The 110,945-nt window shown below is 59.1% G+C and carries 113 protein-coding genes and 1 pseudogene (2 of these 114 only partly in view); 66 read left to right on the top strand and 48 right to left on the bottom strand.

Annotated features, from left to right (window positions below):
* The 11 genes from ACZZ0G_RS24000 to ACZZ0G_RS23950 form a co-directional block, all read left to right on the top strand.
* On the top strand, positions 1-418 hold the 3' end of the coding sequence (locus tag ACZZ0G_RS24000) for a PLP-dependent cysteine synthase family protein (RefSeq protein WP_463557783.1). 626 nt of this gene lie to the left of the window's left edge; only the last 418 of its 1,044 coding nucleotides appear in the window; its start codon lies off the left edge, out of view; it ends in the stop codon at positions 416-418.
* A gap of 28 nt (positions 419-446) precedes the next feature.
* Positions 447-1,607 (top strand): NAD/NADP octopine/nopaline dehydrogenase family protein, encoded by a 1,161-nt coding sequence (locus tag ACZZ0G_RS23995; protein WP_463557782.1) that lies wholly within the window; start codon positions 447-449, stop codon positions 1,605-1,607.
* A gap of 36 nt (positions 1,608-1,643) precedes the next feature.
* Complete coding sequence (locus ACZZ0G_RS23990) at positions 1,644-3,494, top strand: IucA/IucC family protein (protein WP_463557781.1); 1,851 nt, start codon at positions 1,644-1,646, stop codon at positions 3,492-3,494.
* A 13-nt stretch (positions 3,495-3,507) separates the two neighbouring features.
* Positions 3,508-4,749 carry an MFS transporter gene (locus tag ACZZ0G_RS23985; RefSeq protein ID WP_463557780.1) on the top strand — a complete coding sequence of 414 codons (1,242 nt, stop codon included), beginning with the start codon at positions 3,508-3,510 and terminating at the stop codon, positions 4,747-4,749.
* Positions 4,750-4,764: 15 nt separating this feature from the next.
* Positions 4,765-5,949: an aminotransferase class V-fold PLP-dependent enzyme gene (locus tag ACZZ0G_RS23980; RefSeq protein ID WP_463557779.1), complete on the top strand. Its 1,185-nt coding sequence runs from the start codon at positions 4,765-4,767 to the stop codon at positions 5,947-5,949.
* Positions 5,950-6,034: 85 nt separating this feature from the next.
* A complete protein-coding gene (locus ACZZ0G_RS23975) occupies positions 6,035-6,550 on the top strand; it encodes a sigma-70 family RNA polymerase sigma factor (protein ID WP_127926867.1) in 516 nt (171 codons plus the stop codon).
* Entirely contained in the window at positions 6,551-7,528 is a 978-nt protein-coding gene (locus tag ACZZ0G_RS23970; protein ID WP_463557778.1) for a FecR domain-containing protein, read from the top strand.
* A 97-nt stretch (positions 7,529-7,625) separates the two neighbouring features.
* A complete protein-coding gene (locus ACZZ0G_RS23965; RefSeq protein ID WP_463557777.1) occupies positions 7,626-10,040 on the top strand; it encodes a TonB-dependent siderophore receptor in 2,415 nt (804 codons plus the stop codon).
* Between the two features lie 62 nt (positions 10,041-10,102).
* Positions 10,103-11,284, top strand: a complete 1,182-nt coding sequence (locus tag ACZZ0G_RS23960; protein ID WP_463557776.1) for an ABC transporter substrate-binding protein — start codon at positions 10,103-10,105, stop codon at positions 11,282-11,284.
* Positions 11,281-12,342, top strand: coding sequence for a FecCD family ABC transporter permease (locus ACZZ0G_RS23955; RefSeq protein WP_463557775.1), 1,062 nt, complete (start codon positions 11,281-11,283; stop codon positions 12,340-12,342). Before ACZZ0G_RS23960 ends, ACZZ0G_RS23955 begins: the two co-directional genes overlap by 4 nt.
* Entirely contained in the window at positions 12,336-13,091 is a 756-nt protein-coding gene (locus tag ACZZ0G_RS23950; RefSeq protein ID WP_463557774.1) for an ABC transporter ATP-binding protein, read from the top strand. Before ACZZ0G_RS23955 ends, ACZZ0G_RS23950 begins: the two co-directional genes overlap by 7 nt.
* A 10-nt stretch (positions 13,092-13,101) precedes the next feature.
* Here ACZZ0G_RS23950 and ACZZ0G_RS23945 read toward each other — a convergent pair whose 3' ends face one another.
* Positions 13,102-14,100, bottom strand: a complete 999-nt coding sequence (locus ACZZ0G_RS23945) for a bile acid:sodium symporter family protein (protein WP_463557773.1) — start codon at positions 14,098-14,100, stop codon at positions 13,102-13,104.
* A gap of 84 nt (positions 14,101-14,184) precedes the next feature.
* Between ACZZ0G_RS23945 and ACZZ0G_RS23940 the strand changes: the two genes are divergently transcribed.
* Positions 14,185-14,973: an AraC family transcriptional regulator gene (locus ACZZ0G_RS23940; RefSeq protein ID WP_463557772.1), complete on the top strand. Its 789-nt coding sequence runs from the start codon at positions 14,185-14,187 to the stop codon at positions 14,971-14,973.
* Here ACZZ0G_RS23940 and ACZZ0G_RS23935 read toward each other — a convergent pair whose 3' ends face one another.
* Entirely contained in the window at positions 14,974-15,918 is a 945-nt protein-coding gene (locus tag ACZZ0G_RS23935; RefSeq protein WP_463557771.1) for a Dyp-type peroxidase, read from the bottom strand.
* A gap of 164 nt (positions 15,919-16,082) precedes the next feature.
* Here ACZZ0G_RS23935 and ACZZ0G_RS23930 point away from each other — a divergent pair, with 164 nt between their 5' ends.
* The gene (locus ACZZ0G_RS23930; RefSeq protein ID WP_463557770.1) at positions 16,083-17,057 is read left to right on the top strand and encodes a TerC family protein; all 975 of its coding nucleotides are present in this window, start codon (positions 16,083-16,085) and stop codon (positions 17,055-17,057) included.
* A 126-nt stretch (positions 17,058-17,183) separates the two neighbouring features.
* Here ACZZ0G_RS23930 and ACZZ0G_RS23925 read toward each other — a convergent pair whose 3' ends face one another.
* Both ACZZ0G_RS23925 and ACZZ0G_RS23920 read right to left on the bottom strand, forming a co-directional pair.
* On the bottom strand, positions 17,184-18,284 hold the full coding sequence (locus ACZZ0G_RS23925; protein WP_463557769.1) for a polyamine ABC transporter substrate-binding protein: 1,101 nt from the start codon (positions 18,282-18,284) through the stop codon (positions 17,184-17,186).
* 249 nt (positions 18,285-18,533) lie between these two features.
* Positions 18,534-19,940 carry a purine-cytosine permease family protein gene (locus ACZZ0G_RS23920; protein WP_463557768.1) on the bottom strand — a complete coding sequence of 469 codons (1,407 nt, stop codon included), beginning with the start codon at positions 19,938-19,940 and terminating at the stop codon, positions 18,534-18,536.
* A gap of 324 nt (positions 19,941-20,264) precedes the next feature.
* Between ACZZ0G_RS23920 and ACZZ0G_RS23915 the strand changes: the two genes are divergently transcribed.
* Together ACZZ0G_RS23915 and ACZZ0G_RS23910 are read left to right on the top strand one after the other, a co-directional pair.
* Positions 20,265-20,750, top strand: coding sequence for a flavin reductase family protein (locus tag ACZZ0G_RS23915; protein WP_016987069.1), 486 nt, complete (start codon positions 20,265-20,267; stop codon positions 20,748-20,750).
* 147 nt (positions 20,751-20,897) lie between these two features.
* On the top strand, positions 20,898-21,941 hold the full coding sequence (locus ACZZ0G_RS23910) for an LLM class flavin-dependent oxidoreductase (RefSeq protein WP_137218147.1): 1,044 nt from the start codon (positions 20,898-20,900) through the stop codon (positions 21,939-21,941).
* A gap of 71 nt (positions 21,942-22,012) precedes the next feature.
* Here ACZZ0G_RS23910 and ACZZ0G_RS23905 read toward each other — a convergent pair whose 3' ends face one another.
* On the bottom strand, positions 22,013-22,462 hold the full coding sequence (locus ACZZ0G_RS23905; protein ID WP_463557767.1) for a winged helix-turn-helix transcriptional regulator: 450 nt from the start codon (positions 22,460-22,462) through the stop codon (positions 22,013-22,015).
* Positions 22,463-22,641: 179 nt separating this feature from the next.
* On the opposite strand from ACZZ0G_RS23905, the gene ACZZ0G_RS23900 reads away from it, so the two are divergent.
* From ACZZ0G_RS23900 to argE, 5 genes are all read left to right on the top strand, one after another.
* Positions 22,642-23,460 carry an alpha/beta fold hydrolase gene (locus tag ACZZ0G_RS23900; RefSeq protein ID WP_463557766.1) on the top strand — a complete coding sequence of 273 codons (819 nt, stop codon included), beginning with the start codon at positions 22,642-22,644 and terminating at the stop codon, positions 23,458-23,460.
* Positions 23,461-23,718: 258 nt separating this feature from the next.
* Positions 23,719-25,038 (top strand): flavin-containing monooxygenase, encoded by a 1,320-nt coding sequence (locus ACZZ0G_RS23895; RefSeq protein ID WP_463557765.1) that lies wholly within the window; start codon positions 23,719-23,721, stop codon positions 25,036-25,038.
* A gap of 57 nt (positions 25,039-25,095) precedes the next feature.
* Complete coding sequence (locus ACZZ0G_RS23890; RefSeq protein WP_007910844.1) at positions 25,096-25,512, top strand: RidA family protein; 417 nt, start codon at positions 25,096-25,098, stop codon at positions 25,510-25,512.
* 120 nt (positions 25,513-25,632) lie between these two features.
* Entirely contained in the window at positions 25,633-26,310 is a 678-nt protein-coding gene (locus ACZZ0G_RS23885) for a DUF1028 domain-containing protein (RefSeq protein ID WP_095120361.1), read from the top strand.
* Complete coding sequence (gene argE / locus ACZZ0G_RS23880; RefSeq protein ID WP_463557764.1) at positions 26,307-27,455, top strand: acetylornithine deacetylase; 1,149 nt, start codon at positions 26,307-26,309, stop codon at positions 27,453-27,455. The genes ACZZ0G_RS23885 and argE overlap by 4 nt, the downstream gene beginning before the upstream one ends.
* An 18-nt stretch (positions 27,456-27,473) precedes the next feature.
* Here the strand turns inward: argE and ACZZ0G_RS23875 are convergent, their stop codons facing one another.
* Positions 27,474-28,385, bottom strand: coding sequence for a LysR family transcriptional regulator (locus ACZZ0G_RS23875; protein ID WP_463557763.1), 912 nt, complete (start codon positions 28,383-28,385; stop codon positions 27,474-27,476).
* Between the two features lie 235 nt (positions 28,386-28,620).
* On the opposite strand from ACZZ0G_RS23875, the gene ACZZ0G_RS23870 reads away from it, so the two are divergent.
* Both ACZZ0G_RS23870 and ACZZ0G_RS23865 read left to right on the top strand, forming a co-directional pair.
* Positions 28,621-30,036, top strand: coding sequence for a purine-cytosine permease family protein (locus ACZZ0G_RS23870; protein ID WP_463557762.1), 1,416 nt, complete (start codon positions 28,621-28,623; stop codon positions 30,034-30,036).
* A 100-nt stretch (positions 30,037-30,136) separates the two neighbouring features.
* Positions 30,137-30,760 carry a glutathione S-transferase family protein gene (locus ACZZ0G_RS23865; RefSeq protein WP_463557761.1) on the top strand — a complete coding sequence of 208 codons (624 nt, stop codon included), beginning with the start codon at positions 30,137-30,139 and terminating at the stop codon, positions 30,758-30,760.
* A gap of 6 nt (positions 30,761-30,766) precedes the next feature.
* On the opposite strand, the gene ACZZ0G_RS23860 is transcribed toward ACZZ0G_RS23865, so the two are convergent.
* The gene (locus ACZZ0G_RS23860; RefSeq protein ID WP_463557760.1) at positions 30,767-31,264 is read right to left on the bottom strand and encodes a winged helix-turn-helix transcriptional regulator; all 498 of its coding nucleotides are present in this window, start codon (positions 31,262-31,264) and stop codon (positions 30,767-30,769) included.
* A gap of 98 nt (positions 31,265-31,362) precedes the next feature.
* Here ACZZ0G_RS23860 and ACZZ0G_RS23855 point away from each other — a divergent pair, with 98 nt between their 5' ends.
* Both ACZZ0G_RS23855 and ACZZ0G_RS23850 read left to right on the top strand, forming a co-directional pair.
* Positions 31,363-32,001 carry a cysteine hydrolase family protein gene (locus tag ACZZ0G_RS23855; RefSeq protein WP_463557759.1) on the top strand — a complete coding sequence of 213 codons (639 nt, stop codon included), beginning with the start codon at positions 31,363-31,365 and terminating at the stop codon, positions 31,999-32,001.
* The gene (locus ACZZ0G_RS23850) at positions 31,998-33,563 is read left to right on the top strand and encodes an aldehyde dehydrogenase (NADP(+)) (RefSeq protein WP_463557758.1); all 1,566 of its coding nucleotides are present in this window, start codon (positions 31,998-32,000) and stop codon (positions 33,561-33,563) included. The genes ACZZ0G_RS23855 and ACZZ0G_RS23850 overlap by 4 nt, the downstream gene beginning before the upstream one ends.
* A 27-nt stretch (positions 33,564-33,590) precedes the next feature.
* Here ACZZ0G_RS23850 and ptrR read toward each other — a convergent pair whose 3' ends face one another.
* Positions 33,591-34,469: a putrescine utilization regulator PtrR gene (gene ptrR / locus ACZZ0G_RS23845; RefSeq protein ID WP_463558884.1), complete on the bottom strand. Its 879-nt coding sequence runs from the start codon at positions 34,467-34,469 to the stop codon at positions 33,591-33,593.
* 103 nt (positions 34,470-34,572) lie between these two features.
* Here ptrR and ACZZ0G_RS23840 point away from each other — a divergent pair, with 103 nt between their 5' ends.
* On the top strand, positions 34,573-35,964 hold the full coding sequence (locus ACZZ0G_RS23840) for an aldehyde dehydrogenase family protein (RefSeq protein WP_463557757.1): 1,392 nt from the start codon (positions 34,573-34,575) through the stop codon (positions 35,962-35,964).
* A 250-nt stretch (positions 35,965-36,214) separates the two neighbouring features.
* On the opposite strand, the gene ACZZ0G_RS23835 is transcribed toward ACZZ0G_RS23840, so the two are convergent.
* Positions 36,215-37,384 (bottom strand): DUF1624 domain-containing protein, encoded by a 1,170-nt coding sequence (locus tag ACZZ0G_RS23835; RefSeq protein ID WP_463557756.1) that lies wholly within the window; start codon positions 37,382-37,384, stop codon positions 36,215-36,217.
* Between the two features lie 216 nt (positions 37,385-37,600).
* On the opposite strand from ACZZ0G_RS23835, the gene ACZZ0G_RS23830 reads away from it, so the two are divergent.
* Positions 37,601-38,197, top strand: coding sequence for a paraquat-inducible protein A (locus ACZZ0G_RS23830; RefSeq protein WP_463557755.1), 597 nt, complete (start codon positions 37,601-37,603; stop codon positions 38,195-38,197).
* Positions 38,194-38,880, top strand: a complete 687-nt coding sequence (locus ACZZ0G_RS23825) for a paraquat-inducible protein A (RefSeq protein ID WP_463557754.1) — start codon at positions 38,194-38,196, stop codon at positions 38,878-38,880. The genes ACZZ0G_RS23830 and ACZZ0G_RS23825 overlap by 4 nt, the downstream gene beginning before the upstream one ends.
* On the opposite strand, the gene ydiJ is transcribed toward ACZZ0G_RS23825, so the two are convergent.
* The gene (gene ydiJ / locus ACZZ0G_RS23820) at positions 38,813-41,839 is read right to left on the bottom strand and encodes a D-2-hydroxyglutarate dehydrogenase YdiJ (protein WP_463557753.1); all 3,027 of its coding nucleotides are present in this window, start codon (positions 41,837-41,839) and stop codon (positions 38,813-38,815) included. The two genes, ACZZ0G_RS23825 and ydiJ, sit on opposite strands and share 68 nt — an antisense overlap.
* A gap of 157 nt (positions 41,840-41,996) precedes the next feature.
* On the opposite strand from ydiJ, the gene ACZZ0G_RS23815 reads away from it, so the two are divergent.
* On the top strand, positions 41,997-42,881 hold the full coding sequence (locus ACZZ0G_RS23815; protein WP_463557752.1) for a LysR substrate-binding domain-containing protein: 885 nt from the start codon (positions 41,997-41,999) through the stop codon (positions 42,879-42,881).
* A gap of 104 nt (positions 42,882-42,985) precedes the next feature.
* Here ACZZ0G_RS23815 and ACZZ0G_RS23810 read toward each other — a convergent pair whose 3' ends face one another.
* Both ACZZ0G_RS23810 and ACZZ0G_RS23805 read right to left on the bottom strand, forming a co-directional pair.
* Complete coding sequence (locus ACZZ0G_RS23810; RefSeq protein ID WP_150795497.1) at positions 42,986-44,260, bottom strand: glucarate dehydratase family protein; 1,275 nt, start codon at positions 44,258-44,260, stop codon at positions 42,986-42,988.
* A gap of 30 nt (positions 44,261-44,290) precedes the next feature.
* Complete coding sequence (locus ACZZ0G_RS23805; protein WP_463557751.1) at positions 44,291-45,658, bottom strand: MFS transporter; 1,368 nt, start codon at positions 45,656-45,658, stop codon at positions 44,291-44,293.
* 119 nt (positions 45,659-45,777) lie between these two features.
* Between ACZZ0G_RS23805 and ACZZ0G_RS23800 the strand changes: the two genes are divergently transcribed.
* Positions 45,778-46,677, top strand: coding sequence for a LysR family transcriptional regulator (locus ACZZ0G_RS23800; protein WP_150652518.1), 900 nt, complete (start codon positions 45,778-45,780; stop codon positions 46,675-46,677).
* A gap of 127 nt (positions 46,678-46,804) precedes the next feature.
* Here the strand turns inward: ACZZ0G_RS23800 and ACZZ0G_RS23795 are convergent, their stop codons facing one another.
* Positions 46,805-47,410: a DUF6338 family protein gene (locus tag ACZZ0G_RS23795; protein ID WP_463557750.1), complete on the bottom strand. Its 606-nt coding sequence runs from the start codon at positions 47,408-47,410 to the stop codon at positions 46,805-46,807.
* Between the two features lie 176 nt (positions 47,411-47,586).
* Positions 47,587-48,792: an NAD(P)/FAD-dependent oxidoreductase gene (locus ACZZ0G_RS23790; protein WP_463557749.1), complete on the bottom strand. Its 1,206-nt coding sequence runs from the start codon at positions 48,790-48,792 to the stop codon at positions 47,587-47,589.
* 293 nt (positions 48,793-49,085) lie between these two features.
* On the opposite strand from ACZZ0G_RS23790, the gene ACZZ0G_RS23785 reads away from it, so the two are divergent.
* Positions 49,086-49,634, top strand: a complete 549-nt coding sequence (locus ACZZ0G_RS23785; RefSeq protein WP_463557748.1) for an RrF2 family transcriptional regulator — start codon at positions 49,086-49,088, stop codon at positions 49,632-49,634.
* Between the two features lie 78 nt (positions 49,635-49,712).
* Here the strand turns inward: ACZZ0G_RS23785 and ACZZ0G_RS23780 are convergent, their stop codons facing one another.
* The gene (locus tag ACZZ0G_RS23780; protein ID WP_463557747.1) at positions 49,713-50,048 is read right to left on the bottom strand and encodes a hypothetical protein; all 336 of its coding nucleotides are present in this window, start codon (positions 50,046-50,048) and stop codon (positions 49,713-49,715) included.
* Between the two features lie 184 nt (positions 50,049-50,232).
* On the opposite strand from ACZZ0G_RS23780, the gene ACZZ0G_RS23775 reads away from it, so the two are divergent.
* On the top strand, positions 50,233-50,472 hold the full coding sequence (locus tag ACZZ0G_RS23775; protein ID WP_008085812.1) for a hypothetical protein: 240 nt from the start codon (positions 50,233-50,235) through the stop codon (positions 50,470-50,472).
* Positions 50,473-50,537: 65 nt separating this feature from the next.
* Here the strand turns inward: ACZZ0G_RS23775 and ACZZ0G_RS23770 are convergent, their stop codons facing one another.
* Positions 50,538-50,735, bottom strand: a complete 198-nt coding sequence (locus ACZZ0G_RS23770; RefSeq protein WP_463396718.1) for a DUF2188 domain-containing protein — start codon at positions 50,733-50,735, stop codon at positions 50,538-50,540.
* Positions 50,736-50,960: 225 nt separating this feature from the next.
* On the opposite strand from ACZZ0G_RS23770, the gene ACZZ0G_RS23765 reads away from it, so the two are divergent.
* Positions 50,961-51,323: an NUDIX hydrolase gene (locus ACZZ0G_RS23765; RefSeq protein ID WP_463396719.1), complete on the top strand. Its 363-nt coding sequence runs from the start codon at positions 50,961-50,963 to the stop codon at positions 51,321-51,323.
* A 4-nt stretch (positions 51,324-51,327) separates the two neighbouring features.
* On the opposite strand, the gene ACZZ0G_RS23760 is transcribed toward ACZZ0G_RS23765, so the two are convergent.
* From ACZZ0G_RS23760 to ACZZ0G_RS23750, 3 genes are all read right to left on the bottom strand, one after another.
* Positions 51,328-51,570, bottom strand: coding sequence for a DUF1652 domain-containing protein (locus tag ACZZ0G_RS23760; RefSeq protein WP_463396720.1), 243 nt, complete (start codon positions 51,568-51,570; stop codon positions 51,328-51,330).
* A gap of 111 nt (positions 51,571-51,681) precedes the next feature.
* Positions 51,682-52,581: a polysaccharide deacetylase family protein gene (locus ACZZ0G_RS23755; RefSeq protein ID WP_463557746.1), complete on the bottom strand. Its 900-nt coding sequence runs from the start codon at positions 52,579-52,581 to the stop codon at positions 51,682-51,684.
* A 131-nt stretch (positions 52,582-52,712) separates the two neighbouring features.
* Positions 52,713-53,660 carry an ABC transporter substrate-binding protein gene (locus tag ACZZ0G_RS23750; protein WP_463396722.1) on the bottom strand — a complete coding sequence of 316 codons (948 nt, stop codon included), beginning with the start codon at positions 53,658-53,660 and terminating at the stop codon, positions 52,713-52,715.
* A 293-nt stretch (positions 53,661-53,953) separates the two neighbouring features.
* Between ACZZ0G_RS23750 and ACZZ0G_RS23745 the strand changes: the two genes are divergently transcribed.
* The 4 genes from ACZZ0G_RS23745 (at position 53,954) to ACZZ0G_RS23730 (ending at position 57,077) form a co-directional block, all read left to right on the top strand.
* Positions 53,954-54,934, top strand: a complete 981-nt coding sequence (locus ACZZ0G_RS23745) for an aliphatic sulfonate ABC transporter substrate-binding protein (protein WP_463557745.1) — start codon at positions 53,954-53,956, stop codon at positions 54,932-54,934.
* A gap of 60 nt (positions 54,935-54,994) precedes the next feature.
* Positions 54,995-55,837 carry an ABC transporter permease gene (locus ACZZ0G_RS23740; protein WP_463557744.1) on the top strand — a complete coding sequence of 281 codons (843 nt, stop codon included), beginning with the start codon at positions 54,995-54,997 and terminating at the stop codon, positions 55,835-55,837.
* A 28-nt stretch (positions 55,838-55,865) separates the two neighbouring features.
* Positions 55,866-56,546 carry an SOS response-associated peptidase gene (locus ACZZ0G_RS23735; RefSeq protein ID WP_463557743.1) on the top strand — a complete coding sequence of 227 codons (681 nt, stop codon included), beginning with the start codon at positions 55,866-55,868 and terminating at the stop codon, positions 56,544-56,546.
* Positions 56,547-56,804: 258 nt separating this feature from the next.
* Positions 56,805-57,077: a hypothetical protein gene (locus ACZZ0G_RS23730; RefSeq protein ID WP_463557742.1), complete on the top strand. Its 273-nt coding sequence runs from the start codon at positions 56,805-56,807 to the stop codon at positions 57,075-57,077.
* Positions 57,078-57,125: 48 nt separating this feature from the next.
* Here ACZZ0G_RS23730 and ACZZ0G_RS23725 read toward each other — a convergent pair whose 3' ends face one another.
* The 3 genes from ACZZ0G_RS23725 to ACZZ0G_RS23715 are packed head-to-tail and all read right to left on the bottom strand — an operon-like array spanning position 57,126 to position 58,335.
* The gene (locus ACZZ0G_RS23725) at positions 57,126-57,272 is read right to left on the bottom strand and encodes a hypothetical protein (RefSeq protein WP_463557741.1); all 147 of its coding nucleotides are present in this window, start codon (positions 57,270-57,272) and stop codon (positions 57,126-57,128) included.
* A gap of 53 nt (positions 57,273-57,325) precedes the next feature.
* Positions 57,326-57,637 carry an AzlD domain-containing protein gene (locus ACZZ0G_RS23720; RefSeq protein WP_463558883.1) on the bottom strand — a complete coding sequence of 104 codons (312 nt, stop codon included), beginning with the start codon at positions 57,635-57,637 and terminating at the stop codon, positions 57,326-57,328.
* The gene (locus ACZZ0G_RS23715) at positions 57,637-58,335 is read right to left on the bottom strand and encodes an AzlC family ABC transporter permease (RefSeq protein ID WP_016983007.1); all 699 of its coding nucleotides are present in this window, start codon (positions 58,333-58,335) and stop codon (positions 57,637-57,639) included. Before ACZZ0G_RS23715 ends, ACZZ0G_RS23720 begins: the two co-directional genes overlap by 1 nt.
* 185 nt (positions 58,336-58,520) lie before the next feature.
* Here ACZZ0G_RS23715 and ACZZ0G_RS23710 point away from each other — a divergent pair, with 185 nt between their 5' ends.
* Entirely contained in the window at positions 58,521-58,904 is a 384-nt protein-coding gene (locus ACZZ0G_RS23710; RefSeq protein WP_463557740.1) for a DUF2784 domain-containing protein, read from the top strand.
* Here the strand turns inward: ACZZ0G_RS23710 and ACZZ0G_RS23705 are convergent.
* Positions 58,901-59,341, bottom strand: a complete 441-nt coding sequence (locus ACZZ0G_RS23705) for an Rrf2 family transcriptional regulator (RefSeq protein WP_463396728.1) — start codon at positions 59,339-59,341, stop codon at positions 58,901-58,903. The two genes, ACZZ0G_RS23710 and ACZZ0G_RS23705, sit on opposite strands and share 4 nt — an antisense overlap.
* Positions 59,342-59,474: 133 nt before the next feature.
* Between ACZZ0G_RS23705 and ACZZ0G_RS23700 the strand changes: the two genes are divergently transcribed.
* The gene (locus ACZZ0G_RS23700; protein WP_463557739.1) at positions 59,475-60,362 is read left to right on the top strand and encodes an NAD(P)/FAD-dependent oxidoreductase; all 888 of its coding nucleotides are present in this window, start codon (positions 59,475-59,477) and stop codon (positions 60,360-60,362) included.
* A gap of 19 nt (positions 60,363-60,381) precedes the next feature.
* Here the strand turns inward: ACZZ0G_RS23700 and ACZZ0G_RS23695 are convergent, their stop codons facing one another.
* Positions 60,382-60,909 (bottom strand): DUF3087 domain-containing protein, encoded by a 528-nt coding sequence (locus tag ACZZ0G_RS23695; RefSeq protein ID WP_463557738.1) that lies wholly within the window; start codon positions 60,907-60,909, stop codon positions 60,382-60,384.
* Between the two features lie 224 nt (positions 60,910-61,133).
* Here ACZZ0G_RS23695 and ppnN point away from each other — a divergent pair, with 224 nt between their 5' ends.
* Entirely contained in the window at positions 61,134-62,507 is a 1,374-nt protein-coding gene (ppnN, locus tag ACZZ0G_RS23690) for a nucleotide 5'-monophosphate nucleosidase PpnN (protein WP_034152412.1), read from the top strand.
* 153 nt (positions 62,508-62,660) lie between these two features.
* Here ppnN and ACZZ0G_RS23685 read toward each other — a convergent pair whose 3' ends face one another.
* Together ACZZ0G_RS23685 and ACZZ0G_RS23680 are read right to left on the bottom strand one after the other, a co-directional pair.
* Positions 62,661-64,103 carry an FAD/NAD(P)-binding protein gene (locus ACZZ0G_RS23685; protein ID WP_463557737.1) on the bottom strand — a complete coding sequence of 481 codons (1,443 nt, stop codon included), beginning with the start codon at positions 64,101-64,103 and terminating at the stop codon, positions 62,661-62,663.
* On the bottom strand, positions 64,104-64,667 hold the full coding sequence (locus ACZZ0G_RS23680) for a helix-turn-helix domain-containing protein (RefSeq protein ID WP_463557736.1): 564 nt from the start codon (positions 64,665-64,667) through the stop codon (positions 64,104-64,106).
* Positions 64,668-64,752: 85 nt separating this feature from the next.
* Here ACZZ0G_RS23680 and ACZZ0G_RS23675 point away from each other — a divergent pair, with 85 nt between their 5' ends.
* From ACZZ0G_RS23675 to ACZZ0G_RS23645, 7 genes are all read left to right on the top strand, one after another.
* A complete protein-coding gene (locus ACZZ0G_RS23675) occupies positions 64,753-65,688 on the top strand; it encodes a DMT family transporter (protein ID WP_463557735.1) in 936 nt (311 codons plus the stop codon).
* A 247-nt stretch (positions 65,689-65,935) separates the two neighbouring features.
* Positions 65,936-68,854, top strand: a complete 2,919-nt coding sequence (locus ACZZ0G_RS23670) for a monovalent cation/H+ antiporter subunit A (protein WP_463557734.1) — start codon at positions 65,936-65,938, stop codon at positions 68,852-68,854.
* Entirely contained in the window at positions 68,854-69,198 is a 345-nt protein-coding gene (locus ACZZ0G_RS23665) for a Na+/H+ antiporter subunit C (RefSeq protein WP_007910763.1), read from the top strand. The genes ACZZ0G_RS23670 and ACZZ0G_RS23665 overlap by 1 nt, the downstream gene beginning before the upstream one ends.
* On the top strand, positions 69,195-70,874 hold the full coding sequence (locus ACZZ0G_RS23660; RefSeq protein ID WP_463557733.1) for a monovalent cation/H+ antiporter subunit D: 1,680 nt from the start codon (positions 69,195-69,197) through the stop codon (positions 70,872-70,874). Before ACZZ0G_RS23665 ends, ACZZ0G_RS23660 begins: the two co-directional genes overlap by 4 nt.
* Complete coding sequence (locus tag ACZZ0G_RS23655) at positions 70,871-71,359, top strand: Na+/H+ antiporter subunit E (RefSeq protein WP_463557732.1); 489 nt, start codon at positions 70,871-70,873, stop codon at positions 71,357-71,359. Before ACZZ0G_RS23660 ends, ACZZ0G_RS23655 begins: the two co-directional genes overlap by 4 nt.
* Positions 71,356-71,634 (top strand): K+/H+ antiporter subunit F, encoded by a 279-nt coding sequence (locus ACZZ0G_RS23650; RefSeq protein WP_007910754.1) that lies wholly within the window; start codon positions 71,356-71,358, stop codon positions 71,632-71,634. Before ACZZ0G_RS23655 ends, ACZZ0G_RS23650 begins: the two co-directional genes overlap by 4 nt.
* On the top strand, positions 71,631-71,993 hold the full coding sequence (locus ACZZ0G_RS23645) for a Na+/H+ antiporter subunit G (RefSeq protein WP_127926814.1): 363 nt from the start codon (positions 71,631-71,633) through the stop codon (positions 71,991-71,993). Before ACZZ0G_RS23650 ends, ACZZ0G_RS23645 begins: the two co-directional genes overlap by 4 nt.
* Before the next feature lie 89 nt (positions 71,994-72,082).
* On the opposite strand, the gene ACZZ0G_RS23640 is transcribed toward ACZZ0G_RS23645, so the two are convergent.
* Positions 72,083-72,523 carry a DUF3995 domain-containing protein gene (locus ACZZ0G_RS23640; protein WP_463557731.1) on the bottom strand — a complete coding sequence of 147 codons (441 nt, stop codon included), beginning with the start codon at positions 72,521-72,523 and terminating at the stop codon, positions 72,083-72,085.
* Positions 72,524-72,617: 94 nt separating this feature from the next.
* On the opposite strand from ACZZ0G_RS23640, the gene ACZZ0G_RS23635 reads away from it, so the two are divergent.
* Both ACZZ0G_RS23635 and ACZZ0G_RS23630 read left to right on the top strand, forming a co-directional pair.
* A complete protein-coding gene (locus ACZZ0G_RS23635; protein ID WP_397481705.1) occupies positions 72,618-73,007 on the top strand; it encodes a DUF2946 domain-containing protein in 390 nt (129 codons plus the stop codon).
* Between the two features lie 92 nt (positions 73,008-73,099).
* Positions 73,100-75,232 (top strand): TonB-dependent receptor, encoded by a 2,133-nt coding sequence (locus ACZZ0G_RS23630; protein WP_463557730.1) that lies wholly within the window; start codon positions 73,100-73,102, stop codon positions 75,230-75,232.
* A 96-nt stretch (positions 75,233-75,328) separates the two neighbouring features.
* Here ACZZ0G_RS23630 and ACZZ0G_RS23625 read toward each other — a convergent pair whose 3' ends face one another.
* The 3 genes from ACZZ0G_RS23625 to ACZZ0G_RS23615 form a co-directional block, all read right to left on the bottom strand.
* Positions 75,329-76,345 carry an ABC transporter substrate-binding protein gene (locus ACZZ0G_RS23625; RefSeq protein WP_463557729.1) on the bottom strand — a complete coding sequence of 339 codons (1,017 nt, stop codon included), beginning with the start codon at positions 76,343-76,345 and terminating at the stop codon, positions 75,329-75,331.
* A 127-nt stretch (positions 76,346-76,472) separates the two neighbouring features.
* Positions 76,473-76,670, bottom strand: a complete 198-nt coding sequence (locus ACZZ0G_RS23620; protein ID WP_463557728.1) for a hypothetical protein — start codon at positions 76,668-76,670, stop codon at positions 76,473-76,475.
* On the bottom strand, positions 76,667-77,116 hold the full coding sequence (locus ACZZ0G_RS23615) for a hypothetical protein (RefSeq protein WP_175554633.1): 450 nt from the start codon (positions 77,114-77,116) through the stop codon (positions 76,667-76,669). Before ACZZ0G_RS23615 ends, ACZZ0G_RS23620 begins: the two co-directional genes overlap by 4 nt.
* A 477-nt stretch (positions 77,117-77,593) precedes the next feature.
* Here ACZZ0G_RS23615 and ACZZ0G_RS23610 point away from each other — a divergent pair, with 477 nt between their 5' ends.
* Both ACZZ0G_RS23610 and ACZZ0G_RS23605 read left to right on the top strand, forming a co-directional pair.
* Positions 77,594-77,788, top strand: a complete 195-nt coding sequence (locus ACZZ0G_RS23610) for a hypothetical protein (protein ID WP_463558882.1) — start codon at positions 77,594-77,596, stop codon at positions 77,786-77,788.
* A 48-nt stretch (positions 77,789-77,836) separates the two neighbouring features.
* Positions 77,837-78,073, top strand: a complete 237-nt coding sequence (locus ACZZ0G_RS23605; RefSeq protein WP_463557727.1) for a DUF2789 family protein — start codon at positions 77,837-77,839, stop codon at positions 78,071-78,073.
* Positions 78,074-78,080: 7 nt separating this feature from the next.
* On the opposite strand, the gene ACZZ0G_RS23600 is transcribed toward ACZZ0G_RS23605, so the two are convergent.
* The 3 genes from ACZZ0G_RS23600 to ACZZ0G_RS23590 all read right to left on the bottom strand — a co-directional run bounded on the left by ACZZ0G_RS23600 (position 78,081) and on the right by ACZZ0G_RS23590 (position 80,624).
* Positions 78,081-78,284, bottom strand: a complete 204-nt coding sequence (locus tag ACZZ0G_RS23600; RefSeq protein ID WP_122600076.1) for a hypothetical protein — start codon at positions 78,282-78,284, stop codon at positions 78,081-78,083.
* A 113-nt stretch (positions 78,285-78,397) separates the two neighbouring features.
* Positions 78,398-79,522, bottom strand: a complete 1,125-nt coding sequence (locus ACZZ0G_RS23595) for a methyl-accepting chemotaxis protein (protein ID WP_463558881.1) — start codon at positions 79,520-79,522, stop codon at positions 78,398-78,400.
* Between the two features lie 697 nt (positions 79,523-80,219).
* On the bottom strand, positions 80,220-80,624 hold the full coding sequence (locus ACZZ0G_RS23590; RefSeq protein ID WP_003225981.1) for a TraR/DksA family transcriptional regulator: 405 nt from the start codon (positions 80,622-80,624) through the stop codon (positions 80,220-80,222).
* Positions 80,625-81,025: 401 nt separating this feature from the next.
* Here ACZZ0G_RS23590 and ACZZ0G_RS23585 point away from each other — a divergent pair, with 401 nt between their 5' ends.
* The 4 genes from ACZZ0G_RS23585 (at position 81,026) to ACZZ0G_RS23570 (ending at position 85,206) form a co-directional block, all read left to right on the top strand.
* Positions 81,026-81,934 carry a MurR/RpiR family transcriptional regulator gene (locus ACZZ0G_RS23585; RefSeq protein WP_463557726.1) on the top strand — a complete coding sequence of 303 codons (909 nt, stop codon included), beginning with the start codon at positions 81,026-81,028 and terminating at the stop codon, positions 81,932-81,934.
* A gap of 61 nt (positions 81,935-81,995) precedes the next feature.
* Positions 81,996-82,601 (top strand): glutathione S-transferase, encoded by a 606-nt coding sequence (locus ACZZ0G_RS23580; protein ID WP_463557725.1) that lies wholly within the window; start codon positions 81,996-81,998, stop codon positions 82,599-82,601.
* Positions 82,602-82,603: 2 nt separating this feature from the next.
* Positions 82,604-83,710 carry a DNA alkylation repair protein gene (locus ACZZ0G_RS23575; protein WP_463557724.1) on the top strand — a complete coding sequence of 369 codons (1,107 nt, stop codon included), beginning with the start codon at positions 82,604-82,606 and terminating at the stop codon, positions 83,708-83,710.
* 347 nt (positions 83,711-84,057) lie between these two features.
* Entirely contained in the window at positions 84,058-85,206 is a 1,149-nt protein-coding gene (locus ACZZ0G_RS23570; protein WP_463557723.1) for an SH3 domain-containing protein, read from the top strand.
* A 177-nt stretch (positions 85,207-85,383) separates the two neighbouring features.
* Here the strand turns inward: ACZZ0G_RS23570 and ACZZ0G_RS23565 are convergent, their stop codons facing one another.
* The 9 genes and pseudogenes from ACZZ0G_RS23565 to ACZZ0G_RS23525 form a co-directional block, all read right to left on the bottom strand.
* Positions 85,384-86,040, bottom strand: a complete 657-nt coding sequence (locus ACZZ0G_RS23565; protein WP_463557722.1) for a DUF2931 family protein — start codon at positions 86,038-86,040, stop codon at positions 85,384-85,386.
* A gap of 11 nt (positions 86,041-86,051) precedes the next feature.
* The gene (locus tag ACZZ0G_RS23560; protein ID WP_463557721.1) at positions 86,052-86,705 is read right to left on the bottom strand and encodes a DUF2931 family protein; all 654 of its coding nucleotides are present in this window, start codon (positions 86,703-86,705) and stop codon (positions 86,052-86,054) included.
* Positions 86,705-88,246: a T6SS phospholipase effector Tle1-like catalytic domain-containing protein gene (locus tag ACZZ0G_RS23555; RefSeq protein ID WP_463557720.1), complete on the bottom strand. Its 1,542-nt coding sequence runs from the start codon at positions 88,244-88,246 to the stop codon at positions 86,705-86,707. Before ACZZ0G_RS23555 ends, ACZZ0G_RS23560 begins: the two co-directional genes overlap by 1 nt.
* A gap of 136 nt (positions 88,247-88,382) precedes the next feature.
* Positions 88,383-88,745: a DUF6124 family protein gene (locus ACZZ0G_RS23550; protein WP_016982978.1), complete on the bottom strand. Its 363-nt coding sequence runs from the start codon at positions 88,743-88,745 to the stop codon at positions 88,383-88,385.
* A gap of 392 nt (positions 88,746-89,137) precedes the next feature.
* Complete coding sequence (locus ACZZ0G_RS23545) at positions 89,138-89,662, bottom strand: GIY-YIG nuclease family protein (RefSeq protein ID WP_463557719.1); 525 nt, start codon at positions 89,660-89,662, stop codon at positions 89,138-89,140.
* Positions 89,663-89,824: 162 nt separating this feature from the next.
* Positions 89,825-90,176: pseudogene (locus ACZZ0G_RS23540) on the bottom strand (DUF6124 family protein).
* A gap of 609 nt (positions 90,177-90,785) precedes the next feature.
* Positions 90,786-91,307: a GNAT family N-acetyltransferase gene (locus ACZZ0G_RS23535; protein ID WP_463557718.1), complete on the bottom strand. Its 522-nt coding sequence runs from the start codon at positions 91,305-91,307 to the stop codon at positions 90,786-90,788.
* Between the two features lie 125 nt (positions 91,308-91,432).
* Complete coding sequence (locus tag ACZZ0G_RS23530; RefSeq protein WP_463557717.1) at positions 91,433-91,912, bottom strand: GNAT family N-acetyltransferase; 480 nt, start codon at positions 91,910-91,912, stop codon at positions 91,433-91,435.
* Between the two features lie 13 nt (positions 91,913-91,925).
* On the bottom strand, positions 91,926-92,138 hold the full coding sequence (locus tag ACZZ0G_RS23525) for a DUF4287 domain-containing protein (protein WP_463557716.1): 213 nt from the start codon (positions 92,136-92,138) through the stop codon (positions 91,926-91,928).
* A gap of 412 nt (positions 92,139-92,550) precedes the next feature.
* On the opposite strand from ACZZ0G_RS23525, the gene ACZZ0G_RS23520 reads away from it, so the two are divergent.
* On the top strand, positions 92,551-93,333 hold the full coding sequence (locus ACZZ0G_RS23520; protein WP_463557715.1) for an HNH endonuclease: 783 nt from the start codon (positions 92,551-92,553) through the stop codon (positions 93,331-93,333).
* A 74-nt stretch (positions 93,334-93,407) separates the two neighbouring features.
* On the opposite strand, the gene ACZZ0G_RS23515 is transcribed toward ACZZ0G_RS23520, so the two are convergent.
* The gene (locus ACZZ0G_RS23515) at positions 93,408-94,295 is read right to left on the bottom strand and encodes a LysR family transcriptional regulator (RefSeq protein ID WP_463557714.1); all 888 of its coding nucleotides are present in this window, start codon (positions 94,293-94,295) and stop codon (positions 93,408-93,410) included.
* 133 nt (positions 94,296-94,428) lie between these two features.
* On the opposite strand from ACZZ0G_RS23515, the gene ACZZ0G_RS23510 reads away from it, so the two are divergent.
* Together ACZZ0G_RS23510 and ACZZ0G_RS23505 are read left to right on the top strand one after the other, a co-directional pair.
* The gene (locus tag ACZZ0G_RS23510; protein WP_463557713.1) at positions 94,429-96,075 is read left to right on the top strand and encodes a GMC family oxidoreductase; all 1,647 of its coding nucleotides are present in this window, start codon (positions 94,429-94,431) and stop codon (positions 96,073-96,075) included.
* Between the two features lie 170 nt (positions 96,076-96,245).
* Positions 96,246-97,868 (top strand): MFS transporter, encoded by a 1,623-nt coding sequence (locus ACZZ0G_RS23505; RefSeq protein WP_095047447.1) that lies wholly within the window; start codon positions 96,246-96,248, stop codon positions 97,866-97,868.
* Positions 97,869-97,921: 53 nt separating this feature from the next.
* Here ACZZ0G_RS23505 and ACZZ0G_RS23500 read toward each other — a convergent pair whose 3' ends face one another.
* Entirely contained in the window at positions 97,922-98,290 is a 369-nt protein-coding gene (locus ACZZ0G_RS23500; protein ID WP_463557712.1) for a DUF427 domain-containing protein, read from the bottom strand.
* A 290-nt stretch (positions 98,291-98,580) separates the two neighbouring features.
* Positions 98,581-99,987, bottom strand: coding sequence for a serralysin family metalloprotease (locus ACZZ0G_RS23495; protein ID WP_463557711.1), 1,407 nt, complete (start codon positions 99,985-99,987; stop codon positions 98,581-98,583).
* 278 nt (positions 99,988-100,265) lie between these two features.
* Between ACZZ0G_RS23495 and ACZZ0G_RS23490 the strand changes: the two genes are divergently transcribed.
* The 4 genes from ACZZ0G_RS23490 (at position 100,266) to ACZZ0G_RS23475 (ending at position 103,604) form a co-directional block, all read left to right on the top strand.
* Entirely contained in the window at positions 100,266-102,212 is a 1,947-nt protein-coding gene (locus tag ACZZ0G_RS23490) for a DNA topoisomerase III (RefSeq protein ID WP_463557710.1), read from the top strand.
* Positions 102,213-102,260: 48 nt separating this feature from the next.
* Positions 102,261-102,764 (top strand): GNAT family N-acetyltransferase, encoded by a 504-nt coding sequence (locus ACZZ0G_RS23485; protein WP_463557709.1) that lies wholly within the window; start codon positions 102,261-102,263, stop codon positions 102,762-102,764.
* Between the two features lie 125 nt (positions 102,765-102,889).
* Positions 102,890-103,099 carry a hypothetical protein gene (locus ACZZ0G_RS23480; protein WP_463396762.1) on the top strand — a complete coding sequence of 70 codons (210 nt, stop codon included), beginning with the start codon at positions 102,890-102,892 and terminating at the stop codon, positions 103,097-103,099.
* A 175-nt stretch (positions 103,100-103,274) separates the two neighbouring features.
* Positions 103,275-103,604, top strand: coding sequence for a hypothetical protein (locus ACZZ0G_RS23475; RefSeq protein ID WP_160057327.1), 330 nt, complete (start codon positions 103,275-103,277; stop codon positions 103,602-103,604).
* A 245-nt stretch (positions 103,605-103,849) separates the two neighbouring features.
* Here ACZZ0G_RS23475 and cynR read toward each other — a convergent pair whose 3' ends face one another.
* Complete coding sequence (gene cynR, locus ACZZ0G_RS23470) at positions 103,850-104,737, bottom strand: transcriptional regulator CynR (protein ID WP_463557708.1); 888 nt, start codon at positions 104,735-104,737, stop codon at positions 103,850-103,852.
* Between the two features lie 121 nt (positions 104,738-104,858).
* Between cynR and cynS the strand changes: the two genes are divergently transcribed.
* From cynS to ACZZ0G_RS23455, 3 genes are all read left to right on the top strand, one after another.
* Complete coding sequence (cynS, locus tag ACZZ0G_RS23465) at positions 104,859-105,326, top strand: cyanase (RefSeq protein WP_016982959.1); 468 nt, start codon at positions 104,859-104,861, stop codon at positions 105,324-105,326.
* An 81-nt stretch (positions 105,327-105,407) separates the two neighbouring features.
* Positions 105,408-105,644 (top strand): DUF2790 domain-containing protein, encoded by a 237-nt coding sequence (locus ACZZ0G_RS23460; RefSeq protein ID WP_463557707.1) that lies wholly within the window; start codon positions 105,408-105,410, stop codon positions 105,642-105,644.
* 12 nt (positions 105,645-105,656) lie between these two features.
* Positions 105,657-106,316: a carbonic anhydrase gene (locus tag ACZZ0G_RS23455; RefSeq protein ID WP_463557706.1), complete on the top strand. Its 660-nt coding sequence runs from the start codon at positions 105,657-105,659 to the stop codon at positions 106,314-106,316.
* A gap of 122 nt (positions 106,317-106,438) precedes the next feature.
* Here the strand turns inward: ACZZ0G_RS23455 and ACZZ0G_RS23450 are convergent, their stop codons facing one another.
* Positions 106,439-107,941 (bottom strand): aldehyde dehydrogenase family protein, encoded by a 1,503-nt coding sequence (locus tag ACZZ0G_RS23450; protein WP_463557705.1) that lies wholly within the window; start codon positions 107,939-107,941, stop codon positions 106,439-106,441.
* 189 nt (positions 107,942-108,130) lie between these two features.
* Positions 108,131-109,039 carry a glutaminase B gene (gene glsB / locus ACZZ0G_RS23445; protein WP_463557704.1) on the bottom strand — a complete coding sequence of 303 codons (909 nt, stop codon included), beginning with the start codon at positions 109,037-109,039 and terminating at the stop codon, positions 108,131-108,133.
* A 137-nt stretch (positions 109,040-109,176) separates the two neighbouring features.
* On the opposite strand from glsB, the gene ACZZ0G_RS23440 reads away from it, so the two are divergent.
* Entirely contained in the window at positions 109,177-109,665 is a 489-nt protein-coding gene (locus ACZZ0G_RS23440; RefSeq protein ID WP_463557703.1) for a GFA family protein, read from the top strand.
* Between the two features lie 218 nt (positions 109,666-109,883).
* Positions 109,884-110,945, top strand: partial view of a TonB-dependent siderophore receptor gene (locus tag ACZZ0G_RS23435; RefSeq protein ID WP_463557702.1) — the beginning only. The gene runs 1,137 nt beyond the window's last position; only the first 1,062 of its 2,199 coding nucleotides appear in the window; its start codon is at positions 109,884-109,886; its stop codon lies off the right edge, out of view.

The raw sequence follows: 110,945 nt of genomic DNA, 5'->3' as shown, positions 1-110,945 counted from the left end.
TGTCTTCGGTCACCCTGGCTATCCGTATTACCAATCCGGCACCGGCACGCCGGCCGGCGACACCGTGGGTCTGGTGCTCGACTACAGCTGCATCGATCTCGGTGTGCAAGTCAGCGACTCGCAGGCGTTCGAAACCGCCCGCTACATCGCGCGCAACTTTGCCTTGCTGGTCGGCGGCTCGACTGGCGGTGCGATTTTCAAGGCGCTGGAGCTGATCCACAAAGGCGTGCTGACCGGCAACGTCGTGGTGCCGATCGCCGACGGCGGCGAGAAATACCTGCACACCGTGTTCGACGACAACTGGCTGCAAGAACGCGACCTGATCGATCCGAGCATCGCCCCGCAGCTGGATGCCTGGCTGGGCAAGACCCACTGGCTGGACTCTGTTTCCGCGCCGCTGCAACTGAGCGTCGCATGACCCACCCTTCACACAGGAACGCCTCTCGATGAATCTGTTGAAAGTCGCCATCTGTGGTGGCGGCAGGACTGGCCATCTCAACGCTATCCTGTTCAAGCAACTGCCCGATGTTCAGGTTTCGCTGCACACCCACAATCAGGAGGTCATCGAACAGCACGCCCGCCAGACGCCGATGCAGGCCTTGTTGCCGGACGGCTCGACGCTGAGCGCCCGACTGGATCGAGTGACCAGCGATGCCAGGGCTGCGGTGGAAGATGCTGACATCGTCATCATCACCGTGCCGGCCCATGCCCGCTCGCAAACCCTGAAGGACATCGCTCCGCATCTGACCACCAGCAAACCGGTATTCATCGGCGCAATTCCCGGCTTCTGCGGTTTCGACTGGCTGGCTGAAGCGACCCTGCCCGACCGGCCGAATGTGGTGATCTGGGGCATGAAGGATGTGCCGCACACGGCGTTTGAATTGACCCCGGGACGGTCGATCAAAATGGGTGGTGGCAAAAGCCAGTTGTATGTCGCGACCCATGCCCGAGAGCCGCAAACCGCGCGCCGCCAGTTGGAGAAAACACTCACCCGGCTGTATGGCCCGTGCGTGACGATGCTCGACCACTTTCTGGAAATCACCCTGACGCCGGGCAACCCGATCATGCACAGCTCGGTGATCTACGGCCTCATCGGCCCTTACGGCCAGTGGCATCGCAAGATTTTCCCGCAGCGCATGTGCTGGTGGACCGAGTGTCCGGAACTCGGCGCGTATTTCCTCGAACGCATGGATCAGGAAAGCCAGGAACTGTGCGCGGTGATCAGCCAGCGTCTGGGCATCGACCTGTCTTCGGTGAAATCCCTGAAACAGGAAATCGTCGAGGCCTACGGCGAGCAGATCCGCGACCAGAGCAGCATGCTCTCGATCCTGCGCACCAATCAGGCCTACAACGACATCCTCGCACCGATGGTGCCGGCTGCCGACAACCGCGCCGGCTATGTGATCGAACGCGAGAGCCGCGCCTTCAACGAAGACGTCGCCTACGGTCTGGTGCTGCTGGTGGAAATGGCCAAACGCTTCGACCTCAAGGTGCCTTACATCGAGGAAGTCCTGCAGTGGAGCGTGGCCTACATGGAGGGCCTGCGCGGCTCGGCACTCGACTACTTCCCGCACCAGTGGCCACACACGACAAGCGCCGCCGCTTGAACTTCTTTCTCAATTTTCGACGAGCAGACCGCTGATATGGATGACTTCAAGACACTGATCGCCTACTCCCGCAAAAACGCCATGCGCCGTCTGGTGCGTTGCCTGTTTGCGGAAAACATCCTCGACCGTTCGGCCCTGAGCTTTTCCGTCGAGGGCCACCAGGCGACTTACCCGCTCAAGGGCGGTCGCGCCCATCTGGCCTTTTCCGACATCGCCAAAGGCCCGGCCGATACCGTGGTCAACGACGGAGACGTGGTGTTGGTGACCGATGAAGGCGTACGCCAGGTCATCACCAGCCATCAGGACATGCTCGATGTGCTGCGCGACAGCTTCGACTTCGCGCCGACCGACGACGGTATCGCCGGGCTCAAATCCGACATGGAAAACAGCCTGACCAACGACGCCCACGCCCGTCAGCATCGCCAGCAATGGAACGCCCGACTGGAGCAAGCGGCCAAGGATCATGGGCTGGACAGCTTCACCGACTATCTGCGCCAGCACGCCAAAACCAAGGATGCCGCCATTCTGCTCGACCAGTGGGGTTCGCTGGAAGGTCATCCTTATTACCCGACGTGGAAGGCGCGCCCGGGCCTCACCGATGAGGAAGTCGAGCAGCTGTCACCGGAGTTCAACGCACAAGTGCCGCTGCGCATCGCCGCGTTGCGTGCCGACAACGCGAAAAGCGAAAGCATGCCGCACGTGATCGATTACCGCGCCTGGTTCGCTGAAAACTTCCCGACGCAATGGACGCAATGGAAAGCCTCGCTCAACAGCAAGGGGCTGGACGAAAACCAGTGGTTGCCCTTGCCGATCCACAGCTGGCATTTACAAGCCTACGTACTGAAAACCTTCGCAGCAGAAATCGCCGACGGCATCCTGATCACCGATGGCCCGGATCTTCCTGCCCTGCCGACCATGTCGTATCGCACGATGATGCCGGTGCTGGATGAAAGCGCGCCGCTGATCAAACTGCCCATCGCCGTGTGGATGACCAGCGAACTGCGCAGCCTGCAAGCCAAGTCGATTCACATGGGCCCGCGCATCAGCACGGTGATCAGCAAGATTCTTGAGACGGAAAACGGCTTTGATCAGCGCCTGGAAATCTTCCCGGAAGAAATCGGTGTGCGCTACAAAAACGCCGTCACTCAGGACGATCATCCGGGCCGGCATTTGTCCGTGGTCTATCGCAGCAGTGCGCCAGCGTTCGAACGCCAGGATAATTGCCTGCCGATTACCGTGGCTTCACTATTCACCCGTTTGCCCGGCAGTGGTCGTCCGTTGTTCACCGATCTGATCGAGCGCGACGGTCTGCGCGCCCATGCTGCGCAGGTCGAGGAATGGTTCCGCGAGTACGCCAAAGTGGTCACCCATCCGGTGGTGGCGATCTACTTGATGTACGGCATCGGCCTCGAAGCCCATCAGCAAAACACCATGGTGCTGTTCTCCCCGGACGGCAAAGCACGTAGTCTGCTGATCCGCGATTTCGGCGATGGCCGCACTTACGCGCCGTTGCTGGAAGGTCGTGGATACAGCCTGCAACCGCACGTACAGCCGGGCATTCTGCCGACGGTGTTCTCCGGTGATATCGAGCCGGTGCGCATGTTTGTGCTGGACGCGGCGTTCCTCACGCACCTGCATGAGATCGCCCTGTGGCTGACCAAAGAGTACGGCTTCAATAACACGCGGCTGTGGCAGATTCTGCGCGAGGAAACCGACCTTGCCTTCGAAGCCGTGCGTGATCGTGTCGCGCCCGATGTCTGGGAAGTCGAACACAAAGCGTTCGTCGAAGACCCATGGCCGACTCGTTCGTTGCTGCGCATGCACATGATGCAGTACAGCAACTATCGTTTGCAGCACACCCTGACCAACCCGCTCGCTAGCGTTTAACCGAGGCTGACTCATGTCCCATGCAGGTGCCATCCAGGGTTCGAGAGTAAGAATCCTGATTTATCTTCTATTCGCGATCCAGTTGGTGTCGATGGGCGCGATGGAAATGAGCGGGCCGTTCTGGCCTGTCCACCTGCGTGGGCTGACCAGCTCCGAGTCGGTTTTCAGCTTCGCCAGCATCGCCGTGTACGTCGGGCCGATGCTGGGCATTATTCTCACCAGTGCCTTCTGGGGCCGCATCGGCGATCGCTACGGCCACAAGTTGATGATGATCCGCGCGCTCGCCGGTTTGTCGTTGACCCAACTGGGGCTGGCCCTCTTCAGTGATATCTGGGTCATTCTGATCCTGCGTTTTCTGCAAGGCGCGTTTGCCGGCTATATCGCGCCGGCACAGGCTTATGGCGTCAGCATTGAGGCACCGTCGCGACGTGCACGGCTGTTCGCCATTCTGCAAATCTCGACCAATGTCGGCTCGCTGCTGGGTGCAGTGGTCGGCGGTCTGATCCTTGATTACGCGACGTTCTTCTGGATCAACATCATCGCCTCGGCGCTGTGTGCGGTGTGTACCGTGATCGCCGCCGTGACCTTGCCGGACGTGCCGCCGGTGAAGAAAGCCGTGGTCGTCGACAAGGCTGTGCCGGTTCGTTCCGGCAGTCTCTGGCAAGGCTCGCCATTGCTGTCGCTGCTCGGTGTGATGGGCATTCTATTGCTGGCGCGAATGCTGCCGCAGACTTCGTTTTCGCTGTATGTCAGCTCGGTGTTCGAGGTCAGCAATTCGGTGGTCGGCCTCTGCTACGGCTTGCTGGCGCTGGGCTTCATTCTGTCGGCCACGGCGTGGTCGCGCTATTTCGAACACCGTGGTCAGCAGGACACCTTGCAGCGCATGACTTACGTGGTCATCGGCTGCATCGTCCTCACTGCGGTGGCAGGCGTCACCCACAACCCGGTGGTGTTTGTCATTGCCTACTTCATCTGGGGCGTGCTGCTGGGTGCAACCACACCGGTGCTGATGGCGCTGATCTCGAAAACCGCTGACAGCTCACAGCAAGGTCATGTACTGGGCATCGCTCAGGGCACTGCGCAATTCGCTTCGATTGCGGGGATTTCGGCCGGCGGCCTGCTCAGTCAGGTCTACGGTTTGCAGTACACCTATCTGTTTGTTTGCCTTGCCTATGTCGTCGCACTGATCCCGATTGTCGCCCTGCGCTACTGGCCGGCGGCGATGCAGCCGAGCCCTGCCCCGGACGGGGAATGATCAAGGAGTCTGCTTTTGAACATTGAACAACTGCGTGCCGACACCCCCGCCGTCGCGCAACTGATCCACTTCAACAATGCCGGGGCGGCGCTGATGCCCGCGCCGGTGATCGAAACGATGACCCGTCATATTCAGCTTGAAGCGAGTCTGGGCGGCTACGAAGCGGCCGGGCAGCAGTCGGCCGAAGTGGAAAACGTTTATTCCGCCATCGGCCGTTTGCTCAACGCTCGACCCGATGAAATCGCGATCATCGAAAATGCGACCCGCGCCTGGGACATGGCGTTTTATTCGTTACCGCTGCAACCCGGCGATGTGCTGCTGACATCGACCACCGAGTACGCCGGCAACTACATTCCTTATCTGCAAATGAAGCAGCGCCGGGGCATCGAGATTCGTGTCATCCCCAACGATGAGCACGGCCAGGTTTCACTGCCGGCCTTAAAGGACATGCTCGACGATGATCGCGTTGCGCTGATTTCCCTGCCGATGATCGCCACCAACGGCGGCCCGGTGCAACCCGTCGAGCAGATCGGCGCCCTCGCCCGTTCGGCTGGCGTGCTGTTTCTGCTCGACGCTTGCCAGGGTGTCGGGCAGATGCCGATCGATGTGCAGAAAATCGGCTGCCACATGCTCGCCGCCACCAGCCGCAAATACCTGCGTGGGCCACGGGGGATGGGTTTCTTGTATGTCGAGAGGTCCCTCTGTCAGAACCTCGAGCCGGCGTTTCTCGACCTGCATGCTGCCGCCTTGCAGAGCGCCGACACGTTTACCATCCGCGCCGATGCCCGACGCTTCGAGAACTGGGAATGCAACGTCGCCGCCAAACTCGGTCTCGGTGCGGCAGTGGAATACGCGCTGGCGCAAGGCATCGAACCGATGTGGTTACGGATTCAACAATTGGCCGATTACCTGCGCCGGCAACTGACAGATATCCCCGGCATCACGCCGCGAGACCTCGGGGTGCAGAAGTCCGGCATCGTCACGTTTACTCATCGCGACAGCAGCGCCGCGCACGTTCAGCAGCGGCTGGCCGGCCAGGAAAAGCGCATCAACGTCAGCACCTCGACGTTCCGCTCGACCCTGCTCGACATGCAACACAGAGACTTGCTGGAGGTCAGCCGTGCCTCGTTGCATGCGTACAACACCGAGGCGGAAATCGACACGATGGTCGCTGCACTGCGCGGTTTGCAGGGCGTCTGAACAGGACACCAATCGGCGCTTGCGTCACACAGGGTTTGTAAACTAGCATTGGGAATACTTCTCAATTGCATGAAAATCTGCAGCCATGAGCGAAACCCTTCCCGCGAATAATGACAATCACCTGCGCGCGATCGAAGCCCTGTACAGCGGCCATCACGGCTGGCTGTACGCGACGCTGAGAAAAAAACTGGGAAACGCCATGGATGCGGCGGATCTGGCGCAGGACACCTTCACGCGCATTCTCGCCTCGCAAGTCACCGTCATTGAGCAGCCGCGCGCCTATCTGAGCTGTGTGGCCAAGGGCATTCTGGTCAACTGGTATCAACGCAAAGCGCTGGAACGTGCCTACCTGGACGCCCTCGCCCATGTGCCGGCGCCGGAAGTGCCTTCGCCGGAATTGCGTTTCATGGTGCTGGAGACCCTGCACGAAATCGACGCGATGCTCGACGCCCTGCCGCCGCTGGTCAAACGCGCGTTCCTGCTGTCGCAGATCAGCGGCCTTAAATACGATGACATTGCCGAGCAACTGGGCGTTTCGCTGATCACCGTCAAACGCTACATGAAGCAAGCCTTCGTGCAGTGCCTGTTGCTGGTGGAGTGAATGCTCGCACGGCGCAATGAACCACACCTCGATCACCAGGCGCTGGAGGAAGCCGCCGACTGGCTGATCCGCATGAGTGATGGCGAACTCACTGACAGCGAGCGCGGCGAGTGGGAATGCTGGAAAGTCAGCACGCCCGAGCGCGGTCGTGCCTGGGCCCGCGCGCAGTTACTAAAGAGCAAACTTGGCGGCCTGCCACCGTCATTGGCAATGTCGGCACTCGACCGCCCAAGCAGCCCGGAGCGCCGCGCGGCGCTGGGCAAACTGGCGATGATTCTGGCCATCCTGCCGGCCGGTTGGGGCAGCTGGAAGCTGGCAGAGTCGCAGCAATGGTCAGCTGACTACCGCACTGCGATTGGCCAGCAACGCGAGCTGACCCTGGCCGACGGCTCGAAAATCACCCTGAACACCGACACCGCCATCGACGTGCTGTTCGACGCTGATCAACGCCTCATTCACCTGCGCGAAGGCGAAATACTGGTGCAGACCGCGCCGGACATTTCACCGTTGGCGCGACCGTTTCTGGTCAGCACCCGTCAAGGTCGCATGCAGGCACTGGGCACGCGTTTCACCGTTCGCGAACTGCAACCGCGCACCCACCTTGCGGTGCTGGAAGGCGCGGTCAAAGTCGAGCTCGCGGACAATCGCCAGACCACGCCGCTGATCGTCAACGCCGGTCAACGCACCGACTTCTCGTCCCACACCTTTGGCCAGCTCAGCGTTGCCGACCGTTATGTCGGTGCCTGGACGCAAGGCATGCTGATGGCCGACAAGATGCGCCTGGCCGATTTCGTCGACGAACTGACGCGCTATCGCCGCGGTTTCGTGCGCCTCGATCCGGCGATCGCCGATCTGCGCGTTTCCGGCGCCTATCCCATCAGCGACAGCCAGCGCACGCTGAACATGCTCGCGCAAACCTACCCGATTCTCGTCAGCGGCCATTTGAATGGCTACTGGGTCATGCTTTCCCCTGCCTGAGTGAAAAAATATTTGCCGTCCCGGTGATACTTTTTCTGATCTCGACTGGCAAATGGGGAGTAGCACCTTTCCGTCCTGTTCATAGGCTCATTCATCCATGCTTGCTGCACGCCTCCTGCGCCCGGATCGTCAGTTCAAACCCGTTGTTCGCAGTGCGTTGCTAAGCCTTGTCCTGATCGGTGCCGTATGCCCGTTTGCCTTGGCCGCCGTGCCGGTGCAACTGGACGCTGTCGCGGTTCGCGCCTACAACATTCCCGCCGGGCCGCTGGGTGCGACCCTGTCGAGTTTTGCCGTGGACGCTGGTATTGCCTTGTCGTTCCAGCCCTCGTTGACCGAAGGTTTGAGCAGTCCTGCGCTGATTGGCAAGTTCTCTACGCAAGAGGCGGTCAATCGCTTGCTGGAGGGCAGTGGTCTGGACATGGTCTTGCGCAGTGACGGCAGCTACACGCTGGTGCCGCGCCGGGTAACGCTGGATGAAACATCGATCATCGGCACCGAAAAGCGCGCCGACTCCCTGCCAGACGTCTATGCCGGTGGTCAGGTGGCCAACGGCGGACGTCTGGGCATTCTTGGCAATACCGATGTGATGGACGCTCCCTTCAGCGTCAGCACTTACACTTCAGCGCTGATCAAGGATCAACAAGCCGTGACCGTCGGCGATGTGCTGGAACGTGATTCTTCGGTGCGCTCCACCGGCCAGACGGGGGGGATCGTCGATTCATTCTTCATTCGTGGCTTTCCCGTCGGCGAAGGCAACCTCGGTGAACTGGCCTTCGACGGTGTGTACGGTGTCGCTCCCAACTATCGGGTATTCACCGAATACGCCGAGCGCATCGAACTGGTCAAAGGCCCCGGCGCCCTGCTCTACGGTATGTCACCCAACAACGCGGTGGGCGGCGTGATCAACGTGGTGCCCAAGCGCTCTCTCGATGAAGACCTGACCCGCTTCACCGCCAGTTACGCCATGGATTCTCAGGCCGGTGGCCATCTCGACGTCAGTCGGCGTTTCGGCGAAGAACGCCGCTTCGGTGTGCGCTTCAACGGCAGCACGCAATTGGGCGACACGGTGATCGACAATCAATCGCGGCATGTCAACATCGGCGCGATCTCCCTCGATTACCAGGGCGACCGCCTGCGCACAACCTTCGACTGGCTCAACCAGAAAGAAAGCTTCGACGCGGCTTCGCGGCCGTTCCTGATTGCCTCGGGCGTGGAGATTCCTTCCGCCGCCAACGGCCGAACCAACGTCAGTCAGGACTGGGGCTGGTCGACCACCCGAGACAAGTCTGCGCTGCTCAGCGGCGAATATGACCTCAGCGATGCATTGACGGTGTTCGCCCATGCCGGCGGCGGCAAATCCGATGTCGCGCGGATGTCCGACCAGACGCCGACCATTATCAATTCGGCCGGCGACACTTCTTCAATTCCCGGCTATTACAAATTTGAAGTCGAGCGTTACACCGTCGACGCCGGTGCGCGGCTGCGCTTCGATACCGGCCCGATCAGTCACCGCACCACCGTGCAAGTCAGTCGCTATCGCGATGTGTTGTCGCGCGGGATCATTTCCGGCGCGCCGATTCTGTCGAACATTTATCACCCGGTGGATCGCCCGCAACCTTACATCCCCAAGCCGGATACGCCGAAGGTCTCGGAGAGCGAACTGACTGGCGTGGCGCTTGCGGACACGCTGTCGATTCTCGATGACCGCGCGCAGGTAACCCTGGGCTTGCGTAAACAGAACATCAAATCCGACAACTACAACGCCGCCGGCGTGGTGACCACGTCCTACGACGACGGCCGAACGACACCGTTGTTCGGCGCTGTGATCAAGCCATGGGATCACGTTTCGTTCTACTACAACTACCTCGAAGGCTTGAGCAAGGGCGACATCGCGCCTTCCACTGCGTCGAACGCCGGCGAGATCTTCGCCCCGTACATTTCCCGCCAACACGAACTCGGGATCAAGGCCGACTACGGCACGTTTACCTCCACCATCAGCCTGTTTCAGATCACCAAACCCAGCGGCGAACTGGCCTCCGGGGTGTTCTCGGTGCGGGGCGAACAACGCAATCGCGGGCTGGAGCTGAACGTGTTCGGCGAAGTCACACCAGGCACTCGCCTGCTTGGAGGCGTGACCTTGCTCAATGCCGAACTGACGAAAACCGGCGTGGCCGCCAACCGAGGCAACAAACCGGTCGGCGTGCCCGAGGTTCAGGCCAACCTCTGGGTCGAATGGGACACCTCGTGGGTCGAGGGCCTGACGCTGACCGGTGGCGCGATCCACACCGGCAGCCAGTACGTGAACCAGGCCAACACACAACAACTCGATGACTGGACGCGCTACGACGTCGGCGCCCGCTACAGCACACGCATCGATGATCGACCGACTACGTTTCGCGCCACCGTGCAGAACGTGTTCGACCACGAGTACTGGTCGGGCGTCGCTTCCTACGGCGCGTTCTCCCAAGGCTCACCGCGCACCTTATTACTGTCGGCGACTGTCGATTTCTGAAACGTTCAGTCGGCCAGCGGTGTGAGCCGTTGGTCGAACTGACCTTTGCAAAGGCTTTGACCATGGTGATTTTCGATCGACGCAGCCTCGCCTTGGCTGCGCTGTTACTGGCAGGACTGCTGAGCCTGTCTGCGCTGGCGCCGCGCAATGCAAACGCCACCGAAGTGGATACCGCGCGCACCGAAGTGACGGATCTGCTCGGGCGCAAGGTCAAGGTGCATCTGCCGGTGAGACGGGTCATTCTCGGTGAAGGCCGGCAGTTGTATCTGGTCGCCGCGCTGGACACTCAAAACCCGATCGAACGCATCGTTGGCTGGCGCAAGGACCTGATCCAGTCCGACCCGGACACCTACAACGCCTACCGGCGCAAATTCCCCGGCATTGCCAAAATCCCCACCTTCGGCGGTTTTGAAGACGGCACCTTCGACATCGAGCAAGCGATCTCGCAGCGCCCGGATGTGATCGTGCTCAACATCGAGGCACAGCATGCCACCGAAGACGCGCGCTATATCGAGAAGCTCGACGCGTTGGGCATCCCCGTGGTGTACGTCGACTTTCGTAACAACCCGATGCAGAACACCGAACCGACCATGCGTCTGTTCGGCAAACTGTTGGGTAAAGAACAACGCGCGGAGGCATTCATTGATTTTCGCAACCAGCAGATTCACCGCGTCACCGACGTCATCGAGAAACAACATCCACAGCGCCCGAGCGTGTTCATCGAGCGCATTGGCGGCTACACCGACGATTGCTGCCTGAGCTTCGGCAATGAAAACTTCGGCCTGTTCGTCGACATGGCCGGCGGCAACAATATTGCCCGGCGGATCATCCCGACCACGTTCGGCCAGTTGAATCCCGAGCAGGTCATCGTCGCCAATCCGGCGCACGTGGTGGTCACGACGGCCAACTGGGAAGCCTTTGCGCCCGGTGGCCATTGGGTCGGTGTCGGTCCCGGTGCGAACATGACCGAGGCGCGAAAAAAACTCGCGTGGTACACCCGGCGTCCGGCCTACGCCGGAATCAAGGCTCAGGAAAACCAAGCCTTCCACGCCATCTGGCACCAGTTCTACAACAGCCCTTACCAGTTCGTGGCCATTCAGCAATTGGCCAAATGGTTCCACCCGGAGCTGTTTGCCGATCTCGATCCCGACGCCTCCTTCCGCGAACTGCACGAGCGATTTCTGCCTGTGCCGTATGAGTCGGGCTACTTTGTCAGCCTGCGCAACCCTGAGGTCAAACCATGAGTTCGTTGACCGACACCGTCGAAGTGCAGCGCGAAACCTATCGGCGGCTGGTGCTGCGTAAACGCCTGATCCTCGCCGGGCTGGTGGTTCTGTTGCTGTGCAGTGTGCTGCTCGATCTGGCACTGGGCCCGGCGAGTTACAGTTTCAGCGAAGTGCTCGGCGCACTGTTCTCGCCGGAGAGTGCTTCGCCACAAGTGCGCGTGGTGATGTGGGATATTCGTTTGCCGGTTGCGCTAATGGCCGTGGCCGTGGGCGCGGCGTTGTCGCTGGCCGGCGCGCAGATGCAGACCATCCTCAACAACCCGTTGGCCAGTCCGTTCACCTTGGGCATTTCCGCTGCCGCCAGTTTCGGCGCGGCGTTGGGCCTGGCGTTCGGTGTTGCGCTGTTCCCGCTGGCCGCGCAATTCATGGTGCCGCTCAACGCCTTTATCATGGCCATGCTCTCGGCGCTGTTGATTCACTTCCTGAGCATGCGCCGTGGCGTCACTGCCGAAACCATTGTGCTGCTCGGCATCGCGCTGGTGTTCACTTTCAATGCGCTGCTGGCGCTGGTGCAGTTCTTCGCCACCGAGCAAGCCGTCGCCGCCGTGGTGTTCTGGACCATGGGCAGCCTGACCAAAGCCACCTGGCCGAAACTCGGGGTGATCTGCCTGGTGATCCTCATCACCCTGCCGATTTTCGCCAGACGTGCCTGGGCCTTGACCGCCCTGCGCCTGGGCGACGACAAGGCTGCCAGTTTCGGCATCAACGTGCGCAGCTTGCGCTTTCAGACGCTGATCATGGTCAGCCTGCTCGCCTCCTTTCCCGTGGCCTTCGTCGGCACCATCGGTTTCATCGGTCTGGTCGGGCCGCACATCGCGCGCATGCTGATCGGTGAAGACCAGCGCTTCTTTTTGCCGGCCTCCTTGCTCACCGGCTCATTGATTCTTTCGGCCAGTTCGGTGGTGAGCAAAACCCTGATCCCCGGCGCCATTTTCCCCATCGGCGTGGTCACCTCGCTGATCGGCGTGCCGTTCTTCATTTCTCTGATTCTCGGCGGGAAGAAAAACTCATGGTGAAGCTGCAACTGGAGAATCTCGGCGCCCGCTACGGTCAGCGCGAAATCATTCGCGGCGTCTCGACGGCGACGTTTTTTGGCGGTCAGGTCGTTGCCGTGGTCGGGCCCAATGCGGCCGGTAAATCGACGTTATTCAAGCGCATGGCCGGGCTGATCGATGGGCCGGGGCAAGTCATTCTGCAGGAGTCGAAAAAAGGCCCGACAGGCATCAGTTACATGCCGCAAGGCCTGAACGCCAGCGCGAGATTGACGGTGTATGAGTCGGTGCTGCTGGCGCGCAAGCAACTGACGCCGGGCTGGGTGGTCCACGATGATGAACTGAAACTGGTCGACGAGATTCTCGCTGCGCTGGGCATCACGGCGTTATCGTTTCGTAACCTCGGCGAACTCAGCGGCGGTCAGCAGCAGTTGGTCTCCATCGCCCAAACGCTGGTGCGCGAGCCGGAAATCCTGCTGATGGACGAACCGACCAGCGCCCTCGATATGCATCGACAAGTGCAAGTGCTGAACTTCATGCGCAGCCTGGCGCGCAAGCGTGAAGTGATTGTGTTCATTGCCATCCATGACCTGAATCAGGCGTTACGTTTCGCCGATCAAGTGCTGGTGATTGCCGATGGCACGGCGCAGGGCAGCGGCCCGAGCAGTGAAGTGATCACCGAACAGATGCTGCGCAACGTCTACAAGGTCGAAGCACGGATCGAGCAGTGCAGCAAGGGGCTGTCGCATATCCTGATCGACGATATCGTCTGATCTGCGGCGATCACGGGTCGACTTGCGCCATCAGCTCCGGCACCGATTCCGGCCGTTTCGCGTAGCGCTGAGCGAGCACCGCACAGACCATCAACTGAATCTGATGGAACAGCATCAACGGCAGAATCAGCACACCAATCGTGCTGCCGGCAAACAACACCTGCGCCATCGGCACACCGGTGGCCAGACTCTTTTTCGAGCCGCAGAACAGAATGGTGATGCGGTCTTCCTGGCTGAAGCCAAAGGCCTTGCCCAACAACGTCGACGCCAACAACACCAGCGCCAGCAGAATGCAGCAGACCACCACCAGCCCCAGCAACTCGATGAGCGGAATCTGGTGCCAGATACCTTCGTTGACCGCCTCGCTGAATGCGCCGTAAACCACCAACAGAATCGAACCTTGATCGACGAACTTCAGCCAGTTCTTGTTACGTCCCACCCACGCACCGATCCAGCGCCGGGCGATCTGCCCGGCAATGAACGGCAGCAACAATTGCACGCTGATTTTCAGGATCGCCTCCAGCGTCGAACCGCCATCACCGTGGACATTGAGCAGCAGCGTCACCAACAACGGCGTGAGGAAAATCCCGAACAGGCTCGACGCCGCCGCGCTGCAAATCGCCGCAGGGATATTGCCCCGCGCCAGCGACGTGAAAGCAATTGCCGACTGCACCGTGGCCGGCAGTGCACACAGGTAAAGCATGCCCATGTACAGCTTGTCGCCGATCAGCGGTGACAGCAGCGGTTTCAACGCCAGACCCAATAACGGGAAAAGCACAAACGTCAAACCGAACACCAGCAAATGCAGGCGCCAGTGACCGGCACCGGCAATGATCGATTCGCGGGAGAGCTTGGCGCCATGCAGGAAAAACAGCAGCGCGATGGCGATGTTGGTCAGCCAGCCGAAGCCAACGGCAACCTGGCCGCTGGCCGGCAGGAAACTGGCCAGCAGCACGACGCCGATCAGCGTCAGGGTGAAGTTATCGGGCAAAAAACGAGGGCGAGTCATGGGCGGATCATCCGGGGGTTGCCAGTGCGTGCCGACGACTCTAACGTGACTGCCAATTACCGACTAACGCCGAAGGGCCACAAGATGCCGCCTAAAGGACATGACAAAAGCGTGCGCCGCAGCATTCCCGGGCTGCCCAGCCTGCCGCGTCCACTCTACGGGCGCACCGAATCGCTGCCCAACCGCGCACTGACCCGGCGCCACAGTCACCCATGGGTGCAGTTGTCCTACGCAATTCAGGGTGTACTTGAAATCCAGACCAGTGCCGGCCGCTTCGTCGCCCCGCCGGAGCGCGCCGTGTGGATCCCGGCGGGCGTGCCGCATCGCGTGTTCAGCTCGCCGCACACGGAAATGCGCAGCCTGTACATCGATTGCAGCGTCGCCGGATGGGCGCTCGAGCGCTGTCATGTGCTCGGCGTCAGCGATCTGCTCAGGGAACTGATCCGCGCATTCAGTCAGCTTCCGGTGGAATACGACCAGAGCGGTCCGCATGGACGTCTCGCCCAAGTGATCCTCGATCAACTGGCCGAGGCGCCGCAGATCGACCTGATGTTGCCGTTACCGCAAGACGCCCGCTTGAAGCAGATCTACCAAAGCCTTGAGCAACACCCGGAGCAGCAGACCACGCTGAGCCACTGGAGCGAGAAATTCGGCGTCACCGAAAAGACCCTCACCCGCCTGTTTCTTCGCGACACCGGCCTGACCTTCCGCGCCTGGCGCCAGCGTTTGCGCTTGCTTGGCGCACTGACGCCACTGGAAAAAGGTGAGCGCGTCACCGATGTTGCGCTGGCCTGTGGTTATGACTCGACGTCGGCGTTTATCGCAGCGTTTCGCCAACAGTTCGGCGAAACACCGGGGGAGTTTTTTCGCTGATCAGCGATCCGCCAGTTCTTCCAGCAAATCCGCTGACGGCACGAAATACAGGCTGCCAGTCACGGCCGTACTGAAGTCCAGCAACTTGTCGTAATTACCCGGTGGCTTGCCGACGAACATGTTTTCCAGCATCTGCTCCATCGGCTCGGGCGAGCGTGCGTAACCGATAAAGAACGTGCCGAACTCCCCGGCTCCCGGCCGGCCGAACGGCATGTTGTCCCGCAGGATCTTCACTTCCTCGCCGGCTGCATTGGTGATAGTGGTCAGCGCACTGTGCGAGTTGCTCGGTTTGGCCGCGTCATCCAGTTCGATGTCTGAGAGTTTCGTGCGCCCGATAACGCGCTCCTGCGCCTCGACGCTCAGGCCGTTCCAGGCAGTCATGTTGTGCAGGTATTTCTGCACCAGCACGTAACTGCCACCGCTGAACTCGGGGTCTTCGTCACCGACGATGGTGAAGTTGACGGCTTTTCGCCCGACCGGGTTTTCCGTGCCGTCGACAAAACCGATGATGCTGCGCATATCGAAATAGCGGAAACCCTGCACTTCATCGACCACGGTCACCGCATCGCCGAGAGCCGCCATGATTTGTGTGGCCAGTTCAAAACACAGATCCATTTGATCGGCGCGAATGTGCAGCAGGAGATCGCCCGGCGTTGCCGGAGCGTGCCGCCCTTCCCCGCCAAACTCGCGAAAACCGTGCAGCGACGCCGGGCGCGGATTGCCAAACAAGCGATCCCAGGCATTCGAGGAAAAACCGCAGATGCACGTCAGATTGCCGGTCGGTACACGCTTGCCAACGGAACGCACCAGCCCGGCGACGTCACCGCACCAGTCTTTGACGGTTTGCGCGGCATCGGCCCCGGCATTCAGCGTCGCGACAATGAAAATCGCGCTGCTGGTGATCGGACTGCACACCGCTTGAGGTTCGAGAATGTCGGTATTCATCGCTGGAAATGTTGCTCCGTAAAAAGTGCCCGAGCCGTCAACGAGGGCGGATAGTTCGTTTTTAACGAACTGTTGCGCAGAAATAAACGATTTTTCTTTGCCGCAAACCCGTCGTTAGCATGGCCTCGTCTGACCCCAATCCAAGAATAGACAGGGAGCGTGACATGCCAGCCACCAACATCAATATCGGCGAACCGTGGATGTGGGCCGCCTTCATCGTCTTCGTGCTTGCCATGCTGGCATTGGACCTGTTTGTCTTCGGGGGGCGCAAGGCGCACCGGGTGTCAGTGCGCGAAGCCTTGTCCTGGGTCATCGCCTGGTGCTTGCTGGCGCTGAGTTTCGCCGCCCTGCTCTGGTGGTATCTGCACGGCGCGTTCGGCGCCGACATCGCCCGGCAGAAAACCCTCGAATTTCTCACCGGTTATCTGATCGAGCAGTCACTGTCGATCGACAACATGTTCGTCTTCGTGATGATCTTCAGCTACTTCGCCGTGCCCCCTGAATTGCAGCGACGGGTGCTGTTGTACGGCGTGCTCGGCGCTATCGTGATGCGCGCGGTGATGATTTTTGCCGGGGTGTGGCTGGTGTCGCAGTTCGAATGGCTGCTGTACGCGTTCGGCGTTTTCCTGATCATCACCGGGATCAAGATGCTGGTGTTTGCCGAGCATCAGCCCGATCTGGACAAGAACCCTTTATTGCGTTGGGTGCGTGGGCATATGCGCATCACCAGCGGCTTTCACGGCGAACGCTTTTTCGTCCTGCAGAACGGCGTGCGCTGGGCCACGCCGATGTTTCTGGTGCTGGTGCTGATCGAGGCCAGTGACTTGATGTTCGCGGTCGACAGCATCCCGGCCATTTTCGCCGTGACCACCGACCCGTTCATTGTGTTCACTTCGAATATCTTCGCGATCATGGGATTACGCGCGCTGTATTTCCTGCTGGCGGACATGGCCGACCGTTTTCACTTGCTCAAGTATGGGCTGGCGATTGTGCTGGTGTTCATCGGCGGCAAGATGGTGTTGATGCCGTGGCTGCACATGCCGGTGGAATGGTCACTGGCGGTGGTGGGTGGGGTGATTCTTGGCTCCGTCCTACTGAGTCTGGTGATGAGCAGAGAACGCGAACGCCGCAGTGAATGACACACCACAAAAACCTGTGGGAGCGAGCTTGCTCGCGAAAGCGGTGTGTCATTCAACGATGATGCTGGATGATCCGACGCCTTCGCGAGCAAGCTCGCTCCCACAGGGATTTCATTTGGCCGATAGTTATTTGTCAGACTTGATGTTGGTCCACACCCGCGTACGCACACGTTCAAGTTTCTGCGGCAACGGCTGCACGACGTAGAGCTTTTTCAGCGCTTCCGGGGTCGGTGTCAGGTTCGGGTTGTCAGTGATTTCCTTATTGATCAGCGCCAACGAATCCTTGTTCGCATTCGGGTAGCCGAGGAAGTCGCTGATCGGTGCGATGACTTTCGGGTCGAGCAGGTTGTTGAGGAATTCATGCGCCTCCTCGACGTTCTTCGCGCTCTTCGGAATCGCGAAGGTGTCGAACCAGATTGGCGCGCCTTCCTTCGGCAGACGCCAGTCGACCACTACGCCGTTTTTCGCCTCTTTGGCGCGGTTGCCGAACTGATAGAAACTGCCGGAGTAACCGATGGCCACGCAGATGTCGCCGTTGGCGATGTCGGTCATGTACTTGGCTGAGTTGAAGTAGGTCACGTAGGGGCGAACCTTGAGCATCAGCTCTTTGGCTTTTTCATAGTCGGCGGGGTTCTGGCTGTTCGGGTCGAGGCCCAGATAATGCAGGGCCAGCGGCAGGATCTCCGTCGGCGAATCAAGCATCGCCACGCCGCAGGATTTGAGCTTTTCCATGTTCTCCGGTTTGAACACCAGATCCCAACTGTCGACCGGCGCGTTGTCGCCCAGTGCCGCTTTGACTTTGGCCGGGTTGAAGCCGATCAGCACGGTGCCGACCATGTAAGGCACGCCGTACTGGTTACCCGGATCGTTCTTGCCCAGCAGCTTCAACAGCTCTGGATCCTGGTGGCTCCAGTTCGGCAGTTTCGATTTATCCAGCTTCTGAAACACGCCAGCCTTGATCTGCGTTTCAAGGAACTGATTCGACGGCACGACCAGGTCGTAACCGGAGTTGCCGGTCAGCAGTTTGGCTTCCAGGGATTCGTTGGTGTCGAAGGTGTCCCAGGTCACTTTGATGCCGCTTTTTGCGGCGAAATCCTTGGGTACGGACGGCAGGATGTAATCCGCCCAGTTGTATACGCGCAGTTCGCGTTGCTCAGCCTGGACGGCGCCGGCCAACAGCGTCAGCCCACACACAGTGGCACCCAGAATGCGTTTCATCGTGACCATGGTTGTTCCCCAAAAGGCAGCGTGAGTTCGATGGTTTTTATGTTCTGTACACGGCAGCGGCTGTAAAGGCAGCCAAGGGTAAAAAAGGTCCAGCGTCTCGTTGTGGTTTTGATTCTTGCTGACAGCGTAGACGGATCACAGTGGGGGATGGGCCAAAAGGGGATCGATGTGGCCAATTTGAATGACCGCCGGGATGCGGAAACGACAATGCCCGGCAAATAGCCGGGCATTTTGATGAAGCGGATCAGCTCAGTCGGTGTAACCCAACCTGGCCGCCCTGCTCCGCTCAGCCTGGCCGCGTGTCGCCAGGCAGTAATACAACGGCACCGTGACCACCAGGCCCACTAGCCAAGATAAATCAGCGCCCTCGACCAGATTGGCGTAAGGCCCGACGTACAGCGAGGTGTTGGCAAATGGCAACTGCACGAGGATGCCGATGAAGTAAGCAATGATCGCGTGCAGATTGAAGCGCCCGTAAACCCCGCCATCGGCGCGGAAAATCGAGGCGATGTCGTAGCAACCGCGCTTGATCAGATAGAAGTCGATCAGGTTGATCGACGCCCACGGCACCAGCACCAGCAGCAGCGCCAGAATCAAACCGATGAACTCGGAAATGAAATCCGCCGACGCGCCGAGTGCAACCACGCAGCAACCGGCCAGCACCACGCTCGACAACAGCACACGCACCTTGATGCTCGGCGTCCATTGACTGGCAAAAGTCTGGATCGAGGTGATGATCGAAAGTACCGCGCCATACAGATTCAGCGCGTTGTGACTGATGATATTCAGTAGAAACAGCACCATCAGAATCGGCCCCAGCCAACCGGTAGATTGCTTGACCGCGACCATCGCTTCAGTGCCTTCAGGCGTGGCCAGCACGGCAACCGCGCCGAAGCTGAACGACAGAATCGTCCCCAGTGTCGCGCCCAGATAAGTCGCCCAGAACGGCTTGGCAATGCCGATATCCGCCGGCAGATAACGCGAGTAGTCGGAGACGTACGGCGAAAAGCTGATCTGCCAGATAATCCCCAGCGACACCGTCGCCAGCCAGCCGGACAGGTTGAAACTGCCGCGAGTCAGAAAGTCCGCCGGCAAGTCATGGGCAAAGATATAGATGAACCCGGCCATTAACGCGCTGCCCATCACCCAGGTGCCAATGCGGTTCAGCGTATGGATGAAGTTGTAGCCGATCACGCCAATCGCCGTAGCGGCCAGTGCACCGATCAGGATACTCAACGGCGCCGGTACCGACGGCGCAATGCCGACGATGGATTTACCGGCCAGGACGATGTTGGAGATAAAGAAACCGATGTAGATCAGCGCCGCGAAGAACACGATCAACAGCGCGCCATAACGCCCGAACTGGCCGCGACTCTGGACCATTTGCGGAATCCCCATGCGCGGGCCTTGTGCCGAAGCCAGCGCAATCACCACGCCGCCGATCATGTGCCCCAGCGCAATCGCCAGCAGCCCCCAGAGCAGATCGAGATGGAACACCTGAACCACCATGGCGCCGGTGACGATGGGCAGTGGCGCAATGTTGGTGCTGAACCAAAGAGTGAATAGGTCGCGGGCCTTCCCGTGGCGTTCCGCGAGTGGGACGTAATCGACCGTATGGTTCTCGATCAACGGATCTTGCCGGGACATCTGGGACATATGCATGAACTCGAGTTGGTCTGTTCTTATCGTTGTTTGAAGCCAAACCGGGGGGACTCTTTGGCCACCCCTCAGATGCAGACCATATTATGGTATTCCAAACAATTCACAAGACTGATCCGTAGTTTACGGCGCCAGCTGATACGCCATCCTCGCTGAAACCGTGGCCTGCGGACCAGCCGAAAGCCCCGTAAATGCTGAGTTTCCGACGAACGCAGCACGTTTATCGGTTCAGCTTAAAAGCCCTTGCAAAGATTGAATACTGGTATACCATCAGACCAACAAACACATAAAAACAGCGTCAAAACACCCGAGGACCGTCCAATGATCGATGCCGCCATCTACAAACAAGTCATGGGCTCGTTCCCGTCCGGCGTAACCGTTATCACCACGCTGGACGATGACGGTCAGATCGTCGGCCTGACTGCCAGTGCATTCAGCTCGCTGTCGATGGACCCGGCGCTGGTGCTGTTCTGCCCCAACTACAGCTCTGACTCCTACCCGGTGCTGATCAAAAACAAACGCTTTGCGATCCACGTTCTGTCCGGCGGCCAGCAAAGCGAAGCCTACGCCTTCGCCCGCAAAGGAAAGGACAAGGCGCAAGGCATCGAATGGACCTTGAGCGAATTGGGTAACCCGATCCTCGCCAACGCGACGGCTATCATCGAATGTGAGCTGTGGCGTGAATACGAAGGTGGCGACCACGCCATCATGGTCGGCGCGGTGAAGAACCTGATCGTCCCCGAACAAATCGCCGGGCCGCTGGTGTACTGCCACGGCAAGATGGGCGCCCTGCCCGTCCTGGCCTGATAGAAGAACAACGCATAACAACTGTGGGAGCGAGCTTGCTCGCGAAGGCGTCTTGTCAGTCGCCATAGATGCTGGCTGTTACACAGCCTTCGCGAGCAAGCTCGCTCCCACACGTAGCCTCAACAACAAAAGATCCGAGGAAGCGTCATGAAATTTTCCCTGTTCATCCACATGGAACGCTGGGACGAAAGCGTCAGCCACCGCCAACTGTTCGAAGACCTCACCGAACTGACCCTGATGGCCGAGGCCGGCGGTTTCAGCACCGTGTGGATCGGCGAACACCACGCGATGGAATACACCATCTCGCCAAGCCCGATGCCATTGCTCGCCTACCTCGCCGCCAAAACCACCACCATTCACCTCGGCGCCGGCACCATCATCGCGCCGTTCTGGCACCCGCTGCGGGTCGCCGGTGAATGCGCGTTGCTCGACGTCATCAGCAACGGCCGCATGGAAGTCGGCCTGGCCCGTGGGGCTTATCAGGTGGAATTCGATCGCATGGCCGGCGGCATGCCTGCCTCCAGCGGCGGCCAGGCACTGCGCGAAATGGTTCCGGTGGTCCGCGCCCTGTGGCAAGGCGACTACGCCCACGACGGCGACATCTGGAAATTCCCTACCTCCACCAGCGTGCCGAAGCCAATCCAGAAGCCGAACCCGCCGATGTGGATCGCCGCCCGCGACCCGGACTCGCACAACTTCGCTGTGGCCAACGGCTGCAACGTGATGGTTACGCCATTGATGAAGGGCGACGAAGAAGTTCTCGACCTGAAGAACAAGTTCCAGGCCGCGCTGGATAACAACCCGGATGTTCCGCGCCCACAACTGATGGTGCTGCGCCACACCCACGTGCACACCGCTGATAACCCGGACGGCTGGAAAGTCGGCGCGAAAGCGATCTCACGGTTCTACCGCACCTTCGATGCGTGGTTCGGCAACAAGCAAACCCCGGTCAATGGCTTCCTCGCGCCAAGCCCGGAAGAGAAATTTGCCGGGCGTCCGGAGTTCGAGCTGGAGAGCCTTCACAAGACAGCGATGATCGGCACGCCGGAAGAGATCATTCCGCGGATCAAGTATTACCAAGAGCTGGGGGTGGATGAGTTCAGTTTCTGGTGTGACAACAGCTTGCCGCATGAAGAGAAGAAGAAATCGCTGGAGCTGTTTATCAAGCATGTGGTGCCGGCGTTTCGCTGAGTAACCTGGCATCGGAAAGACTTGAAACACGTCATCTGTGGCGAGGGGGCAAGCTCCCTCGCCACACTGAATCAGTGTGCTACGCCAAGTCGCGTCGCCACATCTGCGGGGCCAAGCGATCGGCCATCGGCAGACTGCAATTCCAGCTTGCGAATCGGCTGGCGGTCCCTTGCATCAACCATCACCGAGCCTGGCTCACCCGGCGTGTACATGAACTCTCCCCCCCACTGCGACAGCGCAACGATCACGGTCTGCAAAGCTTTGCCGCGATCCGTCAGCACGTATTCCTTATAGGCCCCGCCGTCGGCGGCCGGCAGCGCTTGCAGGATGCCCTGCTCCACCAGCCCCTTTAAGCGCGCGCTGAGCATGTTTTTCGCGATATCCAGACTCTTCTGGAAATCATTGAAACGCCGAACTCCGTCCAGCGCATCGCGGATGATCAGTAGTGACCACCAGTCGCCGATCAGGTCCAGCGTGCGGGCAACCGGGCAGGCGTTTCCCTGCAAACTTTTGCGTTTCACGTAAACGTACTCCCTCGTATCAGTGGCCGGCCGGGCGGCTTTGAGTTGCATCATACAACTCTGGCGCCGATCCACTACCGGCCGAGGTAAAACCAGCACCTGCATACAAGTAGCCAGATCGCTTTGCGCTGATAGTGAATGTCGCCAATTCGGCACCGAACCCTGAAGCAGGAGTTTCCATGAGCACCTTCACCACACAAGACGGCACCGGGATTTACTACAAGGATTGGGGCAGCGGTAAGCCTGTGCTGTTCAGCCACGGCTGGCCGCTGGATGCCGACATGTGGGAATACCAGATGGAATACCTGAGCAGCCGCGGCTATCGCACCATCGCCTTCGACCGCCGTGGTTTTGGCCGTTCTGATCAACCGTGGACCGGTTATGACTACGACACGTTTGCCGATGACATCGCGCAATTGATCAACCATCTGGACCTGCGCGACGTGACGCTGGTGGGCTTCTCCATGGGTGGCGGCGACGTCAGCCGCTACATCGCCCGACATGGCAGCGAGCGCGTTGCCGGCCTGGTGTTGTTGGGCGCGGTGACGCCGCTGTTCGGCAAGAAAGCCGATTTTCCGCAAGGCGTCGACACCTCGGTGTTCGATGGGATCAAAGCCGGCCTGCTGCAAGATCGTGCGCAGTTCATTGCGGATTTCGCCGCGCCGTTCTACGGCACCAACCAAGGCCAGAAAGTCTCTGACGGCGTGCTGACGCAAACATTGAACGTCGCATTGCTGGCTTCGCTGAAAGGCACTGTGGATTGCGTGACAGCCTTCTCGGAAACCGACTTCCGCCCCGACATGACCAAGATCGACGTGCCGACGCTGGTGATCCATGGCGACGGCGACCAGATCGTGCCGTTCGAAACCACTGGCAAGCAGGCGGCGGCGCAAATCAAAGGGGCTGAACTCAAGGTCTATACCGGGGCGCCCCATGGTTTTGCAGTGACGCATGCACAAACTTTGAATGAAGATTTGCTCGCGTTTCTGAATCGCTGAAACCGGCGCAGTGGTGAGGAGGGTTTCTGCTCACCACTGCACGAGCGCCAGGCTGATTTTTTTATCCCGTTCCATTTGCCCGACTCTCTACAGGCCCCGTATTTAAAGGGTTACGACGCCCTGCATCAGAATTTTATCTTCACAACCCAGCTTAATAATATTTTACCGATATCCCCCCTCTCCCTAGTCTGACCTCAAGCAAAACGGACAAGCCAACAGCGGCCCGAATCCCACTGCCTTGCTAGGAAGGATGTAGAGATGAACCCTGAAATAATAAAAACAGACACGTTGATCGTGGGTGCCGGCCAGGCAGGCGTCGCCATGAGCGAGCACCTGAGCAAACTCGGTGTGCCGCATCTGGTGCTGGAGCGCAATCGCATTGCCGAACGCTGGCGCACCGGGCGCTGGGACTCGCTGGTTGCCAACGGCCCGGCGTGGCACGACCGCTTCCCGGGTCTGGAATTCGATGACGTCGATCCCGACGGTTTCGCCCCGAAAGAACGCGTGGCGGATTACTTCGAAGCCTATGCGAAGAAATTCAATGCGCCGATCCGCACCGGTGTGGAAGTGAAAAGCGTGGTGCGCAATGTCGGCCGCCCGGGTTTCACGGTCGAGACCTCCGAAGGCGTGATCGAAGCCAGCCGCGTCGTCGCCGCGACCGGGCCGTTTCAGAAACCGGTGATTCCGGCGATTGCCCCGCAAGACGAACGCCTGTTGCAGATCCACTCCGCTGATTACCGCAACCCGCAGCAACTGCCGGAAGGCGCAGTGCTGGTGGTCGGCGCCGGTTCTTCCGGCGTGCAGATCGCCGATGAACTGCAACGTTCCGGCAAGCAGGTTTACCTGTCGGTCGGCGCCCATGACCGCCCGCCTCGCGCTTATCGCAACCGTGATTTCTGCTGGTGGCTGGGCGTGCTTGGCGAGTGGGATCAAGCGGCGATGAAACCCGGTCGTGAGCACGTGACCATTGCCGTCAGCGGTGCCCACGGCGGGCGCACCATTGATTTCCGGGGTCTGGCCCATCGCGGCATGACCCTGGTCGGCGTAACTGAGTCGTTCAAAAACGGTGTGGTGACCTTCAAGCAGGACCTGGTCGGCAACCTCAATCGCGGCGACGAAAACTATCTGGCGCTGCTCGATGCCGCCGACGCCTACATCGAGCGCAACGGGCTGGATCTGCCGGAAGAACCGGAGGCGCGCGAAACCTATCCGGACCCTGAGTGCGTGAAACATCCGCTGGCCGATCTGGACCTGGCCAAGGCTGGCGTCACCTCGATCATCTGGGCCACCGGGTTTGCCGTGGATTACTCGTGGCTGCAGGTCGCGGCGTTCGATGACAAGGGCAAGCCTGTGCATCAGCGCGGTGTATCGAGTGAGCCGGGGGTGTATTTCCTCGGTCTGCCGTGGCAGTCGCGCCGAGGCTCGTCATTTATCTGGGGCGTGTGGCACGACGCCAAGCACGTCGCCGATCACATCGCCACCCAGCGCAAATACCTGGACTATCGCGATGCCGAGCAGCGTGAAGCCGAGCTGCACTCGGGTATCCACAGCAAAGCCGCCGACACCGTCGACGCTTGATTTCCTTTTCGCTCCGGCGCCGATTGCGCCGGGGCAACCCTCTTTCAGGAGCTGCACATGAGCCAGCCAACCCACACGCGCATCCGCATGTTCAACACCAAAGACACTTACCCGAACCAGACGCTGGACAACGATTTGTGCCAGGCCGTGCGCGCCGGCAACACCGTCTACGTGCGTGGCCAAGTCGGCACTGATTTCGACGGCAATCTGGTCGGTCTGGGTGATCCGCGCGCGCAGGCCGAACAGGCCATGCGCAACGTCAAGCAACTGCTGGAAGAAGCCGGCAGTGACATGAGCCACATCGTCAAGACCACGACTTATCTGATCGATCCGCGTTATCGCGAGGCGGTGTATGGCGAAGTCGGCAAGTGGCTCAAAGGCGTGTTCCCGATCTCCACCGGGTTGGTGGTGTCGGCCCTGGGACAGCCGCAGTGGCTGATGGAGATTGATGTGATTGCGGTGATTCCTGAGTAAGTCAGGAAACCGAGTCGCGTCCTTCGCGAGCAGGCTCGCTCCCACATTTGGAATGTATTTCATTGTGGGAGCGAGCTTGCTCGCGAAGAGGCCAGCCCAGACACACAAGGAGTTCAGTAGATGACCTTTTCAATCACAGCCCGCTGCGCCGAAACCGGCCAGTTCGGTGTCGCCATCAGTTCTTCCAGCATCGCCGTCGGCGCGCGCTGCCCGTGGCTGCTGCCCGGCGTTGGCGCGGTGTCGAGCCAGAACATCACCCTGCCGTCCCTCGGCCCGGAAGTCCTTGCGCTGATGGAGCAAGGTCTGGCGCCCGATGACGCGCTGGACAAAGTCCTGACCCGTAACGGCTACAGCCAGTACCGGCAGATCACCGCAATCAACCACCTCGGCCAGACCGCGCATTTCAGCGGTGCGCAAACCCTCGGCGTGCACAATGCCGTGACTGGCGAACAGTGCGTCGCCGCCGGCAACATGCTGGCCGGGCGTTCGGTGATCGAAGCGATGGTCAGCGCGTTTGAGGATGGCGAAGGTCAACTCGCTGATCGCCTGCTCAAAGCCCTGCACGCCGCTCAAGCCCTCGGTGGCGAAGCCGGCCCGGTGCATTCCGCTGCTGTCGTGGTGGTCGGTGAGCAGACCTGGCCGATCGTCAACCTGCGCGTCGATTGGGCTGATGAAGACCCGATCGGCCAGTTGCAAAAACTCTGGAACGCTTATGAGCCGCAGCTTCAGGACTACATCGACCGCGCCCTCGATCCGGCCAAAGCGCCGGGCTATGGCGTGGCCGGTGATGACCGATGAACAGCGTCGAGTTGCTCAAGGCGCTGGTGGCGTTCGATACCACCAGCCGCGAATCCAACCTGCAACTGATCGAATTCGTCCGCGATTACCTCGCGCGGTTCGACGTGCCCTGCGCACTGATTTACAACGATGAGCGCAGTAAGGCCAACCTGTTTGCCACGATCGGCCCGGTGGATCAGCCGGGCATCGTGCTGTCCGGGCACACCGATGTGGTGCCGGTCGATGGCCAACCGTGGACAATGCCACCGTTTGAACTGACCGAGCGCGACGGCAAACTGTTTGGGCGTGGCACGGCGGACATGAAGGGCTATATCGCCTGCGTGCTCGCCCTGGTACCGGCGCTGGCGCAGGGGGCTTTACGCATCCCGGTGCACATCGCTTTGTCCTATGACGAAGAAGTCGGCTGCCTCGGTGTGCGTTCGTTACTCAAGGTGCTGGAACAGCGTCCGGTCAAACCACTGCTGTGCATCATCGGCGAACCGACCGAACTGCAACCGGTGCTCGGCCACAAAGGCAAACTGGCGATGCGTTGCGATGTGCACGGCCATCCGTGCCATTCGGCGTACGCGCCGCTCGGGGTCAACGCGATTGAATACGCCGCCGAACTGATCGCTGAGTTGGGTCGTCTCGGCCAGCAGCTCAAGGCGCCGGAGCATCACGATGCGCGCTTCGATCCGCCCTACAGCACGGTGCAGACCGGTGTGATCAGCGGCGGCAAGGCTTTGAATATCGTGCCTGCCGATTGCCGTTTCGATTTCGAAATTCGCGCCCTGCCCTCACAGAATCCGGCGCTGGTTGCCGAGGCGCTGAAAGCCTATGCCGAGCGCGAAGTACTGCCGCGCATGCGCGCGGTCAGTGCGCAGAGTGATATCCGCTTCAGCGCCTTGTCGGCGTATCCGGGGCTGGCCACTGATGCGCACAGTCAGGCCGCCGAGTTGATCTCCACGTTCTGTGGTTCGAAGGATTTCGGCACGGTGGCGTTCGGTACCGAAGGTGGATTGTTTGATGCTGTCGGCATTCCGACCGTGGTCTGCGGGCCCGGCAGCATGGATCAGGGCCACAAACCCGACGAGTTCGTCGCCCTCGAACAGTTGCAGGCGTGCGACGCCATGCTGCAACGGATGTTGTCTTTCATCAGCCTCTGACCAGCGGCTCGACGGCAATCACGGGTGCAGTCGGGCCAGCTCTTCGCGGCAATGATCGACAAACAACTGTGCCGGTTTGGTCAGTTGCACCCGGCGCAGCCAGGCTGCCGACAATCCCGAACCGGTGACATCTTCCGCCAGCGGCACACAGACGACTTGCTGCCCGTCGTAGGTGTAATCGCTGAACGGTTTGGTCACCAGAATCGAGAAGCCGAAACCGTTGGCGACCATGCCGCGCACCATCTCGATCGACGGTGAACTGAAGACGATGTTCGGCGTCAGGCCGCGCTCTTCGAAGATGCTCACGAAATAGGTGCGGCTCGGCACCACGTCGAGCAGGATCATCGGTTCCAGCACCAGATCATGCAGCGACACTTTCGCCTGTTGCGCGAAACGATGACTGGCCGGCAGCAAGGCGTATGGCTGTTGCGGCGGCATCAGCGGCGTGGTTTCGATGGTGCTGTCCAGGTCGTGTTCGAACATCATCGCCACGTCGATGCTGCCGACGGTCAGTGCCTGCACCAGCTCCTGTTGTTCGCCATCACGAATCCGTATTTCCACCCCCGGCCAGCGCGCCTTGAAGCCGGCGATCAGGCGCGGCAGGTACAGCGGCGCGACGGTTTCGAAACAGCCGACATCGATCTGCCCCGCGACCACGTCATTGTCGGCCAGCGCGTTCTGTTCAAACTCATGAGCCACCCGCAGCAGCTCCAATGCCTTGCGATAGAACCGCGAGCCACTGGGTGTCAGCGATACGCCTTGGGCGTGATGGCGGATGAACAACTGCACACCGAAACTTTCTTCCAGGTGCTTGATCGCCGTGGAAACCGACGGCTGCGCAATGTAGAGCTTGCGCGAGGCTTCGGCGACGCTGCCGCAGTCGGCGGTGGTGACGAAGTATTTGAGCTGACGCAGGTTGTAGGCAGCCATGTGAACCTCCCGAAGAGCGCTGATTTTCGCCCTGTTTCCCTGGCGCACGATCAAGCTTGAACATACCGGACGGACCGGCGCGCGTGAGCATATTTTTTTTAAGGTCTGAAGCAACAAACTTACTAATTTATCTATCCCGACGCTTTGCACATGATCACTTCAACAAGAAATGCGCCGCCCGTGCCGGCGCTTGCCGAAGTACGTCCACGTACTCATCCTTGCCTTGGAGTTCGTCATGGCTACCCCTGCAGCATCCTCCGCTCCGCTGATTGAAAAACACACGATAGGATACGTGCCCCCCGAAGATCGCCACGGAAAGGTCAGGGATCTGTTCACGCTCTGGTTCGGCGGCAACATCGCGCCGTTGCCCATCGTCACCGGTGCGCTGGGCGTGCAGTTGTTTCACTTGAATCTGCTCTGGGGCATCGTCGCGATTCTCGTCGGCCATCTGGTCGGCGGCGTGTTGATGGCGCTGCACTCGGCGCAAGGCCCGCAGATGGGCATCCCGCAGATGATCCAGAGCCGCGCGCAATTCGGCTCCCTCGGTGCGCTGCTGGTGGTGTTGATTGCCGGCGTCATGTACATCGGTTTCTTCGCCTCCAACATCGTGCTGGCCGGCAAGTCATTGCATGGCGTGGTCGACAGCGTTCCGGTACCGGTGGGTATCGTCATTGGCGCAGTCGGTTCGGGGATCATCGGCATCATCGGCTACCGTTTTATCCACGTGCTCAACCGCATCGGCACCTGGGTGCTGGGGATAGGCATCGTCGTCGGTTTCGGCTACATCCTTACGCATATTCAGACCGATGATTTCCTCACTCGTGGCAGCTTCAACCTGTCCGGCTGGCTGGCCACCGTGTCGCTGGCGGCGTTGTGGCAGATCGCGTTTGCACCGTACGTGTCCGACTATTCGCGGTACTTGCCGGCGGACGTGAAAGTCTCGTCGACGTTCTGGACCACCTATCTGGGGTCGGCGCTGGGCTCGAGTCTGGCGTTCATATTCGGTGCCGTTGCTGTGCTCGCCACACCGGTTGGCATGGACACCATGGACGCGGTCAAACTCGCCACCGGCTCGATTGGCCCGCTGATGCTGGTGCTGTTCCTGCTCAGCGTGATCAGCCACAACGCCCTCAACCTGTACGGCGCGGTGCTGTCGCTGATTACCCTGGTGCAGACCTTCGCCTACCGCTGGATCCCCACCGCCAAGAGCCGCGCGGTGATCTCGATCATCGTGTTGCTGGCCTGCTGCTTCGCCGCCGTCGGCGCCTCGAAAGACTTTATCGGCCACTTCGTCGACATGGTGCTGGTGTTGCTGGTAGTGCTGGTGCCGTGGACGGCGATCAACCTGATCGACTTCTACGCGATCCACAAAGGCCAGTACGACATCCAGTCGATCTTCCAGGTCGATGGTGGTATCTACGGGCGCTACAACCCGCAGGCGTTGCTGGCTTACGCGATCGGCATTGCCGTGCAAATTCCGTTCATGAACACGCCGCTGTACGTCGGCCCGGTGTCGGCGCATATCAACGGCGCGGATCTGTCGTGGCTGGTGGGACTGCTGGTGACCTCGCCGTTGTATTTCTGGCTGGCCAATCGCGACACGTCTTACCGTCGACGGATGATGGGCGGGAAACTGGCGAGCAGTCTGTGAGATTGATTCGCTAAGCAAAGAAGGCCCGCTCTGTGCGGGCCTTCTGCGTTGTGGTGTGGTATTTCTTTACCCTTGTCGACGATTGGGTAAGGGACATCCAATGCTGCGAATACTCGGTAAAGCCTCATCGATCAACGTGCGCAAAGTGCTATGGACTTGCGCTGAATTGCACATTCCTTTCGAGCGCGAAGACTGGGGATCGGGCTTCAAATCGACGAATGATGCGGCGTTTCTCGCGCTCAATCCCTGCGCCATGGTGCCGGTGATTCAGGAGGGTGATTTCACCTTGTGGGAATCGAACACGATCATTCGTTATCTGGCCGCACGTTATGACGGTTCGCACCTCTATCCGACTGACGCGCAAACCCGGGCGCGGGTCGATCAGTGGATCGACTGGCAAGCGTCGGAGCTGAATCGCTCGTGGTCGTACGCCTTCATGTCACTGGTGCGCCAGTCGCCCGACTATCAGGACAATGCCGCGCTGGCGAACGGCATTGAGCAATGGTCGAAGACCATGGCAATCCTCGACCTACAATTGCAAAAGACCGGCGCCTACGTCAGCGGCGAGCAGTTTTCCCTGGCGGACATTCCCATCGGGCTGTCGGTGAACCGCTGGTTCGAAACACCATTGGCTCACCCGGATTTTGCCGCAGTGAAAGCCTATTACGAACGCTTGAGCCAGCGCCCCGGCTACGTGCTGCACGGTCGCAACGGTACGCCGTGATCGCGGTTATTTGCCTTTGAACGCCTCACGCCGCGCCAGCCGTTCAGCGGCGTAGGCTGCTTGTGGCTGGCTGATCAGATCTTCCCGACGCAACGGTTCGCCACAGTGATCGCATAGCGGTCCTAGGCCGGCGCTGTGGTTGCAGCTTTTGTGGGTCATGTTCACCGCCAGTCCCTCCTCCGGTGCTTTGCACCAGGTCTCACCCCACGCCCGCAACGCAATGATCACCGGGTAGAACGCCTCGCCTTTCGCGGTGAGGTGGTACTCGTAGCGTTTCGGCCGCTCGTTGTACAAGCGGCGCTCGACCAGCCCATCCGCTTCCAGACATTTCAGACGCGCGGCGACCATTTGCGGCGTACCGCCGGTCTGCGCCTGGATCTCGTCATAACGATGATTGGCCATGAACAACTCGCGCAAAACCAGCACTGTCCAACGGTCGCCAACAATCGTCTCGGCCCGGGAGATCGGGCACAGCGTGTCAGGAAGACTATCGTTTACTGCCATCAGGGCTTGCCTCTTTTACAGTTACTATGATTATCATATCTACACGATGCCGGGACAAGCCCTGTGCACCGATAATCCCATTGCCGGAGCAAACAGCCATGTCGAATACCCCCTACCCGCTGGACAGAACCGCCTATCTGCTGGTCGATCCGTACAACGATTTTCTTTCGGACGGCGGCAAGATCTTCCCGCTGATCAAACCGATGGCTGAACAGAACGGCCTGCTCGATAACCTGCGCAAACTTGATCGAGCGGTGCGCGACCTGAAGATTCCGGTGGTCATCGTACCCCATCATCGCTGGGAAAAAGGCGACTACGAAACCTGGGATCACCCGACCCCGACGCAATGCAAAATCATGCACATGCATCATTTTGCCCGGGGCGAATGGGGCGGCGAATGGCACCCGGATTTTGCCCCGAAGGACGGCGATATCGTGGTTCAGGAACACTGGGGCTCCAGTGGTTTCGCCAACACCGACCTGGATTTCCGCCTGAAACAGCAAGGCGTCACCCACGTGATCATCGTCGGCCTGCTGGCCAACACCTGCATCGAAGCCACCGCGCGCTATGCCGCGGAACTGGGCTACCACGTCACCCTGGTCCGCGATGCAACAGCTGCCTTCAAAGCAGAAATGATGCACGCCGCCCACGAACTCAACGGCCCGACATTCGCTCACGTCATTGCCAGCACGGACGAACTGATTGCCAACCTCAAGTCTCAGGGTGAAGCGCAATGAGTCTGACCGGCCATTTGCTGATCGGCGCGACGGATGTCGCCGCCACCGAAGGCACGATGAAAGCGCTGAACCCGGCCAGCTCTCAGCTAATCGAACCAGACTTCGCCTTCGGCGGTGCCGCGCAGGTTGATCAGGCAGTCACTCTCGCCGACGCGGCATTCGACCGCTACAGCCACACCTCGCTGGCCGAACGTGCCGCGTTTCTCGAGAGCATCGCTGACAACCTCGACGCAGTGCGCGGCGAACTGGCCGCACGCGCGGCACTGGAAACCGGACTGCCCGAAGCTCAGCTTGAGGGCGAAGCTTTAAGGGCCGCAACCCAGTTCCGCCAGTTCGCCGACGTGGTGCGCCGCGGCCGCTTTCTGCACCTGGCCATCGACCCGGCGCAACCCCAACGTCAGCCGCGCCCACGGATGGATCATCGCCTGCAAAAAATCGCCATCGGCCCGGTGGCGATTTTCGGCGCGAGCAACTTCCCGATTGCCTATTCGGTGGCGGGTGGCGATACCGCGTCGGCATTGGCGGCCGGGGCGCCGGTGATTCTCAAGGCACACAACGCCCACCCTGGCGCCTCGGAAATTCAAGCCCGCGCCATTCGCAAAGCCGTGCAGACGCATGGTTTGCCCGAAGGCGTTTTTTCAATGGTGCGTGGCGGCGGCAATGCCATTGGCGAAGCACTGGTGGATCATCCGTTGATCAAGGCTGTGACCTTCACCGGCTCCGAACAGGGCGGCATGGCGCTCTATCGCCGCGCGCAATTGCGCCCTGATCCGATCCCGGTCTTCACCGAGATGACCAGCGTCAACCCGACCTTCATCCTGCCCGAGGCGCTGGCGGCTCGTGGCGCCGAAATCGGTGATGGCTTTATCGAGCGCATGCTGGTCAACGTCGGGCAGGCCTGTTTGTGTCCGTCGATTCTGATTGCCATCCGCGGTGCGGGGTTTGAAGAACTGCGCAACGCCATGCGCAAACGGGTCAGCGAGGCACCGGCGCGGGCGATGCTGACACCGGGCATTCATGGCGCATACATCGAAGGTCTGGCGGAGATGGAAGGTGCCGGCGCGCAGGTGATCGCTGTGGGCACGCCGGCCAATGCCACATTCGCCGGGCGTGCGACCTTGCTGGAAATCGAGGGGCAGCATTTGCTCAGCGAACCGGTATTGGCCCATGAAGTGTTCGGCCCATCGGCACTGTTGGTATCGGTCAACGATGCAGCTGAACTGCTGGCGGTCGCCCGCTCGTTCAAGGGCCAGCTCAGCGCTGCCATTCATCTTGAAGATGCAGACCTGGAACTGGCTCGGCACCTACTGCCGATCCTCGAACGGCGCACTGGACGCATCGTGGTCAACGCCTTTGCACATCCACAGGAAGTGACGTACGCCACGGTGCACGGCGGACCGTTTCCGGCGACTTCGGACAGCCGTTTCACCTCGGTCGGTATGACCTCGATCGAGCGTTTCTTGCGGCCCGTGGCGTATGAGGGATTTCCGGATGAGCTACTGCCCGACGTGTTGCGCGAAGGGAATCCGCTGAATCTGCCGCGCAGCGTCGACGGGCAATAACGGCGATCGGGTGCGCGGCAGACGCGATCACGAATCTGCCCGCACCACCCCGCGCTCCTCCAGCAAGCGCACAAACATGCTCAGACTGCGCGACACCGTGCCCCGTCGCCACACCAGCCAAGTGGTCAGATAGCGAAAATCCGCCGCCAATGGCCAGACGCTGACGGTCGCACTCCCAGGCATGCTCTGCAGCATTTTGCGCGGCATCAGCGCCAGACCGGCACCGGCGCTGACACAGGCGAGCATGCCGTGATACGACTCCATTTCAAAGATCTTGCCCGGTGCAGCGGCATCGGTGCTGAACCATTTTTCAAAGTGGTGACGGTAGGAGCAGTTCGAGCGAAAGGCGTAGATATTCTCGCCATTCACATCCGCCGCGCGCGTGACCGGGGCATGATTGAGCGGCGCGATGATGATCATTTCCTCTTCGAACGCCGGCACGCCTTCCAGCGTCGGATGCAACACCGGGCCGTCGACGAATGCAGCGGCCAGACGCCCGGAGAGCACACCGTCGATCATGGTGCCGGACGGCCCTGTGGACAGGTCGAGATCGACTTTCGGGTGCAACTGGTTGTACGCCGCGAGCAATTCGGGAATGCGCACGGCTGCTGTGCTTTCCAGCGAACCCAAGGGAAATGCGCCTTGCGGTTCTTCGCCCGCCACCGTGGCCCTGGCCTCCTGCACCAGATCGAGAATGCGCCGCGCGTATTCGAGAAAACTCCACCCGGCCGGGGACAGGCGCAAACGGCTTTTTTCGCGGATAAACAGATCAACGCCCAGATCCTGCTCAAGCTGCTTGATCCGAGTGGTGAGGTTCGACGGCACGCGATGAATCTGCGCGGCGGCGGCGCTGATGCTGCCGTGTTCGGCAACGGCTTTGAAGATTTCCAGCTGCACCAGATCCACAGTCATTCTCCATTCGTGAAAGAAACGATCTTTACTATTCAGTTTCCAGAAAACAAACACCACCCTACTCTAGGCTCATCCGACGAACCTGCAGGACGACGCCATGAGCCAGATTTCCAGCCAGACCCACGCCATTTCGATCAACCCCGCCAACGGCGAGCAGATCGGTCATTACGCGTTTGAATCCGCCGCCGCCCTCGACGCCGCACTGACCCGCGCCGCGTACGGCTTTGGCAAGTGGAAGCGCAAGCCGTTGCAAGATCGCTCGCGCTTACTGACTGCCCTCGCCGGTGCGTTGCGTGAAACCAGCGAAGCCATGGCCACGATGATCACCCAGGAAATGGGCAAGCCGATCGCCCAGGCTCGCGGCGAAATCGAAAAATGCGCCAAGCTCTGCGAGTGGTACGCCGAACACGGTCCGGCGATGCTCGATGCCGAACCGACTCAAGTTGAAGGCGGCAAGGCGCGCATCGAGTACCGGCCGCTCGGCCCGATTCTCGCGGTGATGCCGTGGAACTTCCCGATCTGGCAAGTGCTGCGCGGTGCCGTTCCGGCGCTGATCGCCGGCAACACTTACGTGCTCAAACATGCGCCGAACGTTATGGGCAGCGCCTATCTGTTGCGCGACGCCTTCACCCGCGCCGGTTTCGCCGAGGGTGTTTTTGAGGTAATCAACGTCACTCCGGAAGGCGTTTCCACCGCGATTGCCGATCCACGCATCGCCGCTGTAACGCTGACCGGCAGTGTGCGTGCGGGTATGGCGATCGGCGCTCAGGCCGGCGCCGCGCTGAAGAAATGCGTGCTGGAACTCGGCGGCTCCGATCCGTTTATCGTGCTCAACGACGCCGATCTGGACGAAGCCGTGCAAGCGGCGGTCATCGGTCGCTACCAGAACTCCGGCCAGGTTTGCGCCGCTGCGAAACGGCTGATTATCGAAGAAGGCGTGGTTGAGGAATTCACCCGCAAGTTCGTCGAGGCCACGCGTAAATTGAAGGTCGGCGATCCGTTGTCCGCCGAGACTTACATCGGCCCGATGGCGCGTTTCGACCTGCGTGACGAACTCGACCAGCAAGTGCGCGACACCCTGGAAGAAGGCGCCACCCTGCTGCTCGGCGGCGGCAAGTCTGAAGGTCCGGGCAACTACTACGAGCCGACAGTATTGGCCGATGTCACCGACCGCATGACCTCGTTCAAACAGGAACTGTTCGGCCCGGTCGCCTCGATCATCACCGCTCGCGATTGCGCGCATGCCGTGGCCTTGGCCAACGACAGCGAGTTTGGCCTGACCGCAACGATCTACACCGCCAACGTCGCACTGGCCCAGCAACTGACCAGCGAACTGGACACCGGCGGCGTGTTTATCAACGGCTACTCCGCCAGTGACCCGCGCGTGACCTTTGGTGGCGTGAAGAAAAGTGGCTTCGGCCGTGAGCTGTCGCACTTCGGCGTACGCGAGTTCTGCAACGCGCAGACCGTGTGGCTGGATCGCAAATAATCCAGGCACAAGACATCCCTTGTAGGAGTGAGCCTGTTCGCGATTGCGGCGTGTCAGCCAACAAGTCTGTTGCTGGTCCACCGCTTTCGCGAGCAAGCTCGCTCCCACAGGGGGTTGCGCTACGTCAATTCAACTGATTCAACCGCATCAAATGTGGGAGCGAGCTTGCTCGCGAAGGCGGTAGGTCAAGCAGCTTGATTGCCACTGACCCACCGCTATGGCGGGCAGGTTCGCTCCCACAATCGGCTGCCTACAGGTATTTCAGCCAAGTGATATCGCGGCGCCGGGCCTTCAATGCCGAGAACCAGCGCACAGCCGGGAACAGCGCAATCAACAGAAGCGCTGCCGCCAGCCAGATCGCCGTCACTGACGAGAAACCGAAATAGCTACCCTGATTCAGCCCGAACAGGGCCACGCCGATCAGGTACAACACCTTCAGCGCGTACAGATGCAGCAGATAGAAAAACATCGGCGCCGACCCGAACACTGTCAACCAGCGAATCCAGCGACGGCCCTGCGCACGCTCGAAGACCAGCAGCAGCAACAGCCCGACGCTCACGGTCAGCGCGATAAACAGCAACGACGGTGGGTACTTGGTGATGTTGAAAAAGCTCATCAAGGTTTGCACCGACGTCTCGCCCACGGCCCATGGTTTTTCGCCATAACCATTAATCAGCCGCAGCCCGACAAAACCGAGCAGCCCGGCGCTACCCGCGATCAGCAGTTGCCACTGCCGCAAACCCGCTTCAACGCAGCGAGCAAACCACGGCCCAAGCGCATAGCCCAGACCGATCACTCCGATCCATGGCAACAACGGATACGAGGTGCGCAGACGCAGAGTGTCGCTGACTTCGATCCAGCCGCGATCATGCAAAATCGCCCACGGCACATGCAGCGCCGACTCCACTGGAAAATGCACCGCGTCGAGCAGGTTGTGTCCGGCGATGATCGTCAGGCTCAACGTCAGCAACAGCCAGCGTGGCAGCCACACCAGCAGCGACAAGGCGATCATGCTCAAGCCGATCGCCCAGATCACTTGCAGATAAATCACGCTCGGCGGCAACTGGAACGTCCACGCGAAGTTCACCAGCGTGAACTCCAGCACCACCAGAAACAGACCGCGCTTGAACAGAAACGCACTGACATCGGCCTTGCCCGCGTATTTTTCGCCGAACAACCACGCCGACAATCCCGTCAACAGTACAAACACCGGCGCGCACAGATGCGCCAGGGTGCGACTGAAAAACAGCGCCGGTTCGGTACTTGCAATGTCCATCGGGTCGCTGACCTGGCGGTGCAGCAAAAAGGTTTCACGCACGTGGTCCAGCAGCATGAACAGAATCACCAGGCCTCTGAGGGCGTCAATGGATAGCAGCCGGCCAGTGGTCAACGGGGCAGAACGAGGAAGCACAATCGTCATGAGCGTTTCGCAATCGAAGGGATAACACCGGATGGCACAAGGACCACCCCTGAAAATTCGCGTTACCTTATAACAATAAACAGCAAAAACCCAAGCTCAATCGATAGTGATTCTCAAAAAACGCTCGTTGATCCAGACGCACAAGTTGCCCAATAGCCTCAGGCTTCTATAGTGATCAAGTCCCCTGCCCTTTCGGCCTGCTGTCGAGCGTTGTCCATGGTCAACACCGAACACCTGATCATCTGCGAGCACTGCGATTGCGTTTACGAAAAAGTCGTGCTGGCCAAACATCAGAAAACCACCTGCGTGCGTTGCGGCGGCGTGCTCCAGCGCTTCAACGGTTTGACCGTCGAACAGCGTCTGGCGCTGACGTTCACGGCGGCGGTGCTGTGGCTGTTTGCCAACTTCTACCCGGTGATGAGCATCAGCATGAAGGGTCTGAAAAACAGCGCGACGCTGTGGGACTCGGTGCTGGCGCTGAGTCAGGGGCCGATTACCTTCATCGCCATGGTGGCGGCCATCGCGATCATCATTGCCCCGGCGTTCCAACTGGTTTTGTTGACCTGGGTATTGAGCTTTGCCCTCGGCGGGCAACGTGCACCGGGCTTCAAGGTGTGCATGCGCTGGCTGGAAACCTTGCGCCCGTGGAGCATGCTCGAAGTATGTTTGCTGGGGGCGATGGTGGCGGTGTTCAAACTGGCCGGCCTGCTCGATGTGTTGCCCGGCATCGGCCTGTTTGCATTGGCCGCGCTGAGCTTGATGATGATCCGCATTGCCGGCCGCGACATCCGCGACCTCTGGGACATTCTATGAAGCGACCACCGACCGCCAGCGAACTCAATCTGTGCCTGTGCCACAGCTGCGGGCTGGCTTGCGACATGACCGACGAGCCGCACGAGTGCCCGCGCTGCGATGCGCCGCTGCACCGACGCAAGACCAACTCGTTGACGCGCACCTGGGCCTACATGTTCGCCGCTCTGGCGTTTTACGTGCCGGCCAATCTGCTGCCGGTGATGAATACGGTGATGCTCGGCAATGGCGCCGACAGCACGATCATGAGCGGCGTGCTGGAGTTCTGGGAGGCTGGCGCGTGGGACATCGCCCTGATCATCTTCATCGCCAGCATCGCGGTGCCGGGGATCAAGTTCGTCGCCCTGACGTTGCTGCTGATGACCGTGCAACGCGACAGCGCCTGGGCACGCAAGGAGCGCTCGAAGCTGTACCGCTTCGTCGAACTGATCGGCTATTGGTCGATGCTCGACGTGCTGGTGGTCGCACTGGTCGCGGCGCTGGTGAAGTTTCAGGCGCTGGGCGATATCGAGCCACGACCGGGCATTCTGTTTTTCGGCCTGGTCGTGGTGTTCACCATGCTCGCGGCGATGAGTTTCGACCCGCGCCTGATCTGGGACAAGGACACGGACGAATCCCTCAGCGACGCTGAACCTCCAGCAGCACCTGCAACGGATGGCGCAGTGCCTGATCCGACTGGCGCTTGACCTGACTGCGGCAGGAATAACCGGTCGCCAGCGCTTCGCCCTGCTCTGCCGGCGCCGCTACCTGACGTGCCCACGACTGCTCGTAGATCACCGCCGAAGTCTGGCGATTGCGCGCCTCGTGGCCATACGTGCCGGACATGCCGCAGCAACCGGTGGCTTGCGTGGCCAGCTTCAATCCTGCTCGTTCGAACACCTGTTCCCACTGACGGGTGGCGGCCGGGGCGTTGGTTTTCTCGGTGCAATGGGCGAGCAGGCGGAACGCTGCGGTTTTATCCTGGGCCGCCTGCTCCGGCATGACCTTGAGCAACCACTCCTGCACCAGTGCCACTTCCGGGCATTGCTCCATCCCCGGAACTTTCAGATATTCCTGGCGATACACCAACGTCATCGCCGGATCGAGCCCCAGCAACGGCACGCCCACATCGGCCAATTCACGCAACTGCCGCGCATTGCGCAACGCCGCGCGGTTGAACGCCGAGAGGAAGCCCTGCACATGCATTGGCTTGCCGTTGGCGCTGAACGGTGCCAGATACACCTGATAGCCGAGGCGCGAAATCAATTCGACCAGATCGGCCAACAGCGGCGCTTCGAAGTAACGCGTAAAGGCGTCCTGCACGATGACAACAGTGCGCTCACGTTGCGCCTCGGTCAGCGCCGACAGGGTCGACACCGTCGCCGGTTGCACCTGCCAACGGCGCATCGCCGCATGGAAATCGAACCGACTGAGCAACGGCACGTCGATCATGCCGCCGACCCGTTCCAGGCTGCGGCGAACGAAGGAAGCGCCCATCAAACCGTTGTACAGCGCCGGAATCCGCGCCATGTACGGGAGGCTGTATTCCAGCGAGGCAATCAGATAATCCCGCGCCGGGCGCAGATAACGGCTGTGATAAAGCTCAAGAAAGCGCGAGCGAAACTCCGGCACATTGACCTTGACCGGACACTGCCCCGCGCACGATTTGCACGCCAGGCAACCGGCCATGGCGTCGTAGACTTCGTGGGAAAAGTCTGCAGAAGCTGAACGGCTGTTACGCCAGCGCTGCCACAACGAGCTGAAAAACGCCGGTTTGCGGATGGCATCGGACAACACGTCGACACCCGCCTCGCCCTGCAAACGCAACCACTCGCGGATCAACGAGCCGCGGCCCTTGGGCGATTGCGCCCGTTCGCGGGTGGCTTTCCACGACGGGCACATCGCGTCGTCGGGGTCGAAGTTGTAACAGGCGCCGTTGCCGTTGCAATGCATGGCCGCGCCGTAGCTCTGCCAGACTTTTTCGTCGATCTGCCGATCGAGTTCACCCCGCAAAGTGACTTCGTCGATTTTCAGCAGCGCCGCGTCGGTGTTGGCCGGGGTGGCAATTTTGCCCGGGTTGAACTGGTTGAACGGGTCGAACGCGGCCTTCAAGGCTTGTAGCGCCGGATACAACTCACCGAAAAACGCCGGGGCATATTCCGAGCGCAGGCCTTTGCCGTGTTCGCCCCACAGCAGGCCGCCATAGCGTTGAGTCAACGCGGCAACGCCATCGGACACCGGACGCACCAATGCAGCTTGTTGCGGATCTTTCATGTCGAGAATCGGCCGCACGTGCAGCACGCCGGCATCGACGTGACCAAACATGCCGTATTGCAAACCGTGGCTGTCGAGCAGCTCGCGCAACTCGGCGATGTACTCGGCCAGGTGCTGCGGTGGCACGGCAGTATCTTCGACAAACGGCTGCGGTCGCGCTTCTCCGGCGACGTTGCCGAGCAGGCCCACCGCACGTTTGCGCATGCCGTAGACCTTGTTAACTGCGGCGTGACCGACCGCCAGCGTGTGGCCCAAACGCTCAACCGTGCAGTCGCTGCTCAAGTGGTCGACGAACGCCTCGACCCGGAGCTGCAATTCCTCGGGGTCGTCTGCGCAGAACTCCACGAGATTGATGCCCAAAGTCGGGCGCTCGGCGTTTTCCGGGAAATACTCGGCGACGCCGTGCCAGACGATATCCTGCATCGCCAGCAGCAAGACTTTCGAGTCGACGGTTTCGATCGACAATGGCTTGAGCGCCATCAAGGCCCGCGCGTCGCGCAAGGCGTCCATAAACCCGGCGTAGCGGATGTTCACCAGCATCGTATGCTTGGGAATCGGCAACACGTTCAGCCGCGCCTCGACGACAAACCCCAGCGAGCCTTCAGCACCGCACAGCACACTGTTGAGGTTGAAACGGTTATCCGCCTCACGCAGGTGCGCGAGGTCATAACCGGTCAGGCAGCGGTTGAGATCGGGGAAACGCTCTTTGATCAGGTCACCCTGCTCATCAATGATCTGCCGCGCGCAGCGATAGACTTCACCGACGCGATCTTCGCGGGCACACAGTGCTTCAAGCTCAGTTTCCTCAAGGGGCAAACCGTGCAGACGCTCGCCACCGCGCAGGACCATATCGAGCTCAAGCACATGGTCGCGGGTCTTGCCGTAGGTGCAACTGCCCTGACCACTGGCGTCGGTGTTGATCATGCCGCCGACGGTGGCGCGGTTGGAGGTCGACAGTTCCGGAGCGAAAAACAGCCCGGCGGATTTCAGCGCGGCGTTGAGCTGATCCTTGACCACCCCGGCCTGCACGCGCACCCAGCGTTCCTCAACATTGATTTCGAGGATGCGGTTCATGTGCCGCGACAGATCGACGACGATGCCGTCCGTCAGCGATTGGCCGTTGGTGCCGGTGCCGCCACCGCGCGGCGTGATCACCACTTGCTGGTACGCCGGTTCGGCGATCAGTCGTGCGACCCGCGCCACGTCCTCGGCATCCAGCGGAAACACCGCCGCTTGCGGCAGGCGCTGATAGATCGAGTTGTCCGTCGCCAGCACCACGCGGCTGGCGTAATCGGCGCTGATTTCACCGCGAAAACCGCTGTCCTTCAGGGCGTTGAGGAATTGTTGGTAATCGCTGGTCAGGGCTTTGGCGGGGGACAGCTGGGCAATCATCGGTCAGGTTATCTCGGTCAAATCGGGCCGTGTGGCGGTGAACAGTTGTACGCAACGAATGATTGCGTCAGGCTCCGCCATCTCATGGTGCCCATGTTCATTGCTGGCGAACGCCGGGACAACCGTAAATTCGACCCGCTATTGATGACTTTTACGAATGAATCCGCGCACGCTCACCCCTTCCATGTCGTTATTGCTGGCTTTCGAGGCCGCCGCGCGCCACGAAAGCTACACCCGCGCCGCCCATGAATTGTCGCTGACGCAAAGTGCGGTCAGCCGTCAGGTACAGATTCTCGAGAAGATGCTGGGCATGCGCCTGTTCACTCGCGAAGGCCGGCAAGTGGTGTTGACCGATGTCGGGCGCATGTATCAGCGCGAGCTCGCCGAAGCGCTCGGGCAGATTCGCAGTGCGACGCTGCAGGCCATGGCGTTCGGCTCGGGCATTCACAGCTTGCGCCTGGCGACGTTGCCGACCTTCGGCTCGAAATGGCTACTGCCGCGCCTCAAGGATTTCTACACCGCGCACCCGGGCATGACCGTGCATTTGCATTCGCGGATCGAAGCCATCGACTTTGATACCAGCGAAATCGATGCGGCGATCTGCGTCGGTGGCGGTGACTGGCCGGGGCTGAGCGCCCTGCCCTTGCACACCGAAGAGCTGGTGGTGATCGCCAGTGCGCAGCTGTCCGCCGCCGAGCGCGATAACGCCGAACAGCAAATCGCCGGGCAACTGCTGCTCAATGTCAGCAGCAATGCGCAGGCGTGGGCGGAATGGTTCAGCCATCAAGGTTTGCCGCATCGCAGCATGCGCATCGGGCCGAGTTTTGAAATGACCTCACACTTGATTCAGGCAGTGCGGGCCAATATTGGTGTGGGGCTGGTGCCGCGAATTCTGGTTGAAGATGAGTTGTTGAATGGCGAGTTGCTGCAACTGGGTGAGCCGATTACCAGTCGACGCAGCTATTACCTGGTGTATCCGCCGCGCAATGAGAATTTGCCGTCGCTGAAAGCGTTTCGGGATTGGCTGGTGCATACACTCTGAAAGAATGAGTCGCTGCCATTCGAGAGCAGGCTCGCTCCCACACCTTGGAATGCATTTCCCCTGTGGGAGCGAGCCTGCTCGCGAAGAGGCCAGCGAGAACGACATCAAAACCTCGGTTTAACGGCTTTCCAGTCCGGCTTGTAGCGCTGCATCTGCCGCACATCATCACGCTGGCGAATCCCGCACGTCAGGTACTGATCATGCAGCTTGCCCAACTGCTCATGGTCCAGCTCCAGCCCAAGCCCCGGCGCCCGAGTGATCTTCACGCAGCCATCGACAATCGGCAGTTTGCCGCCCTTGATCACCTCTTCATCCGGCTCCTGCCACGGGTAATGCGTATCGCAGGCGTAATCCAGATTCGGCACCGCCGCCGCGACATGCGCCATCGCCATCAGACTGATGCCCAGGTGTGAGTTGGAATGCATCGACACACCAACGCCGAATACATCGCACATTTTCGCCAACGTCTGCGTGTCGCGCAGGCCGCCCCAGTAATGGTGGTCGGCAAGGACGATCTGCACGCTGTTTTGCGCGATGCTGCGGCGGAACTCGTCGAAATCGGTGACGACCATATTGGTCGCCAGTGGCAGCCCGGTGCGCTTGTGCAGCTCGGCCATGCCGTCGAGGCCCGGGGTCGGGTCTTCGTAATACTGCAAGTCATCGCCGAGCAATTCGGCCATGCGAATCGAGGTTTCCAGCGACCAATTGCCGTTCGGATCGATGCGTAGCGGATAACCGGGGAAGGCTTTTTTCAGCGCCTTGATGCACGCCACTTCATGTTCCGGCGGCAATGTCCCGGCCTTGAGCTTGATGCTTTTGAAACCGTACGCCTCGATCATTCGCGCAGCTTGCGCAACGATCTGCTGCTCGCTGAGCGCCTCGCCCCAGTTATCCGGCTTGTAGGGCGAATCGACATGCTGCGCGTACTTGAAGAACAGGTACGCGCTGAACGGCACTTCATCGCGAATAGCACCGCCGAGCAAATCCACCAGCGGCACATTCAGGTAATGCGCCTGCAAATCGAGGAACGCCACTTCGAATGCCGAATAGGCATTGCTCACTGCTTTACTGGCATGGGAACCGGGGGCCAGTTCGGCACCGGCAAGGCTCGCAGGTTTGTTCGCGGCAACGGTGGCCTGCACGATGGCGCGCAACTGGTTGAGGTTGAACGGATCGAGGCCGATCAGTTGTGACTGCAACTGCTGCTGAATCGCCAGCGCCGGGGCATCGCCGTAGCTTTCGCCGAGGCCGATGTAGCCGTTGTCGCTTTCGATCTCGATGATCGAACGCAGGGCAAAGGGTTCGTGGATGCCACTGGCATTGAGCAGCGGCGGATCACGAAAGGCAATCGGGGTCACAGTTACGCGGGTGATTTTCAAGATAACGCTCCTGACAGATCAACAATCAATTCAATGGCTCGCGGCCGGGCTGGCCGTCGCAACAACGGCGGTCTCGTCAAATGGCTTTGCCGGGGCTTTACCTTTGGCACCGGGCGCCGTGCGGGCGAAGAAGATCACCACCGCCGCTATCAGCGACGTCGCCGCCAAGCCATACAGACCGCCCTCGATCGAGCCGGTGGTTTCTTCGAGGAAACCGAACGCTGTCGGCGCAACGAAGCCGCCGAGGTTGCCGATGGAGTTGATCAGCGCGATCACCGCAGCGGCGATGCGGGCATCCAGATAGCTTTGCGGAATCGGCCAGAACAATGCCGAAGCAGCCTTGAAACCGATCGCGGCGAAGCAGATGGCGACGAAGGCAAAGATCGGCCCACCAGTGGTCGACATGAACATACCGATCGCTGCGATCACCAGCGTCAGCGCCACCCAGGCCTGCTGGAATTTCCACTTGCCGGCCATCGCCGCGAAACCGTACATGGCGACAATCGAAATGATCCACGGAATCGAGTTGAGCAGGCCGACCTGAAAGTCGCCGAGGTTGCCCATCTTCTTGATCATGCTCGGCAGCCAGAACGTCGCGCCGTAAATAGTCAGGGCAATGGAAAAATAGATGAAGCAGAACAGCGCAATCTGCCGGTCCGCCAACAGCTTGAACATCGAGGGCTTGGCCACTTGTACCGCTTCACGGGCACGCTGTTCTTCAGCAATGGCGTTGACCAGCGCTTCACGCTCCTCCTCGGTCAGCCACTTGGCCTGACGCGGGTGAGATTGCAGCCAGAACCAGACAAACCCGCAAAGCACCACCGACGCCGCGCCTTCAATCAAGAACATCCACTGCCAGCCATGCAGGCCGAGGCCGCTGATGTGCAGCAACGCACCGGAGACCGGCCCGGAGATCACCGAGGCAATCGCCGAACCGCTGAGGAACACCGCCATGGTCTTGCCGCGCTCGGAGGCTGGCAGCCATTGGGTGAAGTAGTAAATGATCCCCGGAAAGAACCCCGCCTCCGCCGCACCGAGAATAAAGCGCAGCACATAGAAACTGGTTTCACCTTTGACGAACGCCATGGCCATGGCAGCAGCGCCCCAGGTGAACATGATCCGCGTCAGCCAGACGCGGGCGCCGTAACGTTGCAGAAGCATGTTGGATGGCACTTCGAACAGCGCGTAGCCAACAAAGAACAACCCGGCGCCGAGGCCGTAAGCCGCCGCGCCGATGCCCAGATCGGTTTCCATGTGACTGCGCACAAAACCGATGTTGACCCGATCAATGTAGTTGACGATGAACATCACCACGAACAGCGGCAGCACGTGGCGCTTGACCTTGGCGGCGGCACGGGCGAGAACCGTGACATCCAGTGGACTCTGGAGGGTTTTCAAGGGCGACTCCCGATCTTGTTTTTTTTAGGGATGGCGTAAAGCGATGGACCGATCATGGACGGCGATCATTGATCCCGTCTAATCTAACTTGGCATTCGATTGATACCCGGATTAGATCAATGTTCGAACTGACCCAACTGCGCTGCTTTACCACCGTCGCCACCGAACTCAACTTCCGTCGCGCCGCCGAACGGCTGAACATGACGCAGCCGCCGCTGAGCCGGCAGATTCAATTGCTCGAGCATCACCTCGGTGTCGAACTGTTCACCCGCAGTACCCGCAGCGTTGCACTGACGGCGGCCGGCCGCGCGTTTTTCATCGAAGCACAGAATCTGCTGGAGCGTGCACAGCAAGCGGCTGTCACCGCCCGACGGTTTGCCGAGGGTGACATTGGTTCGGTGAACATCAGTTTTGTCGGCAGCGCGGTGTACGAGTTTCTGCCCAAGGTCATCGCTGAAGCGCGCCTGAAACAGCCGCAGGTGAAAATCGATTTGTCGGAGATGAACACTTACCAGCAACATGAGGCCCTGCGCGCGAGACGGATTGATCTGGGCATTGCCCGCGCGCCGTTATTGGAGCCGGGGTATGCCACCGAATGTCTTGTGCGCGAGCCGTTTGTACTGGCGGTGCCGAGCGCACATCCATTGGCGACGGCGGCTGAAGTGGCGGTCAGTGATCTGGATAAGCAACCGTTCCTGATGTACTCCCACGCCGCGTATCCGCCGTTCAACGAATTGCTGACCGGCATGCTGCGCTCGGCTCGGGTCGCGCCGGATTATGTGCAGTGGCTGGGCTCATCGTTGACGATCCTGGCACTGGTCAATGCGGGCATGGGTCTGGCGCTGGTACCGCGTTGCGCCACCAGTGTGGTGTTCAAGAATGTGGTGTTTCGCGATATCGATCTGGGCGAAGGGGTGCAGAGCGAGCTGCATCTGATCTGGCGGGAGAACAACGACAACCCGGCGTTTGCGATGTTGCTGGAAGCGATTCGCCGGGCGGTGGCCGAGGGTTGGGGCTAAGGAAAATACTAGGCCTTCAGCGGCGGTGGAGCGCTCGGCGCTCTGGGCTGAGCATTTGCCACTGGCTTGCCATCTTTTGTGTAACGACGCGCGACCCATTCTGGCATTGGCTGCGGTGCTCTGGCTGTCATAACGAAACCTCCGATTTCGGGCCGAATTCGACCCACTTGACCTTGCCGGAATCTATCAGCAAAAACTCAGCGCCAAAAGGCACCTCTGCCCCTTCGGCATCCAGCCAACAGGGATTCTGCATCACGAACTGGCCACTGCTGGATTCCGGTGGCCACTCCACGGGCCAGCCAAACACGCGCCTTTCGTCGTTCAAATGCAGTGTGACCAGGCGATGATGCTGGGCAAAAATGCTGAACCACTCGCTGGGATAGGAAGTTTGTTTCGTGACATTTCGACTGCGTAACCAGCCATGCAATTTGTCATTCGTGGCTAGATAGCAGGAAAGCAACCCGAGCGTCACCGACACAACGAATGCCCATATTGTTTCGGCCTTGGCATCCCAACGTCCTACAGAAAAGCCTTTCGAGCCTACCCACGAACACATTGCCCCAATCCCCAACACCGCTCCCTGAATCACAAACGTAAAAATCAGCGCCTGCACAATCTGCCCGAACGTATCGGGTCGCTTGAAAGCCGTCAGCGAATAAAAAATCCACGCTGACAAAAATCCGGGAATCAGATACTGCAACAGCGGAATAACTTCTTTGACCAGATCATCCATGATCCGAGGCTCCTTGAAAGGTCGTGCCGGTCTGACTATCCACCAGCCCTCAAAAGCCTAGTGCACCCAACTGCAAATCCTCGCGCGCAACTGTCACCGTTCATTTCGTGCCATCACCCTATGTGCAGACAAAAAAAATCCCGCTCAGAGAGCGGGATTCGTTGGCGCAGCGATGTTTATGCAACCACAGGAATCAGCGGATCAGCCGCAGCCAACGCACTCACACGATCAGCCGCCGGCGGATAAATCCACTGGGTGTTGATCTGCGTCTTCAGGGTTTTGCCTTCCTGTCTGACCAGTTTCACCTGACGATCCCAGCCTTCGGTGTACACCGCACCCCAGGCACCGAGGTCCAGGCACGTCACGTATTTTGGCTGGCTGTACGGTGTCGGGTCGATCCCGAGAATCTGCGCAGCGACGTTGTTACCGGCATGCCGACCCAGCGAAATGGCGTGCTGGCAGGTCATCAGTGCGTAGTTGCCGATGTCGTCGGTGGCGGCGTAAGCGACATCACCGGTGGCGAAGATGTCGTCCTGACCGATGACTTTCAGGTGTGCGTCGACGTGCAGACGCCCTTGTTTATCGCGCTCGGCGGGGATCTGCTCGGTTAGCGAGCTGGCGCGGACACCGGTGGTCCAGACCACGGTTTTCGCGTCGATGTGCTGGCCATCCGAAAGCGTCACACCGCTGGCATCCACCGATTGCACAGACACGTCCAGGCGCCATTCAACGCCCAGTTCTTCGCTGGCTTCGAGGATCGACTTGCTGATTTCTTCGCCCATCGACGCGCCGATCTTCTGCCCGCGATCAACGATGATCACGTTGATGTCGGCCTGCTCGCCAAGAATCTCGCGCAGTCGCCCCGGCATTTCGGTGGCCGTTTCAATCCCGGTGAAACCACCGCCCGCCACCACAACTGTATTGCGCGCCTTGGTTTCAGGGAGATCTTTCAGTGCTTTCAGGTGGGTTTCGAGGCGAATGGCTGCTTCGATCTGGTCGACATCAAAGGCGTATTGCGCAACGCCCGGCGTGGCCGACTGCGCCAGACCACTGCCGCTGGCCAGAACGAGTTTGTCGTAGTGAAAGAGGTGTTGCGCACCGGACGCATCGGTGTAGCCGACGGTTTTGGCCGCCACATCGATGGTGTCAGCCGCGCCTTTGATGAAGTGAACGCCGACTGCTTCGAACAGTTCATGCAGCGGCGCGGCCAGTTGATGCGCATTCGGCTCATAGAAACGTGGACGTACGCGCAGCTCGGCTTGCGGTGCGAGCACGCTGATTTCGACGTCGCTGCGACTGTGCAGGTCGACCAGACGTGTCGCACTCAACGCCGACCACATGCCGCCAAAACCGGCGCCGACAATCAGAATCTGCTGCTTCATTGTGTTTCTCCAGAAAACGCCCAGCGATTGAAAGAGGTGAAATCGAATTCGTCGTGAGCCAGCCCTCGCCGCCTCAATAGCGCCGACTGTATTGGTCGGATATAAATCTCACAAGTCAGATTATCCGATAGGTTTAATCGGATTTATCGATACCGACCGCAACATCCGCACTCAGAAAAATCCATTAAACATGTAGGCAACCACCGACATTGTGGACTCTCTGCCGTACAGAGAGGATTGCCGAACCCTGCTCGGGCTGGTAGCATTTACGACAAATCAAGTCGGACTTACTTATGTCTCTCTACAGCGCAGGCGTCGAATACGGCATCCATTGTCTGGCTTTTCTGGTCACCAGTAACGGCGAAACCCGCGAAGCCAGCGTGCGCGACCTCGCGGAGCTGCAAGGCGTGCCCCTCGAATACCTGGCAAAAATCTTCACCAAACTGGCCAAGGGCAAACTGGTGGTCGCCTCAGAAGGCGTGCGTGGCGGATTCAGCCTGGCGCGGCCGGCCGACGAAATCACCCTCCTCGACATCGTCAACGCCATTGATGGGCGCAAGAATATTTTCGAGTGCCGCGACATTCGCGGGCGTTGTGCGTTGTTTGACGGCAATCCGCCAGACTGGGCCGTCGACGGCACTTGCTCGATTCACGGCGCGATGATGACGGCGCAAAAACGCATGGAAGAAGCCCTCGCCCAACAGACCATTCTCGACATCGCCAGAAAGGTTGGACGCAAGGCACCGAAGGAGTTCGGCCAGCAAGTGGAGGACTGGATTCAGGATCGGCGAGAGAAAAAGGGCAATGTCGGCAGCATCCCGCTCACCGATATCTCTGACTGACGCGGCGACCGGTAAAACGTCGAAAAAAAAGCAGAAACCGTTTACCGGTTGCTGCTTTTTTTGCTTCTCAAGCAATGCTTACAGGCAGTCACGCACCGATTTGCGCAACGATGCGGATTTCGCCCACGGCGGCCCCTGATACAACGAAACCCGACTGCCTTCCTTGTACTTGACGATGTCGAGGATCTCATCCGCCGTGATGATGCTCGGCGCGGTGATGCGATAGCCGTTGGAAATCGAGGTCTGCGAGGTTTTCGCGACGTCCTGCTGCCACAACGGCAATACACACGCGGCATAGTCCTTGGGCGTTTTGACGCTGGTCTTGCTGACGTTCGGCTCACCCGGCACCAACGACGCTGGCAACGAGCAACCTGTCAATACGGCCAACGCCAAACTCCCGATCCATATCCGCATAATGTGTTCCTGATCTGAAAAAAGTGAATGTAGCGCGTAACCGGACGCACATCCATCGTGGCACCGCGCCCTCGGCGCAATCTGCACAACTTTTCACAACCGTTCAGCCTGCTGACGAACAGGCTTTGCCCCTCGGCGAAAAATGCGACTACTCTTTTCTACCGAGAACGTTCTGGAGGTGATCATGCGGCTCAATGAATATGAACACGAACTTCAACGCGACCTGCAAAGCGTTGCATCGGACTTGAGATGGTCAGCGGTCGACCTGAAGCGTATCGCGGAACAGTTGCGCAAATCCGGCAACGAGGCGGACGCGCAAACCGTGCTGAGATCCTGCGAGGTGCTGCAAAGCGACGAAGAGCGGCTGCAACTCTATGCCAAGGAAGTGAAAGCCCGCGCCATCAGCCGAACCAAGGTCCACTGAGACCACCCTCCCCCAAAAAACAAAAGCCCCGACAAATGCCGGGGCTATTCGTTACAGCCAGCCTGTCATTGGTTTTTGTGACTTTGCGCGCGCGTCGAGCGTTTTTTGTAGCCAGGCAGTGCGGCGGCATAGGCCAGCGCCTCCTCCCGACTGCCAAACGACGCCAGCCGGTCACCCTGGGTGCAAACCCGCCATGGGCCATTGTTCACGCTCAGCACGTCATAGCCGTTCATGTGCATCTTGTTCAACATCGGCATGCTCATGGACACCTCCATTTTTTGCTAACGGTCAGATCCAGCTTCACGCGCTTACCTTACACCTTCAGTCGTCCGAGATGCCGACCGGATGTCGCCAGTCGCACAGGTCAAGGATCTGGCACTTTTCGCCTCAGTAAACGCTCCAAACTCCTATGAAACCTTTACCGCAGGCCTCGGCTCAAATATTGCAGTTTTATTTCTATTTTGTGACAAGCAGTAAACAGGTAACAGATGAAAGTACGCGCAACCGTTATATGCGAACAGGATCGCCACATTCTCCTGGTACGCAAACCCCACTGCCGGTGGACATTGCCCGGCGGTAAGGTCGAGCCCGGGGAAACCCGGGCCGAAGCTGCCGTTCGCGAACTGCAAGAGGAAACCGGCCTCGACGCCGACGATGTGTTGTATCTAATGGAATTGCACAGCGGCACCACGCGGCATCATGTCTATGAGGCATCGGTGCTGGACTTCGAGCAAGTGCGTCCACAGAACGAGATCATCGATTGCATCTGGCATCCGCTGGACGCGGTGCGCAATCTGAACACCAGCGAAGCGACGTTACGCATCGTTCAAGCGTTTCAAAGGCGTTTATGAGGTATTAGCCGGCGAACGCTCGGCGGCCCGCGCTGATTTCCGTGCGCAATTCACCGATGAAGTTGGAAATGTCACGGATCGTGACGAGATGCTCCGGGGAAACGCCATTTAGCAGTAATTCGACACGCCCACTGTCCGGCTCATACACCTTGATTTGCAGCAGCCCCTGCGTGCTTGCAATGCAATCGCACTTGAACGCAGGAAAGCCGGATTCGACAATCCGGCAAATATCGTCAATAGCAAGCATGAGTGGACGCCTCGCAGGCGATGGGTCGGTCGACCCGCTGAGCATAGATGAACAATTTGTGGCTTGCCCGATACAAAAATGCCAACCAGGTCACAACTTCCAGGTCCGCCCTCAGTGCGCGTCGTGATCCCAGATCCAGTTCCACATCCCTGGCAAATTCACTGGCTCCGAGCTTTTTTCCACGGTGCGCGCCAGCGCGGCTTTCTCCAGTTCGGCGTGATCATCGTAGAAAGGTTTGTCTGCCAGCCGCACGCCCGTGGCGGCGGCGCTATCCAGCAGAATCTGCAAGTATTCGCGCGCGTGCCGCGCGGTATAGCGGTTGAGATCATGGAACGTCACCACTACCGGAATAACGCCGTCCACGGATGGCAATTCGCCTAGGGCAATACGTTCACGGACTTCCGATAGCTGCCGCAACATGTTTGCCCGACGTCGCGGGCTGGCATTGAAGCCCCAGATCTTGCCGTCGTTGGCGCTCAAGTCCGTGAGCAAAACGTGCAAGCCGTGCTGCTGATAAGCGGCGAAGGTGCGCTTGTCATAATTCCAGAACGGCGGGCGCAGCAGTGTCGGTGGTGCGCCGGTGATGGCAGCGATATCGGCCATGCCGTTGCTCAGCGATTCTTCAAGCTGTTGTGGGTCGAGCGAACGATGATTGGTATGCCAGTGGGTGGCCGTGTGAAACGCCACTATGTGCCCCTCATCATGCTCGCGCCGCATGATGCCGCGACCGATGTCACTGTTGCCCGCTCGCGGTGCACGCGTTTGCACGAAGAACACCGCTTTGATATTCGGCTGCAGCGGGTTGTCCTTGAGGCTGTCGAGCACCGTGGCCGATGGATTCCAGAAACTCGACGCACTGGGGCCATCGTCGAACGTCAGCAGAAACCGCACCGGTGCCTGAGTCCTCAGACGCGTTTCGGTTTGCGCGGTCATTTCTATCGGGGCGGCGATACAACCGGCCAGACCAAGTGCAATGAGCGCAGTACAAAGAAGTTTGCATCCGGATTTCATGTTTTGCCTTGAGCACGGTCGCTGCCGTCACGTTGTCGATTGGCAAAACTCCCTCGCCCTTATCCATCCCTGCGCTCCGATACGCGAGCGGAGCTTGGATAAGGTACACAGGGTTTGGTTCCGGCGCTCGCTCAGTCAGCCAATGCCTGTTGAAAAGACGTGTCAATGATCCCGGCGGTGGCCAATGGTGCCGGCAGCGCTTTCACCTTGAACAGGAAATCGGCGGTGCTCTGCAGATCCGTCGCGGCCTGCTGGTCCACCGGCCCGACGGTCATGTGCGCCTGTCGCAACCAGTGACGCGAGACCTGCTGATCGAGGTTGGCTTTCTTCGCCCACAGATCGGCGTATTCATCGGTGTGGCTGTCGACCCAGGTCCGCGCCTGTTTTAAACGTCCGAGAAAGTCGGCAATGGCAGCACGTTTGCTGTCGATCGCCGGCGTGGATGCCGCGATTGCACTGAGCCCCGGCATCAGATTTTTTGCGGTCAGGATCGGCCGCGCACCGGAGAACACGATCTGCTGGGAAATGTACGGTTCCCACACCGGAAAGGCATCAATGCTGCCCTGGGGCAAGGCGGCAGCAGCATCGATCGGCATCAGTTTGACGAAGTCGACGTAGTTCTCCGGCAGGCCACCTTGCTCCAGGGCGCGCAAGGTCAACTGCTGACTCCAGGCGCCGGGCCAGTAGGCGACTTTCTTGCCTTTCAGATCAGCGATGGTTTTCACCGGCGAATCCTTCGGCACCAACAGCGCGATAGTGTCCGGATTCTGCCGCGATACGCCGATCAGTTTCACCGGCGCCTGCTTGGCGGCCAGAAACAGAAAGCCGGAATCACCCAGAAAGCCGAGATCCAGTGAGCCGGTCTGTAAGGCTTCAGCCAATGGTGCGGCGGCCTGGAAATGTTTCCAGTCAATGGTATAAGGCGCGCCTTTCAACACACCGGACGCCTCCACTGAGGCACGGACGTTGTAGTAGTTCTGATCGCCGACATGCAGGACCAATGGCTCGGATGCGTAGGAAAGTGGCGAAGTAAACAGTGCAGCGCTCAGCGCACCGCGTAGGAAACGAGAAAGCTTCATGGCAAGTCCTGCGAAGGGAATTTTATAGAACATAACGCTGTTAATTCCCGGCTTTGAAATTCGATTAATGCATAAGCTCATTACGGGCAATTTCAACTGTCTGTACAGCAACAGCGGCAAATCACAGTGTTGCCCAGCCAACAGCCAAAATCCTCTCAAAAGCCTTGAAACCTTTATAGAACGGCGCTTTCAAGCACATGGCACAGAGCCTGCAATATTCCATTCATGCAGGAAGCATTCGATAAAAATATCTTTTTGGACATAAGAAACCTGTGCCTTTGCCGGAGCGCCCCATGACATCGTTGTTTCCCCGATTCAAAACCCTGCTGGCTGCCAGCGCCATGGTGCTGAGCCTGCAACCGCTCGCCCACGCGGCTGAAACCGTGCCGGCGGAAGTGCATCTCGACTACGCCTACTACTCACCAGTAAGCCTGGTGCTCAAGCATTTCGGCTTCCTCGAAAAAGCCTTGCCGCAAACCAAAGTCAGTTGGGTGTTGAGTCAGGGCAGCAACCGCTCGCTGGAATACCTCAACAGCGGCGGCGTGGATTTCGCTTCCAGCGCCAGCCTCGCCGCTGTGCTAAGCCGAGCCAACGGCAGCCCGATCAAATCGGTCTACGTTTATAGCCGCGCCGAATGGACTGCACTGGTAGTGCGCAAGGATTCTCCGTACCAGACCGTCGCCGACCTCAAGGGCAAAAAGATCGCCGCCACCAAAGGCACCGACCCGTATTTGTTCACCCTGCGCAGCCTGCAGCAGGCCGGGCTGAAAAAGGACGATGTGGAACTGGTCCACCTGCAGCATCCGGATGGCCGCACCGCGCTGGAAAAAGGCGATGTCGACGCATGGGCCGGGCTTGATCCGCACATGGCCGCCAGTCAGGTTCAGGCCGGCTCGCGCTTGCTTTACCGCAACCCGGCCTTCAACAGCTACGGGGTGGTCAGCGTCACTGAGCAATACGCCAAAGAACATCCACAGACCATCGACACCGTGATCAAAGCCTACGAACAGGCCCGCGACTGGGCGTTGAAAAATCCCGATGAATTCGCCGCCCTGCTCGCCAAGGAATCCGGCCTGCCGCTGGACGTGGCCAAGTTGCAACTGTCACGCACCGACCTGAGCAGTCCGCAACTGACCGGTCAGGACGTCAGTGCCTCCAAGGCAGCGGCGCCGATTCTGGTCTCCGAGGAACTGGTGCGCCGTGGAGTGAATGTCGATCAAGTCATCGATCAATTACTCGACAGCGGTGTGCAGCAAGCCGTCGCCCACCAGTAATCGATCAGTCTCACAATAGATCCGCGCCCGGCGCGGATTTGTCGTGAGCGGAGCCAAATCATGACCACTCACAGCAAAGACCTGCCCGCGCCGCTCGCCGCGCCACGCCAGCGCACGGCGGGTTTCAGTCCAACATGGCAACGCCGCTGCAAGGGCCTGGCCTTGCCACTGCTGATCATTGTCGCGCTGGAAATTATCGTACGCGTCGGCTGGCTGCCGTCCTACCAGATGCCGGCGCCGAGCGAAATCGCCCTGACCCTCACCGACCTCGCCGAAGGCGCGCTATGGAAGCACATCGGCGCCAGCCTGATTCGCGTACTGCTCGGATTTGCCATCGGTGCCAGCCTCGCGCTGGTGTTTGCCGCTTGGGTCGGCTTGAGCCGCGAGGCCGAGGCCTATCTGGAACCGACTTTCGCTGCGTTGCGGTCCATTCCGAGCCTGGCCTGGGTGCCGCTGCTGTTGTTGTGGCTGGGCATCGACGAGACCTCGAAAATCGTCTTGATCGCCATCGGCGCGTTCTTTCCGGTGCATGTGAACGTCGTCGCAGCCATTCGCAACATTGATCGCAAACTGGTGGAAGTCGGTCGCATCTATGGCTTCAGCCGCTTGCAATTGGTGCGACGGATATTGCTGCCGGCCGCCCTGCCCGGCTTGTTTACCGGATTGCGCAGCGGCATGAGCCTGGCGTGGATGTTTCTGGTGGCGGCCGAATTGATCGCGGCCACCAAGGGGCTTGGCTATCTGCTCAGTGACGGCCGGGAAACCTCACGGCCGGACATCGTGCTGGCTGCGATCATCGTGCTCGCCTTGCTCGGCAAATTCAGCGACGGCTTGCTGGCCATGCTCGAACGCCGCTGGCTGAACTGGCGCGACACATTCACCGGTCAAGGTTCCAGCGACTAAGCTGAAATCTCCAACCGGAGATTCAGCCATGTGCGGAAGACTCTCGCAGTACCGTGGCATTCACGACTTCGTCGCGGTGCTAAGCATTCCTGACGCGTTGATCAATCACGTCGGCGAGGCACCGCTCGATCGCTACAACGCCGCGCCGACTACCGCACTGGCCGTCCTGCATCGACGAGGGCAGCATCTACAGGCCGACAATCTGCGCTGGGGCTGGCGCCCGCACTGGGCCAAGGATCGCCCACCACCAATCAATGCCCGGGTCGAGAAAGTCGCCCATGGCCCGTTCTTCCGGGCGATCTGGCGACATCGCTTGATTGTGCCCGTGGACAACTGGTTTGAATGGGTCGATAGCGAAGACAAGACCCGACAACCCTGGCTGATTCGTCGGGCGGATCAGAGGGCCGTTTTCTGCGCTGCCATCGGACAATTTCCGACAGCCGAAACACCGGGCCGGGACGACGATGGTTTCGTGATCATCACCGCCGATGCCATCGGCGGCATGCTCGATATCCATGATCGCCGACCGGTGGTGTTCCGTGCAGAGTTGGTGCGTGAATGGCTGGATCCGGCGACACCGGTTGAGCGTGCCGAGCAAATGCTGCTGTTCGAAGGTGAAGGCAGCGAAGTGTTCGAATGGTACAAAGTCGGCAAAGCGGTCGGTAACGCACGCAATCAGGCGGCCAGTTTGATTATCGAACAGACTTAAACATTTACCGCCTTGATGCGTTTATCAAATGCAGGAGCTGCATGAACGTTACAACGACTGTTTCATCTTTGAGACGCTGCAAATAAAACACACGTTCGAATGAACAAACCGCCTGTCTGACATTTCAACCGTCATACATACATTTAGATGCGCTACAGCTAGGATGCGCGCCGCCTTTCCGATTGGTATACCAGTTGACCAAAGAGTCAACAAATCAGGAATCCCCCACAACTTCTACAAGCCTTGCAGAGAAATAAGTTGCGCGACGATTTTGCAATCAAACAGGTCAGCGGCCTGGAGTGTATATATCTGTCCATGACAGAACGCTTTGAACTCGACTGTTTTATCGGCCATTACATCAAGACCCGAAACCTGCGTACCGTTCCCGATATCGAACGCGTCCTGCGCACCACCCTCGAGGCGTATCCCGGTCACCCACCGGTGATGGTCAACGAGCTGAATGCGTGGATTGATCGAACCTTGGGATACCGGGCCACACACCCCGATTTCACGCAGTTGGACGATCTCTGAAACCATGAAAAAGCCCCGTTGGTCACGGGGCTTTTTTATGCGAATCGATCAGAATTTTCGGTCAGGATCCGACAGCTCTCGGCCATCATCGCGCTTCCAGGTCTGTTCCTTGTGTTTCTCCCGCTCTATTTCTTCTTGCGTCGGTTCGTCCGTGTCTTCTTCATCCGTCTCTGGATGCTTTTTATCAGTCGCCATGTGCACCTCCCGTTATCAGTCACCCTTCATCCCTAAAGCGTAGAACAGACAACTTACAGCAACCAGCGCAGCAAAAAGAAGAACGCCATGCTCAACAACATGCTGAGCAACGTATTGCGCGTGTATATCACCAGAGCGATCGCCACCAGCGAACTAAGCAAATAAGGATTATCCCACTGCAGATTCAGCTGTTTGTCCGGCATGAAGACAATCGGCCCGCAGATAGCAGTGAGCATCCCCGGTACCGCAAAACCGAGAAACTGCCGCGCATTGCTGCTCAAACGCAGCGGCAAACGCGGCTCGAGAAACACGTAGCGATTGAGAAAAACCAGAAGCCCCATGCCAAAAATCACCGCCCAAACCATCATGTGCGCTCCCTATACAGCTTGTTGCAGATAAACCCTGCCGTCATCCCGGCCAGTCCCGACAACACCAGCGCCGAACCCCATTGCCAGTAACTGAACAACACCGAACAAAACAGCGACACTGCCACGCAAACCACTGTCGGCACATTGCGCACTACCGGCGTGATCAACGCGATAAACGTGGCGGCAATCGAGAAGTCCAGCCCCAAGTGCTCAAGCCCCGGAATGCTGCTGCCAAGAACAATGCCGGCCAACGTGAACAGATTCCACGCGATGTAAAACGTCAGGCCGACGCCCAGCGCATACCAGCGGTTGAACTGCTGACGATCATGTTGACTGGTCAGCGCAAACAACTCATCGGTGAGCAAAAAACCCAGACCTATGCGCCAGCGCCCCGGCAGCGGTGAAATCACCGAACGCATGCTCATGCCATACAACAAGTGCTGCGACGTCAGCAGCAGCGTGGTCAACAGAATCGAAAAAATCCCCGCGCCGCCCTTGAGCATGCCGATCGCCACCAATTGCGCCGCACCGGCAAACACGATGCTCGACAAGCCTTGACCTTGCAGCGGAGTGAGGTTGGCTTCGATCGCCATGGAGCCGGCCAGCAGCCCCCACGGCGCGGTGGCCAGAGACAACGGCATGATCGCCGCGGCGCCGCGAAGGAACGCACTGCGCGGCATAAGTGAATCAGACATAAACGTTCTTCAACCAGGAAACGGTCGAAGACTGTGCCAGCCATTTCGCCTTTCTGGCTTGAACAATCTTGCGCACTTGTGGGAAATCGGACGAATGCGCGCGGAACTCGCTGACTTAGCCACTGACCTTCAATGTCCTGAACGGCGTAACATAGCGCCATTCACAACCGCGTCAGGGAGACGACATGCTGTACCGAATCGCAGCCGACGGGCTGGTGCTGTTTCATTTGTCCTTCATTCTGTTCGTGCTGTTAGGCGGGCTGCTGGTCCTCAAATGGCCGCGATTGATGTGGTTGCATTTACCTGCAGCGACCTGGGGCGTGATGGTCGAGGTGCTGCACCTGACCTGTCCGCTAACGTACTGGGAAAACCTCATGCGCCACGCCGCCGGGCAGACCGAATATGCCGGCGGTTTCATCGAACATTACATCTGGCCAATCATCTACCCGGCCGGCCTTACCCCGCAGATTCAACTGGCGCTCGGCAGCGTGGTGCTGGCGGTCAACCTGTTGGTGTATGGGCGGGCCATTCGCTCATGGAAACATCGTCGCGCCGCCTCGCAGCTCTAATCACCCTCGCCGATTGACTGGTAGCGGGCCTCGAAATCCGCTGCCAGGTCAGCCAAGGTGATGCCGCCCAACCGCGACAGCAACAGCGCCTGCGCCTCATCGAAAGTTCGGGTCAGCGCGGCGTTCACCGCTTGCTCGACCAGACACTCCGGGTGATCCGTCGACAAGCCGATGGAAAAAATCGACTGCGTGCCCAGTGCCTGGTGAATGTCCAGCAAAGTGATCTGCGCCAACGGTTTGGCCAGCGCCCAACCGCCCTGATGGCCCTTCTCTGACGTCACGAAACCTTGTTCCTTGAGCAAACCCATGGTGCGCCGCACCACCACCGGGTTGGTGCCAAGCATGCCGGCAATGGTTTCCGAGGTGGCGCGTTTCTCATGGCGAGCCATGTGAATCAACACATGAAGCATGCGCGATAACCGCGTGTCGTTTCTCATCGATGATCCTTTCTTCAAGCCTTTGAGAAGATGCGCCGAGTATCGCTTGCAAGGTCTGAAGTTACGAGACTATTGACAGCAATATTTCTCGTAACTTACGGTGTGCCCTGAAATTGCAACAGGAGATTCGCTCATGGTGTACGACGTCATTATCGTCGGCGGCAGCTATGCCGGGATGTCCGCCGGCCTGCAACTGGCCCGCGCCAGACGCAACGTTTTGGTGCTGGATTCAGGCCTGCGGCGCAACCGTTTTGCCGAAACATCCCACGGTTTCCTCGGTCAGGATGGACGTGCACCGGGGCAAATTGCTGACGAAGCACGGGCACAATTAATGGCTTACCCCAGTGTGCAATGGTTAACGGATACGGCGGTTGAAGCGACTCCCAGTGATGCCGGGTTCGATTTGCGCACCGAGAGCGGACAATGGCTCAGCGCCAAACGACTGATCCTCGCCTCGGGCGTCATCGACGAATTACCAGACATCGACGGCCTCAGGCAGCGCTGGGGTAAAAGCGTTTTTCATTGCCCGTATTGCCATGGTTATGAGTTGAATCAAGGCGCCATCGGTGTGCTGGCGACGGCACCCATGTCGATTCATCACGCCCTGCTACTGCCGGATTGGGGTCCGACCACGTTCTTCACCAACGGTGTTCTCGAGCCGGATGCCGAACAATTGGCGGAACTGGATCGCCGCGGTGTAACCCTGGAAACCCGGCCGGTCAGTCACATTAGTGGCGAGCGTGCGGACGTGGTGCTCAGTGATGGTCAGGTCATCGCTGTTGCAGGCCTGTTCGCCATGCCACGCACACGCATGGCCAGCCCGCTGGCTGAACAATTGGGATGCACATTCGAGGATGGCCCGATGGGACCATTTATTCAGACTGATGCAACACAACAGACCAGCGTCGTCGGCGTATTTGCCTGCGGAGATGCAGCACTGGCTGCCGGCTCAGTAGCGCTGGCGGTTGGCGATGGCGCCCGCGCCGGTGCAGGTACTCATCGCTCACTGGTCTTTGGCTGATACGTATACTGCGGGCGTCTCAGCGCGAATCCGGCTTCAAGGCTTCCAGCCACGCCGGATCCAGGCGCGTCTGCTCGGTATCGAGCCCCAGTGCCTGCATCCGCTCCTTGTGCGCCTCGGCTTCCCGCCACAATTGCCCGTGATCGCTGGAGTTGCCGTCCAGTTCGTGCATTTGCGTCAATCCCAGATGATAGAAGCGCAGAACCTTCATCGCCGTCGGATCATTCTGCGCCACCGCCGCTGTTACCTGATGCATCACATTGGTAATGCTCATCAGACTGCGCTTGAGCCGCCAGCTGTACACCGCTGGCGCCATCCAGCTCTGATTCCAGAAGCGCCCACGCAATAACGCGGCGGTCAGCAGAAATGCCACAAACACCCCGCCGACATTGAAGCGCAGGTTATCGCCGCCGGGCTCGCCGAACAACGCCACCGCGACGCTGGAAAACAGCATCGCCAGCACCAGGAACAGCACGGCGATGATGATCGTGCTGCGTCGGGTCTGCTGGCGAAAGGTGGCGGCGTCCATCGGCTGAATCTCGAACATCACAAATGACTTCCTTGAGCGACAAAAGGGCTAACTGAAAAAACCGGCCGGCGCATTATCGCCTCTAGCGCGGATTTAGCTATGCTGGGGCTCCTTTTCATCTTTTCAGCGTCCAACGGGGACATGGCGGTACAGCGCAGATCGTGCCATCTTCATTCATGGATACACACTATTCGGATGCCATCCGCCTGGTTTTGGGATGACATCGTTTTAAGGATCATTGCATGACCCAACGACACGTAATCAATGCCTCGGTCAGCCCGAAAGGCAGCCTGGAAACCCTTTCTCAACGTGAAGTTCAGCAACTGAGCGAAGCCGGATCCGGCAGCACCTACACCCTCTTCCGCCAGTGCGCCCTGGCTATCCTCAACACCGGCGCCCATGTCGATAACGCTAAGACCATTCTCGAAGCCTACAAGGACTTCGAAATCCGCATTCACCAACAGGATCGCGGCGTACGCCTGGAGCTGCTGAACGCTCCGGCCGACGCCTTCGTCGACGGCGAGATGATCGCCAGCACCCGCGAAATGCTCTTCAGCGCCCTGCGCGACATCGTCTACACCGAAAACGAACTCGACAGCCAACGCATCGACCTCAGCACCTCGCAAGGCATCAGCGACTACGTTTTCCACCTGCTGCGCAACGCGCGCACCCTGCGTCCGGGCGTCGAGCCGAAAATCGTCGTCTGCTGGGGCGGTCACTCGATCAACACTGAAGAATACAAATACACCAAGAAAGTCGGCCACGAACTCGGCCTGCGCAGTCTCGACATCTGCACTGGCTGCGGCCCCGGTGTGATGAAAGGCCCGATGAAAGGCGCGACCATCGCCCACGCCAAACAGCGTATTCATGGCGGTCGTTATCTGGGTTTGACCGAGCCGGGCATTATCGCCGCCGAAGCGCCGAACCCGATCGTCAACGAGCTGGTGATCCTGCCGGACATCGAGAAACGTCTGGAAGCGTTCGTCCGCGTTGGCCACGGCATCATCATCTTCCCGGGCGGCGCCGGTACGGCTGAGGAATTCCTCTACCTGCTGGGCATCCTGATGCACCCGGACAACAAAGGGCTGCCGTTCCCGGTGATCCTCACCGGGCCGAAACATGCCGCGCCGTATCTGGAACAACTCGACGCGTTCGTCACCGCGACCCTCGGTGAAGCGGCCAAGCAACACTACGAAATCATCATTGACGACCCGGCCGAAGTGGCGCGGCAGATGACGCAGGGCCTGAAAGCGGTGAAACAGTTCCGCCGCGAGCGCAACGATGCGTTCCACTTCAACTGGCTGCTGAAGATCGACGAAGGCTTCCAGCGTCCGTTCGATCCGACCCACGAAAACATGGCCAACCTCAAACTGCATCGCGACCAGCCACCGCACGAACTGGCGGCCAACCTGCGTCGGGCGTTTTCCGGGATCGTCGCTGGCAACGTCAAGGACAAGGGCATTCGTTTGATCGAAGAACACGGGCCGTACCAGATCCGTGGTGATGCGGCGATCATGCAACCGCTCGACGCGCTGCTCAAAGCCTTCGTCGCCCAGCACCGGATGAAACTGCCGGGTGGCGCGGCGTATGTGCCGTGTTATCGAGTGGTGGCATAACCAATCCCGGGCCACACACAAAACCTGTGGGAGCTGGCTTGCCAGCGATAGCGACAGATCAGAAACACTTATGTTCTCTGACACACCGCCATCGCTAGCAGGCTAGCTCCCACAGTGGTTTTTGGGTGCACACACATTTTGCATTCACTCCGATCAAATGTGGGAGCGAGCTTGCTCGCGAAGAGGCCAGAAAGAACAACCTCGACCCACCAATCGCGCCGCTAGCGCCTTCGCCTGCAACGCGACATCCGTCACCGCCGTACTCTCCCACCACATCCCGCGCAATGGCGGCCCCATCGCAAACAACCGCCCAGCCGCACACCCCTCGGCATCCAGCACCGCGCCATCCACGGCCGCCGCAATCCCCAGCGCCAATGGCCCCGGCTGCACCAAACCCCGCGCCAGTACTTGTTGCGGCAACGGTCGCGCCACCCGGCGCCAGTCGTATTCAATGCCACTGGAATTGATCAATGCGGCACCTTGCACCACGCAGGTTTCCGACTGACCGCGCCGCTGAATGCGAATACGGACGCCACCGTCCGGACTTGGCTCAAGCCCTTTAAACGAAGCTGCCTGAATGCGCAATCGCCCTTCTTTATAAAGTCGCTCAACCAGCGCCGCACTCAACGGCGGTGAACGGTGGTGATGACTTTCCCACCACGGCCGCACATGCCGTACGAATTGTCGACGCTGCGTATCAGTCGCCTGACTCCATAACCGGGCGATGTGCACGCGAACCGTGTCCAGCGGCGCCTGCCAATCGATGCCTTGAGCGATGGCCGCCCGGCATTGCCGACGCAATTCGCGCAGCAACTGCCGCGGCGTGTGAAGACTGTGATCGTCGCCGAGAAAATCCACCCAGGCCGGCGGTTGTCGGCGCACATGGGGCAACAAACCATGGCGGGAAAACACTTCGATCGGCCCGCGATGCCCGGCTTGCTCCAGCGACACCACGGCATCGACCATGGTCAGGCCGGAGCCGATAATCAGCACCGTCGATTGCGGATCGAGTTGGCGCATGGCCGCGACATCCCAAGGATCGAGCGCGGCGGCGTTGAGGCCACTGGAAGCTTTCTGCGGCGTTCGCGCGGCAGGGAACATTCCGGTCGCCAGGACCGCGTAGCCACCGCGCAATGACTGACCATCGCTCAACGTCAGTTGCACCGAACCGGCCTCGACTTGCAGATCGACAACTTCCGCACGAATGTGCTCAACCCTTGAGCCATTCTGCGCCCCGACTCTGCGCGCCTCGGCCAGACGCTGCTGCACATAGACGCCGAACAATCCACGCGGCGGAAACAGTTCGCTGACCGGCACATCCTGCTCGGCCGATTCAGGCCAGCCACCGCCGGCAATGTGCTCGGTCAGCCATTGCGTCAAATCATCAGGATTATCCGGATCAACGCTCATGCGCGCAGCATTGCCGTTGAGCGTGTGGCCCAACTCGACCGCGCTGTACGCCTCGCCCCGCCCCAGTTCCGCACGCGGTTCAACGATCAAGACCTTGCGCCGGCCAGGCAGACGCAATAATTGCACCGCCAGCATCGTGCCGCTGAGGCCGCCGCCGATAATCAGGATATCTGCGCTCTGACTCATTCAAATCACCACATTGCGAACAAACCGCGCCGGCACGTCCCCGTCATTGCGATAGGAATGCGGTTGGTTACTGGCAAACATAAAGAACTCACCGGTGCCGATGTGCTGCGGCTGGTCGCCGAGCATCAGGGTCAGGCAGCCCTCAAAGACGAAAATCTGTTCACTCCAGCCTTCGGCATCCGCTTGCGACGGATAAACCTCGCCGGGTTGCAGGCACCATTCCCATTGCTCGACCTCGCGAGTCGCCGTAGCTTTGGAGAGCAGCACCGCTTTACTGCCCGGGTGGGTGCCCGCCCAGGCCACCTCGTTGATGCGGCTCGGATCACGGGCATCAGGCGCCTGGATCAGATCGCTGAACGCCACATCAAGTGCTTCGGCCACGCGGTCGAGGGTGGTCAGGCTGACGTTCTTTTCTCCCGCCTCGATCGCCACCAGCATGCGCCGGCTGACCCCGGACTTTTCTGCCAGCGCGGTCTGGCTCATATCGGCGGCATGCCGCAGACGCCGGACGTTCTGGCTGACGTGCTGAAGGACGGAAGCGCGTTGCAAGGAATCTTTGTGCACTATATTGCTCACTCGGTGAGGTTGGGCAGTATACTGCGCAACGTTGGGCGCATTGTGCGGCCTCCTTTTTATAGTGCGCAAGGTCATGACGTCGCTGAACACTACCCCCACTCCCCTTCGCTTCTCCCGTTTCAGCAAAGCCGAATGCGTGCTGGTACTGATCACCATGATCTGGGGCGGTACCTTTTTGCTGGTTCAGCATGCGATGACCGTCAGTGGCCCGATGTTTTTTGTCGGCCTGCGTTTTGCGGCGGCGGCTTGTATCGTTGCGCTGTTCTCGTGGCGGCATTTGCGCGAACTGACCCTGTTTGAACTCAAGGCCGGCGCGTTCATCGGCGTGGCGATCATGCTTGGTTACGGCCTGCAGACCGTCGGACTGCAAACGATCCCGAGCAGTCAGTCGGCGTTTATCACCGCGTTGTACGTGCCATTTGTGCCGTTGCTGCAATGGCTGGTGTTGGGGCGACGGCCGGGATTAATGCCGAGCATCGGCATCATGCTGGCGTTTACCGGTTTGATGCTGCTGTCCGGGCCGTCCGGCGCAGCGCTGAATTTCAGTCCCGGCGAAATCGCCACGTTGATCAGCGCCATCGCCATTGCCGCAGAAATCATTCTGATCAGCACCTATGCCGGCCAGGTCGATGTGCGCAGGGTGACCGTCGTGCAACTGGCAACCACCTCCGTGCTGTCGTTCCTGCTGGTAGTGCCGACCGGCGAAATGATTCCGGATTTTTCCTGGACCCTGCTGGTGACCGCGCTGGGATTGGGCGCAGCGAGTGCGGCGATTCAGGTGGCGATGAACTGGGCGCAGAAGAGTGTTTCGCCAACCCGGGCGACGTTGATCTACGCGGGCGAGCCGGTATGGGCCGGGATCGTCGGGCGAATTGCCGGGGAACGTTTGCCGGCGATTGCGCTGGTGGGCGCGGGGCTGATTGTCGCGGCGGTGATTGTCAGTGAGTTGAAGACCAAGGGGAAGGTTGCTGAAGCCGAAGCCGAGTTGGAGCAGGAAACCCAAGGTTAACCCGCATCACCTTCAGCGTCTGACCCAATGCTTTCGCGAGCAGGCTCAATCCCACATCCTGAAATACATTCCAATGTGGGAGCGAGCTTGCTCGCGAAAGGGCCATCTGCCACAACATCGATCTACTCGAAACAATGCCAAACAGAAAATTCCAGACTACTTTGTAGGATTCTGAGACATCCTGGCGTTTGGTGATCGGGGAGCTGGCACGTATGATGCTTCACAAACTTCCGCAGATTAGAAGCCTATGTCCCTGATAGTTCTACTGCTTCTGCCATTCATTGGCAGCTGTCTGGCAGCGGTGCTGCCACACAACGCGCGTAATACCGAATCCCTGTTGGCAGGTCTGGTCGCTTTGATCGGCACCGTCCAGGTCGCGATGTTGTACCCGCAAATTGCCCACGGTGGCGTGATCCGCGAAGAGTTCATGTGGCTGCCGAGCCTCGGTCTGAACTTCGTTTTGCGCATGGACGGCTTCGCCTGGCTGTTCTCGATGCTGGTGCTGGGCATCGGCACGCTGGTTTCTCTCTACGCGCGTTATTACATGTCGCCGGATGATCCGGTGCCGCGTTTCTTCGCGTTTTTCCTGGCGTTCATGGGCGCCATGCTCGGTCTGGTGATCTCTGGCAACCTGATTCAGATCGTGTTTTTCTGGGAGCTCACCAGTCTCTTTTCGTTCTTGCTGATCGGCTACTGGCACCACCGCGCCGACGCCCGTCGCGGCGCCTATATGGCGTTGATGGTCACCGGGGCCGGGGGGTTATGCCTGCTGGCGGGGGTCATGATTCTCGGCCATGTCGTGGGCAGCTATGACCTCGACAAGGTCCTGGCCGCCGGCGACATGATTCGTGCACACGCCCTCTACCCGATTCTTTTACCCCTCATTCTTATTGGCGCACTCAGCAAAAGCGCACAGTTTCCATTCCACTTCTGGCTGCCGCACGCAATGGCGGCGCCGACACCGGTTTCGGCCTATCTGCACTCGGCGACCATGGTCAAGGCCGGGGTTTTCCTGCTTGCGCGTCTGTGGCCGTCGCTGTCCGGCAGCGAAGAGTGGTTCTACATCGTCAGTGGGGCCGGCGCGTGTACGCTGTTGCTCGGCGCCTATTGCGCAATGTTCCAGAATGACCTCAAAGGTCTGCTCGCTTATTCGACCATCAGCCACCTCGGCCTGATTACCCTGCTGCTGGGCCTGAACAGTCCGCTGGCTGCCGTGGCTGCGGTGTTCCACATCCTCAACCACGCCACGTTCAAAGCTTCGCTTTTCATGGCCGCGGGCATCATCGACCACGAAAGTGGCACTCGCGATATCCGCAAACTCAGCGGCCTGATCAAACTGATTCCGTTCACCGCGACACTGGCCATGGTTGCCAGCGCGTCGATGGCGGGTGTGCCACTGCTGAACGGCTTCCTGTCGAAAGAAATGTTCTTCGCCGAAACCGTGTTCATCAACGCCACGGCGTGGGTCGAAGCGGCGCTGCCGATTGTTGCGACCATCGCCGGTACCTTCAGCGTTGCCTACTCACTGCGCTTCACCGTCGATGTGTTCTTCGGCCCGCCGGCCACCGACTTGCCACACACTCCGCACGAACCTCCGCGCTGGATGCGTGCGCCGGTCGAGTTGCTGGTGTTCACTTGCTTGCTGGTGGGGATTTTCCCGGCGCAGATCGTCGGTCCATTGCTCGCGGCAGCGGCATTGCCTGTCGTCGGCGGCGAACTGCCGGAATACAGCCTGGCGATCTGGCACGGTCTGAACGCACCGATGATCATGAGCCTGATCGCCATGTCCGGCGGCATCATCGTCTATCTGTTGCTGCGCAATCAGCTCAAGCGCGGGCGCTTCAAATATCCGCCGCTGGTGGGGCGTTTCAACGGCAAGCGCCTGTTCGAGCGCAGCCTCGTGGTAATGATGCGCATGGCCCGGCGCGTTGAGCGGCGCCTCGGCACCAAGCGTCTGCAGATGCAATTGTTCCTGATGGTATTGGCGGCGGTGCTCGCCGGTCTGATCCCGATGCTGCACAGCAGCCTGAGCTGGGGCGACCGGCCGAAGATTCCCGGCTCGATCGTTTTTGTGACCCTGTGGTTGCTGGCTATCACCTGCGCCCTCGGCGCCGCGTGGCAGGCCAAGTATCACCGTCTCGCCGCCCTGACCATGGTCAGCGTCTGCGGCTTGATGACCTGCGTAACCTTTGTCTGGTTCTCCGCGCCCGACCTGGCCCTGACGCAACTGGCGGTCGAAGTGGTCACCACCGTGCTGATCCTGCTCGGCCTGCGCTGGCTGCCACGCCGTATCGAAGAAGTCTCGCCACTGCCAAGCAGCCTGCGCAAGGCGCGCATTCGCCGCCTGCGCGACTTGCTGCTGTCGATTGCCGTCGGCGCTGGCATGGCGCTGCTGTCCTACGCGATGCTGACACGGCAGACGCCGAACGACATTTCCTCGTTCTACCTCAGCCGCGCCATGCCTGAGGGCGGTGGCAGCAACGTGGTCAACGTGATGCTGGTGGATTTCCGTGGCTTCGACACCCTCGGTGAAATCACCGTGCTGGTCGCCGTGGCGCTGACCGTGTTCGCGCTGTTACGTCGCTTCCGCCCGCCGAAAGAAAGCCTGCAACTGCCCGCTCAGCAACGCTTGCTGGCACCGGACGTGGTTACCGATCTGGTCAACCCGCGTTCGGCCAGCGACACCGCGCTCGGTTTCATGATGGTGCCCGCAGTGCTGGTGCGTCTGCTGCTGCCGATTGCGCTGGTGGTGTCGTTCTACTTGTTCATGCGTGGGCACAACCAACCGGGCGGCGGTTTCGTCGCCGGTCTGGTGATGTCGGTGGCGTTCATCCTGCAATACATGGTCGCCGGTACGCAGTGGGTCGAAGCGCAAATGAGCCTGCGACCATTGCGCTGGATGGGCACCGGACTGCTGTTCGCCACTGCCACCGGACTGGGGGCGATGGTCGTCGGTTATCCGTTCCTGACCACGCACACCTGGCATTTCAACTTGCCGGTGCTGGGTGACATCCATATCGCCAGCGCATTGTTCTTCGATATCGGCGTGTATGGCGTCGTGGTCGGTTCGACGCTGTTGATCCTCACCGCCCTCGCCCACCAATCGGTGCGGGGTCACAAGACCGCATCGCTGCCCAAGTCCGTCGCCAGCAAGGGAGCCGTCTGATGGAAGAAGTCATCGCAATCGCCATCGGCGTGCTCGCCGCGTCCGGCGTCTGGCTGATCCTGCGCCCACGGACGTTCCAGGTGGTCATGGGCCTGTGTCTGCTGTCGTATGGCGTCAACCTGTTCATCTTCAGCATGGGCAGCCTGTTCATCGGCAAAGAGCCGGTGATCAAGGACGGCGTCACCCAAGACTTGCTGCACTACACCGACCCGCTGCCACAGGCACTGGTACTGACCGCTATCGTCATCAGCTTCGCCATGACTGCGCTATTCCTCGTCGTGTTGCTCGCCTCGCGCGGCCTGACCGGCACCGACCACGTCGACGGCCGGGAGCCTAAAGAATGATGGCAATGACTCACCTGATTGCCGCACCGATCCTGCTGCCGCTGCTGACCGCCGCCATCATGCTGATGCTCGGCGAGCGGCACCGACCGTTGAAAGCGAAAATCAACCTGTTTTCCAGCCTCGTCGGCCTGTTCATTTCGGTGCTGTTGCTGCAATGGACGCAAACCACCGGCGTGCCCGGCTCCATCGGTGTGTATCTGCCGGGCAACTGGCAGGCGCCGTTTGGCATTGTGTTGGTGGTCGATCGCCTGTCGGCGCTGATGCTGGTGCTGACCGGGATCATCGGCGTCAGCGCCCTGCTCTTCGCGATGGCTCGTTGGGACGGCGCCGGTTCAAGCTTCCACGCGCTGTTCCAGATTCAGTTGATGGGCCTGTATGGCGCGTTCCTGACCGCAGACCTGTTCAACCTGTTCGTGTTCTTCGAAGTGCTGCTCGCCGCGTCTTATGGCTTACTGTTGCATGGCTCGGGTCGGGCTCGGGTTTCGTCGGGGCTGCATTACATCTCGATCAACCTGCTCGCCTCCTCTCTGTTCCTGATTGGCGCGGCACTGATCTACGGCGTCACCGGCACACTGAACATGGCCGATCTGGCGCTGAAGATTCCGCTGGTGCCGGAAGCTGACCGTGGTTTGCTGCACGCCGGCGCGGGGATTCTCGCAGTCGCCTTCCTGGCCAAGGCCGGTATGTGGCCGCTGAACTTCTGGCTGGTACCGGCCTATTCGTCGGCCAGTGCGCCGGTCGCGGCGATGTTCGCGATCATGACCAAGGTCGGCGTGTACACGTTGCTGCGCCTGTGGACGTTGCTGTTTTCCGGGCAGGCCGGAGCCTCGGCGTTCTTCGGTGGCGACTGGCTGATCTATGGCGGCATGGCGACCATGGTCTGCGCCGGGTTGGCGATTCTGGCCGCGCAACGCCTGGAGCGTATGGCCAGCCTGAGCATTCTGGTCTCGGCGGGAATTCTGCTGTCCGCGGTCGGTTTCGCCCAACCGAACCTGATCGGCGCGGCGCTGTTCTATCTGGTCAGCTCGACGCTGGCATTGAGCGCGCTGTTCCTGTTGGCCGAGCTGATCGAGCGCTCGCGCTCGGCCAACGAGATCCCGCTGGAGGACGAAAGCGAACTGCTGCCGCGTCCGCAGGAATCCCTGCAACCGCCCAAAGGCATCAACCTCGATGACGAACAGAAAGCCGTGGTCGGTCAGGTCATCCCGTGGACCATGGCGTTTCTCGGCCTGAGCTTCATTGCTTGCGCGCTGCTGATCATCGGCATGCCGCCACTGTCCGGTTTTATCGGCAAACTCAGCCTGATCGGTGCATTGCTCAATCCGCTGGGCTTGGGCACCGGTGCGCCGATATCCAATGCTGCATGGGCGCTGCTGGCGCTGCTGATCCTCACCGGGCTGGCGTCGCTGATGGCGTTCTCGCGTCTCGGCATCCAGCGTTTCTGGACGCCCGAAGAGCGCCCTTCGCCGCTGCTGCGCAAACTCGAATGCGCGCCGATCTTCCTGTTGCTCGGGCTGAGCATCGTCCTGACCTTCAAGGCTGAACCACTGCTGCGCTACACCCAAGCCACCGCCGATGCGCTGAACAACCCGCAACAATATGTCATGGCGGTGCTCGGCACCCGCGCTGTTCCGAGCCCGGAAGCCAAATCGGCCATGCTGGAGGTGCAGCCATGAAGCGCGTGTTTCCTGCACCGCTGTTGTCGTTGGCATTGTGCGTCCTGTGGCTGACCCTGAACCTGTCGATCAGCCCGGGCAATCTGCTGCTCGGCGCGATACTGGGTTTTGCTGCACCGTTGATGATGCGCAAGCTGCGCCCGAAACAAGTGCGCATTCGCCGTCCCGGGACGATCCTGCGCCTGTTCTTCCTCGTCGGTCGTGACGTGGTGATGTCCAACCTGATCGTTGCGTGGGGCGTGCTCAACGCCGGTCGTCGTCCTCCGCGTTCAGGCTTTGTCAAAGTGCCGCTGGACCTGCGCGATGCCCACGGCCTCGCGACCCTGGCGATGATTTGCACAGTGGTGCCCGGCACAGTCTGGTCGGAACTGGCGCTGGATCGCAGCATATTGTTGCTGCACGTCTGGGATCTGGATGACGAAGCGCAGTTCATCGAGCACTTCAAGAGCACCTACGAGCGGCCGTTGATGGAGATTTTCGAATGAGCCCATTACTGTCGAACGCGATCCTGCTGACGCTGTTCCTGTTCTCGCTGGCCATGGTGCTGACCTTGGTGCGCCTGTTCAAAGGGCCGTCGGCGCAGGATCGGGTACTGGCGCTGGACTATCTGTACATCGTCGCCATGCTGATGATGCTGACCCTGGGCATTCGCTATTCCAGTGACACTTACTTCGAAGCGGCGCTGCTGATTGCGCTGTTCGGCTTCGTCGGCTCGTTTGCCCTGGCGAAATTCCTGCTGCGTGGCGAGGTGATCGAATGAATGCTGAATTGTCTCTGTGGATCGAGATTCCGGTGGCGATCCTGCTGGTGCTCAGCGGTCTGTTTGCGTTGATCGGCGCGATCGGGTTATTGCGCATGAAGGATTACTTCCAGCGCATGCACCCGCCGGCACTGGCTTCGACGCTGGGTGCATGGTGTGTGGCGCTGGCGTCGATCATCTGCTTTTCGGCGCTGAAGTCGGGGCCGGTGGTGCATGCCTGGCTGATTCCGATTTTGCTCGCGATCACCGTGCCAGTGACGACCTTGTTGCTGGCGCGGGCGGCGTTGTTCCGCAAGCGCATGGCTGGTGATGATGTGCCGGCCGAGGTCAGTAGCCGCCGGACCGAAAGCGGTAGTTAGTCCAGAGCTTTCGGTGTCTGGACTGGCCCCTTCGCGAGCAAGCTTGCTCGCGAAGGGGCCAGCCAGGTCATCACAAATTTCAGATCAGTTTAAACCCAAGCCACCGCCAGCAACCCCGCCCCCAACACCGCACACAAAGGCGAATACACCCAGGTATCCAGCCGCGCAAACCGCGAGTCCTTCACCTCCTTGAAGAACCCGACCAGATTCGAATCACCAATCGCCCGGGCAAACATCAACAGCGCAATCGCGCTGATCAGCCATTGCAGCGCCTTGTGCGTCACCGCCGGCATGCCCCAGCCCACCCGCATACACACCAACGCCGCAATCACCAGCAACGCCACCGCCACGATCAACGTGAGCCAACCCGACGGCTTGAACGCCGGTCGCACCGTTGCGACAAATCCGCGCACCGGCACCTGCGGCACCACCACTGCTGCCGCCCACTGCCCACCCAGCGCCCAATACACGTGCATCAAGGCGATCACTGCAAACGTTGTCACCAGCCATTGAGCCAACACAAAGGTCATGGTTGAAATCCTTGGAAAGGGATTTGAACAAATCATCCTAGTCGGATTTTTTTCAAGTGCACGACCGATCAGCGGTACGGTAAAGTGCCGCCCCATGAAATTCTCCCGTTCCGATCGCTCACTGCTGGCCTGGATGCTCTATTGCTGCGTCCTGTTCAACGTGTTCGCCTGCAGCATCGGTCACGGACAAATGGTCGGCATGCAGCTCAACGGTATCGGCGGCCAGTTCTGTACAGTCGACCCGGCCACTCAAGCGCCGCTCGCCAGTAACCCCACCGAAGAACAACTGCCGACCCTGTCCAAGGCATTTGGCTGCCCGCTGTGCTCAGTTGGCGGCGGCATGGGCCCAGCATTCAACTCCAGCCTCACGCTGGCGATCCTGCCCGAACAACACAGCCCACCACTGGCGCCCATCGTCAGCGCTGACCTCCCTGCCCGCTTCACCTGGCCTTCGGCCAACCCTCGCGCCCCACCGCTCGTCTGAGTGTCTTTGCCTTTTTGATTTGTCAGCCCACTGCGCCAACGCGCGGCGTTCGCCTGTGCGCTGACTCCTAGACATGCATTCAGGATTCAATGATGAAACAACTCACTCTACTGGCGAGCCTGTGCGGCTGCCTGTCCGTTAACGTCTGGGCGCAATCCACCGTGGATCTGGCGCCGATCACCATCGATGGCGAGTCCGGCGCAGAACCCGGCCTGAGCCTCGACCAATCCAGCGGCATGGCCTCACGCCTCGGCTTGAGCGTGCGCGACACACCCGCCTCTGTGGCCATCGCCAATCGCAACGACATCGAGCGCCACGGCGCACAGAACTTCCAGGACGCCGCCAACACCCTGCCCGGAGTCAACGCCAGCGCGCCGCCGGGCTTCGGCGGATTCGTTTCCTATCGCGGTTTCACCAGCAGCCAGATCACCCAGATGTTCAACGGCATCAACGTTTCCGGCGGACTCGCGCGGCCCGTCGATTCGTGGATCTATGACCGTGTGGAATTGGTCGGCGGCCCATCATCGCTGATCAATGGCGCAGGCTCCGTCGGCGGCTCGCTGAACTACGTGACCAAATTGGCCACCCGCGATGAACAAGCTGTTGAAGGCCGGGTCAGCTACGGCACCTACGACACCACCGAAACCGCCTTCGGACTCAACCATGCGCTGACCGACCCGAGCGCCGACGTCCAGCATTACGCGCGACTCGACGTCAGCCACAACACCAGCAACGGCTACATCGACCGTCAGGAGCGCGATGCCTGGAGCGTGGCGTTCTCGCTGCTCAGCGACCTCACGCCTGACCTGTCGCACACCCTGGCTCTGGAATATCAAGACGAGCACGAAGACAGTCCGTATTGGGGCACGCCCGTGCTCAACCCCAAGGCCGGTGAGCTGAAGATCGATAAACACAATCGCTTCAACAACTACAACGTCGAGGACGGTCGCTACGAACAGCGGACGATCTGGGTTCGCTCGATCATCGACTACCGCATCAACGACAGCACCACCCTGCGCAACACGCTGTATCACCTCGACAGCCAGCGCGATTACCGCAACCTCGAAACCTACCAGTACAACGCCGACAACACGGCGGTAAATCGCTCCACCGCCTATCAGGTTCGCCATCAAGGCGAACAGAACGGCAACCAGTTCGAACTGCGCCACGACAACACGCTTTTCGGTCTCGATACGACGTGGTCGGGGGGCTTCGAGTACAAGGTCAACCAGACCACCAACTCGCCGCTGAACATCAAAGGTGCGAGCACGGTGGACCCGAACAACTATCGGCCAGGGCATTTCTACGATATCCCCGATACCAACCCCAAACTGATCAGCGACAAGACCAACGAGGTCACCACCAAGGCATTGTTCGTGGAAAACCGTTTGGCATTGACCGACAAACTGTCGCTGCTCACCGGTCTGCGCTACGACGATATCGACCTCGACGTCACCAATCACCGCACGGTGACCGCCGCCAACCCCAAGCACCTCAAGCGTAGCTGGGAGCCAGTCACCGGCCGCGCCGGCCTGACCTACCAGTTCATTCCGTCGGCCAACGTCTACGTGCAATACAGCACCGCCGCCGAGCAACCGAATGGCACGCAAAACTTTGATGTCTCGACTGGCAAGCAGTGGGAGATAGGCAGCAAATTTGATTATCTGAACGGGCGCGGCTCGGCGACGATTGCCGCTTATACCATCGAGCGAAAGGACTTCGCCGTCACTGATCCGCTGGATCCGGCCGGCAGTATTCCGGTCGGTCAGCAGACGTCGAAAGGTGTAGAGATTGCCAGCTCGTTGCGGATCACCGACAAGTTATTGGCCGAAGGTAACTTCGCCTGGGTCGATGCGCAGTACGATGATTTCACCGAAAAGAATGCCGCCGGCGTGGTGGTATCGCGCAAGGGCAACACGCCGACCAACGTGCCGGATCGGGTCGGCAATCTGTGGCTGACGTATGACTTTTCGCCGCAATGGCAAGGTGGGGTTGATGCGCGATATGTGGCATCGGTGTATGCAGACACGGCGAACACCATGACCGTGCCGTCGTACAAATTGTTCGGCAGCTTCCTCAGCTACAAGGTTGATTCGCATACCACCGTGACCGGGCGTGTGCGTAACCTGACCAATGAGGTGTATGCCGAGTTTGCGCATGTTTCGCCGGCGTATTATCTGGGAACACCGCGCACCTTTGAATTGGCGGTGGCTACCAAGTTCTAAAAGCTTCGCGAGCAAGCTCGCTCCCACAACGGATATGTGTCGTTCACAAAACCAATGTGGGCGAGCTTGCTCGCGAAGGGGCCGGAGCTACAGCCTCTATTTCAGATCAGCCGAAACCTTATCCGCCACATCCTTCGGCAACCAGGCCTGCCACACATCCGGGTGCGCCTTCATGAACGCCACCGCTGCCTCACGCGGCGCGGTGTGCTTCTCGCTCATGTCTGCCAGCGCCTTGTTCAAAGGCTCGATCGGAAAATCCACTTTGCTGAAGAACTCGGCAATCTGCGGATACTGCTTCTGGAACGGCGTAGACACACCAATCGACAGCTTCGACGCCAGCGAACGAGTCGGTTTCGGATTGGGATTATCAGCGTCTGTCAGCGTCTTCCAAGCCTCTGCATCAAACGGCGGCTCCTCAAGCTGCACCAGTTTGAACTTGCCGAGCAACGGCGTCGGCGACCAGTAGTAAAACAGCACCGGCTTACCGCGACGAATCGAAGAGCTGATCTCAGCGTCCAGCGCAGCACCGGAGCCACTGCGGAAATTGGTGTAATCGTCCTGCAAGCCATAAGCCGTCAACTTCTGCTTGTTGACCACCTCTGACGTCCAGCCGATCGGGCTGTTGAGGAAGCGCCCCTTGCCCGGGGTTTCCGGGTCCTTGAACACATCCTTGTACTTCTTCAGATCACTGACACTGCGCAGATCCGGCGCCAGCGGTTTGATGCCTTTGGCCGCGTCGCCCTTGATCACGTACTCCGGCACCCACCAGCCCTCGGTAGCGCCTTTGACCGTGTCACCGAGGCTGACCACTTTGCCTTCCGCCTCAGCCTTGACCCACACCGGACTGCGCCCGGCCCATTCTTCACCAATGACTTGAATATCATTGTTGGCCAGTGCGGTCTCCAGCGTGATGGTGGTGCCAGGCAAGGTGTCGGTCGGTAAACCGTAGCCCTTCTCGACGATGATCCGCAGCACATCGGTAATCAGGCTGCCGCTTTCCCAGTTCAGGTCGGCAAAATGGATTGGCGCCTGGGCCGCCGTCACCGATTGTGCTGATGTCAGCAAACCGAACGTGGCCACGCTGGCGGCCAATAACCGTCGAAATCCGTTCATGCATTGCACCTCGTGCTGTTCACAGCAATGGCAGGTTGGCCTGACAGAAGACCGCAAGCCTCTGAATACTCAGTCAACTGACTGTAGCCGAGGTTCCTGCTTTTTCCGGGCCATGCCCCGGACGAGGTTATGAATCAGACTTTTCCTGCAAGCTTTGCAGCTCACGTCTGACCATGCTGGCGTATTCCGCGGGACGCAACTGATAGATCTGTGCAGCCAGCCAATTCAGCCAAGCGCCTTGCAGTTCGGCCTTGGCGGCGAACAAACGCCGGGCCTCCTCGCGTGCAGTGTCGAGGTTCTGCGCATGGAAAGCCGCGCGGCTCACTCGCTGGCCTTGAACGTCACCAGTTCGCCCTTGCGCCACTTGGCGGCTTTGGCGGTAACGGCTTTGAGGGTCTTGGTCAGGCCTTCCTGCAATTGCTGATGGGCGGCGAATACCGTCACCACGCTATGGCCTTCCTTGAACAGGATCGCGTGCCCGTCAGCGGTATCGACGAAAGCGTAATCGCCCAGTCCATAGACCGTGAGTTTGATTTCGCGAAAGCGGATATCCATCTTGCCGCCCTCACGGCTGGGCAAGACCGATGCACTGAAATGATCGCCGACCTTGAGCTTCAACCCCGGTTTGTCATCGACCACCAAGGCGCTTTCGGTGTCGATCTCGGCCACGTAAATGCCTTCGGCGTTCTGCTCGGTGATGTAAACAAAACGCGACTGGAACAGCTTCACCAGCTTTGCACGCAAATCACCCAACACGAACAAAGCATGCATATCGAGATTACTGACTGCCAAAGAAACATCCCCACATCTGAAAAAACCGCACACGGAAAACGCGCACGGCAAAAAACGGCCAGGCCGATGTCACTGCCAATTAAATCAATAAAGCCCGAATCGAGCAGAGTGCTCGTTCAACGCGAGGCTGGTAAGACTACTGGATTGTCACCCGCGAAACTCATCCCAATGTCGCCAAAGATTGAAGGAAAAATCCTCAATAGCGGCGAGAGCAGTCTGACTACGAACTTTAGGGAAAATTCTCACGTAAAAAAGCACTTTTCCGACATATCGCTGGCGAAAAATTGCTTTAGATAAGCCCTGTCGTCAACAGGTACTGGCGATTCTAGAGCAGCGATGCTCATTACGACTACCCGCAACGGCCGTAAAATCCCGGTCGACTGATGAAAAGGACTTCATATGTGCACTCTGACCCATTTTGCCATGCCAGCTGAAGCACGAATCAAATCGCCGCTCATGCTGCATGCCAGCACTTTCAACGACCATTGTCCACGCTTCCAGGTGGTGCCCGCCGGCAACTCTTTTTTCCATATAAAGGAAATATCGACCGGACGTGTAAGAGGTTTCCGCGAAGATCACAACGAAGCCTGCGCCCTCGCCCGCTCACTTGAGTCAAAGATCGAACTCCTGGCGAGTGGTTGCCTCAGATAAAGAGAGCGATCAACCGCGCCGTACCGGCGCCCACCGAAGGAGTACACGATGGAACTGCCAGCATACGATCTGAAAACCCTGTTCGATCAACTGGGGCTACCTTCAGAAGGTAACGCAATCGACGACTTCATCGAGGCGCATCCACTGGCCCCCGAGACCAAACTGATCGACGCTGACTTCTGGACACCGCAACAAGCGCAATTGCTCAAGGAATGGCTAAGGGCCGATGGCGAAGAAGCGGTGATGGTCGACGAACTGAATGTGCGCCTTCACCGCGGTAAGTAATTCTGGATCAGTGCAGGCTATCACTCGGCTCGGCGTGCAACTGCGCGAGCCACGCAGCCTTGCACTCCTCGGCCTCGTCGCGGCTGGCAAACGCGGTGCCGCGACGCTCGCCATTGAGCAACACCACCCAGCACACACTTCGACCCATTGCGCGCAAACCGGCAGGCACGCCACTGCCGATCATCACCGCGACATCAACTCTGCACTGCATGCAGCCCTCCCGAAATCATTAGCAACCTAACTAAGCGGTCAGATTAATGGTTTCTTTTGAGCGGAAACAGCAAGCTCCGTGCACAGATTTATTGCACCGAGAGCAACAATCGCTCAGCGCGGTTTTTCCGGCTTATAGCCCAGACGCAATCCACCCCAGTGCCGGCCCTTGATCATGATCGGCACCGACAGGTCATGCATCAATTCACCGGTGTCGCGGGTGTAGGTCTGCAACAACACTGGTTGCTGATGGCTGCCGCAGCGAATACCGGTGCGGTCGGCAAACTTGCGTTTGGTGCGATTGTTCACCGCGTCGACCTGCGCATCGCCCGTCAACGGCTGACTGAACAGCTGATTGTGCGTCGGCACATAACCCTGCTGCGTACAGGCAATGGCGAATACCAGCCCCTCGTGACGCGGCAACAACGGTTCCTGAATCGCCGGCAGCACCTGATCGGTGTAACGGTCGAAACGGGTTTGAAACTTCGCCGGCTGGGTATTCGGGATCGGCTGATACTGGCGGTCGAATAGATCCTCGAGGCTGATCCGGCCCTGCTCGACATCCGCCTCGAACCGCGCAGCAATCTGACTCGCGCCTTCGCGGGCCAGATCGTAGATGCGCTGGTGATAGTCATCCAGACCGACTTCGGCCAGACGCTCGCTGATGGTTTCCGCCTGCCCTTCCATTTGCACGGCGGCTGCAGCGAGGCGACGGGTCTGTTGATCGCTGATCGCCAGGTCGCTGCGCATCTGCTCGATGGCCTTGAACAGGCTGTCGAGTTGTTCGCGATTGGTTTCCGCGCCCTGAGCGATTTCACCGACCTGACTTTCCACCCCCGCTGCCAGTCGCGCGATGTTCTCCAGATGCTGGCCGGTGTGCTCGACCTGTTCGACACCGATCTGCAGATCACTCGACAACTCGCGAATCTGCTCCACCACCTGCGCCGTGCGTTGTTGAATGTCGGCGACCATCTCACCGACTTCACCGGTTGCCGAGGCCGTGCGCGCCGCCAATCCACGAACCTCATCCGCCACCACGGCAAAACCGCGACCATGCTCACCGGCCCGCGCCGCTTCGATCGCCGCGTTCAATGCGAGCAGATTGGTCTGGCTGGCAATCGACTGAATCACCAGCGTCACGCGCTGAATGTCGTCGCTGCGCAGGCTCAAGGCTTCGATCAATTCACGGCTGGCATTGGCGCGCTGACTGAGTTGATGCATGCGCGCGATCGAATCCATCAGTTCCGTGCGCCCCGCCGCGCTGCTGTGATGCGCCTGACTCGCTGCTTCCAGCGCCGTACGGCTAAGCTGCGAAGTCGCATGTTCGGTGGCGATCATCACTTCGGCATTGCTGACAATCTGCGCCGCCGCATCAAGTTGCGATTCGAGTTTGCTCGCCAGCTCCTTGACCGAAAACGCCACGCCCGCCGCCGACAACGCGTTGTGGCTGGTGGTGTAGGAAAGGTCGCGGGTCAGTTCGGACATTGCGCTGCCGCTGTCGGCAGGCTGGGATTCGGGGATGGCGCGGGAGCGCAGGCGTGGCAGCCAGACAATCAGCACCGCCAGCGGCATGCCAATGTACAGCGACCATTCGGCCAGGCTCATGCCGGCCAGCAACAGCATCAGGGCGATGCTTTGCAGGGTCGGAGCGATCCAGCGGTTTTTCGGCAAAAGCACTGGTGCAGGCAAAGCCCCAACCAGAGATCCATCTCTCGTCATATCAACACCCCACGCTTGTTCTCATTGTTGTGACTGCATTAAACGCCACTACAACGCCATTATCCATGGTCCGTTAGTCGTGGGGTCTGTGGCAGGTCAATGGAATCGCGCGGAAATATTGCGGACGATAAAAAGCTTCGCGGGCAAGCCCGGCTCCCACAGGTTCGGTGTTGAACCTTGTGGGGCGGACTTGCCCGCGATCACAGCGCCGGAAAAATCAGGCCTGACGCTGGTGCTTGTCGATCTGCTCGTGACGCTCTTGAGCTTCGATGCAGTACTTGGTGGTCGGGCTGATCAGCAGACGTTTCAGGCCAATGGCCTCGCCGCTGTCATCGCACCAGCCAAAGCTGTCTTCCTTGATGCGCTCAAGGGCTTGTTCCAGTTGCGGCAGCATGCGCTGGTCGCGATCGATCGCGTTTACCAGCCAAGTGCGCTCTTCTTCAACCGAAGCCGCGTCCGCCGGGTCAGCCGGGGTGTCCAGGCTTTCGATGGCGATACGATTTTGCTCAATGCGCTCGTGGGTTTCGACTTTCATGTTCTGCAACAGCTCAGTGAAGAAAGCGTGCTGCTCGGCATTCATGTAGTCATCTGCCGGCATGGCCAGCAACTTGTCCTTTGTCATTGATATCTCTATAAAAAAACGTGCATTAAGGCGAAGTAGGGAGCGTTTCGGCGAACCGCGTGCGGTCGGCGAAAAGGCATCGTTTATTGCAAATGCCACCCGGCACTCAATTTACGAGGGGCGGCAGTCTAAGGCCCGAATGAGGCCTCAGCAACTGTAAATACAGGGAATTTGTCCGACAACGTTCGGAAACTGCTCTGACACAGGGTTCACACGGCCATCGGAGTGCGTTTATAGCAAGAAATTCAGTCGAGCGGCTGTATATAGAAGACAAACGGCTAACCACGCAGCGCCCAGACGCAATTTTTTACCACGCACTGCATCGTTTCAGCAAAGCAGACCCGCAAAAGCCCCCCTACTATCAGGCCCACCGTGTGATCAAACAGCCTGAAGGAAAATCTATGCCCCGCCCCGATCTGCCGGCCCCCGACGAGGTTTCACTCGCCAGCCCCCCGATCAATGCCGAGCGCCTGCTACGACTGATCACCGACGAATACGATGCCCTGCCGCGCCAGCTCAAACGCATCGCCAGCTACATCAGCCAACAGAGCGACCGCATCATGGTCGACCGCATCAGCGACATCGCCCGCGAGTGCGAAGTACACCCGTCCGCCATCGTGCGCTTCTCGCAACGCTTCGGTTTCAGCGGCTTCAGCGAAATGCAGGCGCTGTTCCGCAGCGCCTACACCCACAAAGCCTCGCCGGTGCAAAACTACCAGCAACGCATCCGCAGCATGATCGCCAACCAGTCGCAGCCAGCCAGCGCCGGCGACCTCGCCCGCGAATGCATCGACGCCACCCGCTCCGGCATCGAACGCCTGGGCCGTGAACTCGACGACGCCGCGTTCGAAAAAGCCGTCGACCTGATCGTCAACGCCGACAACATCTATGTCGTCGGCGTGCGCCGCTCCTTCGCCGTCGCCGATTACCTCGTTTACAACTTGCAACACACTCAGAAAAAAATTCACCTGGTTTCCGGGCTTGGCGGTAGTTATCGGGAACAGATGCGCAGCGTGCGCGCGAACGATCTGGTCATCGCCATCAGCTTCGTGCCCTACGCCAAGGAAACCCAACACTGCCTGCGCTTCGCCCGCCAGCAACAGGCCAACACCCTGATCCTCACCGACAGCCACCTCTCGCCACTGGCCAAACTCGCCAACAGCGTATTGCTCGTCAACGAAGGCAGCGCCCTCGCCTTTCGTTCGCTGAGTGCGACGCTGTGTTTGTGTCAGGCGCTGTTTGTCGCGGTGGCGTATCGGCTGGAACTGAATGTCGATGAGATTCACGAACAACCCGGCTTCGACGACTGACAATTGCCTCAACGTCGGCTAGGTTATGCCTTCCCACCGGTTTGACTTGAAGGAACGCGTCATGAAACTGATCGGCATGCTGGACTCCCCTTACGTGCGTCGCGTGGCGATCTCCGCCAAACGCCTTGGCATCGACCTCGAACACGAGTCAGTCTCGGTGTTCCGCCACTTCGAGCAATTCCAGCAGATCAACCCGGTGGTCAAAGCCCCCACGCTGATCCTCGATGACGGCGTGGTCCTGATGGACTCGACCCTCATCCTCGACTACCTCGAAGCCAGTTCCGGCAAAAGCCTGCTGCCAACCGACCTGAAACAACGCGCCCAAGCCCTGCGCCTGATCGGCCTCAGCCTCGCCGCCTGCGAAAAAGCCGTGCAGCTTTATTACGAACGCAACCTGCGCCCGGCCGACATTCAATACCAGCCGTGGGTCGAACGCGTCGAAGGCCAACTCGCCGCCGCGTTCACCACCCTAGAGCAAGAACTGGAAAAAACCGGCCTGCCCACCGACGGCACCCTCACCCAAGCCGGCATCAGCCTCGCCGTCGCCTGGAGCTTCACCGACCTCGTCGTCCCCGACCAGATCGACACCCGCCGCTACCCCCACATCGCCCAATACACCGCCTACGCCGAAACCCTCGAAGCGTTCCTCAGCACCCCGATGACCTGACCATGAGCACCACCGACACCGCCGCCCCGGCATTAAAGGAAATCTTCAACGCCGAGCGCTTGCAGCACATCGCCCGCGAAATGAGCGCCGTGTACCCAGCGTTCAAGGCCAAGGCGTTTCTCAAGCACGCCCAGGACGGACTCGCCGAATTATCAGTGATGCAACGCATGGCCCGCGTCAGCGAGAGCCTGCACGCCGTGTTGCCGCTGGACTACGAAGATTCCCTCGATGTATTGCGTGAACTCGCGCCAAGGCTGAACAGCGGATTTGTCAGCATGTGCTTGCCGCATTACATCGCCAGCTATGGCGGACATGTGTTCGACACCTCCATGGACGCCCTGAAGTACTTCACCACCTTCGGCTCCTCCGAATTCGCCATCCGCCACTTTCTGCACAGCGACCTGGAGCGCTCGCTGGAACGGATGCACGACTGGACCCGAGACGAAAACCACCACGTCCGCCGACTCGCCAGCGAAGGCAGCCGCCCTCGCCTGCCCTGGTCGTTTCGGTTGGACGCGGTGCAGGCGGATCCGCAGTTGGCGGCCGGGATACTGGATCGGTTGAAGGCGGATGAGAGTTTGTACGTGCGCAAGTCCGTGGCGAATCATTTGAATGATGTGACGAAGGTGCATCCGGAGTGGGTATTGGACACGATTGAAGGTTGGTCGCTGGAGAACAAGCACACGGCGTGGATTGCGAAGCATGCGTTGCGGAGTTTGATCAAGCAGGGGGATTTGCGGGCGCTGACGGTGATTGGTGCCGGGGCGAAGGCTGAGGTTGAATTGTTGGATGTGCGGGTTGAGCCGGCGGTGGTGAGGTTGGGGGAAGCGATTACGTTGTCGTTTGTGGTGAAGTCCACGGTGGCGCATGAGCAGCGGTTGGTAATTGATTATGCGATTGACTATGTGAAGGCGAATGGTGGGGTTTCGGGGAAGGTTTTTAAGTTGAAGACGTTGGATTTGGTGGGGTTTGGGAGTGTGGTTGTGGGAAGGCGGCAGGTGATTAAGGATTTTACAACGCGGAAGCACTACCCCGGTAAGCATGCGATGCAGGTATTAGTAAATGGTAAGCAGATTGCACGTGCCACTTTCAGTATCGTTGCCGGTTAAGGCCCAGAGGTAACTAGTGAATATCGGCACAAAATGGCTAATATCCAGATGAAGAGCCAACACTTGCTCTGGAAAACGGTAGAAGCTCGAAACATGTTCTCTCGGCAACTGAGCACTTAAGAATAAAGTGGAGAAGTGAGTGTATGGATGATCGGAATGTCAAACCTTCTAAAGTCAACGGGAAACCATCTAGCAAGGTTAGGCCAGTAAAAAAAACATCGCTGGACTTTGAAGCCATGCGCTCCGCTCTCATGAACCCGCCCTTGGACATCGAAGCCATGCGTGCCGCTGTCTTAGGACCTCGCTTGGATATAGAAGCCATGCGCTCTGCCCTCATGAGCCCGCCCTTGGACATCGAAGCCATGCGTGCCGCTGTCTTAGGACCTCGCTTGGATATAGAAGCCATGCGCTCCGCCCTCATGAGCCCGCCCTTGGACATCGAAACCATGCGTGCCGCTGCCTTAGGACCTCGCTTGGATATCGAAGCCATGCGCTCCGCGCTCAGGAGCCCTCCCTTGGACGTCGAAGCCATGCGTGCCGCTGTTTTAGGACCTCGCTTGGATATCGAAGCCATGCGCTCCGCTCTCATGAGCCCTCCCTTAGACGTCGAAGCCATGCGTGCCTCTGTGATGGGGCCGCGCTTGGATATCGGAGCCATGCGCTCCGCTCTCATGAGCCCTCCCTTAGACGTCGAAGCCATGCGTGCCTCTGTCATGGGGCCGCGCTTGGATATCGAAGCCATGCGCTCCGCTCTTATACAGCCCGCATTAGACTTAAAAACCATCAAGTCATTATTGAAATCGTTCCCGGCGATGGTTTCGTTAGGCGCGTCTTTGGCAGCAATTAACTCAATGCCTGAGTCGCAGTACTTCGAATGGAATACGGCCCCATCTCAGGAACTGGTTGAAGCAATAGACGCCGCTGCAAAAGATCTTGCAACCAGCCGTAATATCACAAATTCACTTACTTCGCTCGTTACGCAGTTAGCAGTAGCAACTGGCGGAGGCATTACCAAAAAAGATATAACTTCTGCCGCCGCAGAAATAGAAACTGAATTATCAAATGCTGTTGATTCAGAGAGCACCGCGAACTTGAGCACCGCCGTAAGCTGGTGCGTAACATGGTTAAAATGGTTAATCCCCACGATACTCGCTTACATTGCATTGCAAAACGGCGTACGTGAAGAGCTTTGTTTTTGGCAGCCAAAACTAGCACCTGGAATGACCAGCAATCAAATTGGAAAGGCAATACGAAGCGCAGCTTGCGAATTCCCTGCAGAGCTATTAAAACAGTATAGATTTGTTAAAGGAGAATCCGTACGCTTGCGAAACGGACCGAGTATGAAAGCGGAGGTCTTACCGATATTCTTATCCGATGGCGCATTACTGGAAGAGCTCGGGAGCGATGATCGCACTTGGTTGCATGTATCAGTTTTAGGGCAAGAGGGTGTAGATGGATGGATTTCTCGAAAATATGTGAGGCGACTCGTCGATTGATACAGCGGCTGTCACGCCCCAAACTCCAATTCTGCTGAAACGATCCCAACTACCCTTGATGGGAACTGGCGTTTATCAAACCCATTTTAATGAAATGTAGGGTGAAGGCGGGACCGTGTAGGCCAAACAGCTCTAAGAGTATTCTCATTAACAAAGCACCCAACTATTCAATCGCGACTACCAACTCCCACACGGGATACCGTACTTGTCGATATACCGCTTGGCCTTTTCACTCACTGGATAGGCATAGCGTCCACCATGCTTCCCCTGCCCGGGGCCTAGCGGTTCACTTTCGCCTTGGGCATGAGCGACTTGGACCGGGCGGTGGCATGAGTCTCTGACCCACGCTTGTAATACACCTCCTGGGGCTAGCCCAATGTACAGAGAGGCCATATATCGTGCAGCTCTTTCAGGAGTTTCCGGGCAACGTTGGTGCGTTGAGTCCACCATCAATTGCCTGGCTGATTCTGGGATTTCAATGAAACCCTTGTAGGTTTTCTGCTCTGATATGGACTGCCAACGGACGAAGATGAGTTTGGGCAGGTCGGCACCGATTACCGGCATACCGGAACCACTGACAGTACCCCAACCTCGGGCAGACTCTGTGCCATCTTCTGGTTCACCTCCGGCAGCGGTTCTCCCGCCTGCCTTGAAAAACGTCCTGTTTTTGATACCCCGAACTGTGCTGTCTTCTACCCAAACCTTCATGTAAGCCGGTTCAGTGAAGGCTAGTCCCCACCAATCGGATCGCGGATCGTTCTCGGCTGAAAGTGGGTCGGTAGCTTGGCATCCAGCCACCAGTAAAACACTCAACATTAATATGATTTGCTTCATTGGCGGATGGGTTACCAACTCCCGTAAGGGATGCCAAATTTCTCGATATACCGCTTGGACTTTTCGCTGACGGGATAAGCGTAGCGCCCTTGGTTTTTGCCTTGACTAGGTCCTAGCGGTTCGATCTCCGCCTGAGCTCTCGCGACTTTCACCGGATGGTGGCACTCGTCTCTGACCCAAACCTGCACAACCCCTCCAGGCGCCAACCCCAAATAGACCGATGAAATATAGGTGCTCCGCTGCTCTGGGGTTTTCGCACAGCGCTGATTGACCGAGGTCAGCATCAATTGTCTGGCTTCTTCGGGTATGTCCACCCATGCACGATAGGTCTGAGGCTCTACGATGGACTGCCAGCGAACGAAAATTCGTTTTGGGAGATCGGCGCCAACCACCGCTTTTGCGGACGCGCCCACTCCGTCCCATCCTCGGGCCGACTCAGTACCATCCTCTGGGTACCCGCCCGATGCTGAACCGCCACCCGTGCGCAGAAACGTCTTGCCCTTTATGTCTTCCACTGCAGTGTCTTCAACCCAGACTTTCATGTAGTTGGGTTCAGTAAAACCGAGTTCCCACCATGGGGATTTAGGGTCGTTTTTTGCTGAAAGCGGATCGGCTTTACAACCGACCACAAACAGCATGCACAGCAGTGCTGTAAATAACTTCATTACCAAAGCGTCCAGTCAGGTACGTGTGGGTGCTTTACTCGGATTGCATCTTCCGTGGGGGCGTTGATGTAAACAGCTCTGATACCACTTCCATCTCTCCTGCCAAGCGGATGGTTCCAGTTGGCGGATGTGTGAATGTACTTGAGTTTGAGGATTTGCTCCTCCTCTGGCGTGGTGCTGTAGTCGCCGGAGACAAAACGATCGCACATGGGCTGAAGTTCTTCAGGAACGGCGAAGTCTGGCGTCTCGGGAATGTCTTCGAAGCGAACGCCTTTGGCTTTGGCGAGTTGATGCATCACGCGCAGGCTCACTCTCGACAGTAACCCACTCACCGGACGCTTGAGTTGAACGGCGGCGTAGACTCGTTTGACTCGAGGACTCAGTCGATCCTGAGGACTGATCGGCATCAGTAAAGGAGGTGGTGTAACGACTTCCAGCATTTCGGAAGGCCAGCCGTTGGCTAACCACTGATTTCTCACATTCACCGCATCCTGGTAGATCGATGTGGTGGTGACATCCACGTAGTTGCCGACTTCTAGCGTTTGCATTGGGCTAATGAGCACACATTCTTCAGCGTCCTCAAGGTAACCTCCACCCACATCGGAATGCACACCCGGCAAGACAATTTCCGGATGATCCATCGCTACTCGATTGAGAGCGAAGTTAGCCCGGCACTCATCCCGCGCCGCCAACTGCACAACGTCGGTGAAGTAACGTCGGTCGAGGTAGAGTTTGATCCCTGTTGCGACTGCACTTTTGATATTGCCCAAATTGGACCATCCAGCAATCGACGGCACAGTGTCGAACAAACCAATGAAGCCCACATTGATGTCGCCGTTGTATTGATCGACTAAGGTCGGACTGAGGACATCTGATTTGCTACGAAGAATCTCGCTTAAAGGACCTTGTTTGCCACGCACGATCTCATTGGCGAAATGTCTGGCGGCTGCCGCACCGCGACTGAAGCCAAACGTGTCGAAGGTCAACGAAGCAATTTCACTATCGGGATTTTTATCCAATATCTCAGTGATACGCTGTTCGATCAAAGTGAAAGAAGATTGGACGCGCCCGGCAACACCGGTTTCGCCACGTCCTGTACCGGCGCCGAATTTACTGTCTTCTTCACCTGAACGGGTACCTATGCCTTCGACGTAGACCATACCGAAAGCTTTCTTTCGTGGTCCCTCTCCCTCAGCGAGTCGCGGTGCCTCATACAGTTCGCTCAGCTTTTTCACGTTGCTGATATCGTTGGCGTAGCTGCTATCCGGATCCCTCATATAGGGCTGACAGCTAGCGGGAATATCTTCCGGCGCAATCGGATGCTGCGCCCCACACAGCAATCCAGCCGCCGTGTTGTTCGCATTATTCCCAGTGCCATCAAAGAAAACCCCAATCCTCAACGCGATCCCGATTTTCTCAGGTTCGCGCGCAGGTTCTTTCCCGTGCTTCTCATATTCCGCCCAACGCTGGGCGTGAATATCGACGGGTTTGGCTTCTTCGTAACGATAATTTTTCGGGGGGTTGGGTACGTAGCCACTCATCCGTGATTCCTGGTTCTGATCCTTGAGAACGGCCCGAAGGGTGACAGCCGAGGCTGGGGGGCGCAAGCCGTGGCCGTGTGCCAGCCAGGGTGTGACTGCGGGGTTCGACGAGGGTTTCCCCTCGTCGGGATGGGGGTTAGCTGGCGATTTCGACGTTATCCAGCGCCTGGTTGACGGCGATTTCGCCGAGCATCACGACTTGGGCGATGCCCAGTGCGGTTTTGCGGTGCGGGGTGTCGAGCATGGCGGCGAAGTTGAGGAGCATCTCGCTGGCGGAGCCGAGGGTTTCGCTGGCGTTGGCGAGCAGGGATTCGCTGTTGTACTTCGGGTTGGCGAGGTACATGCGTTCGGGTTGTTGGGTGCTGGCCATGATTTGGCTGGCGGGTTTGAGGTAGTGGTCGAGGGCGCGTTCGGCGGCTTCGTGGAATCGCTTGGAGTCGGGGGATTCGTAGGGGGATGTGGGGTCGGTTTCGGGTGGATTGGGTGTTGGTTTGATCATGGTGAAACTCCTGGTTTTCATTAGGAGCTACCAGCATCACTTGCAGATGATGGGTGGCAGCTATGCGCGGGTCTGCAAGACCGGGAAACCAGGCACCCGGCAGACCCGAAGGTCTCCCGCACAAAGCTGCCATTGAGCGGACACGAACGAGTCTCCTTTTGGCTGGCTGTGCGACTGGTTTTTCCGGCGGGCTTGCAGACCCGATCACTGATGAGCAGTGACGGGAATCAAGGTACGGAGGGAGTGCCAGACGCACAAGCCGGCGGATTCTGGCTTAGTCGTAGGCGATGGCGCAAGGAGTTGTAGGGCGTAGCCAGCAACGAGAGACACCTATTAAACAAACATGTAGATCGTCTGTTTAACAGGTCAGTTGAGATGCAGAGAATTCCGAATCAATGGGTCTCAAACGAATTCCACTGGTGAGTATCAAGATCCAGCGCGCAGTAGGGTTCGAAAACGTAAAGCACAAGCGGATTCTCAATATCTATCGCTGCCACCTGGAGTGACTTGAGATAGGACTGAGCCTCTGCGAATGATGTACCGAATAGAGGATCATCCATTGCCTTCGCGCGCGTCAGCTTGGAAATCGTTTGATCTGGATGTTTTGCCATCGCAATTCGAAATGCCAGGCTAGCGTCGAAGTGTGTTTTACCGAAGACGTGCTGACGAAGCCGACTGATCACGCTTCTTGAAATACCAACGTAGATCGGCACGCCGTTGTCGATCAGCACGTAGCAACCCGAAAAATCTTGCGGCAGTTTGAACTGCTTCAGCAACGATTTAACGCCAACACCGGGCACCGAAAAGTCCTTCATCTCTCGCGGAGTTTCAAGAGAGCTTTTCATTCTGCTCATATGGCTGGGCAGAACCGTTTTGGCTAACTCTTCAAATGTGTGCATGCATTCGTGTAACGCCATTGGAGAACTGCTCGGTCGAGAGATGGATACCAACGCTATCGCGTCAAGTCAGGCCATTACAAGCGATGTAACACATATCTATTTAAAGCGACGCCTTAACAATGTGCGGCAATAGATCTCTGTAGCGAAGAACAGAGGAATCGCTACAGAGATCGTTCACACCTAGCTGGCGATTTCGACGTTATCCAGCGCTTGGTTGACGGCGATTTCGCCGAGCATCACGACTTGGGCCGGTTTTGCGGTGTGAGGTGTCGAGCATGGCGGCGAAGTTGAGGAGCATTTCGCTGGCGGAGCCGAGGGTTTCGCTGGCGTTGGCGAGCAGGGATTCGCTGTTGTACTTGGGGTTGGCGAGGTACATGCGTTCGGGTTGGTGGGTGCTGGCCATGATTTGGCTGGCGGGTTTGAGGTAGTGGTCGAGAGCGCGTTCGGCGGCTTCGTGGAATCGTTTGGAGTCGGGGGATTCGTAGGGGGACGTGGGGTCGGTTTCTGGTGGGTTGGGTGTTGGTTTGATCATTGATGAAGCTCCTAACACATTTAGAGGAGGCTTCACCCTTTCGCTACCAAACGAAGGGTGGCGGCCATGCGCAGGTTGGTAGACCGGGTGTTAGGATCCGGCGCGCCCTAGGACGCCCTGCACATGACCACCATAAATTCGAAACGAAGAAGTTTCGGCGATGGTGGAACTGTACATCTAACACCGGGCTACCAAACCCGATCGCTGTTTTTCAGCGACCGACAGACGATAGAACCCGCGACCTAGACGCACAAGCCGGCGGATTCTGGCTTAGTCGTAGGTAACGGCGCAAGGCGTTGTAGGGTTTTGGTGGTTACTTGAGGCTTCGTTTAAACAGTGGTGGTTTTTTCTGTTTAGAAACTGGGGAAGGTCAAGGTTAGTGGCAGCAAAAGGTAGCCGGCAATTCGGTGATTGATGTGTTGTTTGGGCTGACGCTTTCGCGAGCAAGCTCGCTCCCACAGGGGAAAGTGTCTAGGTTGGGATTGGTGGTGGCCGGGCTGGCGTTATCGCGAGCAGGCTCACTCCTACAGGGGATTGTGGTTGGTTGGGATTTGGGGTGGTTGGGCTGGCGTCATCGCGAGCAGGCTTGCTCTCATAGGGTAATGCGGGTTAGGCGTCATGTCGCTGGATGCGGAATACGAGGCAGGGGGCTTTGCCTGGGACGTCGTCGAGATCGCCGAAGCGTTGCATGCCGATCTTTTCCAGAACGCGGATTGAGGTGGCGTGATCGGGTCTGACCAGTCCGAAGACTTCGGGTAAGCCGAGGTGGTGGAATGCGTGGGTCAGCGCGGTTTGGGCGGCTTCTGTTGCGTAGCCGTGGCCCCACGCTTCGACGGCGAAGCGGTAGCCGAGGTTGGTAACTGATTTGCCCAAGTAGTCATGAGCTGCGATGCCGGCGAATCCGAGGATTTTTTCGGGGGTTTGGGTGCTGCTGATTGTCCACCATCCGTAGCCGTGGGTTGTCCAGTGTTGTAGCCAGCGATTTAGCAGGGCTTCAGCCTGGGCGATGTCGGTCATGGGGCCGGCGGGATTGAACTGGTTGGTTTGTGGGTCGCTGAAGATCGCGAATACGGTGGGTAGGTCTGCTTGTTTTGGGCGTCTGTAGATCAGGCGTGGGGTGGGGTCTGACATGGTCGAAGCCTTGGGATTTTGGGTGGGTCAGTGGGTTGTGTGGCGGTTGGGCTGGCGTCTTCGCGAGAAGGCTCGCTCCCACAGGTTTTTTGTTTGGCCCGGGGCTCCCAGGGATTGGGGGATGGTTAGAGTCGGTGGCGTGTCATGTTGATCAGCGCTGAACGTTTGCCACCCGGCGCCGGGCGTTCTTCGATGGAGTACGGCACGAAGCCAAGTTTCGGGTAGAGCAGCAGGCCTGCGGTGTTTTCGTTGAAGCAGGAGAGTTGCACTTCCTTGGCCTGGTATTTTTTGAAACCCAACGCGGTCATGGTTTCGACGATGTATCGAGCCACACCCTGGCCGCGGGCGTAGGGCGCGACGATGACGTTGCCGATGCAGCAGATGCCATCGTGCTCAGCGCGGTAGAAGTTGGCGAAGCCGACGAACTCGCCGTTGGCCAGAAAAGCCGTGGAGTCGAAGCGCTGGCTGATTGCGCTGTGCATCTGTTCTTCCGTCAGCGGGAAGTTGGCTTTCGGGAACATGAAGAACAGCTCTTGTTCGCCTTGGGGAAAGCTGCAGAGGGTGTTGACGTCGTCGGCCGTCACTGGCCGGTGGGTGAAATTCATCGCTGCCCTGCCCTCACTTTTTACCCGCCAGATGATGCGCAACCAAGGCGTTGGCATGACCGTGGCCCATGCCGTGTTCCTCCTTGAGCCACGCCACCAGTTCCATGTGTTTCTTGTCGCTGATGCCGGCGAGCAGGTTCAGCCAGTGATCGATGGGCTGGCCGTACTTCTTTTCAATGGAGGGGAAGTAGGAGGTTGGGCCTTTTACTTTGTTGTCTTCGCTCATGATTCAGTTCCTTCAATGCAGCTCAATTCACTTGAAGAGAGAACCATGCCACACATTTAGGGCATGCGCATCTGTGGGAAATCTGCTGGTCAGTGCTGACGAACTTCCAGTAAAGTCTATCTAGGTTTAGAAGGAGCTATACCAGCTATTTCTCCTCCGGCAAGATCCGAAATCTGAAGCAATGCTCCATGTGCGACTGAGGCATTTCAGAATCTATGGAGTACTGAACTACGGATCTACAATTGTGTGGAAATATAATAATCTGCTTTCGGCCAAGAGGTGCGGCATTTACTAACAATCTCCACCCCCCAAAAAAAGAAAAACAACCAAAACTGTTCACTTGAAATAATCTTTATAAATCTGTCAACTTAACCAGCAGCATCTGGTTTGCGAGAAAATTCTGGAGTTTTAGATGGCAGGCTTTCCACTGGAAATTCGAAGACAACTATTTATGGCGGCAGGATGCATCTGCATGAAAAGTGGTTGCCAAAACAAACTTGCGGCTCCGATCGAACCGGGAAAATTGCTAATCATCGGTGAGGGGGCACACATTATCTCCGAAGCAACTAACGGCCCTAGACATACGTGGTTAGCAAACTATGACACTTTTGAAAACGGCATTGCACTTTGTGCTAATTGCCACAGAGAAGCAGACAATAAACAACTTTTGCACACCTATACAGCTGAAAGACTGATCGAATGGAAATGCGAGGCGATAAAGCTGGCGCAACTCGGGATTGGCAAGCCATTCATAACAGGGAATTTTGATCGAAGGGCCGAGTGGGAAATTGTTGATAACTTCAACAAAAAAATATCACCACTCGTTAATCTGCTTTGGAGTTTCACCAACGGCTGGGAAATACCCAACGAAGCTTTCACTCTGATTCTTATCGGTAGTAATGGATTTATCCCCCTTCACTCTTGGGGCCATCGACATCCGCTTCGTTCAGTAGACTCCACCTACTGCTTCCGACAGGATGAAATAATAGAAAGCTTAGTGAGTATAAAAATCAGCCTTCAAAAAAAATACTGGCACAATTTTGTCGACAATCCGCCAGACATAATGCGCTTTACACCTAGAGAGTTTATTGCAACACCAGACCAACAAACAGAAAACACCAGCTATGCTATTGAAGTTTCAGCCGGGCTAGCGAAATTCAATCATCTAGCGCGAAGCTTTATAAATAGCCACTGACTTTTACAGCCTACTTTAGTCAAATGCGCTATTTGATCGCACTCATTAAAGCGATTGCGATCAAATAGTTCTCATTATAAATTTAGTAAAATCGTCTGCTCCGCCTCACACAACCCCACCACATAATCCCAGACCACCCGCAGCCGCACCGACTTGTGCAACTCGCGCCGCGTGCTGATCCAGTAACTGCGCTCGATGCTTTCATCCGGCAGCAACGGCACCAGATCGGGATCCGACTCGGCCATGTAGCAAGGCAACACCGCAATGCCCAATCCCGACCGCGCGGCTTCCTGCTGGGCGATGACGCTGGTGCTGTGAAACACAACCCGAGGGCTGCGACAAAAGCTGTTGAGAAACATCAGTTCCTGGCTGAACAGCAAATCATCGACATAACCGATCCACGCATGCCGCCCAAGGTCTTCGCGGCTGTGCAGTGGCGGGGCTTTATCGAGATAGCGTTGGCTGGCGTACAACGCCAAGCGATAGTCCGTGAGTTTGCGCGTCACCAGCATGTCTGCCGCCGGACGCTCCAGATGAATGCTGATTTCTGCCTCGCGGTTGAGGATGCTGACGAAGCGCGGCACGGCGACCAGTTCCACTTCCAGCCCCGGATAACGCTCGAACAAGCCGATCATCCGGCTGGCGAGAAACTTGATGCCCAGCCCTTCGGTGACGCCGACACGAATTTTGCCCAGTGGCGCGGTGGATTGAGTGATTTCTTCTTGCGCCAACAACGCAACGTTTTCCATCGCTTCAGCATGTTTAAGCAGCGCCTCCCCTGCCGGGGTCATTTCGTAGCCTTGCGCGTGCTGGACGAACAGCGCGGTGCCGAGGCTTTTTTCGATGGCTTCGATATGGCGGGCGACGGTGGCGTGGGTGGTGTTGAGACGGCGGGCGGCGGTGAGCAGGCGGCCGCTTCGTTGCAGTTCGAGAAAAAACCGCAGGTCGTTCCAGTCGAACATGGCGTGTCCTTGTCGGCTATGGTCTATGCAGGCTGTTTGAAAACGCACAGCGGCTGCGTAAAAACTAACATTCTTTTAACGAAAGCTAACAACTAGAGTGTCCGACAATAAAAACAAAAAGCGAGGTCAGGGAATGCAGACTTCCCTCGATGAATACGACTACATCGTGGTCGGCGCCGGCCCTGCCGGGTGTTTGCTGGCCAATCGGCTGTCAGCTGATGCGCAGCAGCGCGTGCTGCTGCTCGAAGCCGGCGGGCGCGACAACTATGCGTGGATTCACATTCCTGTCGGTTACCTGTTCTGCATCGGTAACCCGCGCACCGACTGGTGCTTCAAGACTGAAGAACAACCGGGCCTCAACGGCCGCGCGCTGAGTTATCCGCGCGGTAAAGTGTTGGGCGGCTGTTCTTCCATCAACGGCATGATCTACATGCGCGGCCAGGCCAACGACTACGACGGCTGGGCGGCCGAGGGCAATCCGGGCTGGGCGTGGAACGATGTGCTGCCGCTGTTCAAACAAAGCGAAAACCACTTTGCCGGGGATGCTGAATTTCACGGCGCCAAAGGTGAATGGCGGGTTGAACAGCAGCGGCTGTCGTGGCCGATTCTGGATGCCTTTCGCAGTGCTGCCGAACAGAGCGGCATCGCCAGCATCGATGACTTCAATCAGGGCGACAACGAAGGTTGCGGCTACTTCCAGGTCAATCAGAAATCCGGTGTGCGCTGGAACGCGGCGAAGGCTTTTTTGAAACCGGTGCGTGACCGGGCGAATCTGACGGTGCTGACCGGGGTTGAGGTGGATCGGGTTCTGCTCGAAGACGGTCGCGCCTCGAAAGTCAGTGCACGGCATGAAGGTCAGAGCAAACAGTTCAAGGCGCGCAAAGAAATCATCTTGTGTGCCGGTGCTGTCGGCTCGCCGGGTATTTTGCAGCGCTCCGGGATTGGTCCTCGGCCGTTGCTCGAACGCTTGGGCATCGGCGTGATTCATGAGTTGCCAGGCGTCGGCGGCAACCTGCAGGATCACCTGCAATTGCGCCTGATCTACCAACTGGAAAATGCGCGCACGCTGAACCAGATCGCCGGCAGCGTGTGGGGCAAGATGGGCATGGGCCTGCGTTATCTGTATGACCGTAGCGGGCCGCTGTCGATGGCGCCGAGTCAGTTGGGCGCGTTTGCGCGTTCGGGGCCGGAGCAGACCTCGGCGAATCTTGAGTACCACGTGCAGCCATTGTCGCTGGAGCGTTTTGGCGAACCGTTGCACAGCTTCCCTGCCTTCACCGCCTCAGTTTGCGATCTGCGTCCGCAGAGTCGTGGGCGGATCGACATTCGTTCGGCGGATCCACAGGAAGCGCCGCTGATTCAGCCCAACTATCTCAGTCATCCCGAGGATCTGCGCATCGCGGCGGATGCGATTCGCCTGACCCGCCGCATCGTCAGCGCCCCTGCCCTGCGCGCGTTCAAACCGGTGGAATACCTGCCCGGCGCCAGTCTGCAAAGTGAAGAACAATTGCAGGAAGCGGCGGCGAAGATCGGCACGACGATTTTCCACCCGGTCGGTACTTGCCGCATGGGCAATGACGGTGACGCAGTGGTCGATGCACAGCTGCGCGTCCACGGCGTGCCCGGTTTGCGCATCGCCGACGCGTCGATCATGCCGCGCATCACCTCGGGCAACACCTGTTCGCCTACGCTGATGATTGCGGAAAAGGCTGCTCAACTGATCCTCACCCCCAACACCAGGAGCAGCACCCCGAAATTGGAGCTGGCCCAAACCCTGTAGGAGCTGCCGAAGGCTGCGATCTTTTGACTTTGCACTTTCCACATCAAAAGCAAGATCAAAAGATCGCAGCCTGCGGCAGCTCCTACAAGGGACCGCGTTTAATCCAAGGCATCACCCGGACACGCAACACCAGTGGAACAACAAAAACAATCACTGTGAGGGATACCGATATGTCAGAACACGTTCAGCCGCTGGACGCCGTGCGCAGCGCCGAGACCAGCCCGGATACACGCAAAGTCATCTTCGCTTCATCACTGGGGACGGTGTTCGAGTGGTATGACTTCTTCCTCTACGGCGCCCTCGCGGCAGTGATCAGCAAGCAGTTTTTCGCCGGGGTCAACGACACTACGGCGTTCATCTTTGCGCTGATGGCTTTCGCCGCAGGCTTTATCGTGCGGCCGTTCGGGGCGCTGGTGTTCGGTCGGTTGGGGGACATGATCGGGCGCAAATATACCTTTCTCGCGACGATCATTCTGATGGGCGTGGCGACGTTCTGCGTCGGTCTGCTGCCAACCTACGCCAGCATCGGCATCGCCGCGCCGATTATTCTGGTGGTGCTGCGCATGCTTCAGGGCTTGGCGCTCGGCGGCGAGTACGGCGGCGCGGCAACTTACGTCGCCGAGCACGCGCCAATCGGCAAACGCGGTTTCCACACCAGCTGGATTCAGTCGACCGCGACCCTCGGCCTGCTGCTATCGCTGCTGGTGGTGCTCGGCTGCCGTTACTTCACCGGCGACCAGTTTGAAGTCTGGGGCTGGCGCATTCCGTTCCTGCTGTCGATCGTGCTGCTGGGCATTTCCACCTGGATTCGCCTGAGCCTGCACGAGTCGCCGGCGTACCTGAAAATGAAAGAGGAAGGCAAAACCTCGAAGGCGCCGATCCGCGAATCCTTCGGTAAATGGGAGAACCTCAAAGTCGTGTTGATCGCCCTGTTCAGCATCAACGCCGGGCAAGCGGTGACCTTCTATGCGGCGCAGTTCTACGTGCTGTTCTTCCTCACCCAATTCCTGAAAATGGACCCGGCGGTGGCCAACACCTTGCTGATTATCAGCGTGGTCATCGGCGCGCCGTTCTTCATCTTTTTCGGCTGGCTGTCGGACAAGGTCGGACGTAAACCGGTGCTGATGCTCGGCTTGCTGCTGGCCACGGCGCTGTACTTCCCGATCTTCAAATCCCTCGCGCATTACGCAAACCCGGCGATCGATCAGGCCAGCCGTCAGGCGCCAATCACCGTGCTGGCGGATCCGGCGACCTGCACCTTCCAGTTCGACCCAGTGGGCAAAGCCAAATTCGACAGCCCGTGCGACAAGGTCAAAACCTTCCTGGTCAAGCAGGGCCTGCCCTACTCCAGCGCCGCCGCCCCGGCGGGCAGCGCCGTGCAGGTGAGCGTCGGTGACGTCAAACTCGATGGCTTCGATGAAGCCGCCCTGCGCGGCGCGATCACTCTGGCCGGCTACCCGCAACAGGCCGATCTGCAGCAGATCAACAAACCGATGATCGTCGCCCTGATCGTGGCGCTGATCATCATCTCGGCCATGTGCTACGGCCCGCTGGCAGCGCTGATGGTCGAACTGTTCCCGACGCGCATTCGCTACACCTCGATGTCGCTGCCTTACCACATCGGCAACGGCTGGTTTGGCGGGTTCCTGCCGACGGTGTCGTTTGCGCTGGTGGTGTACACCGGGGACATCTTTTATGGGCTGTGGTATCCGGTGCTGATTACCGGGGTGAGCCTGGTGGTGGGGATGATCTGTTTGCGTGAGACGAAGAATATCGATCTCGACAAGAACTGAAACTCAACCAGACAAATATCGGCGAGGGCTTTTACCCTCGCCGTTTTTTTTGCTCAGGCATCAGCCTTGATCACCTCGAACTTCACCTGATCCGGATAAAACGCCACGTAGTCGCGGATCGGCGCCACTGACACTTTCGGATTTTCGTAAGTCCACACCGCGTTCGCGCCCTCATGCCCCGGCACTTGCAGACTGAAGTAGTTAGCGTCGCCCTTATACGGGCAATAACTGGTGTGGTCGGTGCGGGCAAAGTACTTTTCGTCGATGTCTTCGCGAGGGACGTAATAGACCGGCGGGTAGTTGGCTTCGTTGAGGATCAATACGTGAGAGGACGCGGCGACTTGGATGCCGTGGAATTTCACTATCAGGCAGCCGGGAAGTTGTTCGAGCGCAATGACGGGACTGGGGCCGGAGCTTTTCATGGGGTTCTCCTGAATACGGCGAAGAGACCGGTTCAGGTATAGCGCATTGGTTCTGGTCGGGTTGGGTTTACAGCCGAACGGCCCATCAACTTCAAAAGCCCCTCACCCCAGCCCTCTCCCGGAGGGAGAGGGAGCCTACGGTGGTGTCTTTCGTTCTACATCGACCTGAACGTGCGGTGTCGATTATGGATTCGGCATCGCGCTATCAGGTCGATGTATTTCTCCAGCATCCCCCAATCAGTCCCCTCTACCTCTGGGAGAGGGTTAGGGTGAGGGCCGCTCTTCAGGCATCACGCAACAATATCAGTCGCCACCGCCTGCCCCACCACGCCCACAGCAAAATCCACCGCCCCCTGCCCCGTCAGGTCAACCATCAAACTGGTCTGATTGGTCTGCGCGAAGTAGGTCAGAATCGCATCACCCGCATGCCCGGTGAAGCCGCTGACGAAGTTCAGCGACGCCCCGCCCGTGGCGAACCCGGCAATCCCGGACAGATCAATTTTGTCCAGACCGCTGGTGAAATCCATGATCCAGTCCGGCGCGGTCATGGTCGAATCACTGGCCGCACCGAACACAAAAGTGTCTGCACCGGCACCACCCCACAAGGTATCGCCACCGCCACCACCGTAAATGATGTCATTACCGGCACCGCCGAACAGATCGTTGGCAGCGGCGTTGCCAATCAACAGGTCATTGCCCGAACCGCCGATGGCGTTTTCCACGGTCACGCCATGCGCGATGGACACGTTACCGACCAGACCGCCAACATCGGAGAACGAGCCTTCATTGAGGTTGATCTTCTGGTTCTGGCTAAAGCCGGAGAAGTCCAGCGTGTCATTACCGCCGCCATCCCACACCGAGAACACCACTTTGGAGGACGCCGAAGAGGCGCTGTAGAAATCGCGTTCGGCGTTGGAGTTGAAACCATAGGTGGTGTCATCGGCGCGGGTCGCGTAGTTGGCGCCATACAGTTTCTGCACCGCGACGATATCGTCGAGCAATGGCGCCGAAGCGTACGCGCCGCTGCCGTCCTTGCTGAAGTTCTGGTCGGTGTTGGCTTCGCTCCAGTAGCTCATCAGGCTGTAGCCACGGGTGTCTTCGGCGTATTTGGCGTCGTTATAGGTCGGGTTGCCATTACCGGCGTTGTACGCGCCCGGGTGCGACAGGCCGAGGGTGTGGCCGATTTCGTGGGTCAGGGTCTGACGCCCGTAGTTGTTGGTGTCCGGGGTTTTGTTGACCTGATATTGATCGTTGATCAGATACCACGACTGGCCGTCATAGCTGCCGCCGCTCGGCAGATAAGCGAACGCTGCGCCGCCGGTGCTGACGTCGTAGTTGCCGAAGGTCATGTGACCATCGCCGCCCTTGCCTTCACTGAACGTGACATTGGCGACATCGGCCCAGGATTGCATGGCCAGCACGGCCTGGGCTTTTTGCTGGGCGCTGAACTCGCTGAAGTTGCCCAGTTTGACGTTGTAGTTCGCCGGCTTTTCGGTCAGGAATGTGTAACTGAGATCGATCTTGCCGTCAGCGTTCTTGTCGCCCCAGGACAGGTTTTTGCGCAGGATTTCATCCGCAGCCTGTTCAGCGGTGAACGACGGTTTGCCGTTGACCAGCCCGACGCCACGGTCATACAGGTGGCTGAACGTATTGATTTCGTCGAAGGCACTGCTGGTTTTCGATTTGGCTTGAGCCATGATGGACTTCCTTGTTTCTGAGTAGTCAGTGTCGACAGACCACGGCGATCTTCTGGCGAGATCGTCCTGTCACTCGCGTGTTTTGAATCGGCGAAAAACCTGACACACGCGCCAACCGGGCGCTAATCAATTTCTCGATAGCCCTGCCCGCGTCCCTGTATTGCCCGTCACCTGCTGCAATGCTTTTTATCTGTATATCCATACAGATAAAAGTTGCCCCTGACGCCAAGTCCGGCCATTCTGTGCACCTGTTCAGACCTTGATCGACGATGGTGGTTATGCGGCTGTACCTCTGTGAAAAACCCTCCCAGGCCAAAGACATTGCGGCCGTGCTCGGCGCCAAGCGTCGGGGCGACGGTTGCTGGCTGGGAACGGACGTCACGGTGACCTGGTGCATCGGCCACTTGCTCGAAACCGCGCCGCCGGACGCCTACGACGCCCGTTACAAGCGCTGGGTGCTGGCCGATCTGCCGATCATCCCGGACAAGTGGAAAATGACCGTCAAACCGCGCACGGCCAGCCAGTACAAAGCGGTCAAACGCCTGCTGGGAGAAGCCAGCGAACTGATCATCGCCACCGACGCCGACCGTGAGGGCGAGATGATCGCCCGGGAACTGGTCGAGCACTGCCGTTATCGCGGGCCGATCCGCCGTTTGTGGCTGTCGGCGCTGGACGAAGCCTCGATCCGCAAAGCCCTGGCCGCGCTGAAACCGGGGGCCGAAACCTTCAGCCTGTATCACTCGGCTCTGGGCCGCTCGCGGGCGGACTGGCTGATCGGCATGAACATGAGCCGGCTGTTCACACTGCTCGGTCGACAATCGGGCTATCAAGGCGTGTTGCCGGTCGGCCGGGTGCAGACGCCGACCTTGCGGCTGGTGGTCGATCGTGATCGCAGCATTGCCGATTTCGTGCCGGTGCCGTTCTGGGCGATCGATGTCGATCTGCTGCACAACGGCATGCCGTTTACCGCGCAGTGGCGGGCGCCGTCGGATGTCTGTGACGATCAGGATCGCTGCCTCAATCAGGCGCTGGCCCAGCAGGCAGCGGCTGCGATCAACGGCGCTGCCAGTGCCCGGGCGGTCAAGCTGAAAACCGAGCGCATGCGTGAAGTGGCGCCCCTGCCCTTCGATCTCGGCACCTTGCAGGAAGTCTGCTCGAAGAAACTCGGCCTCGGCGCGCAGGAAACCCTCGACATCGCCCAGGCACTCTACGAAACCTACAAAGTCATCACCTACCCGCGTAGTGATTGCGGTTATCTGCCGCTGAGCCAGCACAGTGAGGCTCCGGGGATTCTCGCGGCGTTGCGTCAGGCCGATCCGGGCCTTGAGGCGCTCAACGGGTTTCTCGAGCCGCAACGCAAATCCCGCGCGTGGAACGACGCCAAGGTCAGCGCTCACCACGGCATCATCCCCACCGCCGCAGCGAAGAACCTGGAACGCCTGAGCGGCAAACACCGTGCGGTCTACACGCTGATCCGCGCGCGCTATCTGGCGCAGTTCCTGCCCAATCATGAATACGATCGCACCCAGGCCGATTTCGATTGCGCCGGTGAAGCGTTGCGCGCGGTCGGCAAGCAGATCATTGAACCGGGCTGGAAACGCGCATTGCCCGAGGCTCTGGCGCCGGCCAAGGGCCGCGAAGCACCCGCGCCGCAAACCTTGCCGGCGCTGAGCCAGGGGGTCGAATGCGCCATCGCCGCAGTGAAGCTCAAGGATCTGTGGACGCAACCGCCCAAACCCTACACCGAGGGCGATCTGATCAAGGCGATGAAGAACGTCGCCAAACTGGTGGAAGATCCGCTGCTCAAACAGAAACTCAAGGACACCACCGGGATCGGCACCGAAGCCACCCGCGCCTCGATCATTCAGGGCTTGATTGACCGTGGTTATCTGGTGAAAAACGGCAAGGCACTCGCCGCCACACCGGCGGCGTTCAGCCTGATCGACGCGGTACCACGGGCGATTGCCGACCCCGGCACCACAGCGATCTGGGAGCAGGCGCTGGACATGGTGCAGAGCGGCGAAATGAGTCTTGAAGAGTTCGTCACCAAACAAGCGGCGTGGATGAGCAAGCAAGTAACGCGCTGCTCCAGCCTCAGCCTGACCATCAGCGGCCCGCCGCCGGCCGGCAAAGCCGCGGCCCCGTGGAAGAAGAAACGCAAATCATCGACCCGCAGCAAAACCACAGGCACAACCAAACGCACGCCGAAACCAGCTGCCAAATAAAACCCGCTACTGTTTCTGCAAGGCTCACCACTTTCAGGAACCCGGCGCATGGCCAATATCGAACTGCACCCAGCCCGGCGCGATGAGCTGGAGATCATCGAAAACCTCATGCAGTTCTACATGTACGACTTCAGCGAATGGCTGCCGCTGAAGCTCGCTCAGCATGGTTTCTTCTCCATCCGGCCGAAAACCGACTACTGGCGCCATCCGGCCACTCGACCGTTCCTGATCCAGGTCGATGGCGAACTCGCCGGTTTCGTAACCGTCGATAACGAAATCCATATCCCCGGCGCCGAACACAACATCGGCTACTTCTTCATTGCGCGACGCTTTCGTGGCCAAGGCGTCGCGCAGTTTGTCGTCTCTGCCCTCTTGAGCCAGATCCCCGGTCAATGGCAGATTTTCCATATCGACGCCAACCTGCCGGCCCAGCGCTTCTGGGCCAGGCTGATCCCTGCATTAACCGCCGGCGATTTCACCCGCCTGCAGCGCGAAGTAGACGGTTACCCATGCACCTTCTACGTGCTGCGCACGCCTTTTTCCGTTGCCTGAACGGATTCTTTCTCATTCCAAAACAGCTTTGTCCGACAATATGTAGTGCTCAAAAATAATCACTACAAAACCGTTGACGGCGTCGTTTTGCTTTTGCATGATGAAGACGTTCCCCGATCGGGAACATGAGTAACACGCTTGAGCAAACTCGTCTGACCGCCGAGTTGTTTTTTCCGGATACACGCTGCCCACAAGGCAGATTGAAGAAGCTGACCTGGCCTGAACGTCCAGTACAAGGACGAGAAGCGCTGGCGAAAATTCTCAAGACGCTTGTGGTCGACACGGTAAATGTCGTCAAGGAGCCTCCCGGTTTTCGCTGCTTCTCCTCGTTGTGACGCTATTGCGTAGCAGTTATTCAACACGACTACATGCAACAGATGCACGACCCCGTACTTTCCACGGGCGAGCGCTGACGTCCTGGTTTCGGTGCCAGGGATCAACTAACCGATGGGCTACCTGTATTAGCGAATCAACTTTGAAAGATCACCAGACTGGTCAAGGGGCAATATCATGAATCTGAACAATCAACCTACTATCGAAGAACTGGCTCGTATGTTCGCTGCGCAGAAAGACAGCCACGACAGCCATATTCTCTGGATCAGCAAGTCGGGTCAGGTGCATATCGACTGCCTGGCGACCCATGCTGACGAAGACGAGTTCGACCGCAACCATCAGAACCTGCTGGCCCGCCTGAAGATGTACCGCCGCGGCCACGGTTATGTTGGCAAGAAAGCCGCGGCCGACAAGGACTTCATCGGTAATGTCCTGCAAACGCTGAAACAGGCGTGGGGTTCGATGCAGAACAACAATGAAGTTCGGGTGATTGATCGGTTCTGCTGAGTTAGTCATTACATAATTGAAAGGCCTGCTTCCTTAACGGAAGCAGGCCTTTTTTTGTTCGCTTGCATTGATTTGGTGTGACTGGAGTTGTAGCCCCTCACCCCAGCCCTCTCCCGAGGGAGAGGGAGCCGATTTGCGGCGCGCTCAAAATTTTAGTTCGACTCAAAACTTTCAGGTCGGCGTAAATCGCACAAACACCTCGGTCAGTCCCTTCTCCCTCTGGGCGGTCCGACGTTTCGGGAGGGTTAGGGTGAGGGGCTTCCCATGTCCAACACCAACTCCACAAACGCCACCGCCGCCGCGCTGTGATAATTATTGCGCCGCCGCAACAACGCCGCCCCACGCTGCGGCGCCTCGCTCTCCACGCGCAACCGGCGCAACGCCCGATCCTCCGTCGCAATCGCCTGCGGCAACATCGTCGCCAGCGGCGAATGACGCACCACTTCCAGCAACGTACTCACCGAATTCACCTCGATCCGTACTTGCGGCGCAATCCCGTGCTGCCGGAAATACTCGTCCACCGATAACCGCGTAATGAAGTCAGGCGCCAACAAGGCAAAGTCCAGCGAAGCAATATCCCCCGGCGTCAGTAACGAGCGGTTGTCATACAGCGGATGCTCACGCCCGACCATGATCCCCAGCGTTTCGGTAAACGCCGGAATGCACTCGATATCAGCACTGCGCACCGGCGTAAACGCAATCGCAATATCCAGCGAGTCATCCGCCAGCCCCGCCTCGATGTCGTCCATCGACAACTCGAAAATCTGCAAATGAATCCCCGGATAGCGCGCGGCAAAGTCGCGCACCAACGGCCCGACCAGATACGCCATGAACGTTGGCGTCATCGCCAGACGCAATGTCCCGCGAGACAAATCCTTCACGTCATGCAGTGCGCGCTTCCCCGCCTCCAGCTCCACTAGCACCCGCCGCGCACATTCGATGTAGGCCACGCCGGCATCCGTCGGTTTGACCGTACGCGAAGTGCGATCAAACAGGTTCACCCCGAGGGTTTCCTCCAGTTGGCGAATCTGCTGCGACAAGGTTGGCTGTGAAACATGCAATGCCTCGGCAGCACGGGTGAAGCCGCCGTGATCGGCAACGGCCAGCAGGTAACGCAAATGTCGCAGCAGCATGGGAAGCACCATCTATAGGCTGGGCTTATGCCAAGCATTGTATATCGGTCTTGGACGCTATGGATGAATCGGCAGAAGATCAATCCCACACAGCAAGCCAACCCCTGAAAGGAGTGACACCATGCAACAGTCCCACGCCTACAACGACACCAGCCTGGCCCTGACCACTCGCGTTCTCGACGCCAAGGCTCGCAAAGATCTGTCGTGGCAGGACCTCGCCGACGGCACTGGCCTGAGCCTGGCATACGTCACCGCCGCCCTGCTCGGCCAGCACCCGCTGCCGGAAAACGCCGCCCAAGTGGTCGGTGACAAGCTTGAGCTGAGCGCTGAAGACGTCGCTGCAATGCAGATCATCCCGCTGCGTGGCAGCCTCAGCGGCGTGCCGACCGACCCGACCATCTACCGCTTCCACGAGATGATCCAGATCTACGGCACCACCCTCAAAGCGCTGGTTCACGAACAGTTCGGCGACGGCATCATCAGCGCGATCAACTTCAAACTCGACATCAAGAAAGTCGAAGACCCGGAAGGCGGCTCCCGCGCTGTGGTCACCCTCGACGGCAAGTTCCTGCCCCTGCGTCCGTTCTGATTCGCACCGGCCCGCACCCTGCGTGCGGGCCAACCCACCTCAAATGGCTACCCGTCACCAAACACATCTGGAGGCTGCCCCATGCAAAAAATTCTGTTGATTCTGGCCCTGCTCGGCGGCTTTTGCGCCCAGGCATCTGCCGCTGACGAGGCCGTCGCCTACCGCTACGGCATGCCACTGGATATCGCCCAAGTGCTGAGCATTACCCCGGTTGCCGATGTGTGTGGCGTGGTGCCGGTGGAGATGACGTATCTGGACAGCCACGGCGGCAAACACATTCTTCAATACAGCGAATTCGGCAGCGGTTGCTCGAACTGAGAGGACAACACCATGAAAAACCTGATTGATGGCTTCCTGAAATTCCAGAACGAAGCGTTTCCGCAACGCACCGAACTGTTCAAACAGCTGGCGACCACGCAACAACCCGGCACCTTGTTCATCACCTGTTCCGACAGCCGCGTCGTACCGGAACTGCTGACCCAACAAGAGCCCGGCGAGCTGTTCGTGATCCGCAACGCCGGCAATATCGTGCCGTCCTACAGTCCGCATCCGGGCGGGGTTTCGGCGACGGTGGAATACGCGGTGGCGGTGCTCGGGGTGACTGACATTGTGATCTGCGGACATTCGGACTGCGGCGCCATGACCGCGATCGCCCAGTGTAAATGCATGGATCACCTGCCCGCCGTCAGTGGCTGGCTGCAGCATGCCGAGTCGGCGAAAGTGGTTAACGAGGCGCGGCCGCACGCCAATGACGCGGCGAAGTTGAGCTCGATGGTGCGCGAGAACGTGATCGCGCAACTGGCGAATATTCAGACCCACCCGAGCGTGCGTCTGGCCCAGGAGAAAGGCCTGCTGAACCTGCATGGCTGGGTGTATGACATCGAGACCGGCTCGATCGATGCGCTGTCTTCGGACCGCCGCACGTTTGTGCCGCTGGCCGAGCAACCGGCGACTTGCGCGATCCATGCACAAACCACCCACGCGGCCTGAGCAACTGATCGTTCCCACGCTCTGCGTGGGAATGCCTCCGGGGACGCTCTGCGTCCAGTGACGCGGAGCGTCACGGGCTGCGTTCCCACGCAGGAGCATGGGAACGATCACAGACCACGAGATCAGCGTTTTACTGTGAGATCGATCTGGGTCATGCGGCTACGCACAGTGAACACACCATCCCCCGAAAGAATCGCACTGCGCGCAAACAAGCGCCCACTCTCCCAGTTCGAAAGCCCCAACTCTGGCTTGTTGAGCGCATACTGCCCGTCGACCCAACGGGTGATGCCGTTGCCCACAAACGGCGCATTCACCGCGTTGTAGAAACGCTCTTGTACGGCAGCATCCTCACTGATCAACGACACGGTAAATTGCGGGCTGTAGCGGTTGAACAGCGCAATCGCCTGATCCAGATCGTCGACAATCATCAGGCTGACTTCCGGAGTTTCTTCCCATTCCCACTCGCGGCCCAACGCCGATTCCGCCAAAGGTTCAGCCAACGCTTCGGTCTGGTAACCCTCGGCGCGATAAACCTCGACCGTCGCGTTCTGCCACTCACTCGGCAGATAACTTTCGCAGCCTTCGACGATGTGCAATTTGCAGCCCTGGCCTCGTGCCGTACCGGCCTGTTGCAGCGCATCGAGAAACAGCGGCACCAGTTCCGCCGCGCGATCACGCTGGATCAGGCAGACGTTCAACGTATTGCAGACCTTGCGGTCCAGCGAGTTGCGCACCACGGCGGCAAAGCGTTTGGCATCGGCAGCACGATCGGCGATCAACCACGCGCCACCCGTACCGTGCAGGCTGACAGCGGTGCCAGCCTGCTGAGCAATACTGCCCAACTGACTGACTGCACGACCCGAACCGCGCGCCACCGCCAGCGACAGACGTCGGTCAGCGAACATCGCCCAACCGGCGGCATGATTGACACTTTCCACCAACGACACCGCCCCGGCCGGCAGACCAGCCTCGGCCAGCGCCGGGTTCAAGGCGTGCGTGACGATGGCTTGCGCGGTGCCCAAGGCATCGCTGCCAATGCGCAACACGGCGGTGTTGCCGGTGCGCAAGACACCGGCGGCGTCGGCGAACACGTTCGGCCGACCTTCGAAGACAAACGCGACGATGCCCAGCGGCGAGACCACTTGCTCGACCTTCCAGCCTTCGTGCTCGACGCTGCTGATGACTTTGCCACGCGTTGCCGTCGCATCACGCCAGGCACGCAGGCCGGCGATCATGTCGCCGCGCATGCGCTCATCGGCGAGCAGTCGGGTGGTGGAACGACCGCGCGACTTGGCTCTTTCGATGTCGGCAAGGTTGGCGGTTTCGATGTGCGCCCAGCAATCCGGGGTTTCCAGACGCTGCGCAAACAGGTCGAAAAACTGGCTGATCGCCTCATCGGACACCGTTGACAACGCAGTGAATGCCGCTGCCGCACGCTCGATCGCCACGGACGCCGCTTGCTGATCCACCACGGGAATCAACAGCAACTCGCCGCTGACCTGCTCGACCAGCAGGTGGTCACCGGGCTGAAACCGCGCGGCCAGTTCGGGGCTGACCACGGTGACGCGGTTACCAGCGAAAGGGATCGGCGTGCCAGCGACTAGACGTTCGAGCGCAAGAGACATGAAGCGGATTCACCATGCAGGGAGCGGCCGGAAAATGTATAGGAACACAATCCTCCAAAGCAACCGCTAACCCTGTGGGAGTGAGCTTGCTCGCGAAAGCGGTGGATCTGATACATCAATGTTGGCTGACCTGACGCCTTCGCGAGCAGGCTCGCTCCCACAGGGTTTTGCGGTGTTTGGCGGATCGGGTCAGAACACCGACCAGCCAATCCGCGAACTGAGCATCTCCAGCGCCGCCATCCCTGCCAGTGAATTCCCCGCCGCATTCAACTCCGGCGACCACACGCACACCGTGAACTGCCCCGGCACCACCGCAACAATCCCGCCGCCAACACCACTCTTGCCCGGCAAGCCAACGCGGTAAGCGAAGTTGCCCGCCTCGTCATACAGCCCGCTGGTGGCCATGATCGAGTTGACCTGCTGGGTTTGCCGGCGCGTCAGGATCTGTTCGCCGCTGTGTTTGCAAAAACCATCGTTGGCCAGAAAGCAGAACGCCCGCGCCAGATCGATACAGTTCATGCGCAATGCGCAGTGGCTGAAGTAACTGCGCAGCACCGCTTCGACATCGTTGTGAAAGTTGCCGAACGACTGCATCAGATACGCCATCGCCGCGTTGCGCGCGCGGTGCTGGTATTCCGAGTCGGCGACTTTGCCGTCGATCATGATCTGCGGGTTGCCCGACAGGCGCCGGACGAAATCGCGCATCGACAGGGTCGGTGCGGCGAAGCGCGACTGGTTGATATCGCAGATCACCAGCGCGCCGGCATTGATGAACGGATTGCGTGGCCGACCGCGCTCGAATTCCAGCTGCACCAGCGAGTTGAACGGCTGGCCGGACGGCTCATGACCGAGGCGGTCCCAAATCGCCTCACCGGAATGATCGATGGCCTGCACCAGGCTGAACACCTTGGAAATACTCTGCACCGAGAACGGCGTCTCGGCGTCACCGGCGCAGTACATCTCGCCGTCGTTGCCGTACACGGCGATGCCCAACTGATTGGCCGCCACGGTGCCGAGGGCAGGAATATAGTCGGCGACCTTGCCCTGCCCGATCAGCGGGCGGACAGCGTCAAGAATCTCGTTCAACAGCGCTTGCATGCCGGGTTCCGAAGTCTCGCCCCGTGGGATTGCGGGGACACTGGGGCTAGACGCTGCGCCCGCCCGTCGAATCACACCGGCCGCCATCGCGCAGAATGTTCTAGGCTGAACCGGACATTCAGAAACCGGAGAGCACCATGCACCTCGAAGGCTCCTGCCATTGCGGCGAGGTCACATTCAGCCTCACCAGCGCCCACCCCTACCCTTATCAACGCTGCTATTGCTCGATCTGCCGCAAGACTCAGGGCGGCGGCGGTTATGCGATCAATCTCGGCGGCGACGCGACCAGCCTCAAGGTGCGCGGGCGCAAACATATCAGCATCTACCACGCGAAGATGAAAGACGAGGGCGACAAACGCGCCCATCGCAGCACGGCCGAACGACATTTCTGTTCACTGTGCGGCAGCGGCCTATGGCTGTTCAGCCCGGAGTGGCCAGAGCTGATCCACCCGTTCGCCTCGGCCATTGACACACCGTTGCCGGTGCCGCCGGAGCACACGCATTTGATGCTCGGCTCGAAAGCACCGTGGGTGGAAGTCGAGGCCAAAACCAAAGACAAACAGTTCGACGTCTACCCTGAAGAATCCATCGCCCAATGGCATGAACGCCTCGGTTTGACCCGATAGATCCACAGCAAACACAAATCACTGTGGGAGCGAGTCTGCTCGCGAAGGCGTCCTGTCAGCCAACATTGATTTTTCTGAACCAGCGCTTTCGCGAGCAGGCTCGCTCCCACAGGTTTTGCATCTTTCTTGATTCCGCGCAGTTCCCTTTTCCCGCACTCGTTCGGTTAACCCCTCAGAAGCACTTCAACTACCGATCGATTCGATGCAAAGGGATCTCCATGTCGCACGTCCGTTTCCGTTTTGCCCTGTGCCCATTGGCACTGGCCCTGCTGAGCATTTCTGCCAACGCTGCTGAAAAAACCGAGCAGACCTTGCAACTGGGCGCCACCAATATTTCCGCCCAGGGCCTCGGCGCCACCACCGAAGACACCCGTTCTTACACCACCGGCGCCATGTCTTCGGCTACTGGTCTGCCGTTGTCGATCCGCGAAACCCCGCAGTCGGTGACGGTCATCACTCGCCAGCAAATGGACGATCGCGGCGTGCAAAGTGTCGGTGATGCGCTGCGCAATACCCCCGGCATTTCCATGCAGAAGTACGACAGCGACCGTACCGAGTTTTCCGCCCGTGGCCTGGCAATCACCAACTTCCAGTACGACGGCGTCAACATTCCCTACGATGGCGTGTACGGCGAGAACCCGAACAATGGCGACGACGCCGCGAGCATCGACCGCATTGAAATCATCAAGGGCGCGACCGGCCTGATGACCGGCTCGGGCGATCCATCGGCCACGGTCAATCTGATCCGCAAGAAACCAACCAAAGAATTCAAAGCGTCGATCAGCGGCACCGTCGGCTCATGGGATGCTTACCGCACCGTCGGTGATATTTCCGGTTCGCTGACTGAGTCGGGCAACGTGCGCGGACGCTTCGTCGGCGCCTATTCGGATCAGAACTCTTATCTGGATCACTACAGCCAGCGCAAAGACTTGTTCTACGGCATCCTCGAAGCAGACCTCAGCGACGACACCCTGCTGACCTTCGGCGTGGACAAATCCAGCACCACACCACGCGGTTCATCGTGGACCGGTAACCCGGTGTATTTCGCCGATGGCGGGCGGACCGATTTTGGTCGCCACTTCAACTCCGCCGCTGACTGGAGCCGACGCGATTTCGACAACATCACTTATTTCGCCTCGCTGGAGCAGGCGCTGGCCGATGACTGGAAGTTCAAGGTCAGCCTCGATCAGAAAACCACCGATCACGACACGCGCCTGGCCTCGGCCAGCGGTGGCAACCCGAACCGCGCCACGGGTGAAGGCATGTTCATGTATTGGGGT

The sequence above is a fragment of the Pseudomonas sp. AC169 genome, assembly GCF_979258515.1.
Note: the sequence above shows the minus strand (reverse complement) of the source record. Positions and strands in the feature narration are given on the sequence as shown.

Bases quoted from the DNA above. Each gene is read 5' to 3' on its own strand.
- ACZZ0G_RS23995 (WP_463557782.1), top strand. From the start codon at position 447: ATGAATCTGTTGAAAGTCGCCATCTGTGGTGGCGGCAGGACTGGCCAT.
- ACZZ0G_RS23990 (WP_463557781.1), top strand. From the start codon at position 1,644: ATGGATGACTTCAAGACACTGATCGCCTACTCCCGCAAAAACGCCATG.
- ACZZ0G_RS23985 (WP_463557780.1), top strand. From the start codon at position 3,508: ATGTCCCATGCAGGTGCCATCCAGGGTTCGAGAGTAAGAATCCTGATT.
- ACZZ0G_RS23975 (WP_127926867.1), top strand. From the start codon at position 6,035: ATGAGCGAAACCCTTCCCGCGAATAATGACAATCACCTGCGCGCGATC.
- ACZZ0G_RS23970 (WP_463557778.1), top strand. From the start codon at position 6,551: ATGCTCGCACGGCGCAATGAACCACACCTCGATCACCAGGCGCTGGAG.
- ACZZ0G_RS23965 (WP_463557777.1), top strand. From the start codon at position 7,626: ATGCTTGCTGCACGCCTCCTGCGCCCGGATCGTCAGTTCAAACCCGTT.
- ACZZ0G_RS23960 (WP_463557776.1), top strand. From the start codon at position 10,103: ATGGTGATTTTCGATCGACGCAGCCTCGCCTTGGCTGCGCTGTTACTG.
- ACZZ0G_RS23955 (WP_463557775.1), top strand. From the start codon at position 11,281: ATGAGTTCGTTGACCGACACCGTCGAAGTGCAGCGCGAAACCTATCGG.
- ACZZ0G_RS23950 (WP_463557774.1), top strand. From the start codon at position 12,336: ATGGTGAAGCTGCAACTGGAGAATCTCGGCGCCCGCTACGGTCAGCGC.
- ACZZ0G_RS23945 (WP_463557773.1), bottom strand. From the start codon at position 14,100: ATGACTCGCCCTCGTTTTTTGCCCGATAACTTCACCCTGACGCTGATC.
- ACZZ0G_RS23940 (WP_463557772.1), top strand. From the start codon at position 14,185: ATGCCGCCTAAAGGACATGACAAAAGCGTGCGCCGCAGCATTCCCGGG.
- ACZZ0G_RS23935 (WP_463557771.1), bottom strand. From the start codon at position 15,918: ATGAATACCGACATTCTCGAACCTCAAGCGGTGTGCAGTCCGATCACC.
- ACZZ0G_RS23930 (WP_463557770.1), top strand. From the start codon at position 16,083: ATGCCAGCCACCAACATCAATATCGGCGAACCGTGGATGTGGGCCGCC.
- ACZZ0G_RS23925 (WP_463557769.1), bottom strand. From the start codon at position 18,284: ATGGTCACGATGAAACGCATTCTGGGTGCCACTGTGTGTGGGCTGACG.
- ACZZ0G_RS23920 (WP_463557768.1), bottom strand. From the start codon at position 19,940: ATGTCCCAGATGTCCCGGCAAGATCCGTTGATCGAGAACCATACGGTC.
- ACZZ0G_RS23915 (WP_016987069.1), top strand. From the start codon at position 20,265: ATGATCGATGCCGCCATCTACAAACAAGTCATGGGCTCGTTCCCGTCC.
- ACZZ0G_RS23910 (WP_137218147.1), top strand. From the start codon at position 20,898: ATGAAATTTTCCCTGTTCATCCACATGGAACGCTGGGACGAAAGCGTC.
- ACZZ0G_RS23900 (WP_463557766.1), top strand. From the start codon at position 22,642: ATGAGCACCTTCACCACACAAGACGGCACCGGGATTTACTACAAGGAT.
- ACZZ0G_RS23895 (WP_463557765.1), top strand. From the start codon at position 23,719: ATGAACCCTGAAATAATAAAAACAGACACGTTGATCGTGGGTGCCGGC.
- ACZZ0G_RS23890 (WP_007910844.1), top strand. From the start codon at position 25,096: ATGAGCCAGCCAACCCACACGCGCATCCGCATGTTCAACACCAAAGAC.
- ACZZ0G_RS23885 (WP_095120361.1), top strand. From the start codon at position 25,633: ATGACCTTTTCAATCACAGCCCGCTGCGCCGAAACCGGCCAGTTCGGT.
- argE (WP_463557764.1), top strand. From the start codon at position 26,307: ATGAACAGCGTCGAGTTGCTCAAGGCGCTGGTGGCGTTCGATACCACC.
- ACZZ0G_RS23875 (WP_463557763.1), bottom strand. From the start codon at position 28,385: ATGGCTGCCTACAACCTGCGTCAGCTCAAATACTTCGTCACCACCGCC.
- ACZZ0G_RS23870 (WP_463557762.1), top strand. From the start codon at position 28,621: ATGGCTACCCCTGCAGCATCCTCCGCTCCGCTGATTGAAAAACACACG.
- ACZZ0G_RS23865 (WP_463557761.1), top strand. From the start codon at position 30,137: ATGCTGCGAATACTCGGTAAAGCCTCATCGATCAACGTGCGCAAAGTG.
- ACZZ0G_RS23860 (WP_463557760.1), bottom strand. From the start codon at position 31,264: ATGGCAGTAAACGATAGTCTTCCTGACACGCTGTGCCCGATCTCCCGG.
- ACZZ0G_RS23855 (WP_463557759.1), top strand. From the start codon at position 31,363: ATGTCGAATACCCCCTACCCGCTGGACAGAACCGCCTATCTGCTGGTC.
- ACZZ0G_RS23850 (WP_463557758.1), top strand. From the start codon at position 31,998: ATGAGTCTGACCGGCCATTTGCTGATCGGCGCGACGGATGTCGCCGCC.
- ACZZ0G_RS23840 (WP_463557757.1), top strand. From the start codon at position 34,573: ATGAGCCAGATTTCCAGCCAGACCCACGCCATTTCGATCAACCCCGCC.
- ACZZ0G_RS23835 (WP_463557756.1), bottom strand. From the start codon at position 37,384: ATGACGATTGTGCTTCCTCGTTCTGCCCCGTTGACCACTGGCCGGCTG.
- ACZZ0G_RS23830 (WP_463557755.1), top strand. From the start codon at position 37,601: ATGGTCAACACCGAACACCTGATCATCTGCGAGCACTGCGATTGCGTT.
- ACZZ0G_RS23825 (WP_463557754.1), top strand. From the start codon at position 38,194: ATGAAGCGACCACCGACCGCCAGCGAACTCAATCTGTGCCTGTGCCAC.
- ydiJ (WP_463557753.1), bottom strand. From the start codon at position 41,839: ATGATTGCCCAGCTGTCCCCCGCCAAAGCCCTGACCAGCGATTACCAA.
- ACZZ0G_RS23815 (WP_463557752.1), top strand. From the start codon at position 41,997: ATGAATCCGCGCACGCTCACCCCTTCCATGTCGTTATTGCTGGCTTTC.
- ACZZ0G_RS23800 (WP_150652518.1), top strand. From the start codon at position 45,778: ATGTTCGAACTGACCCAACTGCGCTGCTTTACCACCGTCGCCACCGAA.
- ACZZ0G_RS23795 (WP_463557750.1), bottom strand. From the start codon at position 47,410: ATGGATGATCTGGTCAAAGAAGTTATTCCGCTGTTGCAGTATCTGATT.
- ACZZ0G_RS23790 (WP_463557749.1), bottom strand. From the start codon at position 48,792: ATGAAGCAGCAGATTCTGATTGTCGGCGCCGGTTTTGGCGGCATGTGG.
- ACZZ0G_RS23785 (WP_463557748.1), top strand. From the start codon at position 49,086: ATGTCTCTCTACAGCGCAGGCGTCGAATACGGCATCCATTGTCTGGCT.
- ACZZ0G_RS23780 (WP_463557747.1), bottom strand. From the start codon at position 50,048: ATGCGGATATGGATCGGGAGTTTGGCGTTGGCCGTATTGACAGGTTGC.
- ACZZ0G_RS23775 (WP_008085812.1), top strand. From the start codon at position 50,233: ATGCGGCTCAATGAATATGAACACGAACTTCAACGCGACCTGCAAAGC.
- ACZZ0G_RS23770 (WP_463396718.1), bottom strand. From the start codon at position 50,735: ATGAGCATGCCGATGTTGAACAAGATGCACATGAACGGCTATGACGTG.
- ACZZ0G_RS23765 (WP_463396719.1), top strand. From the start codon at position 50,961: ATGAAAGTACGCGCAACCGTTATATGCGAACAGGATCGCCACATTCTC.
- ACZZ0G_RS23760 (WP_463396720.1), bottom strand. From the start codon at position 51,570: ATGCTTGCTATTGACGATATTTGCCGGATTGTCGAATCCGGCTTTCCT.
- ACZZ0G_RS23755 (WP_463557746.1), bottom strand. From the start codon at position 52,581: ATGAAATCCGGATGCAAACTTCTTTGTACTGCGCTCATTGCACTTGGT.
- ACZZ0G_RS23750 (WP_463396722.1), bottom strand. From the start codon at position 53,660: ATGAAGCTTTCTCGTTTCCTACGCGGTGCGCTGAGCGCTGCACTGTTT.
- ACZZ0G_RS23745 (WP_463557745.1), top strand. From the start codon at position 53,954: ATGACATCGTTGTTTCCCCGATTCAAAACCCTGCTGGCTGCCAGCGCC.
- ACZZ0G_RS23740 (WP_463557744.1), top strand. From the start codon at position 54,995: ATGACCACTCACAGCAAAGACCTGCCCGCGCCGCTCGCCGCGCCACGC.
- ACZZ0G_RS23735 (WP_463557743.1), top strand. From the start codon at position 55,866: ATGTGCGGAAGACTCTCGCAGTACCGTGGCATTCACGACTTCGTCGCG.
- ACZZ0G_RS23725 (WP_463557741.1), bottom strand. From the start codon at position 57,272: ATGGCGACTGATAAAAAGCATCCAGAGACGGATGAAGAAGACACGGAC.
- ACZZ0G_RS23720 (WP_463558883.1), bottom strand. From the start codon at position 57,637: ATGGTTTGGGCGGTGATTTTTGGCATGGGGCTTCTGGTTTTTCTCAAT.
- ACZZ0G_RS23715 (WP_016983007.1), bottom strand. From the start codon at position 58,335: ATGTCTGATTCACTTATGCCGCGCAGTGCGTTCCTTCGCGGCGCCGCG.
- ACZZ0G_RS23710 (WP_463557740.1), top strand. From the start codon at position 58,521: ATGCTGTACCGAATCGCAGCCGACGGGCTGGTGCTGTTTCATTTGTCC.
- ACZZ0G_RS23705 (WP_463396728.1), bottom strand. From the start codon at position 59,341: ATGAGAAACGACACGCGGTTATCGCGCATGCTTCATGTGTTGATTCAC.
- ACZZ0G_RS23700 (WP_463557739.1), top strand. From the start codon at position 59,475: ATGGTGTACGACGTCATTATCGTCGGCGGCAGCTATGCCGGGATGTCC.
- ACZZ0G_RS23695 (WP_463557738.1), bottom strand. From the start codon at position 60,909: ATGTTCGAGATTCAGCCGATGGACGCCGCCACCTTTCGCCAGCAGACC.
- ppnN (WP_034152412.1), top strand. From the start codon at position 61,134: ATGACCCAACGACACGTAATCAATGCCTCGGTCAGCCCGAAAGGCAGC.
- ACZZ0G_RS23685 (WP_463557737.1), bottom strand. From the start codon at position 64,103: ATGAGTCAGAGCGCAGATATCCTGATTATCGGCGGCGGCCTCAGCGGC.
- ACZZ0G_RS23675 (WP_463557735.1), top strand. From the start codon at position 64,753: ATGACGTCGCTGAACACTACCCCCACTCCCCTTCGCTTCTCCCGTTTC.
- ACZZ0G_RS23670 (WP_463557734.1), top strand. From the start codon at position 65,936: ATGTCCCTGATAGTTCTACTGCTTCTGCCATTCATTGGCAGCTGTCTG.
- ACZZ0G_RS23665 (WP_007910763.1), top strand. From the start codon at position 68,854: ATGGAAGAAGTCATCGCAATCGCCATCGGCGTGCTCGCCGCGTCCGGC.
- ACZZ0G_RS23660 (WP_463557733.1), top strand. From the start codon at position 69,195: ATGATGGCAATGACTCACCTGATTGCCGCACCGATCCTGCTGCCGCTG.
- ACZZ0G_RS23655 (WP_463557732.1), top strand. From the start codon at position 70,871: ATGAAGCGCGTGTTTCCTGCACCGCTGTTGTCGTTGGCATTGTGCGTC.
- ACZZ0G_RS23650 (WP_007910754.1), top strand. From the start codon at position 71,356: ATGAGCCCATTACTGTCGAACGCGATCCTGCTGACGCTGTTCCTGTTC.
- ACZZ0G_RS23645 (WP_127926814.1), top strand. From the start codon at position 71,631: ATGAATGCTGAATTGTCTCTGTGGATCGAGATTCCGGTGGCGATCCTG.
- ACZZ0G_RS23640 (WP_463557731.1), bottom strand. From the start codon at position 72,523: ATGACCTTTGTGTTGGCTCAATGGCTGGTGACAACGTTTGCAGTGATC.
- ACZZ0G_RS23635 (WP_397481705.1), top strand. From the start codon at position 72,618: ATGAAATTCTCCCGTTCCGATCGCTCACTGCTGGCCTGGATGCTCTAT.
- ACZZ0G_RS23630 (WP_463557730.1), top strand. From the start codon at position 73,100: ATGAAACAACTCACTCTACTGGCGAGCCTGTGCGGCTGCCTGTCCGTT.
- ACZZ0G_RS23625 (WP_463557729.1), bottom strand. From the start codon at position 76,345: ATGAACGGATTTCGACGGTTATTGGCCGCCAGCGTGGCCACGTTCGGT.
- ACZZ0G_RS23615 (WP_175554633.1), bottom strand. From the start codon at position 77,116: ATGCATGCTTTGTTCGTGTTGGGTGATTTGCGTGCAAAGCTGGTGAAG.
- ACZZ0G_RS23610 (WP_463558882.1), top strand. From the start codon at position 77,594: ATGCTGCATGCCAGCACTTTCAACGACCATTGTCCACGCTTCCAGGTG.
- ACZZ0G_RS23605 (WP_463557727.1), top strand. From the start codon at position 77,837: ATGGAACTGCCAGCATACGATCTGAAAACCCTGTTCGATCAACTGGGG.
- ACZZ0G_RS23600 (WP_122600076.1), bottom strand. From the start codon at position 78,284: ATGCAGTGCAGAGTTGATGTCGCGGTGATGATCGGCAGTGGCGTGCCT.
- ACZZ0G_RS23595 (WP_463558881.1), bottom strand. From the start codon at position 79,522: ATGGATTCGATCGCGCGCATGCATCAACTCAGTCAGCGCGCCAATGCC.
- ACZZ0G_RS23590 (WP_003225981.1), bottom strand. From the start codon at position 80,624: ATGACAAAGGACAAGTTGCTGGCCATGCCGGCAGATGACTACATGAAT.
- ACZZ0G_RS23585 (WP_463557726.1), top strand. From the start codon at position 81,026: ATGCCCCGCCCCGATCTGCCGGCCCCCGACGAGGTTTCACTCGCCAGC.
- ACZZ0G_RS23580 (WP_463557725.1), top strand. From the start codon at position 81,996: ATGAAACTGATCGGCATGCTGGACTCCCCTTACGTGCGTCGCGTGGCG.
- ACZZ0G_RS23575 (WP_463557724.1), top strand. From the start codon at position 82,604: ATGAGCACCACCGACACCGCCGCCCCGGCATTAAAGGAAATCTTCAAC.
- ACZZ0G_RS23565 (WP_463557722.1), bottom strand. From the start codon at position 86,040: ATGAAGCAAATCATATTAATGTTGAGTGTTTTACTGGTGGCTGGATGC.
- ACZZ0G_RS23560 (WP_463557721.1), bottom strand. From the start codon at position 86,705: ATGAAGTTATTTACAGCACTGCTGTGCATGCTGTTTGTGGTCGGTTGT.
- ACZZ0G_RS23555 (WP_463557720.1), bottom strand. From the start codon at position 88,246: ATGAGTGGCTACGTACCCAACCCCCCGAAAAATTATCGTTACGAAGAA.
- ACZZ0G_RS23550 (WP_016982978.1), bottom strand. From the start codon at position 88,745: ATGATCAAACCAACACCCAATCCACCCGAAACCGACCCCACATCCCCC.
- ACZZ0G_RS23545 (WP_463557719.1), bottom strand. From the start codon at position 89,662: ATGGCGTTACACGAATGCATGCACACATTTGAAGAGTTAGCCAAAACG.
- ACZZ0G_RS23535 (WP_463557718.1), bottom strand. From the start codon at position 91,307: ATGTCAGACCCCACCCCACGCCTGATCTACAGACGCCCAAAACAAGCA.
- ACZZ0G_RS23530 (WP_463557717.1), bottom strand. From the start codon at position 91,912: ATGAATTTCACCCACCGGCCAGTGACGGCCGACGACGTCAACACCCTC.
- ACZZ0G_RS23525 (WP_463557716.1), bottom strand. From the start codon at position 92,138: ATGAGCGAAGACAACAAAGTAAAAGGCCCAACCTCCTACTTCCCCTCC.
- ACZZ0G_RS23520 (WP_463557715.1), top strand. From the start codon at position 92,551: ATGGCAGGCTTTCCACTGGAAATTCGAAGACAACTATTTATGGCGGCA.
- ACZZ0G_RS23515 (WP_463557714.1), bottom strand. From the start codon at position 94,295: ATGTTCGACTGGAACGACCTGCGGTTTTTTCTCGAACTGCAACGAAGC.
- ACZZ0G_RS23510 (WP_463557713.1), top strand. From the start codon at position 94,429: ATGCAGACTTCCCTCGATGAATACGACTACATCGTGGTCGGCGCCGGC.
- ACZZ0G_RS23505 (WP_095047447.1), top strand. From the start codon at position 96,246: ATGTCAGAACACGTTCAGCCGCTGGACGCCGTGCGCAGCGCCGAGACC.
- ACZZ0G_RS23500 (WP_463557712.1), bottom strand. From the start codon at position 98,290: ATGAAAAGCTCCGGCCCCAGTCCCGTCATTGCGCTCGAACAACTTCCC.
- ACZZ0G_RS23495 (WP_463557711.1), bottom strand. From the start codon at position 99,987: ATGGCTCAAGCCAAATCGAAAACCAGCAGTGCCTTCGACGAAATCAAT.
- ACZZ0G_RS23490 (WP_463557710.1), top strand. From the start codon at position 100,266: ATGCGGCTGTACCTCTGTGAAAAACCCTCCCAGGCCAAAGACATTGCG.
- ACZZ0G_RS23485 (WP_463557709.1), top strand. From the start codon at position 102,261: ATGGCCAATATCGAACTGCACCCAGCCCGGCGCGATGAGCTGGAGATC.
- ACZZ0G_RS23480 (WP_463396762.1), top strand. From the start codon at position 102,890: ATGAGTAACACGCTTGAGCAAACTCGTCTGACCGCCGAGTTGTTTTTT.
- ACZZ0G_RS23475 (WP_160057327.1), top strand. From the start codon at position 103,275: ATGAATCTGAACAATCAACCTACTATCGAAGAACTGGCTCGTATGTTC.
- cynR (WP_463557708.1), bottom strand. From the start codon at position 104,737: ATGCTGCTGCGACATTTGCGTTACCTGCTGGCCGTTGCCGATCACGGC.
- cynS (WP_016982959.1), top strand. From the start codon at position 104,859: ATGCAACAGTCCCACGCCTACAACGACACCAGCCTGGCCCTGACCACT.
- ACZZ0G_RS23460 (WP_463557707.1), top strand. From the start codon at position 105,408: ATGCAAAAAATTCTGTTGATTCTGGCCCTGCTCGGCGGCTTTTGCGCC.
- ACZZ0G_RS23455 (WP_463557706.1), top strand. From the start codon at position 105,657: ATGAAAAACCTGATTGATGGCTTCCTGAAATTCCAGAACGAAGCGTTT.
- ACZZ0G_RS23450 (WP_463557705.1), bottom strand. From the start codon at position 107,941: ATGTCTCTTGCGCTCGAACGTCTAGTCGCTGGCACGCCGATCCCTTTC.
- glsB (WP_463557704.1), bottom strand. From the start codon at position 109,039: ATGCAAGCGCTGTTGAACGAGATTCTTGACGCTGTCCGCCCGCTGATC.
- ACZZ0G_RS23440 (WP_463557703.1), top strand. From the start codon at position 109,177: ATGCACCTCGAAGGCTCCTGCCATTGCGGCGAGGTCACATTCAGCCTC.